The 115,343-nt window shown below is 51.0% G+C and carries 102 protein-coding genes, 5 tRNA genes and 1 other RNA gene (1 of these 108 running past the window's edge); 52 read left to right on the top strand and 56 right to left on the bottom strand.

The window, feature by feature from the left end:
• The 6 genes from KU854_RS06540 to yejK all read right to left on the bottom strand — a co-directional run.
• A protein-coding gene (locus KU854_RS06540; RefSeq protein ID WP_054778548.1) for a TRAP transporter small permease crosses the window boundary here: on the bottom strand, positions 1-177 show its beginning. Its footprint begins 381 nt before the window's first position; the window shows 177 of its 558 coding nt (coding positions 1-177); it begins with the start codon at positions 175-177; its stop codon lies off the left edge, out of view.
• 51 nt (positions 178-228) lie between these two features.
• On the bottom strand, positions 229-1,215 hold the full coding sequence (locus KU854_RS06535; RefSeq protein WP_218357633.1) for a TRAP transporter substrate-binding protein: 987 nt from the start codon (positions 1,213-1,215) through the stop codon (positions 229-231).
• 243 nt (positions 1,216-1,458) lie between these two features.
• The gene (locus KU854_RS06530) at positions 1,459-1,782 is read right to left on the bottom strand and encodes a nitrous oxide-stimulated promoter family protein (protein WP_054778547.1); all 324 of its coding nucleotides are present in this window, start codon (positions 1,780-1,782) and stop codon (positions 1,459-1,461) included.
• Between the two features lie 75 nt (positions 1,783-1,857).
• Positions 1,858-4,353 (bottom strand): ATP-binding protein, encoded by a 2,496-nt coding sequence (locus KU854_RS06525; RefSeq protein WP_472848982.1) that lies wholly within the window; start codon positions 4,351-4,353, stop codon positions 1,858-1,860.
• Positions 4,354-4,362: 9 nt separating this feature from the next.
• A complete protein-coding gene (locus tag KU854_RS06520; RefSeq protein WP_218357632.1) occupies positions 4,363-5,646 on the bottom strand; it encodes an Hpt domain-containing protein in 1,284 nt (427 codons plus the stop codon).
• A 211-nt stretch (positions 5,647-5,857) separates the two neighbouring features.
• Positions 5,858-6,871, bottom strand: a complete 1,014-nt coding sequence (gene yejK, locus KU854_RS06515) for a nucleoid-associated protein YejK (protein ID WP_218357631.1) — start codon at positions 6,869-6,871, stop codon at positions 5,858-5,860.
• 76 nt (positions 6,872-6,947) lie between these two features.
• Here yejK and KU854_RS06510 point away from each other — a divergent pair, with 76 nt between their 5' ends.
• The 5 genes from KU854_RS06510 to KU854_RS06490 all read left to right on the top strand — a co-directional run bounded on the left by KU854_RS06510 (position 6,948) and on the right by KU854_RS06490 (position 12,023).
• On the top strand, positions 6,948-7,163 hold the full coding sequence (locus KU854_RS06510; protein ID WP_054778546.1) for a YejL family protein: 216 nt from the start codon (positions 6,948-6,950) through the stop codon (positions 7,161-7,163).
• A 54-nt stretch (positions 7,164-7,217) separates the two neighbouring features.
• Positions 7,218-9,092: a DUF3413 domain-containing protein gene (locus tag KU854_RS06505; protein ID WP_218357630.1), complete on the top strand. Its 1,875-nt coding sequence runs from the start codon at positions 7,218-7,220 to the stop codon at positions 9,090-9,092.
• A gap of 114 nt (positions 9,093-9,206) precedes the next feature.
• Positions 9,207-9,283 (top strand) — tRNA-Pro (locus tag KU854_RS06500).
• A gap of 177 nt (positions 9,284-9,460) precedes the next feature.
• The gene (locus tag KU854_RS06495; RefSeq protein ID WP_218357629.1) at positions 9,461-10,219 is read left to right on the top strand and encodes a sulfite exporter TauE/SafE family protein; all 759 of its coding nucleotides are present in this window, start codon (positions 9,461-9,463) and stop codon (positions 10,217-10,219) included.
• A 208-nt stretch (positions 10,220-10,427) separates the two neighbouring features.
• Positions 10,428-12,023 carry a sensor domain-containing diguanylate cyclase gene (locus tag KU854_RS06490; RefSeq protein WP_218357628.1) on the top strand — a complete coding sequence of 532 codons (1,596 nt, stop codon included), beginning with the start codon at positions 10,428-10,430 and terminating at the stop codon, positions 12,021-12,023.
• Here the strand turns inward: KU854_RS06490 and KU854_RS06485 are convergent.
• The 3 genes from KU854_RS06485 to KU854_RS06475 all read right to left on the bottom strand — a co-directional run bounded on the left by KU854_RS06485 (position 12,005) and on the right by KU854_RS06475 (position 16,684).
• Positions 12,005-13,942 carry a DNA topoisomerase III gene (locus KU854_RS06485; RefSeq protein ID WP_218357627.1) on the bottom strand — a complete coding sequence of 646 codons (1,938 nt, stop codon included), beginning with the start codon at positions 13,940-13,942 and terminating at the stop codon, positions 12,005-12,007. The two genes, KU854_RS06490 and KU854_RS06485, sit on opposite strands and share 19 nt — an antisense overlap.
• 89 nt (positions 13,943-14,031) lie before the next feature.
• Entirely contained in the window at positions 14,032-14,580 is a 549-nt protein-coding gene (locus KU854_RS06480) for an NAD(P)H nitroreductase (protein WP_218357626.1), read from the bottom strand.
• Between the two features lie 94 nt (positions 14,581-14,674).
• Complete coding sequence (locus KU854_RS06475) at positions 14,675-16,684, bottom strand: NADPH-dependent 2,4-dienoyl-CoA reductase (protein ID WP_272491031.1); 2,010 nt, start codon at positions 16,682-16,684, stop codon at positions 14,675-14,677.
• Positions 16,685-16,845: 161 nt separating this feature from the next.
• On the opposite strand from KU854_RS06475, the gene sppA reads away from it, so the two are divergent.
• Both sppA and ansA read left to right on the top strand, forming a co-directional pair.
• Complete coding sequence (gene sppA, locus KU854_RS06470; protein WP_218357625.1) at positions 16,846-18,702, top strand: signal peptide peptidase SppA; 1,857 nt, start codon at positions 16,846-16,848, stop codon at positions 18,700-18,702.
• Positions 18,703-18,788: 86 nt separating this feature from the next.
• The gene (gene ansA / locus KU854_RS06465) at positions 18,789-19,799 is read left to right on the top strand and encodes an asparaginase (protein WP_218357624.1); all 1,011 of its coding nucleotides are present in this window, start codon (positions 18,789-18,791) and stop codon (positions 19,797-19,799) included.
• Between the two features lie 73 nt (positions 19,800-19,872).
• Here ansA and KU854_RS06460 read toward each other — a convergent pair whose 3' ends face one another.
• A complete protein-coding gene (locus KU854_RS06460; protein ID WP_054778544.1) occupies positions 19,873-20,160 on the bottom strand; it encodes a YeaC family protein in 288 nt (95 codons plus the stop codon).
• Between the two features lie 361 nt (positions 20,161-20,521).
• Between KU854_RS06460 and KU854_RS06455 the strand changes: the two genes are divergently transcribed.
• Both KU854_RS06455 and KU854_RS06450 read left to right on the top strand, forming a co-directional pair.
• Positions 20,522-22,288: a calcium-binding protein gene (locus KU854_RS06455; protein WP_218357623.1), complete on the top strand. Its 1,767-nt coding sequence runs from the start codon at positions 20,522-20,524 to the stop codon at positions 22,286-22,288.
• Between the two features lie 153 nt (positions 22,289-22,441).
• Positions 22,442-23,308, top strand: coding sequence for a DUF2989 domain-containing protein (locus KU854_RS06450; RefSeq protein ID WP_218357622.1), 867 nt, complete (start codon positions 22,442-22,444; stop codon positions 23,306-23,308).
• Positions 23,309-23,372: 64 nt separating this feature from the next.
• Here the strand turns inward: KU854_RS06450 and msrB are convergent, their stop codons facing one another.
• Positions 23,373-23,756, bottom strand: a complete 384-nt coding sequence (gene msrB / locus KU854_RS06445) for a peptide-methionine (R)-S-oxide reductase MsrB (protein WP_218357621.1) — start codon at positions 23,754-23,756, stop codon at positions 23,373-23,375.
• A gap of 461 nt (positions 23,757-24,217) precedes the next feature.
• Here msrB and gap point away from each other — a divergent pair, with 461 nt between their 5' ends.
• The 5 genes from gap to KU854_RS06420 all read left to right on the top strand — a co-directional run bounded on the left by gap (position 24,218) and on the right by KU854_RS06420 (position 31,369).
• Positions 24,218-25,213, top strand: coding sequence for a type I glyceraldehyde-3-phosphate dehydrogenase (gap, locus tag KU854_RS06440; RefSeq protein WP_218357620.1), 996 nt, complete (start codon positions 24,218-24,220; stop codon positions 25,211-25,213).
• A gap of 90 nt (positions 25,214-25,303) precedes the next feature.
• On the top strand, positions 25,304-26,167 hold the full coding sequence (locus tag KU854_RS06435) for a D-hexose-6-phosphate mutarotase (RefSeq protein ID WP_218357619.1): 864 nt from the start codon (positions 25,304-25,306) through the stop codon (positions 26,165-26,167).
• 356 nt (positions 26,168-26,523) lie between these two features.
• Positions 26,524-28,458 (top strand): PrkA family serine protein kinase, encoded by a 1,935-nt coding sequence (locus KU854_RS06430; protein ID WP_054778541.1) that lies wholly within the window; start codon positions 26,524-26,526, stop codon positions 28,456-28,458.
• Positions 28,459-28,494: 36 nt separating this feature from the next.
• Positions 28,495-29,766 (top strand): YeaH/YhbH family protein, encoded by a 1,272-nt coding sequence (locus KU854_RS06425; RefSeq protein WP_218357618.1) that lies wholly within the window; start codon positions 28,495-28,497, stop codon positions 29,764-29,766.
• A 58-nt stretch (positions 29,767-29,824) separates the two neighbouring features.
• Positions 29,825-31,369, top strand: coding sequence for a SpoVR family protein (locus KU854_RS06420; protein WP_218357617.1), 1,545 nt, complete (start codon positions 29,825-29,827; stop codon positions 31,367-31,369).
• A 65-nt stretch (positions 31,370-31,434) separates the two neighbouring features.
• Here the strand turns inward: KU854_RS06420 and fadR are convergent, their stop codons facing one another.
• Positions 31,435-32,286: a fatty acid metabolism transcriptional regulator FadR gene (gene fadR / locus KU854_RS06415; protein WP_218357616.1), complete on the bottom strand. Its 852-nt coding sequence runs from the start codon at positions 32,284-32,286 to the stop codon at positions 31,435-31,437.
• A gap of 652 nt (positions 32,287-32,938) precedes the next feature.
• Between fadR and nhaB the strand changes: the two genes are divergently transcribed.
• On the top strand, positions 32,939-34,528 hold the full coding sequence (gene nhaB / locus KU854_RS06410; protein WP_218357615.1) for a Na(+)/H(+) antiporter NhaB: 1,590 nt from the start codon (positions 32,939-32,941) through the stop codon (positions 34,526-34,528).
• Positions 34,529-34,608: 80 nt separating this feature from the next.
• A complete protein-coding gene (dsbB, locus tag KU854_RS06405; protein WP_218357614.1) occupies positions 34,609-35,145 on the top strand; it encodes a disulfide bond formation protein DsbB in 537 nt (178 codons plus the stop codon).
• Positions 35,146-35,193: 48 nt separating this feature from the next.
• Here dsbB and KU854_RS06400 read toward each other — a convergent pair whose 3' ends face one another.
• Together KU854_RS06400 and KU854_RS06395 are read right to left on the bottom strand one after the other, a co-directional pair.
• Positions 35,194-35,577 (bottom strand): (deoxy)nucleoside triphosphate pyrophosphohydrolase, encoded by a 384-nt coding sequence (locus tag KU854_RS06400; protein WP_218357613.1) that lies wholly within the window; start codon positions 35,575-35,577, stop codon positions 35,194-35,196.
• Position 35,578: 1 nt separating this feature from the next.
• Positions 35,579-36,220 (bottom strand): YecA family protein, encoded by a 642-nt coding sequence (locus tag KU854_RS06395; RefSeq protein WP_218357612.1) that lies wholly within the window; start codon positions 36,218-36,220, stop codon positions 35,579-35,581.
• Between the two features lie 203 nt (positions 36,221-36,423).
• Here KU854_RS06395 and KU854_RS06390 point away from each other — a divergent pair, with 203 nt between their 5' ends.
• A complete protein-coding gene (locus tag KU854_RS06390) occupies positions 36,424-37,098 on the top strand; it encodes a Rossmann-fold NAD(P)-binding domain-containing protein (protein ID WP_218357611.1) in 675 nt (224 codons plus the stop codon).
• Positions 37,099-37,156: 58 nt separating this feature from the next.
• Here KU854_RS06390 and dusC read toward each other — a convergent pair whose 3' ends face one another.
• Both dusC and KU854_RS06380 read right to left on the bottom strand, forming a co-directional pair.
• Positions 37,157-38,131, bottom strand: coding sequence for a tRNA dihydrouridine(16) synthase DusC (dusC, locus tag KU854_RS06385; RefSeq protein WP_218357610.1), 975 nt, complete (start codon positions 38,129-38,131; stop codon positions 37,157-37,159).
• Positions 38,132-38,135: 4 nt separating this feature from the next.
• Positions 38,136-38,579, bottom strand: a complete 444-nt coding sequence (locus KU854_RS06380) for a YcgN family cysteine cluster protein (RefSeq protein WP_054778538.1) — start codon at positions 38,577-38,579, stop codon at positions 38,136-38,138.
• A gap of 224 nt (positions 38,580-38,803) precedes the next feature.
• Between KU854_RS06380 and KU854_RS06375 the strand changes: the two genes are divergently transcribed.
• Complete coding sequence (locus tag KU854_RS06375; protein ID WP_218357812.1) at positions 38,804-39,052, top strand: YkgJ family cysteine cluster protein; 249 nt, start codon at positions 38,804-38,806, stop codon at positions 39,050-39,052.
• Here the strand turns inward: KU854_RS06375 and KU854_RS06370 are convergent.
• Entirely contained in the window at positions 39,049-39,633 is a 585-nt protein-coding gene (locus KU854_RS06370; RefSeq protein ID WP_218357609.1) for a sugar O-acetyltransferase, read from the bottom strand. The two genes, KU854_RS06375 and KU854_RS06370, sit on opposite strands and share 4 nt — an antisense overlap.
• Positions 39,634-39,731: 98 nt before the next feature.
• On the opposite strand from KU854_RS06370, the gene KU854_RS06365 reads away from it, so the two are divergent.
• Positions 39,732-41,144, top strand: a complete 1,413-nt coding sequence (locus KU854_RS06365; protein WP_218357608.1) for a hypothetical protein — start codon at positions 39,732-39,734, stop codon at positions 41,142-41,144.
• A gap of 75 nt (positions 41,145-41,219) precedes the next feature.
• Here KU854_RS06365 and KU854_RS06360 read toward each other — a convergent pair whose 3' ends face one another.
• The 12 genes from KU854_RS06360 to KU854_RS06305 form a co-directional block, all read right to left on the bottom strand.
• Positions 41,220-41,678: an FKBP-type peptidyl-prolyl cis-trans isomerase gene (locus KU854_RS06360; RefSeq protein WP_054778535.1), complete on the bottom strand. Its 459-nt coding sequence runs from the start codon at positions 41,676-41,678 to the stop codon at positions 41,220-41,222.
• A gap of 195 nt (positions 41,679-41,873) precedes the next feature.
• Positions 41,874-42,611, bottom strand: coding sequence for a 3'-5' exonuclease (locus KU854_RS06355; protein WP_218357607.1), 738 nt, complete (start codon positions 42,609-42,611; stop codon positions 41,874-41,876).
• Between the two features lie 8 nt (positions 42,612-42,619).
• The gene (locus KU854_RS06350; protein ID WP_218357606.1) at positions 42,620-44,503 is read right to left on the bottom strand and encodes a DUF294 nucleotidyltransferase-like domain-containing protein; all 1,884 of its coding nucleotides are present in this window, start codon (positions 44,501-44,503) and stop codon (positions 42,620-42,622) included.
• A gap of 95 nt (positions 44,504-44,598) precedes the next feature.
• On the bottom strand, positions 44,599-46,233 hold the full coding sequence (locus tag KU854_RS06345) for a BCCT family transporter (protein WP_218357605.1): 1,635 nt from the start codon (positions 46,231-46,233) through the stop codon (positions 44,599-44,601).
• 466 nt (positions 46,234-46,699) lie between these two features.
• Positions 46,700-48,331, bottom strand: a complete 1,632-nt coding sequence (locus KU854_RS06340) for a BCCT family transporter (protein ID WP_218357604.1) — start codon at positions 48,329-48,331, stop codon at positions 46,700-46,702.
• 230 nt (positions 48,332-48,561) lie between these two features.
• Positions 48,562-50,115 carry a cryptochrome/photolyase family protein gene (locus KU854_RS06335; protein WP_218357603.1) on the bottom strand — a complete coding sequence of 518 codons (1,554 nt, stop codon included), beginning with the start codon at positions 50,113-50,115 and terminating at the stop codon, positions 48,562-48,564.
• A 107-nt stretch (positions 50,116-50,222) separates the two neighbouring features.
• Complete coding sequence (locus KU854_RS06330) at positions 50,223-51,530, bottom strand: dicarboxylate/amino acid:cation symporter (RefSeq protein ID WP_218357602.1); 1,308 nt, start codon at positions 51,528-51,530, stop codon at positions 50,223-50,225.
• Positions 51,531-51,844: 314 nt separating this feature from the next.
• On the bottom strand, positions 51,845-53,470 hold the full coding sequence (locus tag KU854_RS06325; protein ID WP_218357601.1) for a methyl-accepting chemotaxis protein: 1,626 nt from the start codon (positions 53,468-53,470) through the stop codon (positions 51,845-51,847).
• Positions 53,471-53,747: 277 nt separating this feature from the next.
• A complete protein-coding gene (locus tag KU854_RS06320) occupies positions 53,748-55,217 on the bottom strand; it encodes a diguanylate cyclase (protein ID WP_218357600.1) in 1,470 nt (489 codons plus the stop codon).
• A gap of 20 nt (positions 55,218-55,237) precedes the next feature.
• The gene (locus KU854_RS06315; RefSeq protein WP_255555454.1) at positions 55,238-55,738 is read right to left on the bottom strand and encodes a hypothetical protein; all 501 of its coding nucleotides are present in this window, start codon (positions 55,736-55,738) and stop codon (positions 55,238-55,240) included.
• Positions 55,739-55,870: 132 nt separating this feature from the next.
• A complete protein-coding gene (hdfR, locus tag KU854_RS06310) occupies positions 55,871-56,728 on the bottom strand; it encodes an HTH-type transcriptional regulator HdfR (protein WP_218357599.1) in 858 nt (285 codons plus the stop codon).
• A 162-nt stretch (positions 56,729-56,890) separates the two neighbouring features.
• Positions 56,891-57,214 carry a hypothetical protein gene (locus KU854_RS06305; protein ID WP_218357598.1) on the bottom strand — a complete coding sequence of 108 codons (324 nt, stop codon included), beginning with the start codon at positions 57,212-57,214 and terminating at the stop codon, positions 56,891-56,893.
• 222 nt (positions 57,215-57,436) lie between these two features.
• Between KU854_RS06305 and KU854_RS06300 the strand changes: the two genes are divergently transcribed.
• The 6 genes from KU854_RS06300 (at position 57,437) to KU854_RS06275 (ending at position 61,666) form a co-directional block, all read left to right on the top strand.
• The gene (locus tag KU854_RS06300) at positions 57,437-57,793 is read left to right on the top strand and encodes a YciI family protein (protein WP_218357597.1); all 357 of its coding nucleotides are present in this window, start codon (positions 57,437-57,439) and stop codon (positions 57,791-57,793) included.
• A gap of 3 nt (positions 57,794-57,796) precedes the next feature.
• Positions 57,797-59,008 (top strand): RNA polymerase sigma factor, encoded by a 1,212-nt coding sequence (locus tag KU854_RS06295; RefSeq protein ID WP_218357596.1) that lies wholly within the window; start codon positions 57,797-57,799, stop codon positions 59,006-59,008.
• 68 nt (positions 59,009-59,076) lie between these two features.
• Entirely contained in the window at positions 59,077-59,460 is a 384-nt protein-coding gene (locus KU854_RS06290) for a VOC family protein (RefSeq protein WP_218357595.1), read from the top strand.
• Between the two features lie 21 nt (positions 59,461-59,481).
• Complete coding sequence (locus KU854_RS06285; RefSeq protein ID WP_218357594.1) at positions 59,482-59,802, top strand: YciI family protein; 321 nt, start codon at positions 59,482-59,484, stop codon at positions 59,800-59,802.
• Between the two features lie 87 nt (positions 59,803-59,889).
• Positions 59,890-60,282, top strand: coding sequence for an MAPEG family protein (locus KU854_RS06280; RefSeq protein ID WP_218357593.1), 393 nt, complete (start codon positions 59,890-59,892; stop codon positions 60,280-60,282).
• 178 nt (positions 60,283-60,460) lie between these two features.
• Complete coding sequence (locus KU854_RS06275; protein ID WP_218357592.1) at positions 60,461-61,666, top strand: pyridoxal-phosphate-dependent aminotransferase family protein; 1,206 nt, start codon at positions 60,461-60,463, stop codon at positions 61,664-61,666.
• Here KU854_RS06275 and KU854_RS06270 read toward each other — a convergent pair.
• Positions 61,654-62,625, bottom strand: a complete 972-nt coding sequence (locus KU854_RS06270; protein WP_218357591.1) for a hypothetical protein — start codon at positions 62,623-62,625, stop codon at positions 61,654-61,656. The two genes, KU854_RS06275 and KU854_RS06270, sit on opposite strands and share 13 nt — an antisense overlap.
• A 309-nt stretch (positions 62,626-62,934) precedes the next feature.
• Between KU854_RS06270 and KU854_RS06265 the strand changes: the two genes are divergently transcribed.
• The 3 genes from KU854_RS06265 to KU854_RS06255 all read left to right on the top strand — a co-directional run bounded on the left by KU854_RS06265 (position 62,935) and on the right by KU854_RS06255 (position 65,768).
• Positions 62,935-64,191 carry an aromatic ring-hydroxylating oxygenase subunit alpha gene (locus KU854_RS06265; RefSeq protein ID WP_218357590.1) on the top strand — a complete coding sequence of 419 codons (1,257 nt, stop codon included), beginning with the start codon at positions 62,935-62,937 and terminating at the stop codon, positions 64,189-64,191.
• Between the two features lie 104 nt (positions 64,192-64,295).
• Positions 64,296-65,411, top strand: a complete 1,116-nt coding sequence (locus KU854_RS06260; RefSeq protein WP_218357589.1) for an FAD-binding oxidoreductase — start codon at positions 64,296-64,298, stop codon at positions 65,409-65,411.
• Between the two features lie 207 nt (positions 65,412-65,618).
• Positions 65,619-65,768 (top strand): hypothetical protein, encoded by a 150-nt coding sequence (locus KU854_RS06255; protein ID WP_218357588.1) that lies wholly within the window; start codon positions 65,619-65,621, stop codon positions 65,766-65,768.
• A gap of 50 nt (positions 65,769-65,818) precedes the next feature.
• Here KU854_RS06255 and KU854_RS06250 read toward each other — a convergent pair whose 3' ends face one another.
• Complete coding sequence (locus tag KU854_RS06250; protein WP_218357587.1) at positions 65,819-66,910, bottom strand: alkene reductase; 1,092 nt, start codon at positions 66,908-66,910, stop codon at positions 65,819-65,821.
• Between the two features lie 12 nt (positions 66,911-66,922).
• Positions 66,923-67,348: a VOC family protein gene (locus KU854_RS06245; RefSeq protein ID WP_218357586.1), complete on the bottom strand. Its 426-nt coding sequence runs from the start codon at positions 67,346-67,348 to the stop codon at positions 66,923-66,925.
• Between the two features lie 99 nt (positions 67,349-67,447).
• Here KU854_RS06245 and KU854_RS06240 point away from each other — a divergent pair, with 99 nt between their 5' ends.
• Positions 67,448-68,338 (top strand): LysR family transcriptional regulator, encoded by an 891-nt coding sequence (locus tag KU854_RS06240; protein WP_218357585.1) that lies wholly within the window; start codon positions 67,448-67,450, stop codon positions 68,336-68,338.
• A gap of 49 nt (positions 68,339-68,387) precedes the next feature.
• On the opposite strand, the gene focA is transcribed toward KU854_RS06240, so the two are convergent.
• Complete coding sequence (focA, locus tag KU854_RS06235) at positions 68,388-69,230, bottom strand: formate transporter FocA (RefSeq protein ID WP_218357584.1); 843 nt, start codon at positions 69,228-69,230, stop codon at positions 68,388-68,390.
• Between the two features lie 322 nt (positions 69,231-69,552).
• Here focA and KU854_RS06230 point away from each other — a divergent pair, with 322 nt between their 5' ends.
• The 5 genes from KU854_RS06230 to KU854_RS06210 are packed head-to-tail and all read left to right on the top strand — an operon-like array spanning position 69,553 to position 75,192.
• Complete coding sequence (locus tag KU854_RS06230; protein ID WP_218357583.1) at positions 69,553-70,578, top strand: ABC transporter permease subunit; 1,026 nt, start codon at positions 69,553-69,555, stop codon at positions 70,576-70,578.
• Positions 70,578-71,624, top strand: a complete 1,047-nt coding sequence (locus KU854_RS06225) for an ABC transporter permease (RefSeq protein ID WP_218357811.1) — start codon at positions 70,578-70,580, stop codon at positions 71,622-71,624. Before KU854_RS06230 ends, KU854_RS06225 begins: the two co-directional genes overlap by 1 nt.
• Positions 71,625-71,641: 17 nt before the next feature.
• A complete protein-coding gene (locus tag KU854_RS06220; protein WP_218357582.1) occupies positions 71,642-73,477 on the top strand; it encodes an extracellular solute-binding protein in 1,836 nt (611 codons plus the stop codon).
• A 21-nt stretch (positions 73,478-73,498) separates the two neighbouring features.
• A complete protein-coding gene (locus tag KU854_RS06215; RefSeq protein ID WP_218357581.1) occupies positions 73,499-74,362 on the top strand; it encodes an ABC transporter ATP-binding protein in 864 nt (287 codons plus the stop codon).
• Positions 74,362-75,192: an ABC transporter ATP-binding protein gene (locus KU854_RS06210; RefSeq protein WP_218357580.1), complete on the top strand. Its 831-nt coding sequence runs from the start codon at positions 74,362-74,364 to the stop codon at positions 75,190-75,192. Before KU854_RS06215 ends, KU854_RS06210 begins: the two co-directional genes overlap by 1 nt.
• A gap of 336 nt (positions 75,193-75,528) precedes the next feature.
• Here the strand turns inward: KU854_RS06210 and KU854_RS06205 are convergent, their stop codons facing one another.
• The 5 genes from KU854_RS06205 to KU854_RS06180 form a co-directional block, all read right to left on the bottom strand.
• Positions 75,529-75,750 (bottom strand): DUF7683 domain-containing protein, encoded by a 222-nt coding sequence (locus KU854_RS06205; protein ID WP_218357579.1) that lies wholly within the window; start codon positions 75,748-75,750, stop codon positions 75,529-75,531.
• Position 75,751: 1 nt separating this feature from the next.
• A complete protein-coding gene (locus tag KU854_RS06195) occupies positions 75,752-77,167 on the bottom strand; it encodes a colicin E3/pyocin S6 family cytotoxin (protein WP_255555444.1) in 1,416 nt (471 codons plus the stop codon).
• A 484-nt stretch (positions 77,168-77,651) separates the two neighbouring features.
• Complete coding sequence (locus KU854_RS06190) at positions 77,652-78,503, bottom strand: AbaSI family restriction endonuclease (RefSeq protein ID WP_218357578.1); 852 nt, start codon at positions 78,501-78,503, stop codon at positions 77,652-77,654.
• Between the two features lie 110 nt (positions 78,504-78,613).
• An RNA gene (ffs, locus tag KU854_RS06185) (signal recognition particle sRNA small type) lies at positions 78,614-78,710 on the bottom strand.
• A 152-nt stretch (positions 78,711-78,862) separates the two neighbouring features.
• Positions 78,863-79,597 (bottom strand): VP0952 family biofilm-associated protein, encoded by a 735-nt coding sequence (locus tag KU854_RS06180; RefSeq protein WP_218357577.1) that lies wholly within the window; start codon positions 79,595-79,597, stop codon positions 78,863-78,865.
• Between the two features lie 114 nt (positions 79,598-79,711).
• Here KU854_RS06180 and KU854_RS06175 point away from each other — a divergent pair, with 114 nt between their 5' ends.
• Positions 79,712-80,023 (top strand): MGMT family protein, encoded by a 312-nt coding sequence (locus KU854_RS06175; protein WP_054778516.1) that lies wholly within the window; start codon positions 79,712-79,714, stop codon positions 80,021-80,023.
• A gap of 4 nt (positions 80,024-80,027) precedes the next feature.
• Here the strand turns inward: KU854_RS06175 and KU854_RS06170 are convergent, their stop codons facing one another.
• Complete coding sequence (locus KU854_RS06170) at positions 80,028-80,447, bottom strand: YbaY family lipoprotein (RefSeq protein WP_218357576.1); 420 nt, start codon at positions 80,445-80,447, stop codon at positions 80,028-80,030.
• 270 nt (positions 80,448-80,717) lie between these two features.
• Here KU854_RS06170 and tesB point away from each other — a divergent pair, with 270 nt between their 5' ends.
• Positions 80,718-81,581, top strand: a complete 864-nt coding sequence (gene tesB / locus KU854_RS06165) for an acyl-CoA thioesterase II (protein WP_218357575.1) — start codon at positions 80,718-80,720, stop codon at positions 81,579-81,581.
• Between the two features lie 33 nt (positions 81,582-81,614).
• Here tesB and KU854_RS06160 read toward each other — a convergent pair whose 3' ends face one another.
• Positions 81,615-81,905 carry a hypothetical protein gene (locus KU854_RS06160; protein WP_218357574.1) on the bottom strand — a complete coding sequence of 97 codons (291 nt, stop codon included), beginning with the start codon at positions 81,903-81,905 and terminating at the stop codon, positions 81,615-81,617.
• 130 nt (positions 81,906-82,035) lie between these two features.
• Here KU854_RS06160 and KU854_RS06155 point away from each other — a divergent pair, with 130 nt between their 5' ends.
• Positions 82,036-82,422, top strand: coding sequence for a VOC family protein (locus KU854_RS06155; RefSeq protein ID WP_218357573.1), 387 nt, complete (start codon positions 82,036-82,038; stop codon positions 82,420-82,422).
• Positions 82,423-82,492: 70 nt separating this feature from the next.
• Here the strand turns inward: KU854_RS06155 and KU854_RS06150 are convergent, their stop codons facing one another.
• Genes KU854_RS06150 through KU854_RS06140 form a run of 3 tightly spaced genes read right to left on the bottom strand, consistent with a single transcriptional unit; the run spans position 82,493 to position 86,522 of the window.
• On the bottom strand, positions 82,493-84,271 hold the full coding sequence (locus KU854_RS06150) for an ABC transporter transmembrane domain-containing protein (protein WP_218357572.1): 1,779 nt from the start codon (positions 84,269-84,271) through the stop codon (positions 82,493-82,495).
• Positions 84,268-86,013 (bottom strand): ABC transporter transmembrane domain-containing protein, encoded by a 1,746-nt coding sequence (locus tag KU854_RS06145; RefSeq protein WP_218357571.1) that lies wholly within the window; start codon positions 86,011-86,013, stop codon positions 84,268-84,270. The genes KU854_RS06150 and KU854_RS06145 overlap by 4 nt, the downstream gene beginning before the upstream one ends.
• A 44-nt stretch (positions 86,014-86,057) precedes the next feature.
• Positions 86,058-86,522, bottom strand: coding sequence for an Lrp/AsnC family transcriptional regulator (locus KU854_RS06140; RefSeq protein ID WP_218357570.1), 465 nt, complete (start codon positions 86,520-86,522; stop codon positions 86,058-86,060).
• Positions 86,523-86,719: 197 nt separating this feature from the next.
• On the opposite strand from KU854_RS06140, the gene KU854_RS06135 reads away from it, so the two are divergent.
• Together KU854_RS06135 and queC are read left to right on the top strand one after the other, a co-directional pair.
• Positions 86,720-87,790 carry a PLP-dependent cysteine synthase family protein gene (locus tag KU854_RS06135; RefSeq protein ID WP_218357569.1) on the top strand — a complete coding sequence of 357 codons (1,071 nt, stop codon included), beginning with the start codon at positions 86,720-86,722 and terminating at the stop codon, positions 87,788-87,790.
• A 135-nt stretch (positions 87,791-87,925) separates the two neighbouring features.
• The gene (gene queC / locus KU854_RS06130; RefSeq protein WP_218357568.1) at positions 87,926-88,612 is read left to right on the top strand and encodes a 7-cyano-7-deazaguanine synthase QueC; all 687 of its coding nucleotides are present in this window, start codon (positions 87,926-87,928) and stop codon (positions 88,610-88,612) included.
• 55 nt (positions 88,613-88,667) lie between these two features.
• Here the strand turns inward: queC and KU854_RS06125 are convergent, their stop codons facing one another.
• Both KU854_RS06125 and KU854_RS06120 read right to left on the bottom strand, forming a co-directional pair.
• Positions 88,668-88,892 (bottom strand): helix-turn-helix domain-containing protein, encoded by a 225-nt coding sequence (locus KU854_RS06125; RefSeq protein WP_054778510.1) that lies wholly within the window; start codon positions 88,890-88,892, stop codon positions 88,668-88,670.
• A gap of 8 nt (positions 88,893-88,900) precedes the next feature.
• A complete protein-coding gene (locus tag KU854_RS06120) occupies positions 88,901-89,452 on the bottom strand; it encodes a DUF2975 domain-containing protein (protein WP_255555443.1) in 552 nt (183 codons plus the stop codon).
• Between the two features lie 195 nt (positions 89,453-89,647).
• On the opposite strand from KU854_RS06120, the gene KU854_RS06115 reads away from it, so the two are divergent.
• Positions 89,648-90,166 (top strand): peptide-methionine (S)-S-oxide reductase, encoded by a 519-nt coding sequence (locus KU854_RS06115; protein ID WP_218357567.1) that lies wholly within the window; start codon positions 89,648-89,650, stop codon positions 90,164-90,166.
• Positions 90,167-90,205: 39 nt separating this feature from the next.
• Here the strand turns inward: KU854_RS06115 and KU854_RS06110 are convergent, their stop codons facing one another.
• The 3 genes from KU854_RS06110 to KU854_RS06100 all read right to left on the bottom strand — a co-directional run bounded on the left by KU854_RS06110 (position 90,206) and on the right by KU854_RS06100 (position 94,839).
• Positions 90,206-90,523: a DUF1244 domain-containing protein gene (locus KU854_RS06110; RefSeq protein ID WP_218357566.1), complete on the bottom strand. Its 318-nt coding sequence runs from the start codon at positions 90,521-90,523 to the stop codon at positions 90,206-90,208.
• Positions 90,524-90,642: 119 nt separating this feature from the next.
• Complete coding sequence (locus KU854_RS06105; protein WP_218357565.1) at positions 90,643-93,771, bottom strand: multidrug efflux RND transporter permease subunit; 3,129 nt, start codon at positions 93,769-93,771, stop codon at positions 90,643-90,645.
• Complete coding sequence (locus KU854_RS06100; protein ID WP_218357564.1) at positions 93,772-94,839, bottom strand: efflux RND transporter periplasmic adaptor subunit; 1,068 nt, start codon at positions 94,837-94,839, stop codon at positions 93,772-93,774.
• A gap of 279 nt (positions 94,840-95,118) precedes the next feature.
• On the opposite strand from KU854_RS06100, the gene KU854_RS06095 reads away from it, so the two are divergent.
• The 4 genes from KU854_RS06095 to KU854_RS06080 all read left to right on the top strand — a co-directional run bounded on the left by KU854_RS06095 (position 95,119) and on the right by KU854_RS06080 (position 95,655).
• Positions 95,119-95,203, top strand: a tRNA-Tyr gene (locus tag KU854_RS06095).
• Between the two features lie 67 nt (positions 95,204-95,270).
• Positions 95,271-95,355 (top strand) — tRNA-Tyr (locus tag KU854_RS06090).
• A 65-nt stretch (positions 95,356-95,420) separates the two neighbouring features.
• Positions 95,421-95,505: transfer RNA gene (locus KU854_RS06085), tRNA-Tyr, on the top strand.
• A gap of 65 nt (positions 95,506-95,570) precedes the next feature.
• Positions 95,571-95,655, top strand: a tRNA-Tyr gene (locus tag KU854_RS06080).
• A gap of 61 nt (positions 95,656-95,716) precedes the next feature.
• Here KU854_RS06080 and KU854_RS06075 read toward each other — a convergent pair.
• Together KU854_RS06075 and KU854_RS06070 are read right to left on the bottom strand one after the other, a co-directional pair.
• Positions 95,717-96,685: a glutathione S-transferase family protein gene (locus tag KU854_RS06075; RefSeq protein ID WP_218357563.1), complete on the bottom strand. Its 969-nt coding sequence runs from the start codon at positions 96,683-96,685 to the stop codon at positions 95,717-95,719.
• Between the two features lie 131 nt (positions 96,686-96,816).
• The gene (locus KU854_RS06070; protein WP_218357562.1) at positions 96,817-97,248 is read right to left on the bottom strand and encodes a hypothetical protein; all 432 of its coding nucleotides are present in this window, start codon (positions 97,246-97,248) and stop codon (positions 96,817-96,819) included.
• A gap of 189 nt (positions 97,249-97,437) precedes the next feature.
• Here KU854_RS06070 and xthA point away from each other — a divergent pair, with 189 nt between their 5' ends.
• Positions 97,438-98,244 carry an exodeoxyribonuclease III gene (gene xthA / locus KU854_RS06065; protein ID WP_218357561.1) on the top strand — a complete coding sequence of 269 codons (807 nt, stop codon included), beginning with the start codon at positions 97,438-97,440 and terminating at the stop codon, positions 98,242-98,244.
• Between the two features lie 227 nt (positions 98,245-98,471).
• On the opposite strand, the gene KU854_RS06060 is transcribed toward xthA, so the two are convergent.
• From KU854_RS06060 to KU854_RS06045, 4 genes are all read right to left on the bottom strand, one after another.
• A complete protein-coding gene (locus KU854_RS06060) occupies positions 98,472-99,194 on the bottom strand; it encodes an ABC transporter permease (RefSeq protein WP_054778507.1) in 723 nt (240 codons plus the stop codon).
• Between the two features lie 11 nt (positions 99,195-99,205).
• Entirely contained in the window at positions 99,206-99,907 is a 702-nt protein-coding gene (locus tag KU854_RS06055; protein ID WP_054778506.1) for an ABC transporter permease, read from the bottom strand.
• A 364-nt stretch (positions 99,908-100,271) separates the two neighbouring features.
• Positions 100,272-101,036: a transporter substrate-binding domain-containing protein gene (locus KU854_RS06050; RefSeq protein WP_218357560.1), complete on the bottom strand. Its 765-nt coding sequence runs from the start codon at positions 101,034-101,036 to the stop codon at positions 100,272-100,274.
• 90 nt (positions 101,037-101,126) lie between these two features.
• Complete coding sequence (locus KU854_RS06045; RefSeq protein WP_218357559.1) at positions 101,127-101,897, bottom strand: ABC transporter ATP-binding protein; 771 nt, start codon at positions 101,895-101,897, stop codon at positions 101,127-101,129.
• 337 nt (positions 101,898-102,234) lie between these two features.
• Between KU854_RS06045 and KU854_RS06040 the strand changes: the two genes are divergently transcribed.
• Positions 102,235-103,890: an ABC transporter substrate-binding protein gene (locus tag KU854_RS06040; protein ID WP_218357558.1), complete on the top strand. Its 1,656-nt coding sequence runs from the start codon at positions 102,235-102,237 to the stop codon at positions 103,888-103,890.
• Between the two features lie 2 nt (positions 103,891-103,892).
• On the opposite strand, the gene KU854_RS06035 is transcribed toward KU854_RS06040, so the two are convergent.
• On the bottom strand, positions 103,893-105,053 hold the full coding sequence (locus tag KU854_RS06035) for a tetratricopeptide repeat protein (protein ID WP_218357557.1): 1,161 nt from the start codon (positions 105,051-105,053) through the stop codon (positions 103,893-103,895).
• A 219-nt stretch (positions 105,054-105,272) separates the two neighbouring features.
• Between KU854_RS06035 and ycaO the strand changes: the two genes are divergently transcribed.
• From ycaO to pflA, 5 genes are all read left to right on the top strand, one after another.
• Positions 105,273-107,024, top strand: a complete 1,752-nt coding sequence (gene ycaO / locus KU854_RS06030) for a 30S ribosomal protein S12 methylthiotransferase accessory factor YcaO (protein ID WP_218357556.1) — start codon at positions 105,273-105,275, stop codon at positions 107,022-107,024.
• A 405-nt stretch (positions 107,025-107,429) separates the two neighbouring features.
• On the top strand, positions 107,430-108,974 hold the full coding sequence (locus tag KU854_RS06025) for a DUF3360 family protein (RefSeq protein WP_255555442.1): 1,545 nt from the start codon (positions 107,430-107,432) through the stop codon (positions 108,972-108,974).
• 196 nt (positions 108,975-109,170) lie between these two features.
• Positions 109,171-111,447 (top strand): formate C-acetyltransferase, encoded by a 2,277-nt coding sequence (pflB, locus tag KU854_RS06020; protein WP_218357555.1) that lies wholly within the window; start codon positions 109,171-109,173, stop codon positions 111,445-111,447.
• 192 nt (positions 111,448-111,639) lie between these two features.
• Positions 111,640-112,845 (top strand): EAL domain-containing response regulator, encoded by a 1,206-nt coding sequence (locus KU854_RS06015; RefSeq protein WP_218357554.1) that lies wholly within the window; start codon positions 111,640-111,642, stop codon positions 112,843-112,845.
• Positions 112,846-113,003: 158 nt separating this feature from the next.
• Entirely contained in the window at positions 113,004-113,744 is a 741-nt protein-coding gene (pflA, locus tag KU854_RS06010; RefSeq protein ID WP_218357553.1) for a pyruvate formate lyase 1-activating protein, read from the top strand.
• 66 nt (positions 113,745-113,810) lie between these two features.
• On the opposite strand, the gene KU854_RS06005 is transcribed toward pflA, so the two are convergent.
• Positions 113,811-114,458 carry an energy-coupling factor ABC transporter permease gene (locus KU854_RS06005; RefSeq protein ID WP_218357552.1) on the bottom strand — a complete coding sequence of 216 codons (648 nt, stop codon included), beginning with the start codon at positions 114,456-114,458 and terminating at the stop codon, positions 113,811-113,813.
• 215 nt (positions 114,459-114,673) lie between these two features.
• Between KU854_RS06005 and KU854_RS06000 the strand changes: the two genes are divergently transcribed.
• Positions 114,674-115,180: a YfbU family protein gene (locus tag KU854_RS06000; protein WP_218357551.1), complete on the top strand. Its 507-nt coding sequence runs from the start codon at positions 114,674-114,676 to the stop codon at positions 115,178-115,180.
• Positions 115,181-115,343: the final 163 nt, after the last annotated feature.

Here is a 115,343-nt window from a genome sequence, read left to right as displayed (position 1 = left end):
CCAGGACGCGCCCATCAATACCATCCAGGCGGAAAGATAAAGAGTGAGCTCCTGTGCCCAGAGCAAACCCTCGTTGAAGAAAAAGCGGAGCACCACTTCAAAAAACACCAGCAGCGTCATTGATACCAATAACAGGCCAATCGCCGCTTCTTCAAAACGGTGTAGTAACCTAACCATGTTCTACTCCCAATAAAAAACCCGGAGCGCAACGCGCCCGGGCTTTAACACTTACTGGTTTGAAGCCACTGCAGCTTCAATGACCTCTTCACCGATCTCTCCCTGGAATTGCTTCCAGACCGGTTTCATCGCTTCCACCCACTGCTGACGCTCTGCATCGGTCAGTGTGATGATTTCACTGCGACCCGAGTCGATGATGTTCTGGCGATCTTGCATGTCTTTCTCGTTGGCAATCTTGTTGCCGAAAGCTACAGACTCTTCCAGCGCTTTTTTCAGTACCGCGCGGTCTTCATCCGGCAAGGTCATCCAAAACTCTGAAGACGTGGTGATCATGTAATCCAGTACGCCGTGGTTGGATTCTGTGATGTAAGGCTGTACTTCAAAGAACTTCTTCGAGTAGATGTTTGACCAGGTATTTTCCTGACCATCAATCGCACGGGTTTGCAGCAGGGTGAAGACTTCAGAAAATGGCTTTTTCAGAGGAACGGCGTCAACTGCTTCAAACTGCGCAGCCAGCACGTCAGAACTCATGATACGGAATTTTTTGCCATCTGCATCTGAAGGTACGCGCAGTGGATCGTTCGATGACAACTGCTTAAGACCATTGTGCAGATAACCCAGACCAATCAAACCTTTGCTTTTCACAGACTCCAGCAGTTTCTGGCCTTGAGGGCTTTGCTGGAATCGGTCAACGGCTTCCATGTCTTTGAACAGGAATGGCAGATCGTAAACCTGCAGCTTTTGTGTGTACTTGGAGAATTTGGAGAGAGAAGGGGCAATAAACTGAACATCTCCAAGCAGCAGCGCTTCCATTTCTTTGCCGTCGCCGAACAATTGTGAGTTCGGGTAAACCTCAACCACATATTTGTCACCAATACGCTCTGCCACCAAATCGCGGAACTTCAGTGCCATCTGGCCTTTCGGTGTATTTTCTGCAACTACGTGTGAAAACTTAATGGTCTCTGGCGCCGCCTGTACACCCGCAGCCATTCCGGCGCAAAGTGCAAACACCGAAAACATCGTCGTGAGCTTTTTCATAGCGTTTCCTCTTTCCTTGTGTCGTTGTGCCATTCAAAGGGCATTTGATTTCCCTTTAACGTCTAGTTGAGGATTTGAAAAGCACCCGGAGGAAAAACAATTAATTAACAATAAGGAAACAATTTTGAGAGGTGCGATCTGTGAAATGGGTGAAATTCCACCCATTCCCAAAATCTGGCTGTGATGTGAGATGAAAAAACGGATGCTGGTGTAAGGGAAACCGGCATCAATGTATCGGAAGGTTCAGTTGAACAGCGAGCCCATGTAGTAGCGGGCAACGAGTAGCGGTTTACGCCAGCGCATCTTGGGCTCTGCCCAACGCACGATATGGTTAATTTCCAGCCGTGTCGCGTCTGGGTAGCACTGGCGGTGGCACTCTTTACAGGCGGAGTTGCCAGGCGTTTTACAGCATTGCTGCTCGCGAGCTGTTTCGAAAGCCAATAAGGCTGAACATTGCGGACAGAGTTGGCTGCCGCGGTGAATATGCTTGCAATACAGTGTCGTCATGGCACTGACTAGCCACAAAGGCTGTCGACGTTGTGCGGACGTGGTCGATTGAGTTTTCATAGGCGCGCTATTTTCCTCAGCCGTGATCAAAATCCTTTGATAGAGATCAAGCTTGTGTGAAGAAACAGCAGCCCATTACACCTCAATTTCCGCCGACAGCGCCTTCACACAGGCAGAATAGATGTCATTCTCCCGTAAAGGTTTACCAATGTGGCCTTGCATGCCATTGCTGATACAGCGCCAGATATCATCCTTCAACACGTTCGCTGTCATTGCCACGATAGGTGTGTACTGGTTGAAATTCTCGGTGGCGCGTATCTGTCTTGTGGCTTCCAGCCCGTCCATTAGCGGCATCTGGATATCCATAAAGATGATGTCATAACCACGTATCGTGGCTTTATCAACCGCCGTGATACCGTCAGTCGCCTTGTCGACAATGAAGCCAAATTTAGACAGCATCTTTTCAGCGATCATCAGATTAATGGCATTGTCTTCCACGAGCAGACAGTGCTTACCCGAAAAAGCGTTGTTATGTTGCCTGAGCAGCTCTTTTCCTTTCAGGTCAATACCGTCTTTCTCGATTTGCAGTGGCAGGAAGACCTCAAACTGGCTCCCACGCCCCACTTCACTGGACACAGAGATCGTCCCGCCCATCAATTCGACCAGTTGCTTGGTAATGGCAAGACCGAGTCCGGAGCCGCCAAAACGTCGTGTTGTTGAGGTGTCCGCCTGCTGGAATTCATCGAAAATGAGTTGGTGTTTGTCAGCCGGAATACCCACGCCGGTGTCCTGAACCAGAATCACGACACCAGTATAACCGCCGCTTTCCTTTTTCATCTCTACCCGCAACCTAACTACGCCGACTTCGGTAAACTTCAGGGCGTTAGAGACAAGGTTAAGAACAATCTGCTCAATGCGGTGGGCATCCCCCACAAAACGGCGAGGGCAAAGCTCTTCATAGGTAAACTCAAAGGCCAGTTGTGGCTTGTTCTTAATGGTTGGCAGCATCAGGTCTCGTACATAACAGCCGACCTGTTCCAAATCGAACGGTGCCTCTTCAAGCTTGAGGTGGTTTGACTCCATTTTGCTGAAGTCGAGCAGATCATTGATAAGAGACATCAAGCCACGGGATGAATGAGAAATCACGGACAGGTATTCAGCCTGCCTTGGCGTCATTGGCTCATCCTGAAGCAGTGAGGCCGCCCCCAGAATGCCGTTCATCGGCGTTCGGATTTCATGGCTGATATTGGCAAGGAAAAGCTGTTTGGCTCGTGCCGCTTCTATGGCACGCTCCCGCGTTTCTACCAGATTCGTGCTCAACTGGTTGAATTCACGGACCAGCAGGCCAAGTTCATCGCGCTCGGTATAGTCAATCGGTGAAAACGGCGTATCACCACGCTGCTCACTTAACGCACTGCGTACCTTGGCCATTGGCCTAACAATTTGCACATGAATGGCCAGGTAGGTGATAAACATCAGCACAATGGCAACCAGAGCCATCGCAAAGAAGAGATCGTTCTTCAGCTTGGTCGCTTCCACCAGCAGCAGGCGCTCAGGTAAGGCGCCAACCAGTGTCCAGTTACTTTCTGGCAAAGCCCGTCCAAAGACCAACGTCGCCTCGTTCAATACAGGATCGCGTTCCAGGCGGTGAATAAACAAACGTTCAGTGCCACGGAATACCGAGTGATCTGGCAGCATTTCCGCAGCAACCGCGATGGCATAGCCCAGATCGATTTCCGGTGAGGACTCGACAATTTCACGCGCCATGTCCATCACGTTCTGGTTACTCTGTTTGAGTAAGCGCTCACCCTGGTTGGCTTGGCTTATCACCAAAGCCAACTCCGCAAAGGCGGGCTCCTGATCTGCAATCTCCCTTACGCTGGGTAGCGGTGATATTTCCGGGTTGTCGGAGTACTTGGCGTCCGGGAAAGACATCATGGCACCGCTGCGATCGAACATCAGCATGTAACCACCCAACTTCTGTCCACTGCGCGCAAGAAACGCTTGCAGTTTTTCCAACCGCACGTCAATGGTCACGGCGCCGACAAAGGTATTGTTCTCAAACATCGGCACAGACGCCGTCACCATGGGCTCATTTGTGTAGGGATCGGTATAGGCGCGCGACCAGTAAACGTGGTTTTTCGACATTTTGACCGGCACATACCACTCCGACAATTGATACGGTAAAGCGGTCGCCTGGTTATAGTCATCAATACGGCGGTAAGTGTTGTCTTCATTGACCGCGATAAAAACCGACGCTTTTACCCGCTCAGAATCGTACATGTAAGGCTCAGGCCAGAAGCCACCACTGGCAACGATGTCGTGGATATTGGGGTTACTGAACATGGTCGCGAGTTTTTGTTCTATCTCGCTGTCCGAGTCATCCAAAGAAAGGGATGTGGCGAGTGACAGCGCGATAGTCCCAACGCTGTTGGAAAGCTGCCCCAGGCGTTGTGCAACTGTCTCTACCTGTGCTTCCACACGTTGGTTAGCGCTGTCCCGCACCATGCTGTCACCCGTGGTATCAAGCACATAGATAATCGTTACGACCACAACTGCCAGCATCAGACCCAGTATCCACAGGGCCTTGAAGCTCATTGTCTTGTACCAGGGAATATCTTTTTCGAACACGATTTGTCCTCAGGAGGCCGTTGTCTTGTGCGGCTTTTCCATCTCTTTGAGTACAGCCTGAATGGTCAGTGTCAGCAATTTTTCAAAGTTATCGACATCGCTGATATCAATAAGCTCACCGGCACGTAAACGCGCATCTGCCTCAGTGCAGTGCTGTTGAAGTGCCAAGGCGCCAATATTGCCGGACACACCTTTCAGGTTGTGAACCAGCGTTCGTGCGCGGGCGGCCTCTTTCTCTTCAATGTGTTTTCGCAACGCCTTGCCGTCGCTTTGGTGTTCAGCAACAAACATTGTCAGCACTGATTCAATCGCTTCTTCATCATTTTCCAGTTGTTCCTGCAACACACCCGGTTCAAATAAAGGCTCTGTCGGTGGCACAAACACTGGCTTTATATTCGCAGCAACCTGCTCTGGCACACTGTCAGCTATTTGAGAATGAACTTGTCCCGAAACGGGCAGTTCTACTTTTGCCCGGACAAATACCAGACCAAACAGACAGGCAAAAGCCATCGCCAAACCAATCAGAGTCTGGTCAAGCAACTGAAGCACGCGGGTAGTCCAGTACTTCTGCAGCTGCGTCATTGAGCGGACGAATTTGTGATTCGTGACCGCATCAACACTTTCAAGCTGGCGGTTAAGGCGTTCAAGCCCAGTGTAAAGATTGAATAACTGTGTGCGTTTTAAGCCATTCGGCACATCTGACATTTCGCGCTCAAGCTCGCCGATATAACCATTAAAACGCTCGATGCGGGTTTGGTTGGACTTGTCATTCAACCCATGCAATTCAAACAACAGATAGCTGCTTACCGCTTGCAACCGCTGTTGAAGCTCTGGGCTCGTCTCTTTATCCATCAGTTGTTTAATCTGGCGGGTGACAGAAGATACCGCATAGATAGATGCCAGCAGGTTATCAACATCTTCAACAAACGCATCAGCATCCAGCAGTGTGCGCTGGAGATCTTCCCAGTTGTCTTCGATGGTATTGGATTTGGTCCGAAGCAACAGATAGCGAAAGTGCTGCACTTCTTTTTCGAGCGGCACCAGTTGATTGCTCTGGTTTAGCATCGAAGCAGAAACTGTCTGGCGCAATTGCTGTGCGGCGTTGTTGAGCTGCACAACGTAGTTGGCATGAACCTTGGCGTGGTTCATGTCGTAATAGGCAATCAACGAGTAAACACTCGCGATCAAAAACCCCGACCAAAGTGCAATCGACAGCAGCAAGGGTTGTAATGGTGTTTTTCTCTCGGAAAGAACTTTTTTGTTTAACTGTAACAGCGCAGCAATGGATGTCACGACCGTTCCTTATTAACCGGTTGCCAGTCAAAAGCTATCACCCCAAAAACAAGGCAATGAACCCAAAATGAGACAAGTGAGTTTGTTTTATTTTAATTCTTATAAGTTAGGCAATTTGTCTTGGTTTGCAAACAGTCTGTTGCAATCTTGTCTGCTCGCGCATACGCACCAAACAAAAGTTATCGTTTGGTGCATATGGCAAGTTCAAACCTTACTCGTCAACGTTCAGACGACGGGTAAGCTGGTCGCGGAGGTTTGGAGGTGTCCCCTTGATAGTCAGGGTATCGGTTGCCTGATCGTAAAAAACACGTTCACCCAGCAACATGCTGTCGAAGTTGATCGACAAGCCGCCACCGCCGCCTACAAACTTGGTCAGCTTGCGCATTGAGGTGCGATCAGCGGGGAAGCTCTCTTCAAGCTCATAGCCTTGTTCTGATGCAAACTGATAGAAATCGACACCCTGGTCGTTGGCTGGCAGTTCACCGGCCAACTCTTTCACGATCACTTCTTCACCGGACTGGAGCTGTCCATTGCAGTAGTCGTATACCTGTTTGCGGTATTGCTGCTTCTCTTCTTTGTCCAGACGGGAGTCCGCACAATAGTCTTCTACAGCCTGCATCAGCACCAGATTCTGTTGTTTGGTATCCATACCAACTTCAGCCTGCATAAAGTCCAGGAAGAAATCTGCCACTTTACGGCCCACACGGCCTTTGATGTAAGTGAGGTAGCGGTTCGACTCTGCATCGCTCTCCCAGGTAGAGAGATCAATACGTGCCGCGATATCCATCTTGGCCACATCCAGGTAGTCGGTACTGCTGATATCCAGTTCATCCGTGACTTTCATGCTCGACTTGGACTCTAGCAGGCCGACAAACAGATACTCGGTCGCCAGTGAACGGTACTCAGCGATAACCAGCACACCTTCATCGGCAAACGGATATTTTGAAAGCTCGGCTCTCAGACGCTCTGCGGCCTGAGATGAAAATGAAAGAAAATCCATTTCCTGCTTGCGACACGCTTTCAACCAGCCCGCTACTTCACTTTCCTGCGCGAACTGTCCGAAGCCTTTACCGGCCTTAGCGTTGTATACACGATGAATTTCGCTGATAAGATTTTCTGTTGAGGGGGAGTGACTTAGCAGTTGATCACGGAGGTGAACAACCAGCGCGTCTTCACCTTCTTTTTTCAGTTGGTGAAGAATTACGTTTGAAAGCGTGAGGCTCATAATTGAAAACATTTTTAGTCAGACTAGAGTGTGGGGTATTATACGCGGCTTCTGTTGACACAAGACAAGAGTTTCTATGCCTGTTACTTCCAAATATCAAGATAAAAACGTTGAACAGATCCTGAGTGATGTGGTCAATGTTCTTGAAAAGCATAAAGCGTCCAACGATCTTTCTCTGATGGTTGTAGGCAATATTGCTACCAATATCATTAACACAATGCCAAACGCACATCGCAAAGTGATTGCGGAAAAATTTGCTCAAGCTCTGCTGTCTTCAATCGATACAGAGTAAAAGACCGCGTCGACAATTTACGCGCAGTAAAATAAAGAGAAGAATTGGCCATCTATGGTAGACAGCGGAAACAAATACAAGGACAAGGTGTCACAGCTCATCAGCTGGGGGCATTGGTTTAGCTTTTTCAACATTATCGCGGCTATGCTGCTGGGTACGCGCTATATCGCTTATTCAGGCTGGCCCGAGACGTTGCTCGGACAAACCTATCAAATCGTGACCTGGATTGGTCACTTCGGTTTTCTGGTTTTCGCTGTTTATATCCTGCTGATTTTCCCTGCAACCTTCATCATCCCTTCCCAGCGGTTGATGAGGTTGTACGCTGTGCTTGTCGCCACCGGCAGCATGACAGTGTTGCTGCTCGACATTTATGCCTACGAAACGCTCCACCTTCACCTGAATCCACTGGTGTGGGAGCTGCTGCTCAGTGGTGAAAAGAGCGACATGAATGCGCATTGGCAGTACCTGTTTATTATGGTTCCCGCCATCTTTTTACTCGAACTCATTATGTCTGAATGGGTTTGGCGCAAACTGCGCAAGTTATCGCGCAAACGCATTGGTGTGCCTGTTGCCACGGTATTCGCCGTTTGTTTTATCAGCAGTCACCTTATTTATATCTGGTCTGATGCCTACCTCTACAGCCCGGTAACAGCCCAACGCTCCAACTTCCCTGTCTCCTACCCGATGACAGCGAAAACCTTTATGGAAAAATACGGCCTGCTTGACCGCCAGGAGTATCAACGCCGTAAAGACGAAGTGGGCGAGCAAGAAAGCGACGTGATTCGTTACCCGCTGGAAAAATTATCGTTTTCGCCAGATGCCACTAACCACAACCAGAACCTACTGGTTGTCATGGTTGAAAGCCTGCGCGCAGATATGCTGGATCCAGTGGTAATGCCAAATCTTGATAAATTTGCTGATAGCAATATCAAGTTTGAAAACCACTTCAGTTCCAGTAATGACGCCATGGCAGGGATATTTGGCTTCTTTTATGGTTTGCCAGGCAGCTATGCCACCAGTGCCCGTACTGAAGCATTGAATCCCCTGCTGCTGGAAACGCTGGATCAGCGCAACTACCGGTTCGGTTTGTTTAGTGCAGACAATTTTGATAACCCAATTTACTACCAGAGCGTGTTTGGCAAACACCTGAAAGACGCGCCTGAAATCAAAGCCAACGAAGTTTGGGTCGCGGATCATATCGCCACGGACGATCTGGAAAAATGGCTAAAAGAAGATGACAACAGTCGGCCTTGGTTTGCCTATCTCGAACTGAAAAGCGTCACCGACTATGAACAAGGCGGTGATTACGAGCGCCCATTCCAGCCATCACTGGACAACGACATGGCCAGTGTTGGCGAACATACCGCACTGGTGCTCAAAAACAGCTACAACAACGCCGCATACTATATCGACACCCTGCTTGGTGAGTTGTTTGATTCGCTGGAAGCCAATGGCCAGTTAGAAAATACGGTCGTAGTGGTCACATCCAACCACGGCACTGAATTCAACGAGACCGGCTCCAACAGTTGGGGAGCCAACACCAACTACAGTAAATACCAGTTGCAGGTTCCAATGGTTGTTCACTGGCCGAGTCAGCAACCACAAACGGTTACCGCCTACAGCTCGCATTTGGATGTTGTTCCGACCTTGATGGAGTCAATGTTGGCGGTGGATAGCCCGGCCAGCAACTACACCAGCGGACGCAACCTGTTCGAGATTTCTGAAAAGCCAAGAAAATGGGTGATGGCTGGAGACAGTCGCGACATCGTAGTGGTTCAACCGGATAAAACGACCGTTGTCGACAAATTTGGCAATTACCGCGTTTACGATAGCAACTACAAACTCCAACCAGAAGGAAAGCCCCAGCTTTCGATTCTGATGCAGGTGATGCATGAGCTTAAGCGGTTTTATTATCCAGAGGATAATTAAGCATCACTTGCGGGCAGTGGCTTATTTTTAGCCAAATGATTGAAATTCGCGGATTTAATACCGAAAGGCAATTGACAGTCCCGGAAGGTGTTCGTACCATGATTGTCATTGAGTCGGTCTGTAGCGCAGCTTGGTAGCGCACTGTCATGGGGTGTCAGGGGTCGCTGGTTCAAATCCAGTCAGACCGACCATCTATTCAAGCCCGCAGCGAAAGCTGTGGGCTTTTTCATATCTGGAACCTTCCCGCTAGCCCATACCGAAGACTTTCGTTAGTATCCAGTTTCTTGCCTTCAGTTGCTGATATATCGACTTGATCAGTCACGCACTTGATTAATGAATGGCTAAAACAATAACACTTGGAAGACGATATGGATGTCTCATTTGCGTTTGGTGCCCTTTTGGTGGTGCTGGGCTTTGTTGCCGGAATCATTAACACATTGGCCGGTGGTGGCTCAAATCTCACGATTCCCGCGCTGATTGTGCTTGGCTTGCCCGCTGAAGTCGCAAATGCGACAAACCGTGTGGGCGTATTTATGCAGAGTATTTCCGGGATTGCCGGGTTTCGGCACCACAATCGGCTCGACACTTCCGATCTCGTTCCTATCCTGATCCCAAACATTGTTGGCGGGCTCATCGGCGCCCTCGCCGCGGCATGGCTCCCTTCATCAATTATCAAGCCCTTACTTCTTGGCACCATGCTGTTGATGGCTTTCCTAATGCTTGTGCGGCCAAAAACAGTCATGCCTGATGCAACAGAAACAGCTAAATCGGTGAAAAATACCCCGGCAGCCTGGCTTGGTCTTGGCATTGCGGGTTTCTATGGTGGATTTGTTCAGGCTGGCGTAGGGTTCGTACTTATCGCAGCACTTTGCGGCACACTGCGCTACGACCTCGTCAGAGGAAATGCGTTAAAACTGGTTTGTACACTCGCGTTCACCGCTGTCTCTCTGGCTATTTTCATCTGGCAGGATCTTATACTGTGGCTACCAGGGCTGTTGCTGGCTGTAGGCTCAATGTGCGGAGCCTGGATGGCCGTGAAGTTTGCCATCAAAGCCAACCCAAATACGCTGAAATGGTTCCTGTTCCTGATGACGCTGGTTGGTGTGGTCTTTGCTTACATCAAGTAACATTAAATTAGAAATTTTTACAGATATTTCAATCAAGTACAAAATTGAGAGCATTCTCATTACCTGCATCACACGCCGTCAAACTCCCTTGTGAAGTAAGTCGAGAATGCAGGATTATTAGACATTTGAGGCCTAAATTGCTGTCATACTGGCGCAAACATTAGAACTAAAATCACATTTTTCCGTCAGTATACAGGGAGTTAGGGGCATGTTTGCTCTGGGTTATGCATTCTGCCTAAAAGTAGGCGAAGCTATTTGTCCTCAAAAAAGTCTTAATGATTTTTGTCTGGCGCTGGGTCGTGTGTTCAATGACGCTTTACCGGATGTTCAATGCCAACTCCTGATCAAGGCAACCCCAGAGGCTAGCTGGGAAAAACTTGCAGACATGGCGAACAACGACGCCTCGCTCTCTATGCCAACCACGCCGCTTGCCCATGAAGAGCTGATGCGCGCTCTGGCTTTGATTCAGGAAAACGATCCCCCCATTTCTGAGCAGAGAGCAACTCATGCCTTCGCCTTGAAAACCCGGGATTTTTATACCGCCAGTCTGATCGTTTCCTCGTCAGAAACCTTCGAAGTTGAACCTCATGCAGGAGAAATGCTTTCTCTTCTGATTTCCGCCGCCCTGGACAGCAATTTGCAACACCACGCGCTTGGGCTGGAAAGACAGCGCCTTCGTAAAACGGAGGAGAAGCTCAAGCAGGAAGTGAACTCGCAAAAAGGGTTGCTTGAACAGCTTCATATCCTGCACAAAATCTCCCTGCGCCTTTGGCATTCCCATTCGCTCGACAACATGCTCCATACGGCTGTTTATGAGTGTATCCACGCCCTGGATATCGACCGTATGGGTGTTTTCCTTCTCAATACAGAAAATGGTCTGATGCGGGGCACTTACGGGACAGACATCCACGGAAAAGTGACCAACGAGCACTGGTATTGCGCCGCAATCCATGAGCACTTCCATGCCAAATCTACGCTGGATAAAAAACAGCACATTACCATCAGTGATGACTCGCCGATCTACCATGACAGTAAACAAGTCGGCACTGGCTGGAATGCCACGATTTCACTGTGGGACGGCGATAACCCTATTGGGTGGATTGCCTGTGACAACCTTATCACCGGTACGCCGCTGAAAAGCTACCACGCAGAATTACTTAAATTACTCGGTGTGACCATGTCACAGCACCTCATCCAGCGTCGCGCCCAGGATGAACTGAAAGCACTGAACCTTTCGCTGGAACAACGGGTGGCAGATCGCACCGCCCAGCTCGAAGATGCTAACCGCCGCCTGAACCAGATTTCGCGGGAAGACAGCCTTACCCAGGTGCCAAACCGCCGCATGTTGGATGAAAGGCTGGAAGAGGAATGGCGTAGGGCTATGCGGTTCCAGACACCGCTGTCTCTCTTGATCGTCGATATTGACCATTTTAAGCAATACAACGACCGCTATGGTCATGCTTTGGGCGATACCTGCCTTCAGAAAGTTGCCCAGGCGCTCAGTGATGTAGAACGCAGAGCCGGCGCACTACTCGCCCGTTTTGGCGGAGAAGAATTTGTTTTCCTGCTACCCGGAAGCGATCGTGAAAATGCCCTGCAGGTCGCCAACCGGGCGCTGGAAGCGGTACGCGCATTGGAAATTTCTCACGACAGTTCACCGGTCGCACCGATTGTAACAGTCAGTATTGGCGGGAAAACGACGATTCCAGAGCAAAGCAACACCCAGCAAAGACTCTTTATTGATGCGGATGTTGCCCTTTATGAAGCGAAAAGTGCCGGAAAAAATCAGGCTTTCGTTTTATAGCGCCGACGCCCGTTGCCACCCCCCTTGCCTTTGCGTTTTTTAAAGGTCGCGGGGTTAGCGGGCAAATTGCGCAGACTTTGTGGAATTGGCCCTTGCCTTACCGACAGCATCAAGGCCGACAGTTCAGATTCCAAGGCGGACATAAAAGGCTGATACGCGACTTTTTTCTCTGCCATATCATGAAGTTGGCGCTCCCACTGCGCCGTCATATCCGGATAAGTGGCTTTTTCTGGCAAGGCATCGATTAACCCCTTTCCTGATGCCGTAGCGCGGATACTTTTTCCTTCCCGCTGCAACAAGCCGCGTTTGAACAAGAGATCAAGTATGCCTGCTCGGGTCGCCTCTGTACCCAAACCATCCGTTTCACGGAGGATTTTCTTCAATGAAGCGTCCTGCACAAAGCGGCCGATCCCTGTCATCGCCTGCAACAGTGTTGCTTCCGTGAAGTGGCGCGGCGGCTCCGTCATGCAGTCTTTTATCACGCCGTGTGTACAGGTCAGTACTGTGCCTTTTTCCAGTGGCGGTACCAGACTTTCCAGCTCATCATCCTGACCGCTTTTATTGTTTGGCAGCAGTGCACGCCACCCCGGTGTCATCAGCTTCTTCCCTTTTGCAACAAAATGCCCACCGGCTATATCAAAGTCCAGCTTGGCTTCGGCGTACTCAGCCGCCGGATAAAACTGCATCAGGTACTGGCGGGCGATCAGTTCGTAAACATCTTTCTCACGACCGGACAGTGCGCTGCTGCTCTTCGAGGTAGGGATGATGGCATGGTGTGCTTCAACCTTGCTGTCGTTCCAGGCTTTCGATTTAAGCGACAGGTTCGCATTCTTTACTGCCCCAGCCAAAGCATCCGATGTTTTTGACACCGCAGCAGTAACACTCTGCGCCTCTTTGAAGTGATCTTTCGGCAGGTAGCGACAATCAGAGCGGGGATAAGTGATGACCTTGTGCTTTTCGTAAAGGGACTGACAACAGGCTAATACGTCTGCGGCACTCAAGTTGAAGCGTTTTGCCGCATCGATTTGCAGCGCCGAAAGGCTGTAAGGCAGAGGCGCTGACTGTTTACTGTTCTTGCGCTCAGACTGAACCACGGTTGCCGGTTGCCCTTCAATGCGGCGCGCAACATTCTCGACAAGGTTTCTTGCCAGAACCCGTCCTTCTTCATCCTGCCAAGGTTGGCAGGCCTCACTGGGCTGCCATCGCGCCAGAATGTCGCTGCCCTGATAAGGGATCACAGCATCAAGCTGATAGAAAGGTTTCGGCACAAAGGCTTCAATCTCGCGGTCACGCCTGACCACCAGTCCCAATACCGGTGTCTGCACCCGCCCAACAGACAATACGCCCTGATAGCCCGCCTGTTTACCCAGTAAGGTATAAGCGCGCGACATATTCATGCCATAGAGCCAGTCAGCGCGTGATCGTGCCAGTGCGGAAACGGATAGCGGCACAAATTCCTGATTGCTACGAAGCGCTGAAAGCGCCTTTTTCACTGCTGAGGTATTAAGGTCATTGATTAAAAGACGTTGAATACGCTTTTTCTTTGCGTCAGGCAATTTGGCGTGGCTAAACACTTCATCCACCAGCAATTGCCCTTCCCTGTCAGGGTCACCGGCATGAACGATATCATCGTACTGGCGCAGCAGCTTTTTGACTGTGCCCAGTTGTTTGGCCGCCGTTTTACGGGGTTTGAGGATCCACTGTTCGGGGAGAATAGGCAGATCATCCAGCCGCCAGGTTTTATATTTCTCGTCATAGGCATCAGGTTCTGCTTGTTCAAGCAAGTGACCTATACACCAAGTGACAACATCGCCGCTGGCAGTTTCGATGTAACCATCATGATTTTTGTGTGGCCTTGGCAGCGCAGTGGCTATTGCGCGACCAAGGCTCGGTTTTTCTGCGATAAATAGCCGGGCCATGGAAAACCAACGAATGATTCAGTTGCCGACAATCTATCGAATTTCTGACAAGTTAACAACAAACAACTGGATATTCATCCAGCACTTAATCAGAGATAGGAAACGTATTTCGCGGTATCACGTTTAGGTACACCCGCCGCCGTGCAATCCGGTGTGCCGACATACAAAAAGCCTACGATTTCATCATCACCCGTGACACCGAAAGATTCACGGACTACAGGGTGATACGCCCATTTCCCGGTACGCCAAAAGCCCTGAAAGCCCTGTGCGACAGCGGCCATTTGCATTGCCTGTGCGGCGCAACCGGCTGAAATGTGCTGTTCAATCAATGGGACTTTGTCATGTTGTTTAGTGCGGGCGATAACAGTAATGACCATAGGAGCGCGGTATGGCGCGTTTGCCGCCTTTTCAATCACAGCGGCTTCCTCGTCATCTGCCTCGGCAGCACGCTTCAGAATCGCAGAAAGCTTGTCGAGGCCTTCTCCGGTCGCTACCACAAACTCCCAAGGTGTCAGGGCACCATGATCCGGCGCGCGAAGACCCGCGGCAATCATGTTTTCCAGTGCATCACCTTGCGGAGCCGGTGCTAACAGTTTTGGGATGGAACGGCGTTGAGTCAGTAATTGTAGTGCGTCCATGGTGTTTCCAAGTATTTGAACAATCAGTTGCAGCCAACATACCACAAAACCTGTCAGCTATACTCCTGCAGGTTTTGTGGTAATAGGTTCAAAACTAAAGCCTGATCGCCAGTTCAACCCCTTGGCGGATAGCACGTTTGGCATCCAGTTCACCTGCATGCTCAGCGCCGCCGATAAGGTGGGCCTTGATGCCCTTTTCTTCCAACTCGGCTTTGAGGTCGTTGACGGATTCCTGACCCGCACAAAGAATGATCTGGTCAGCAGGCAAAATATGATGCTGGCCTTCAAGCGTAATGTGCAGCCCTGCATCGTCTATTTTTTCGTAACTGACGCCTCCCAGCAATTCAACACCTCGTTTTTCCAACGTTTTGCGGTGGATCCATCCGGTCGTTTTACCCGGCCCCTTGCCGACACGGCCATCCTTACGCTGTAACAGCCAAACCTGACGCTGAGCGACATAGTGTTCGTGGGGCAGCAAGCCGCCTTCATAACTCAGGGTAGGGTCGATTCCCCAATCCTGAAGCCAGTCTGTCAGCGTCTGGTTTTCAGGCTCAGTGATCATGGTCGCGACATCAATGCCAATGCCACCGGCACCTATGATTGCGACACGCCCACCAAGTTCAGGTTGCTCTCGGATAAAGGTCTGGTAATCAATCACTTTAGGATGATCTACTCCCTGAATGGCCGGAAAACGCGGCTTCACGCCGGTTGCGATAACCACTTCATCAAAATCACGCAAGGTGTCTGAATCTGCTTCAGTATTTAACCTGACTTCTATGTGGGCGTGAGCTACTTGACGGGTGTAGTAGCGGATGGTCTCTTTAAACTCTTCCTTGCCGGGAATTTGCATGGCCAGATTAAACTGGCCGCCAAGGGCACCAGATTTTTCAAACAACACCACCTCAAAGCCGCGCTTCGCCGCGGTTACCGCAAATGACATACCTGCCATGCCGCCACCGATAACGGCGACCTTACGCTTGGCCGTAGCAGGCGCAATAACCAGTTCGGTTTCATAACAGGCTTGCGGGTTGACCAGACAACTCGCCCTTTTGCCTTTAAACACATGGTCAAGGCAGGCCTGATTGCAAGCGATACAGGTATTGATGTCGTCGGCTTTATCCTGCTCTGCCTTGTTCACAAAATCTGCATCTGCAAGGAAAGGTCGCGCCATGGAAACCATATCCGCCTGTCCGGACGCCAGAATATCTTCAGCGACTTGTGGCGTGTTGATACGGTTACAGGTGACAAGCGGGATAGAAACTTCGCCTTTAAGGCGCTCTGTCACCCATGCAAAAGCGGCACGTGGCACCTGGGTTGCAATCGTAGGCACACGCGCTTCATGCCAGCCAATGCCGGTGTTGATAATGGTTACGCCCGCCTTTTCCAGCGCCTTGGCAAGCTCAACCACTTCATCGTGGGTGCTGCCCTGCTCCACCAGATCGAGCATAGAGAGGCGGAAAATGATGATGAAATCAGTGCCGACGCGATCGCGCACAGCTTTAACAATTTCAAGGGGAAAACGGATGCGGTTTTCATAACTGCCGCCCCACCGGTCATAACGGGTATTGGAGCGCGCACAGATAAACTGGTTGATCAGGTAGCCTTCAGAACCCATGATCTCCACGCCATCGTAGCCAGCTTCTCGGGCCAGCTCGGCACTTTTGGCAAAATCCTTGATCGTTTTCAGGATCTGGCGCTCGCTCATCTCAAACGGTGTAAATTTGGAAATCGGGGCACGGATATGGGAAGCACTCAATGCGAAAGGATGCATGGCATAACGGCCAGCATGCAAAAGCTGCAGAGCGATTTTCCCGCCATGTTCGTGCACGGCGTCGGTTATAGTCCTGTGTGCCCTTGCTGCGCGGCCACTGCTGAACTGTGCACTGAGTGGATGGAGACGACCACGGAAGTTTGGCGAGAAGCCTCCGGTCACTATCAGCCCTACCCCGCCTTTGGCGCGTTCGGCATAGAAAGCTGCCAATTTTTTAAAGCCATCGTTGGATTCTTCAAGACCCGTGTGCATTGATCCCATCAACACCCGGTTTTTCAGTTGGGTAAAGCCTAAATCCAGCGGCGCAAGTAAGTGAGGGTACGGCAAAGTCATGATACGCATCCATGGTTATTGTTATTTCTGGTCTGACCAGAATAATCATCAACAACCAAAGTTTCAAACGTTCGTTTACATTTTTACAACATGAATCACCTCTATTCTATTTGGAGTGGATTCGTTACGATTAGCATCAGGAAAAGAAGCTGGATAACCAAATGAAAACGCTTTTGAAGTTTTTTGGCACCATCATCAAATGGTGCTGGAAGGGATTGAGTTTTGCCCGTCAGTTAGTGCTGAACCTTTTGTTCATTGCGATACTGGTCGGACTGTATTTCGCCTTTACCATGGAACATGAAGCCCCTGCGGTTCCAAAACAACAGCCGCAACGCGCCCTGTTGGTAGACATTGCAGGCCCAATTGTTGAAAAACAGCGCCGCATGCACCCTTATGATTTGGCGACACGTAATCTGTTCGGCCAGCAGGTGGAAATGGAAAACGTGCTGTTCGACATCGTCGATCAAATCCGTGCTGCAGCAAAAGATAACAGCATCAACGGGATGGTGCTGAGCCTGTCTGACATGTCAGAAACCAGCCTTACCAAGCTGCGTTATATCGCGAAAGCCATCAATGAATTCAAAGCGACGGGCAAAAAAGTGGTGGCGATTGGCGGTCATTACAACCAAAGCCAGTACTATCTGGCGAGCTACGCCGATGAGATCCTGATGGCACCAGACGGTGCTGTGCTGCTGCGTGGCTATGGTACCTACAACCTCTATTTCAAAGATTTGCTGGAAAAACTGGATATCACTACCCATGTTTTCCGCGTCGGTACCTACAAATCCTTTGTGGAGCCTTACACCCGCACCGGTATGTCAGAACAGGCGAAAGAAGCCAGCGCGGTCTGGCTGAACCAACTGTGGGGCGCGTATGTTGATGATGTAGCCAGCAACCGTAATATTCCGGTTGAAACGCTCTCCCCAAGCACAGAGACACTTCTGGAAAACCTTAAAGCGGTCAATGGTGACTTTGCCAAACTCTCACAATCCATGGGCTTGGTGGACGAACTGCTGACCCGCCAGCAAATCCGCAGCAGACTCTCTGGCATTTATGGCAGTGACGGTGAGGACAGTTTTAACTACGTCAGCATCTATGATTACGCGCCGCTGGACTTCTCTTTGCCGAAAGCTGAACAGATTGCTGTTGTTGTTGCCAGCGGCGCTATTGTCGACGGTTTTGAAAGCGACGGTACCATTGGCGGTGATACCACAGCCGCGCTGCTGCGTGAAGCGCGCCTGAACAGCGCAGTGAAAGCCGTGGTGTTGCGCGTAGACAGCCCAGGGGGCAGCGCGTTTGCCTCAGAAGTGATCCGCAATGAAGTGGAAGCGCTTAAAGAGGCAGGCAAACCGGTCGTCGTTTCCATGTCGAGCGTGGCAGCATCCGGCGGTTACTGGATTTCCACCAGCGCCAACCGCATTCTTGCCCAGCCAACCACGATCACCGGTTCAATCGGTATCTTCGGCATCCTGACCACCTTTGAGGACGCACTGGCAAAATACGGTGTTTACAGCGATGGTATCGGCACAACCCCATTTGCAGGTGTCGGCGTAACACGCGCCCTGCCAGAGTCCATTGGCGACATCATGCAGCTGGGCATTGAAAATGGCTACCAGCGCTTTATCTCCCTAGTTGCAAGCCAGAGAGACCTTTCTATTGAGGACGTTGATAATATTGCCCAGGGCCGTGTGTGGACAGGCTACGACGCAATGAAACGCGGCCTTGTAGACCAGATGGGTGACTTTGATGATGCGGTTGCCGTTGCTGCAGAGCTGGCCAACATTGACGACTACTCACTCAACTGGATGGAAGAGCCACTTTCACCGGCTGAGCAGTTTATTTATGACCTGATGGCACAGACGATAGTCGCGCTGGAATTGGATCAGGTAGTGAAACTGCCTTCACAGATTAATACGCTAACAAAAGGCGTCATGGCAGAAGCTAATCAGCTAAACAACCTAAATGACCCGAATGGGCAATATGCAATATGCCCAAATTGTAGTTATTTCGAAAACTGAGAACTCCCCGGCGAATGCCGGGGTTTTTTTCGCAGTGCCACTCCGTATAATGCGCCCACTACCTCGGCAAGAGTGAAATTTTGAAGATGGAAAGAAAACATATTTACATCGCCTACACTGGCGGCACGATCGGCATGCTGAAATCCGAGCAGGGCTACATTCCTGTTTCAGGTTTTATGCAGCAGCAACTCCAACATATGCCGGAATTCCATCGCCCGGAAATGCCTGAGTTCACAATCAATGAGTACAGCCCACTTATCGACTCAGCCGACATGACGCCTGCAGAGTGGCAGCGCATCGCAGACGACATCCGCGAAAACTACGACAAGTACGATGGCTTTGTGATCCTGCACGGCACAGACACAATGGCCTACACGGCTTCTGCGCTCTCGTTCATGCTGGAAAACCTCAACAAGCCTGTGATTGTTACCGGCTCCCAGATCCCACTGGCTGAACTGCGCTCAGATGGCCAGGCGAACCTGTTGAACGCGCTTCATATCGCGGCGAATTACCCGGTAAATGAAGTAACCCTATTCTTCAACAACCAGTTACTCCGCGGCAACCGCAGCACCAAATCCCATGCGGACGGTTTCAACGCATTCACCTCACCAAACCTGCCACCTTTGCTGGAAGCGGGTATTCATATCCAGTTGCACGGTGCGGAAATCGCTAAAAAACCTGAAGGTGACTTTAAGGTTCACACCATTACTGAACAGCCTGTCGCCATCATCATGATGTACCCAGGGATATCGCCGGAAGTGATCCGCAACGCGCTGAAGCAACCGGTCAATGCGATGATCCTGCTGACATTTGGTGTTGGCAATGCCCCTCAGAACAAGGAGTTGCTGGGTTTGTTGCGTGAAGCGACCGAACGCGGCGTGGTTGTGCTGAACCTGACGCAATGTCTGGCAGGTAAAGTGAACATGGGTGGTTACGCGACTGGCTGTGCACTGGCAGAAGCTGGCGTACTCAGTGGTTTTGACATGACGCCGGAAGCCGCTCTGGCGAAATTGCATTTCCTGCTGAGCCAGAATTTACCAATGGATACGCTTCGCACCCAACTGCAGCAAGATCTTCGCGGCGAACTGACGATCTAACTGCTGTAACGAGCTGTCAACATACGAAAAAGCGGCCAAGCCGCTTTTTTTTCTGTCCGGTGTATCCAATCGCTTAATCGTCGTTGTTTACGTTTTGCTGGACGATCGTCTGCTGATTGGCGGCAAATTCACGTTTCAGTTCTGCCTTGGATTTGAGTTTTATCTCTCCGCCTGCTGCCACACTCATGTGCTGGGGTTCTGAATTAAAACGGGACTGGTAAAGCATCACAACCTGCATGGCGTTATCACGCTGCTCCGCGGTCAAAGGCGTGCCTTCCGGCCATTTTCCGGTTTCAACCGCATAACTCAAACGCTCGTACACTTCAGGGGTCACTGACGCTAACAACTGGTCAATATCCATTATCCATTCTTCCTTATTTTGTGCTGTTCTCGGGCAAGCAGGGAGACAGTATTCCATTGAAATGCCGCAGGTTCAAAAGGCATGTTCAACCCTGTGTCACACTCCCATACGTTTCTCACACTTTCGTACGCGCGTACCAAGACTATTGGCCTTCAGCATACTGATTTTATTCTGATAACACTCTCACCACCTTGTACACCAAAGCACGCTTTGCCACTTTATGTGCAACGTTCGCCATCAGAAACAGGTTTCAGTTCAACGTTATTCCCAATTACAACAAACCAAAGCGAACGGATCACTAGGATTATTACCCCTTCGTTTTTGCGAAGGGGCAAACGCATTTATTGGACAAGGCAGGATAATGGGCACTATCACAGGTGACAGTTCAGGCAATAACCTGATCGGCACAGCGGATGACGATGATATTTACGGTCTTTTGGGCGACGACACATTGCGGGGTTATGAAGGCAATGACACCCTTTATGGCGATTCAAGCGAGGCAGAAATCCAGACACTGGCTCCTTCCAGCGATGGTCGTTACACACTGACTGACGGCACTTTCGTCACCGCACTGCTGTCAGATTTCAATTTCTCCTCCACCGAAGAACTCAGTCTCGGCTATGCCATTTTGGATGCTGACGGCAATGTGCTCAGCCGCGACATTATTGTGGATTACGTCAGCCAGGCCGAGCGAGGCTCTGCCATTGATATCAACATCCCCGGCGGGGCAAGCCTTGTCTTTTTCACCATCCCAGCCAGCGAGCGTCAGGGCTTTGAATGGCGTCCTTTTGACCTCAACAACGTAGATACAGATATTTCTTCGTCTGATGTCACTATCAAGGTTGAACAAATTGACAGTGACAATAGCCTGCACGGTGACGATAACCTTTATGGCTACGAGGGCGATGACACCCTCTTCGGGGAAGGTGGTAACGACTATCTGGTTGGCGGAAGCGGCAATGATGTCCTTTCAGGGGGGGATGGCAACGATTCCGCTTGGGGCGGCGATGATGATGACCACCTCCACGGCGGCGCAGGCGACGACAAGCTCTACGGCCAAAATGGTAACGACAAGGTCGAAGGCGGAGACGGCAACGACTATATCCTCGGCGGCACCGGCAATGATCTCCTACTCGGGGATAACGGCGATGACTTTATCCGCGGGCAGACTGGTGATGACACTATTCGCGGCGGTGCCGGTAACGATGAGATTTGGGGTGATGAGGGAAACGACCGAATCCAGGGCGATCAGGGGAATGATTATATCAACGGTGGCTCAGGAAACGATTTGATCTTTGGCGGTGCCGGAAACGATGAGATCTATGGCGGTGACGATAGCGATGATCTGCGGGGCGGAGCCGGCGACGACAAAATCTATGGTGGTAACGGCGACGATATCCTCCGTGGTCAGGCTGGGAATGACTATCTGGATGGTGGCAGCGGAAACGACACACTTTACGGTATCGCAGGCAGCAACACCCTGCTAGGTGGTGAGGGTGGCGATGATCTGTTTGCTGGTTGGTTCAGCAATGACAATGTCCTTGATGGGCAAGGCGGGATTGATACCCTCATCGGCAGTTTGGGCTCTGACACCCTGATATTCGACAGTGAAGATTTTCAGGGTCAGATCAAAACCTTGGGCAATGGCACCCAGGTTAACCAGAATATTTACGATGCCTCATCCGGATTTGATGTACTGCGCGTCAACAGCGCGGCAGAAGTAGATTTCACCGGTGACAGTTATCAGGCTACGCCCGGCATCAGTGGCAACGTTATTTCAGGTGTGGAAGCTGTGATTGGCAATGCGGAAGCCCAGGAAGTTACCATTAACCTGCATGAAATTGATGCACAGTCAGATGCAACCGATCAAAGCGACTGGCAAGGCTTTGTCGCCTGGCTTGGAAGCGGCGATGACACACTCAATCTAACCGGTGTCGACTGGCAGTACGATGCGGTAGCAACACCAAATGCAACCCTGTCTGCCGAAATGATAAGCCAAATGGGGCTGACCTCAGCCCAGGTTTCAGACCTGCAAGCCTATGTGTTCAATGATGCGCTGTCCGGCGATCAGGTGACTGTCTGGACAGATGCTGAGCACATCAATTATCTCGGTTCAGACATTGTCTGAACCTGCTTGTCGACAGACTAGGCCAGCATTCCGCTGGCCTTTTTTATCTCTGTGTCCCCACGCAAAACTTCGCAATTCAACATAAACTGACAATGAGTGTTTATGTTATAAGTCAATTGTAATGACCCAGAGACGAGGCGAGCGGTAGAGACGATGATGACCGGCTTGATCAACACATCCACAAAATACGCATTTGCAGCTTTAAGCGTATCGCTCCTTTCCGGATGCTTTGAGAGCAACCGAAGCACGGCGCAACTGTGTGAAAATTACCCGCAAATTTGCTACAAACTGAATGAGCGCGACGGCCAATGCCGCCATGAACGGACTGATTTGATTTGGAAGCGCTACGACGTGGTAAAAAAAGGCTCAGATCTCAATAAGTTCGATGAACTGCTGCTCACCAAAAAGTACGCCAAATGCATGGAACTGGCCGCACAAATTGAAACTACCACCCTGAAAGAGAAAAAGACCCTGCGAACCGAGGCACTGTTCCACGCCTATGATTCCATTGAACGCATTGAGCAGGAGCTTAAATCTTCTTACCAGCCTTCAATCATCTATTACCGCTGGACACAGGGCGACAATGAAGCCCTTGAACAGTTTCTCAAACTGGAAGAAACAGAATATCTCGATACGCCGGAGCTACAACTCGGGCTCGCTACCTACTATGTCGACAAAGATAAAGCCCATACCATCACCCTGCTGATGAAAGCCCTCTCCTATTACGATGGCAGCGCTGGCAGTACGCGGGAGAAAACCATACCCGATGTCGTCAAGTCACTGGCAACCGCAAATCACGCACTGGGTAATCTGGATCTGGCCTATATGTGGGCACTGGTCGGGGGTGAATTGGGACTGCCCATCGCCAAGGAAGCGCAGCTGAAATTACTGTATCCGATGGCTGATGCCCGACGTGTACAGATCGCCGATATCGCCCAGGATATTGCGTCAGAAATTGAAAGCGGGGATTTCAATAACAACCTGTTAAATGCCTTGGCTGCACTGCAAAGCGCAGGCTGAATTTACACCTACCCCAATGAAAAATGGCGTGCCGGTGCACGCCATTTTTACAGCCTCAATAATGCTATTCTGCATTTTCCGTGAATGTCATAGAGACTGAATTCACACAATACCGCTGCCCGGTATCGGTCGGGCCATCATCGAAAACATGCCCGAGGTGACTGTCACACTGGGCGCAGCGAATTTCAGTTCTGACCATCCCGTGGCTGGTATCTTCGAGGTATTTCACCGCACCATCATTGGCAAGGTCAAAGCTGGGCCAGCCGCAGCCTGAATCAAATTTTGCTTTGGAATCAAATAACTCGGCACCACAACACACACAGTGATAGCTGCCCTTTTTATGATTGTGCAACAAGGTGCCACTGTAAGGCGGCTCGGTGTGCCCCAACCGGCAAACGTTGTAGGCCAACTCGGATAATTCTGCTTTCCACTTATCGTTGTTACTCATACATCCTCTAGTCCGGGAGTTTTTATTCGCGCCAACACGCATTGGTAACTTTATTACCGATTTATCAGCATGATGCCAGTATTGATTAAATGCTTCGCCGACGACATCACAATGCAACAGTATATCCCGGCATAGGCATCCGACAATTCGTCGGATGAATCTCCCGCAGATTCTCACAATTCGCACGGGCCCCAAAGCGTGGTGCCACCATACTCATTTGTTACCGTAGGGTGCATTGGCGGCAGCTGTACACTATTTATTTCAGCCAACCCCCAACCAAAGACTAAACTCAACTATTTTGTGGCACGTTCAAAATTTGTTTGGCACCTGTAAAAATAATCCGTACTAATTTTTGACTTTAAGCAATTTAGATGGGTTTTTTGCTTGCATGGCTGAAACTGATTCTGTAATTTTACTACCAGTTTCATTTTCACTAGATATCAAAGTTGTGGAGCAACGTAATGACTATCAAAGTAGGTATTAACGGTTTTGGTCGTATCGGCCGTTTCGTTTTCCGTGCGTCTGTTGAGCGTAACGACATCGAAGTTGTAGCAATCAACGACCTGATCGACGTAGATTACATGGCGTACATGCTGAAGTACGACTCAACTCACGGCCGTTTCAACGGTACCGTTGAAGTTGAAGGTGGCAACCTGATCGTTAACGGCAAAACTGTACGTGTAACTGCAGAGCGCAACCCAACTGATCTGAAGTGGGACGAAGCAGGCGTAGACGTAGTTGCTGAAGCAACTGGTATTTTCCTGACTGACGAAACTGCTCGCCAGCACATCACTGCAGGTGCGAAGAAAGTTGTTCTGACTGGTCCATCTAAAGACGCAACTCCAATGTTCGTTATGGGTGTTAACCACGAGTCATACGCAGGTCAAGACATCGTTTCTAACGCTTCTTGTACTACTAACTGTCTGGCGCCAATCGCTAAAGTACTGAACGACAACTTCGGTATCGAATCTGGCCTGATGACTACTGTTCACGCAACTACTGCTACTCAGAAAACTGTTGACGGTCCTTCTGCGAAAGACTGGCGCGGTGGCCGTGGTGCTTCTCAGAACATCATCCCATCTTCAACTGGCGCAGCTAAAGCAGTAGGCGTAGTTCTTCCAGAACTGAACGGCAAACTGACTGGTATGGCTTTCCGCGTACCAACTGCTAACGTTTCTGTTGTTGACCTGACTGTTAACCTGAAAGAAGGCGCGTCTTACGAAGCTATCTGTGCAGCAATGAAAGCAGCTTCTGAAGGTCCTCTGAAAGGCGTTCTGGGCTACACTGAAGACGAAGTTGTTTCTCAAGATTTCATCGGCGAAAAACAAACTTCAGTATTCGATGCTAAAGCAGGTATCGCTCTGACTGACAAATTCGTTAAAGTTGTATCTTGGTACGACAACGAAATCGGTTACTCAAACAAAGTTCTGGACCTGATTGCTCACATCTCTAAGTAATCAATTCCGGATTGCCTTTAAGGCATGAGTGACGAAAAGGCGGCTGATTGGCCGCCTTTTTTGTATCTGAATTTCATGAAAAGGTATCTCATGGACGTAAAACAGCTTCCAACTCTTGCTGTCTTATCTGACTGTGTCACCGTGTGTCAGCTTGACGGTTTAAGCGTAGTACGTGTTATTCACCCGAAAGCGACCGCCGCCGTCTCCCTGTTTGGTGCTCACGTATTGAGCTTTGAGCCTGCGGGAAAGAAAGACACTATCTGGATGAGCGAGAAGGCCGATTTCTCCGGCAATAAAGCGCTGCGTGGTGGCATTCCTGTCTGCTGGCCTTGGTTTGGCAAAGCTGCAGAGCCGTCACACGGTTTTGCACGCAATGCTATCTGGACACTCAAAGAACACCGTGAAAATGAGAATGGTGTGATCCTGAGCCTGACCCTGGAAGACTCCGCAGAAACCCGCAACATCTGGCCACATGCTTTCCATGCAGAAGTACAGATCGAAGTTGGCGAAACGCTGCAAGTGCGCCTTATCACCACCAATACCGATGACAAAGCAATGCAAATCGGTGGTGCGCTGCACACTTACCTGAACATCGGCGATATCAATCAGACCAAAGTCACCAACCTGGGTAATGAATTCATCGCCGCGGGTGTGCGTCAGCCAAGCCCTGGCGTTGCGACATTCGCGGAAGAAGTTGACCGCATTTACCTGCACGCCGATGACACGGTCGTGGTTGAGGACGCCGCGAGTCAACGCCGTCTGAATGTGACCAACGCGGGACACAACGCAGTCGTGGTATGGAACCCTTGGGAAGCGCTGGCAGCCTCAATGGCAGACATGGCGGATGACGGCTACCAAACCATGGTGTGTGTAGAATCTGCAGTCTATGACCGCAGCGTGACACTCCAGCCAGGCGAGAAACATACTCTGTCGACGACCATCAGCTGCGAATAAAATTATTTGCTACGCTGCAAAAGTCACAAAGCCGAACCTTCATGGGTTCGGCTTTTTTCTTTTGTGATCAAACAGAAAGGAATTTGGTTCACGCCAAACAGTGTGATTTGCCATGCCACCGAGGATTTTAAGCGAAATTTGCTGGCCTGCGTGCGGTTAGGCGTGACAATCGTTCTGAACCCAAGTTACAGCGTGAATACAAAGCCTTATCACAAAAGGGAAAAATATCGAAAAAACAAGTAATTCAATCAAGCAAATTGATCAGTTGCGACTAGTCTTAATAGAGTGAGGATATGAAAGCAACTGCGCCGATATCCTTTCTATATCGATAACAGCACGATTTAGGGGGCAGGACCATGAGTATTTTCGACCACTATCGTCAGCGCTATGAAGAAGCTAAAGACGAAGAGCTGAGCCTTCAGGAGTTTCTGGACCTTTGCCGGGAAGATCGCAGCGCCTATGCCAATGCAGCGGAACGTTTGTTGATGGCTATCGGTGAGCCAGAAATGATCGATACCGCCCACGATCCAAGACTGAGCAGACTTTTCTCAAACCGCGTCATTTCGCGCTACAAAACGTTTGAGGATTTTTACGGCATGGAAGATGCGATCGAACAGATTGTGTCCTACCTCAAACATGCTGCGCAAGGTCTGGAAGAACGCAAACAAATCCTTTATTTGCTGGGTCCGGTTGGTGGCGGTAAGTCATCCCTGGCCGAGAAGCTCAAAAGCCTGATGCAGAAAGTGCCTATCTATGTGCTGACTGCCAACGGTGAGCGCAGCCCAACCAATGACCACCCTTTCTGCCTGTTCGATGTCAACGAAGACGGTGCACTGCTTGAAGGGGACTACGGCATTCCACAACGCTACCTGCGCACCATTATGTCGCCTTGGATTGCCAAACGCCTCCACGAGTTTGGTGGTGATATCACCAAGTTCAAAGTGGTAAAAGTCCGTCCATCCATCCTGGATCAGGTTGCGATTGCGAAAACCGAACCAGGTGATGAAAACAACCAGGATATTTCCTCCCTGGTCGGTAAAGTCGATATCCGTCAGCTTGAGCATTTTGCTCAGGATGATCCGGACGCCTACAGCTACTCCGGTGCGCTGTGTAAAGCGAACCAGGGTCTGATGGAATTTGTGGAAATGTTCAAAGCGCCTATCAAGGTGCTGCACCCACTGCTGACTGCTACGCAAGAAGGCAACTACAACGGTACTGAAGGCCTCTCTGCCCTGCCGTTTGATGGCATGATCCTCGCGCACTCTAACGAGTCCGAGTGGCAGACATTCCGCAACAACAAGAACAACGAAGCGTTTCTTGACCGTGTTTACATAGTCAAAGTGCCTTATTGTCTTCGCGTATCCGAAGAGATCAAAATCTACGACAAACTGCTGCAAAGCAGTGAGCTATCCAATGCACCTTGCTCACCAAGCACCTTGGATATCCTCGCGCGCTTCAGTGTTCTGTCCCGTTTGAAAGAGCCAGAGAATTCGAGCATTTTCTCTAAAATGCGTGTTTACGACGGTGAAACGCTTAAAGACACGGATCCGAAAGCCAAGTCGTATCAGGAATACCGCGACTATGCCGGTGTAGACGAAGGCATGAATGGTCTTTCTACCCGCTTCGCGTTCAAGATCCTTTCCCGCGTGTTTAACTTCGACCATTCAGAAGTGGCCGCCAACCCGGTCCATCTGTTCTATGTACTGGAGCAGCAAATCGAGCGTGAGCAGTTCCCGCAAGAAGTGGCCGAGAAGTATCTTGAGCACCTGAAAGGTTATCTCATTCCAAAATACGTGGAATTTATCGGCAAGGAAATCCAGACCGCTTACCTCGAGTCTTACTCTGAGTACGGTCAGAATATCTTCGACCGCTACGTCACCTATGCCGACTTCTGGATTCAGGATCAGGAATACCGCGATCCCGATACCGGCCAACTGTTCGACCGCTCCGCACTGAACAGTGAACTGGAAAAAATCGAGAAGCCTGCCGGTATCAGCAATCCGAAGGATTTCCGAAACGAAATCGTGAACTTCGTACTTCGTGCCCGCGCTAACAATGAAGGAAAAAATCCGGTTTGGACCAGTTACGAGAAACTGCGTACGGTTATTGAGAAGAAAATGTTCTCTAACACCGAAGAGCTGCTCCCGGTTATTTCTTTCAATGCGAAGACCTCGACCGAAGAGCAGAAGAAACACGACGACTTTGTCGCCCGTATGATGGAAAAAGGATATACCCGCAAACAGGTCCGTCTGCTGTCAGAATGGTACTTGCGTGTGCGTAAATCTTCGTAACCGTCCGGCATTGGAAGTAACGTAAACGGGGGGCTTATGGCGCATTTTATAGATCGAAGGCTCAACGGGAAAAATAAAAGCACGGTGAACCGTCAGCGTTTTTTGCGACGTCACAAGCGACAGATCAAAGAGTCGATTGCAGACGCAGTAAACAAGCGCTCCATCACTGATGTGGATAGTGGCGAAAGCGTCACTATCCCTTCCCGTGACATTCGTGAACCCACATTCCGTCAAGGCAAAGGTGGACAGCGCGATGCTGTTCACCCTGGCAACGACCAGTTTATTCCCGGCGATCGCATTGAACGCCCACCCGGTGGTGGCGCGGGAGGTGGCGCTGGTGAAGGTCAAGCCAGCCCGGACGGCGAAGGTCAGGATGATTTTGTTTTCCAGATTTCGAAGGACGAGTATCTCGATCTCCTGTTTGAAGATCTCGAGCTGCCAAATCTGAAAAAGAACCAAATGACAAAACTGGTTGAGTACAAAACCCACCGCTCCGGCTTCAAAGCCACCGGTGTCCCAGCCAACATTGCCATTGTCCGGTCACTGCAAAACTCATTGGCACGACGCACCGCCATGTCGGCAGGAAAGCGGCGCAAACTGCGTGAACTCGAAGCTGAGCTTGAAGCACTGAAAACCTCAGAGCCCGCGCAGCCATTGGAAGAGAAAAGGCTACAGGAAGAGATTGATGAACTGAAAGCGAAAATCGCTGCTGTGCCTTTCATCGATACCTTTGACCTGAGGTTTAAAAACTACGAGCGGCGACCACAACCAAGCAGCCAGGCGGTCATGTTTTGTTTGATGGACGTATCCGGTTCGATGGACCAGGCGACCAAAGATATCGCCAAGCGCTTCTATATCCTGTTGTATCTGTTCCTTACCCGGACATACAAAAACGTGGAAGTGGTGTTTATCCGCCACCACACCCAGGCTAAAGAAGTGGATGAGCATGAGTTTTTCTACTCGCAGGAAACCGGCGGCACCATTGTTTCCAGTGCCTTGCGACTAATGAACGACATTGCGAAAGAGCGCTACCCGTCCACCGAGTGGAACATCTATGCGGCGCAGGCATCAGATGGAGATAACTGGGCAGACGATTCTCCAGGCTGTCGTGAACTGCTGGAAAAACAACTGCTGCCAGTGACGCGCTATTACGCGTATATCGAAATCACGCGAAGGGCCCATCAGACCCTGTGGCGCGAGTATGAAGCGTTGGATGAGCGGTATGAAAACTTCGCCATGCAGAATATCCGGTCTGCAGACGATATCTTCCCCGTCTTCCGGGAGTTGTTTAAGAAACAGGTAAGCTAGGGTCGGGTGACCCTCTTACTTACCTCTTTTTCCGATTCAGATTTCAAGGAGGACGCTTATGGCAGTCGCAGCCAAAAAGAAAAAGAAAACGCTGAGCGATGGTCCAGACTGGACGTTCGATCTGCTTGAAAAGTATCACACTGAAATCAAGCGTGTTGCTGAGCATTACAAGCTCGACACCTACGTGAACCAGATTGAAATCATCACCGCAGAGCAGATGATGGATGCCTATTCCAGTGTTGGTATGCCTATCAACTACAACCACTGGTCATTCGGTAAAAAGTTCATCGAAACTGAACGCGGTTACAAGCACGGGCACATGGGCCTTGCCTATGAGATCGTCATTAACTCAGACCCATGTATCGCCTACCTGATGGAAGAAAATACCATCACCATGCAGGCGCTGGTAATGGCGCATGCCTGTTACGGGCACAACTCCTTTTTCAAGGGCAATTACCTGTTCCAAACCTGGACAGACGCCAGCTCTATCATTGATTACCTGCTGTTTTCTAAAAAATATATCAGCGAATGTGAAGAAAAGTACGGCGTGGATGAGGTCGAGAAGTTGCTCGACTCCTGCCATGCCTTGATGAACTACGGCGTGGATCGCTATAAGCGTCCGCAGAAGATCTCCATGGCCGAAGAGAAAGCACGCCAGAAAGCACGGGAAGATTACCTGCAAACCCAGGTGAATGCCCTGTGGCGTACAATTCCCACCAGCGAGAAAATACGCGAAGCTACCATTGAACGTTTCCCGGATGAACCACAGGAGAACATCCTCTATTTCTTCGAGAAGCACGCCCCGTTACTGGAGCCCTGGCAGCGTGAAATTGTCCGTATTGTGCGTAAAGTCAGCCAGTACTTTTATCCGCAGAAACAGACACAGGTCATGAACGAAGGCTGGGCAACGTTCTGGCACTACACCATCCTGAATCATCTCTATGATGAAGGTCTGGTGTCAGACCGCTTTATCATGGAGTTCCTGCACAGCCACACCAATGTCGTGGCACAACCACCGTATAACAGCCGCTATTACAGTGGTATCAACCCTTATGCACTGGGTTTTGCTATGTTCCAGGACATTCGCCGGATTTGTGAAAATCCGACCGAAGAGGACAAATACTGGTTCCCCGACATCGCGGGTAAAGACTGGCTGGAAACCGTGCATTTCGCTATGCAAAACTTTAAGGATGAGAGTTTTATCAGCCAGTTCCTCTCCCCCAAAGTGATGCGGGATATGAAGTTCTTCGCTATCAATGATGATGACCGCCAGAACTTTATTGAGATCACCAGTATCCATAATGAGGAAGGTTACCAGCAATTGCGCGAGCGTCTTTCCGCTCAGTACAACCTCAGCAACCATGAACCCAATATTCAGGTTTACGATGTGGATTTACGGGGCAACCGTTCGCTGACACTGCGCTATGTCCCGCACAACCGTATTCCGTTGGGTGACTCCTACCAAGAGGTGTTGAAACATGTGCACCGCCTTTGGGGCTTTGAAGTGATATTGGAAGAAGAACTCCCAGACGGTAAAAGTAAGATCCTCTCAACTTGCCCGAAAAGGCCGCAGTTTGATCCAGACTTAATCCCTGGCACCTGACAGGATAAAAGCGACAAAAAAACCGCCATCAACGGCGGTTTTTTTATTCATAGCGGGATTGGCGTTTATGCCTCTTCCTGCTCCATCAGTTTGGCAATGGTTTCACGGTTAGCAAACCACAATGCACCACACTCACGGCCATATTGTTTGATTCGCTCAGCAACATCCTGATGACGGCCATTAATAGCGATATCCAGCAAGTCACGGTAAAACTGCAGTGCTAGTTGGCGTGCACGCTCATCCATAAAGTAGTAACCACCCACACGTGAGTAGATCTTGCGCATACCGTTCATGGTCAACACATACACTTTGTTACCGGAAAGCTGTGCCATACCCTGGAACAACATGTAGTCAAAGTGATTGAATGCACGACCGCGACATACTGCTTCGCACGTCTCGAGATCTGTCTTGCCGAACGTATCAAAGATCTTTTTCACATCCTGCTGGATGGCATCTTTTTCTTCTACAGATTCAGCGAAGCTGGCGTAGCTTTCGCTCGCCATCAGAGACTCACAACGGCTGATCACTTTCTCAATCAATGCTGCGCAAGCCTGCTGGTCGTTCTTTACTGCATAGCGCATGTAAACGCCGCTGATATCAGTGCGCGCCGCAAGCAGGTTTTCCAGAACGCCATGTACGTCTTCACCTTCCAGCGTTACCAGCGTATCGAGAATGTTGAGGCCTGAAGTATTCATGTAGTCATTGACACGAGTTGGCTTGCCATGCTGAATCGTTAACCAGCCATCACGCGCCAGGCGCTGTAGCACTTCACGAAGAGTGGTGCGTGTAACACCAATCAATTCCGACAATTCACGCTCTGCAGGAAGGATAGAGCCTTGAGGAAAATGGTTGTTCCAAATGCTCTCGATAATATATTTTTCAGCAAACGTTGCCGGGCTGTCCGCCTTAATAACCATGTAATGTTGTTTCCAAGTTGCTTCTTATCTTGATTAATAACTCATCATACCACTTATGATCACAACCAAGAAACCTATCACTGGTATCGTTTGCGTGCAATTGACAGTGAATTGACGGGGTCAGCTCACAGATAGCTAAATTTGCAACATGCGGGAGCGCTTTAACTGCGCCGTGGCCCGGGTCGCAACTACCATTTTGGAGGAATTTAAGGCCAAATTTGTTGTTCTGCCTCGAAACAAGGATAAGCATCTGATAAAACAACACTGTTCTGCAAAATCAGCGCGCTATACTTGATCATCATCACTGTATGACAGACTTCTCAAGAATAGAATGTTGTCGCCCAAATGTTACTGAATACTTCTTAACCAATGTCATTCATTGTGTTTTTTTCGTAACATCCTCCAGTAATTTAATTAACACGCTTTGGAATATTGACTGTTTGGAAAGTCGCTGTATTGTGTGCTCCGAGTTCAGCTATGCACTGGATTTCAGTGGTCGTTTTTGCCAGATACATTACGTTTAGCCTTTGATTCATAAAAACGGCTCAAATTTCTACATTTGGTAATATAGCCCGCAGCTTTGTAACGGAACATTTACATCTTCATTTCAAGCCTCAGAAACGACTTGCTTACTAAAAACAGAGAAAGAGACATGCCCACCACAACGCTAAGGAAAGCTTTTATCAAGAACTTTCTTGGTAAAGCACCTGACTGGTACAAACTAGCAATCATCGCTTTTCTAATTATCAACCCTATCCTTTTTGCTATTGACCCGTTCGTCGCTGGTTGGGTGTTGGTGGTGGAATTTATTTTCACCTTGGCCATGGCACTTAAGTGTTACCCGCTCCAGCCGGGGGGCTTGTTGGCGATAGAAGCCATCGCGATCGGTATGACCAGTCCTGCGACGGTTAAACATGAACTGGTGGCAAACTTTGAAGTACTGCTGCTGCTGATTTTCATGGTTGCCGGCATCTACTTCATGAAGCAGCTTCTGCTGTTCATCTTTACCAAGATACTGCTGGGCATCCAATCCAAAACCCTGCTCTCCCTTGCTTTCTGTGCGGCGGCGGCATTCCTTTCCGCGTTCCTTGATGCGCTGACAGTTATCGCCGTTGTTATCAGCGTTGCCGTTGGCTTCTACTCTATCTACCACCGCGTAGCTTCTGGTGGTGACCCTTCAGGCAGCCACGATCCAACATCTGATGACGGTGTTCGTGATGAACTGAGCCGTGACGACCTGGAAAACTACCGCGCATTCCTGCGCAGCCTGCTGATGCATGCGGGTGTCGGTACCGCACTGGGTGGCGTGATGACCATGGTCGGTGAACCACAGAACCTGATCATCGCAGAAAAAGCCGGCTGGCAGTTTGGCGAGTTTATCCTGCGTATGTTGCCGGTTACCCTGCCAGTGCTGATCTGTGGCCTGGCGACCTGTGCACTGGTAGAGAAATTCCACCTGTTTGACTACGGCACAAAGCTGCCTGAGAACGTACGCCAGATTTTGGTAGAGTTTGATAATGCAGAACGTGCGAAACGCACCAACTACGACGTGGCGAAACTGATCGTTCAGGCGCTGATCGCAGTTTGGCTGATCATTGGCCTTGCTATGCACCTTGCTGCGGTTGGTCTGATTGGTCTGAGCGTTATCATTCTGGCAACAGCATTTACCGGCGTTATCGACGAGCACCACATTGGTAAAGCGTTTGAGGAAGCCCTGCCGTTTACAGCCCTGCTGGCGGTATTCTTCTCTGTAGTTGCCGTAATCGTTGACCAACAACTGTTTACGCCTGTGATCAGTGCCGTACTGGAATTGGAAGGCAGTGCACAGCTAACCATGTTCTATATTGCGAACGGATTGCTTTCCATGGTGTCAGATAACGTGTTCGTCGGCACGGTGTACATTAATGAAGTTAAAGCCGCGCTGATGGACGGTATTATCGATGCCAAACAGTTTGAACTTCTGGCTGTTGCAATCAATACCGGTACCAACCTGCCTTCAGTGGCAACGCCTAACGGTCAGGCAGCATTCCTGTTCTTGCTGACCTCGACACTGGCACCGCTGCTGCGCTTGTCGTATGGCAAAATGGTTTACATGGCTCTGCCATACACCATCGTGATGGGTCTGGTTGGTCTGGCGGGTATTGAGCTGTTCCTGGTACCGATGACCGAGTGGTTCTATGACGCTGGCTGGTTGACCTCGTACTCTATGGACTCCATGGGTGCAGTTGGCGGCGGACACTAACGTCTTTTAAGTCATTATTATTTGAAATTTCAAAGTCCCACTCACGTGGGGCTTTGTCGTTTACAACGGATTCGTACACTATGTTCACGTTCTTCAATGAAATTTCCCGCGGCCGAACGGCTTGGTTCCTGTTGATGCTTTCTGCACTGGCGCTGGAAGCCTGTGCACTGTTTTTCCAGCACGTCATGGATCTTGCCCCCTGTGTCATGTGTATTTACGAGCGTGTGGCAATGATAGGTGTGGTCGGGGCTGGCCTGATTGGAATGATTGCGCCACAAAACGGCCTTATCCGCTGGGCAGGTTTTGCTGCCTGGGGTGTTGCAGCTGGTTGGGGCCTGAAACTATCCATCGAGCACGTGGGTTACCAGTTCCCTGATCCTAACGATCTGTTTGGCGCAACCTGTGACATCTTTGTTTCATTCCCTTCCTGGGCGCCACTGAACAAATGGGTGCCATGGATGTTTGAAGCCAGCGGTGATTGCAGCAAGATTGTATGGCAATTCCTGACCCTGAGCATGCCTCAGTGGCTGGTGATCATTTTCGCTGCCATGCTTGTCGTGCTGGCTATTGTGGTGCTATCTCAATTTTTCGGAAAGCGCCAGCGCAGCCTTTTCTAAAGGTCGCTAGCCAAAGATAAAAAATCCCAGCCAAGGCTGGGATTTTTATTAGCTCTGCAGCAGTTTCACCAAGGGTTTGTCAGCATCGCTGAAGGCATAGTCATCGAGCGAGTTTTTAGTGACCCACGCCATGGCCTGGTGGCAGTTCAGCTGGATATCTCCACTTACCTTTCGACAATAATAACTTCTGAGCAGAATCGACTTGGTCGGGTAGTGATGAAGCGTCTCCAGTGCGAATTCACCGATCTCCACATTAACGCCCAGCTCTTCACTAAGCTCTCTGATCAGCGCTTCTGGTTCGCTTTCTCCGGCTTCCACTTTGCCGCCGGGAAACTCCCACAATCCACCTTCATCATTGTGACGCTGGGTGATGAGGAATTTGTCTCCTTCGCTCAACACACCGGCAACCACACGGATTACGGAGTCAGTCATATTACTTGCCACAGCACTTCTTGAACTTTTTACCGCTTCTGCAAGGGCACGGGTCATTGCGACCTACGGATTTGTAGGGGTTAACCGCACGCGCACCCGAACCTTGCTGCACTTCATCCGCCGCCAAAGCCACTTCATTGATCATCAAAGGCAGTTGCTGATAGTACTTCTCCGGTGACGGCAGTGAAGAAAGCCCCGCTTCCTCCATCTGCGCCAGTGTGCCCTGCTCATCGTGTAAAAACAGCATGGTCGTCATCAGTGCAGACAACATACGGCGGCTGCCGTCAGACACAGTGACTTCGCGCCACGCTGGTTCAATGTGAGGCCAGACAGCCAGAAAACCTTCAGCGAAGGCTTTGTGATCATCGTTACGCTCGGCATCCAGAGACAGCGGCTCAGGCATAACGTAAGTATGCTTCATCAACGCGGCATATTGCTGCTCAAAACGCAGCATAATTGCTTGTTTCTGTTCGTTGCTAATTGGCTCTACGTTGTCTTCTTCCACACCGCCTGTGACAAGCAGCGGCAACCAGACATCCGGGTCCAGAGGGGCCGGAGACAAATTTGCAGCCAGCAAGGCACCTTCAATAAACGCGGCAGGCATGCCTTCCCAATCGCTGTGCAATTCAATTAAAGAGGTCATCTCGGCTCTCATTTTGTAAAAGGAAACGATCATATACAGAATCTGGACAGAGACAACCGTCCGCCAGTAATTTGGCGTCACAGAGGCTTGCCAGTCTTACTTAGCAATTACGTGATAAATCCAAGAAATCACATTAGATTGTGAAGAAATTCGTTGATCTCATGATAGGCTAGCGCGCATCTGAATACAGAGGAAGTATCGCTGTGTCTTCGTCTCGCAGTGTCATAATCGCCGGCGCAACCGGCCTGGTTGGTGATGAGCTTTTGCACCAACTGCTAGGAGACCCGGATGTCTCCCATATCCATGTGGTCACACGCAGACCCATCCAGATCGTTTCTGAGAAGATCATCGTTCACCAAAGTAGCGACCTGTCAGTAACCCACTGGCAACCACAATGGCCTGTGCCGCTTCAAGGCTATATTGCCCTTGGCACGACGCGCAAAGATGCAGGCTCACGTAAAGCGCTCGAAGCGGTGGACTATCATCTGGTTGTCAAAGTCGCGCGGATGATGGCTGTCGTCGGGGTTAAACACCTTGCTGTGGTATCCAGCATGCTCAGTCACCCCTGGTCGCCATCCCACTACCTGCGCTGCAAAGGAAAGATGGAACAGGCACTCGGCGAAATGGGTTTCGAACGCTTGTTGGTTGCACGTCCCGGCCCCCTGCTGGGCGATCGCAGTCAGCCAAGAAGTGATGAACAGCGGCTGCAACGTATCATGCCCATGCTTTCCCCTTTCCTTAGCGGACCACTGGCAGATTTTGAACCGGTGGAAGCGGTGCGCGTCGCCCGGGCGATGGTTGCAACATTGTCCGAATCCCAGTGGCCTGGGCGGGTCGATTATCGCGTGTTACCGGGTCGGGCACTCAATCGTTTTTAAGTACCTGATGGTGAATATCGCGAAATTAAGCGGGATTGAGGCAATAAAAAAAGCGCGTTCAACACGCGCTTTCACAGACAGCTTTCTTTTCCAGCGCGTTCAGCGCATCGACAATCACAGCAAGTACCTTGAACTTATCATTGTGTTGGCGCAATTCCATAAACACAGGATGCGCTTCCGGGTACTGGTCTTTGAGATAGCGGAACCACTGTTTCACACGGTTGGCGTAATACAGCCCTTTGTCACCACGAATTTCAAATTCAGAGTAGCGGACAAGTAGGATCAACACTTCATGCCATGTCATTGGCGCCTGACCGGTTTTGATGTGTGCACCAAGGTTCGGGATATTGAGCGCGCCGCGACAGACCATCAATGTGTCGCAGTTCGTCACTTCCTGGCAGCGGATAGCATCTTCCTGTCCCCAGATATCACCGTTGGCAGTGACAGGAATGGAGAGTCGGTTGGCGATATCGCCAATCAAATCCCAACGTACGGTTCCCGGCTTGTAGGCATCTGCCTTGCTCCGGCCGTGCACCACAATTTCATTTGCACCTGCTGATTGCACCGCATCGACAATTTCACGGTAAGGTGACACATCGTCAAAGCCCAGACGAACTTTTGCACTGACAATGGCATTGTCAGGTACCGCGTCACGGACTGACTTCACCACTTGATAGATGAGTTCCGGGTTCTTCAGCAGCGCCGCACCACCATTGCTGCCATTCACCATTTTAGAGGGGCAGCCAAAGTTGATGTCGACACCGGCAGAGCCAAGCTCAATCACCTGCGCGGCGTTTTCCGCCATGTATTGCGGGGATTGTCCAAGCAACTGAACGCGCACCGGCGTTCCCGATGCCGTTTTACCACCGGCCAGAAGCTCCGGACACATTCTGTGGTAAACACGAGGAGGAAGCAGGCTATCGACAATGCGTACAAATTCGGTCACACAGAGATCGTAACTGTTGATTTCGGTGAGCATCTGGCGCATCAGCGCATCCAGTACGCCCTCCATAGGACCAAGAACCAGCTTCATGTTATCAGCCCCGGCGGTTCGGATGGTTCAGGATGTGGTCTTCCCAGTCGATAACATCGATCTCGTAAACCACTTTCTCACGCACAGATTCATCCGCTGCGTGCATGGCCTCTTTCGAACCTGTGATCAACGGATGCCACGCTGGCAACGGTTTACCTTCTGCAAGCAGTCGGTAAGAGCAGGTATCGGGCAGCCAGTAGAACTCGTCAATCTTGTCGCGGGTCAGCTTCAGGCACTCTTCGTCATAGCTGAAGCGGTTCGCGTAGTCTTTGCACGAGCAGGTTTTGTCATCCAGCAGGCTGCAGGCGATATTGGTGTAGTACAACTCCTCGGTGTCTTCGTCGATCAGTTTGTGAAGACAGCACTTACCGCAACCGTCGCACAGCGATTCCCACTCTGCGTCAGTCATTTCAGTCAGTGATTTTTGTTCCCAGAAAGGCGTTGTCATACTACCCGTACCTGCTGTTGTTACCGTTAAAGGCGCCCGTTATACCACCCGATGCAGAAACTGCAAGGGTTATCCCAAATTGGCTCCCTTGAACACACATTATCAGTCACTTAGCGCCAGGTTATGCCGAGGTTTTGCGTTTACTGCTACCGAGTGATACTGTGCGCGCCCACGATTGGATTATAACGCGATAAACCTGAGGTAATGAGATGAACGAACCGACCATGAGCTGTCGTTTAGGCTGCGGTGCATGTTGTATTGCCCCTAGCATCTCTTCACCTATTCCGGGCATGCCAAATGGCAAACCGGCCGGGGTTCGCTGTATTCAGTTGAATGATGAGAATCTTTGTAAGATTTTCGGCCAGCCTGGACGTCCTGCCGTATGCAGTCAGTTTAAGGCTGACCGGGATATTTGCGGCAGCACCAACCAGTACGCCATCGACGTACTGACAGAGCTTGAAGCGCTGACCTAGTCCTGGCGCTCAGCCACTTCTTCTGCCGTCAGCTCTCTAAGGATACGCGCCGGATTACCCGCCACAATCACGTTGTCCGGCACATCTTTGGTAACCACACTGCCCGCGCCGACAATGCTGTTTTTGCCCACGGTCACCCCAGGCAGCACAATCACACTGCCACCCAGCCAGACATTATCGCCAATGGTGATAGGCAGACCGTACTCCACCAAATCGAAGACACGGCGCTGGACATCCAAAGGATGGGTCGCTGTCAGCAATTGCACGTTATTGGCCATCATCACACGGTTGCCAATCGTCACCGGCGCGACATCCAAAATGGTGCAGTTGAAGTTCATAAAGACATTTTCGCCGATAGTCACGTGCAGACCGTAGTCGCAGTAAAAAGGCGGCTCAACATACAAAGAATCGTGCGCATTTGGCAGCAAATCCCGCAGCGCCGTTTTCCACTCTTCTGTTTCTGGCAGGCTTTGGTTAAAGCGTCGGGCGGCTTCACGGCTTCGTTTTTTATCCGCCACCAGCTCACTGTCGCTGGCGCGGTATAGCTCTCCACTTAGCATTTTTTGTTTTTCGGTTTTCATTTTCTTTCCCTACTACCGACACTGTCGAAAAGAATGGTTTTCCGGCGCGGTTATTCACGCCGAAAAAGAGCCCTACCTTACTTCACAGATGAGCCTACATGTTGAGACTTCGGTTAATGTTCCTGATTTTAGTGGCGCTGATTTCCGGCTGCGCCTCTGCCCCAAAATCCAATCTATTCCCGGATGATGAAGCACAATGCGTCAGCGAATTATCTGAGTATTACCGATCTGTTGAGGCAAGCCGCGGGTATGCCCTTCCCTATCATTTTGATGGCCGATTCCCGTATCTCGCTTTTGACCGCTTCAGCACCTCAATGACAGACACCCTGTCCGGTGCTGCAGCCAAAAAACAATGGCTGGACTATGTCAGCAGACTGGGAAAGGAACAGCTGGAAATCGCCCTGAAACTTACACCCAAACCAGCCGGGGCAGTCAATCTCACCCAATGCCAGCAAGCACTCACCGCAAAGAGCCTTAACAACGCTGCTTTCTGGCAGATAGTTCAAGAGCAGCCACCAAGGGTGCCAACGGCTTACCAACACTGGAAACGTGTGGTCGGGGTGTATCCAGTCGCAAGCCTTGTCGCCGAGGGAAGAATTGAAGCCGAGCAAGTGCGGATAAAGGAGAGTTTCCGCCGGGTGCTGGAGTCACCGGTAAGCTACGGTGAGCCCGCATCGAGGTTGGTTCAGGCAGAAATCGCAGGAATGCTGTCGGCGGCGCGGCAACAATCCCCGACCGGCTGGCCACTTATTAATGAGGACGATGAGGTTCGTCTACTGAACCACTACTCGCCGATATTCAAAGTGGAAACGCTCACGCGGGACGATTTACCCGGCGCGCTTGAACTTGGCCGCGGCGACAAGCCGTATATCAACACCTTTAAGCCCGCGCTTTACAAACACCTGAGTTACACGCGCTTTGACGGAAACGTCCTGCCACAGCTTAACTATGTGCTCTGGTTTCCCGGCCGTCCCGCGGCCAGCGTTTTCGACCCTTACGCCGGCAGGTTTGATGCAGTGAACGTACGTATAACGCTGGATGAAAGCGGACAACCGCTGATTTTGGATTCTATCCATCAGTGCGGCTGCTACCACATGGTGTATTTACTTAGCGATACGATTGGATTTCGCCACCTTGATGGCGAAAAGCCAATAGAACAAACCCTGCTTTTGCCGCAGCCCTCCCCGCGATTAACCGTCAGCCTGACCAGTGGAGAGCATATGATCCAGGGAGTCAGTGTGACGGGTAACACCTCGCCAGACGTGGCTTTGGCCGGATTGCCGCTTAAATCAACTCTGGCATTGCCAACAGTTGGACAGACTTTTCAAAGCCCGTATGACAGGGAAGGTATTTTGCCCGAGAGTGTTCGCGGGGAGCGTTGGTTTCTCTGGCCGTTTGGCGTGCGTTCACCGGGCGCAATGCGACAGCACGGCAAACATGCTATCGCGTTTGTCGGGGAGCGCCATTTCGATGATGCCCACCTTTTCGATTTTCTGTTGATACGCCGGTAACCCTTGCACACAGGCAGGTAAACAGGCACAAAAAAGCGAGCATTACCTGCTCGCTTTTTATCGAGTGACTCTGACTTAGTGTACGTGACCGTGAGCAATCTCTTCTTCGGTCGCATCGCGGACTTCGCGGATCACACCTTCAAAGTTCAGCACAACGCCCGCCAGCGGGTGGTTGCCATCGATAGTCACTTCGTCGCCTTCAATCGCGATGATCGTCACCTGGATGTTACCTTCAGGGCCCTGTGCATTGAACACCATGCCGACATCAATCTGGTCAACGCCCTGGAATACACCACGTTCTACTACCTGGATCAGTGCATCGTTGCGCTGGCCATAAGCGTCATCCGGCTGGATAACCACTTCAAACGCTTCGCCTTCTGCGCGGCCTGCCAGTGCACTTTCCAAACCCGGAATGATGTTGCCCGCGCCGTGCAAATAAGCCAGTGGCTCTTTGCCTTCCGAGGAGTCAATCAGTTGTCCTTCCTGATCTTTCACTGTGTAGTCAATTCTGACGACCTTGTTCTCTTCAATCATCTTGCCATCCTTTATCGGCAGCGAATTTATGTATCTATCGGGTTGGGAACGCCAAAAACAGATACCGGCTCATCCACAAGGGAGATACTTTGACTTTAACACAGTGAGTATAACGAACCGTGAAACGGCCCGATTACAACGGTTTTGATTGCCAAAAACGTGAACTCGGGCCGATGGTTAAACAATGACTGCAGATCAGCGCCAGAAGGATTTCACCGGATAGTCCGGGCCAAAGCGGTGGGCAACTTGCGCCTGCAGAAGTTCTGCCGTTGCTATGGCATCCGTTAGGGCATTATGGCCTTGATAAAATGGAAGATTATAACGACGACGGCTATCAGCAAGGCGTATTGAAGTCAGCGGTTTTCGCAACACCCGTGACCAAAATTTCTGGCTGGGTTTACGGTAAAACCAGGATTCAATTTCCAGCGTGTCGATGACCGGAAACAAGAGCCCCTCCCCCAGACGGTTTTTGATTGCCGCGTCGATAAAATCGCGTTCAATGCGGCGGTAATGCACCACCACAATCTTGCCTTCCAGAGAGGCCAGCACCTCTTCAAGGACGCGCTTCAAATCCGGCGCGTCACTCACATCAGAGTGGGTGATGCCATGGAAAACCACAGATTCATCATCCAGCGGCTTTCTCGGTTTTACAATCCAGTGTTTAGCTTCGCGGCAGTAAATACGGGAAAGGGTAAATGGCACCAGTCCGATACTGACGATTTCGTTTTTCGCCGGATCCAACCCTGTGGTCTCCAAATCCAGCGCCACAAACTGCACCTCAGACAGTGGCGTTTCCGCCGCCACGATGCCCGCGTCATAAAAGCGTTTGAGCAAGGGAACTTTGGCTTTTTGCTTCAAGCGCTTGTGCAAGGTCATCCAGTCCGGCCCCGCCTGCATATGGGGCATGCCCTTATTGGGCCTCAGAATTAACATGGCTTTCCTCAGTTGCTGCGGTTTGGCTGGTAGCGGTACTTAAGGAACTTCTGGGCGTTGCTCAGCAACTGGAAAGCATCTTTCAGGTTGCGTCGCTCAAAGTCAGACAGTTTTTCCGGTTCGATGTTGTTATCCGGCTCAATGTTCTCCGCCACGTCAAATGCCTGGTGGCGGATACGCACCATGGAAATAAACTCCATCGCATCGCGGATATCCTCACCCCGCCCTTTCGGCAAAATACCGGCTTCGATGATGTCATCGAGACGCTCAAAGGAGTTCTGGGAACGCGAGCCCACTGCCAGCGCGTGGACGCGGATAAGGTCGGCCAACGGCGCCGTGCCGCGGCGTTTCAGGTTAATGGAGTTGCGGTGACGGCCATCCTGCTCCATCACGAAATTCTTGAAGAAGCCCAGTGGTGGCGTACGGTTGAGGGCGTTTCTTGCCATGCAGGCAAGGAAACGGTTGTTCCGCTTGGCACGGCGGGAAATAAAGGCTTTCAGCGTTTCCGCCCAGTTAGTGGCACCGTAAACACCGTCCAAATCAAAGAAGATATTGCTGTTGAGCAAAGATTTCGGGTTGGGGTGATCAATCCAATCCGCAAAGGTCTCTTCCCATTCGGTGCGTGTTTTACGCCACTCCGGATTGGTCGCCATGATGTTACCGGTACAGTAGCTGTAACCACAACGCGCCAGACCATCGCTGACAAACTTGGCCAGATTGGCAAAATACTCGTCGTGTTCTTTCGGGTCGAACCTGTCATCGAGGATCATGGCGTTATCCTGATCCGTTACGATCAACTGCTCATCGCGCGCCATGGATCCCAATGCCAGAAAACAGTATGGGACAGGTGGCGAGCCAAACTCCTCTTCGCCCAACTCCAACAAACGCTGTTTGAAACTGCGACCAATCACCGCCATGGCGGAACCTATCATGTGCGAATTGGCATCTTCCGACACCATGCGGGAGAAACAGGCGGGAACGTCTTTTGACAACATTTCCAGATCATCCACCGACTGCTGGCGGAAAATACTGCTGACAATCACCAGACTGCTCTGAGACTCGTAACGCACGATGTCAGAAAGTGCCACCACCCCAACCGGCTTCTGGTTTCGCAGGATCGGCAGGTGATGGAGGTTATTGCGCAGCATGGTCAGCATGGCCTCGAACACATAAGCATTGTGGTCAAGCGTGATCAGTTGCGGGGTCAGGATTTCTGCAATTGGCGTATCGTATGCCAGCCCCTCCGCCACCACGCGGGAGCGCAGGTCGCGGTCGGTCACGATACCGGCAAGACGCGCCTGGTCGACACCATCTTCATCAAGCTCTGTAGTCATCACCAGCAGGGAAGATACCCCTTCTTCGGTCATTTTCACCGCAGCTTGCTGCACCGAATCCTCAGCCTCTACCCAGACAGGATCGCGCAGAATGATAGAGGTAACCTTGGAGGTGGTCAGGTCGTTGCTGTCGCGGTGGTTTTCTACCGCCTGGCGTAAACGGCTGGCATCACCGACCTCCATAAAATCAGAGAAACAATCGAAGCGGTCAATCAAATCATCAAACACAGTGTCCGGCACAAAATAGACCAGACTGTCCTCAATCGCTCTCACCGGATAGCGCACCCGGCGGTTCATCATTAATCCCCACTGACCGAAAGAGCCCCCTTCAGACAGCCGGTTAAACAACTCGCCGTTGCGACGATACACCTCAACCACACCGCTTCGCACAATACAGAAATCATGAATGGGCTGGCCATGTTCAAAGATTTGGGTATCGGCACGGAAATAGGAAATCTCTACCTGTGTAGCAACACGGTCGACTTCCTCTTCCGGCAATTCATTAAACGGTACGTATTGTTTGAGAAACGCTGCGATTTCGATTTGTTCCGCTTCCATTACTTCTCAATCTCAATGAGCCAGATAGCTCGACTCCAGTCAGACGAAACAGGGCAGACACCATGTCTGCCCTGCGACAACATATTGCCCTTGTCTTAGCCGCGAGGTTCTGACATCAGCCCTTTCACAACCGACACACAGGCAATCAATAACACGATGGTGAACGGGAAGCCGGTGGAGACAGCCATTGCCTGCAAGGCGACAAGACCACCACCCAGCAGCAGCACGATGGCTACCAGACCTTCGAACGTACACCAGAAAATGCGTTGTGGAACAGGTGCATCCACTTTACCACCGGCAGAAATGGTATCGATAACCAGCGAACCGGAATCTGACGAGGTCACGAAGAAAACCACCACCAGAATAATCCCGATAAACGAGGTGATCTGCGACAGCGGCAGCGCTTCCAGCATGGTAAACAACTGAACCGGCAAATCCGCTTCTGTTACCGCTGTGTAGCCATCGTTAACCAACTGGTCGATTGCAGTGCCGCCAAAAGCGGTCATCCACAGCACACAAGCCAGCGACGGGATAAGCAGTACACAGATGATAAATTCACGCACAGTACGGCCGCGGGATACGCGGGCGATAAACATCCCGACGAATGGCGACCAGGAGATCCACCATGCCCAGTAGAATGCTGTCCAGCCTTGCGAGAAGTTAGCATCTTCGCGGCCAAACGGATTAGCGAGCGCAGGCAGGTATTCAACGTAAGAAACCAGATTGTCAAAAAAGCCGGTAAGGATGGCGATGGTTGGCCCCATCATGATCACAAACAGCAGCAGCAACATCGCCAGTACCATGTTGATCTCTGAAAGGCGTTTTACCCCGGCATCCAGACCTGCGACTACCGACGTCAATGCAAGCGCAGTAATCAAGGTAACCAAAACGATTTCCGTGGTTGTGCCAAGCGGCACACCAAACAGGAAGTTCAGACCGGCTGCCGCCTGCGAAGCACCAAAGCCAAGCGATGTCGCCAGACCAAACAGCGTAGCAACCACGGCAAGGATATCAATGATGTGGCCTGTCCAACCCCAGATGCGTTCACCGAACAGCGGATAGAACACAGAGCGCATGGTCAGTGGCAAACCTTTGTTGAACGAGAACAGTGCCAGACCCAGCGCCAGGATTGCGTAAATCGCCCACGGATGGAGACCCCAGTGATAGATGGTCGCGGCCATCGCAAGGCTCTTCGCCCCCTCGACGTCACCGGCAGCGGCACCCAGCGGTGCCCAGTCGGTCCGCACGCCATTTTCCACCGAAGTACCACCAAACGAGGACGCATAATGGGAAAGCGGCTCTGCCACACCATAAAACATCAGGCCAATACCCATACCCGCGGCAAACAGCATGGAAAACCAGCCGCCGTAGGTGTAATCAGGTTTGGCTTCTGTGCCGCCCAGGCGTACTTTGCCAAGAGGGCTAACTACCAGCACTAGGCAAACAACCACGAAGATGTCGCCGGCAGAGAGGAAAAACCAGTCGAGGTTCGATGTCAGCCAGCCACGGATTTCACCGAAGACCGGAGCAACATCTTTTTGAAACGCCAAGGTGATGAAGACGAATAACGCAATGGCTAAACCGGAAATCAAGAATACCCGGTTGTGAATATCCAGCCCCAATGGGCCTATTTTCAGCGCAATATTATCCTGTCCGACTTGGTAGTCGGTATTGATTGGGTTGACGTCGCCATCCGGCTTCATCAACTCTTCATGACTTTTATCGCTCACAGTAAAACTCCTTAGTCCGTTTCGCGAGTGACGCAGTCAATGTCGTTGAATATGCAGGGTGGAGATCCTCATGAAAAATGTGAATGGGTATCAAGCATATTAAACGTACACTGCAGCGTAGGTCTGTAGACCCTAACACTCTAACATATCCTTAGTGTTCAATGCTTCAATAGTGAGAAATTAGTCGAATTAGCTGCTGTAATTACACGAAAATCAAACTGAAACCTGTGTCAAACCGGCTAACAATCCACACAATCAACCATTGATCTCTAAACATTTTCAGTTTGCCCAACTGTGACCCGAAAAGGGTTTAATGGGGTAAACGTTTTAGTGTTAACGGCAAATGATGAAAGCAGATTATGTAATTGCGCCACGCCTTATCCTGTTTCAGTCAGTGTTTCAGATAAGCTTCAAGGCTGATTTGGCTAAAAAAATCCGGGCGACTGGCGCCCGGATGATAAGCCACTTACTTGCGGGGCTCTGACATCAACCCTTTCACCAGGGAGAATGCACACAGCAGCAGTACGATACAGAACGGCAGACCGGTTGAAACCACCATTGCCTGCAGCGAGCCAAGGCCGCCACCCAGCAACAGGGAAATCGCTACCAGACCGACAAAACAACACCAGAAGACACGCTGTGGAATTGGTGCATCCACTTTACCGCCGGCAGAAATGGTATCGATAACCAGCGAACCTGAGTCAGAAGAGGTCACGAAGAACACCACGACCAGAACAATACCCAGCAAAGAGGTGATGCTTGAGAACGGCAACATTTCCAGCATGCTAAACAGCTGAAGCGGCAGATCTGCCTCTACAACTGCACGGTAACCAGACTGAAGCTGTTCAATGGCTGTGGTACCGAACGCCGTCATCCACAGTACACACACAGACGTTGGGATCAGCAGTACACAAATGATGAATTCACGCACCGTACGGCCACGGGAAACACGCGCGATAAACATACCTACGAATGGCGACCAGGACATCCACCATGCCCAGTAGAACGCCGTCCAACCTTGAGAGTAGTTGGCATCTTCGCGGCCAAATGGCATTGACAGCGCTGGCAGGTTTTCAACGTACGCCGCCATGTTGCTCACGACATTGCTGAAGATAGACAGGGTCGGCCCCACTGCAATCACGAACACCATCAGCAAGGTTGCCATCGCCATGTTGAACTCAGACAAACGCTTCACGCCCGCATCCAGACCAGCCACTACCGAAGCCAGAGCCAGACCGGTAATACCGATGATCAAAACCACCTGCGTGGTGATGCCACCCGGAATATCGAACAGGAAGTTCAGACCTGCTGCCGCCTGGGAAGCACCGAAGCCCAGCGAGGTTGCCAGACCAAACAGGGTCGCAACCACAGCTGTGATATCGATGATGTGACCCGGCCAGCCCCAAATGCGCTCACCAAACAGCGGGTAGAACACAGAGCGGATAGTCAGCGGCAAACCTTTGTTGAACGAGAACAGCGCCAATGACAGCGCGATCAACGCATATACCGCCCAAGGGTGCAGACCCCAGTGGTAAATGGTCGCCGCCATACCCAGATCTTTTGCTGCTTCAGGGTTACCCAGCGCGCCACCCAGTGGTGCCCAGTCAGTGCGCACACCGTTGGCTTCCACCACACCGCCAAATGACGATGCGTAGTGAGACAGAGGCTCTGACACGCCGTAGAACATCAGGCCGATACCCATACCCGCCGCGAACAGCATTGAGAACCAACCGACATAGGTATAATCAGGCTCCGCTTCAGTACCGCCCAGACGGACACGACCCAGCGGGCTGAAAATCAGCACAAGACAGACGAGGACAAAAAAGTTACCCGCACCGATAAAGAACCAGTCCATCTGAGATGTCAGGGTATTGCGAAGGTCGCTGAACACAGGTCCAACTGAATTTCTGAATAAGAGGGTGATCAACACAAAGAGGGCGATCATACCGCCAGACACCACAAACACGCGGTTGTGAATATCCAGGCCGAAAGGACCGATGTTTAGTGCGATGTTATCCTGACCCACTTGATAATCGGTATCAATTGGGTTCACCGCACCATCCGGCGCCATTAATTCATCGTGGCTTTTATCACTCACAACGACAACTCCATTTTCCTTTAGAAAGAACACAAAAGTGCCAAAAAGCACTTTATCAACGGAAAACTATCCCGTTTAACGGCGGCAAGGTAAAACAAAAATAAACGATTGAAAAGATGAATTTTTACGATGCAAAATATCGAATAAATAGATAGGAAAAAAGAGATTCACCAGAAGAATCACTGAAAACAACATTTCAACAAAGGCGGCAATAAATGCGGCAGGATGGATTACAACTCGTTCAATTTGTCCAGATAATGGCGGGCCTGCTCCAAAACCGCATTACGGTCTGATTCACTTTTATTGTCCCAATTTCGATACACCACACCAGCCCTGGGGTTGATTGCCACTCGTGCGCGGTGTTTTTCCATAAAGTGCCAGTAAAGGCTGTTGAATGGACAGGCGCGCTCCCCGACTTTCTCTTTGACCTTGTAATGGCAGTCAGTGCAGTAATCGCTCATTTTCTGGATGTAGTTCCCACTTGCGGCGTAAGGCTTGGTAGCCAGCAACCCTCCGTCAGCGAACAACGCCATACCACGGGTATTTGGCAGCTCCACCCATTGCAACGCATCGATATAGATACCGAGATACCAGGCGTCTACCTCGTCCGGTGAAAGCCCCGTCAGCAGTGCGAAGTTACCGGTCACCATCAAACGCTGGATATGGTGCGCATAAGCAAACTCCAACGATTGTCCGATGGCCTGCTTCATACATTGCATACGGGTGTTGCCGTCCCAGAAGTAGTCAGGCAAAGGTCGGCTGGCGTTCAGTGCATTAAGACTTTCGTACGCTGGCATGTTCGCCCAATACAGACCGCGGACAAACTCCCTCCAGCCGAGGATCTGGCGGACAAACCCTTCGACCTGCGCCAACGAAATACCCGAATCCGGCGCGCGGTAGGCATCAACGGCGGCATTGATCACCTGCATCGGGTGCAGCATTTTGCTGTTAATAGCAAACGAAAGCCGCGAATGGTAAAGGCTCCAGCGATGCTGGCTTTGGGTTGTCATCGCATCCTGAAAGCGGCCAAAGCAAGGCAACAGGGCTGTGCAAAAATAGCTCAGCAGATCCAGCGACTGTCGCCTTGTCACTGGCCAGAGTAACTGCTCACTCACTTGCCCTATACTCTGCACTTTATGGCGCGCCAAACGCGCGAGGACATCGGTAACATCGTTGCCGAAGCATAGAGGCTCTGGGATATCAGACAAATCTTTTGCCGTCAGCTTGGCGCGGTTTTCCTTATCGTAATTCCATTTGCCCCCATCTGGCTTGCCCCCCTCCATCAACACATCAAACTGAACCCGCATTTTGCGGTAAAACGACTCCATAAGGTGATGCTTACCGGCTGTGAAATGGGTCGGTAAGGTTTCCACGGGCACCAAAAAGTGCTCACTGCTCACCTCATTACTGGCAATCGCAAGGGAGCGGCAAAACGCTGAAAGTTGCTCCCGTAACCGGTATTCATCCGGCATTTGATACTCAAAGCGGATAATGCCGTATTTGGTCATCAGGCTATCAAGCAGTTCGTTCAGCGATGAAAACGCAGCGGTGTCGTCGAGCGTCAGGTATTCAACCTGATGGCCGGCCTTGGTGAGTGCCCGGGCAAATTGCGCCATAGCAGCAAAGAAGGCGCAGATTTTTTGGATGTGATGGGTAACATAGTCCGTTTCCTGCCGAAGCTCGGCAATAAGGTAAAGGACGCCGTCGTCTTTTTCCCGGTACCAGGAATGGTGGGCATTAAGCTGGTCGCCGAGGATAAGGCGGAGTGTATGGTATTGAGACATAAGCCTGTTCGTTTTTTGTTTTCAATACGAAGCACGACGATTCCAGATCAAAAAACGCCGGAATTATCCGGCGTTCGTTTTGTGCGTGTCGTTCAATACTTGGATGTTTATTGCATCGACGGTTTGAACACGATCTTCTCGTCTTCGTCAGCCGCGTGCATATCGTTGAAGCGCTTCTCGTCCAACGCACCTTCGCTTTTCGCCACAATACAGGTCACCGCACAGTCGCCTGTGATGTTTACCGCAGTGCGGATCATATCCAGTAGACGGTCTACACCCATGATAAGCGCGATACCTTCCAGTGGCAGACCTACTTGGTTCAGTACCATTGCCAGCATCACCAAACCTACACCCGGCACACCTGCGGTACCGATAGAGGCCAGTGTCGCCGTCAGGATCACGGTCATGTAATCCATCAAGGTCAGGTCAACGTTAAACGCCTGTGCGATAAACACGGTAGCAACACCTTGCATCATCGCGGTGCCGTCCATGTTAATGGTCGCACCTAGCGGAATAGTGAATGACGCAATCTTGTTGTCTGCGCCCATGCGGCGGGTAGTGGTTTCCATCGACACAGGAATGGTCGCGTTTGACGATGCAGTCGAAAACGCAAACATGATGGCATCTTCCATTTTCTTCAGGAAGGTGACCGGGCTCAGGCCGCTAAACACTTTCAGCATGGTGGTGTAAGTCACCAGCGCATGCAGAATAAGGCCGCCCGCCAACACGAAGAAGTACTCCGCCAGGCTGACAATCGCAGACAGACCCAGAGAGGTGAACAGTTTTGCCATCAAACAGAACACACCGAACGGTGCCAGGTTCATCAACAGGGCAACCAGCTTCAGGATCACTTCGTTGAGGTCACGGAAAAACGCCGCAATGCGCTCACCCGGCTTACCGGAAGCACTGATAGCAATGCCAAACAGCAGGGCAAAAATGATGATTTGAAGGGTATTACCCTCTGCCATGGAGCTGATAGGGTTGGTCGGGAACATACCGACAATGACATCGCCCAGCGATGGCGCTTCTTTGGCGGTAAAGCTGGATGCGGCTGACAGATCAGCGCCTTTACCCGGACCAAACAGCAGAGCAAGGCTCATTGCCAACGTGATCGCCAGCGCCGTGGTACCCAGATAGAACATCAGGGTTTTGCCACCCAAACGGCCAAGGGTTGCAATGTCTTTCAGTGCACTGGTACCACACACCAGCGAGACAAAAACCAAAGGCACAACCAGCATCTTCAAACTGGCAACGAAAATCTGGCCGCCAACATCAAACAGGCCATTGACGATGTATTCGTTGACGAAACCCTCTTCGCCAAACATAAAACGAATTGCAAATCCGGTCACAATACCCATCACCATGCCAAGCAGGACACGGGAGGTCAGGGACATCTTTTTTGTTTCCGCATTCATCGTTGAACACTCCTTTTCTACGTTCTCTTCACATTGAGAGCGCCAAGAGATTAACAGTGCTTCTACATTTCGAGATACGTCCCTAACATGAGATAAATTGACTTGTTTGCGACAGGTCACACATTTAGATGCGGCCGGTAACATTGAAATTACACAAAAAATACAATCACGAAAATTATTCGATTAATTAATAACCTGCCATTGACTGGCGTCATGAAACTCAAATGTCACCGGGGCAAAAATGAGGCACAAAAAAACCGCATTGCTGCGGTTTTTTGCGGCGTATTCCCCTCAAAGGGAAACTTCAGAATGGCTTAAACACGGAAGAATGACAATTCGTGCTTTTGCGATTCCGCCAGTTGTGACAGTTCCTGACTTGCCTGTGCACTCTGGCTGATACCGGTAACGTTCTGAGTAATGATGTCAGACATGTTGTTGATGTTACGGTTGATGTCCTGCGTCACGGCAGACTGTTGCTCAGCCGCTGTCGCCACCAGGGTGTTCATATTGGTGATTTGCGCGACAGACTCAGTGATGCCGTTCAGGGCGTCATTCGCCTGTCCACTCAGCTCCTGGGTGCGAGCCAGAACATCCATACAGGTACCCATGCTGTCACCGGCCTGTGAAGCCTGAACCTGCAGCTCTTCAATGATCTGCTGGATCTCTTTGGTCGACTCTTCAGTACGCGCCGCCAGCATACGCACTTCATCCGCTACCACAGCAAAACCGCGGCCAGAATGGCCTGCACGTGCAGCCTCAATCGCGGCGTTCAGTGCCAGCAGGTTTGTTTGCTCAGAGATACCGCGAATCACTTCCACCACATGACTGATGCGCTGTGACTGGTCACGCAGGGTGGTCACAACATTCGCCGTGTTCTCGATTGACTCAGCCATCTGGAACGCAGCTTGAGAGCTTTGTTCGAAGATAGACAGGCCTTGTGCAGCCAGATCGTCGGTTTGGCGTGCTGCATGGTCAGCATTTACCGCGTTGTCAGAAACGTTGTTTGCTGTGCTTGAAAGCTCGTTGACCGCCGAAGCAACCTGCTCGATTTCCACCTGCTCTTGCTGCGCATTCACAGAAGACTGGGTCATTACTGCCGCCAGTTCTGTCGACGCGGCTGCCACTTCATCACTGATGCTCACCAGCGAATTCACGGTACGGCGCAGTTGCTCAATGGTCAGGTTGGTATCGCGGCCAAGACGTGCCAGCTCGTTGGTGCCTTCGTCTTCTGCTCTCACATTCAGATCACCGGTTGCCAGACGACGCATCACATCCTGCAATGTTTCCAGCGGCTTCACGATAACGCCAGACAGCCACCAGCCAAACAATGCCGCAATCAACAGCGCTGACGTCATTACTGCGCCGGTCATCAACATCATCTCGTCGGCATTCTCATCGGACTTTGCCAGATCCTGCTCAACCAGAGGGTTGATGTAAGAAGACAGTGCGGAAATTTCATCCATCATTTCAGCGCCAAGGTCACGGTATTCCGCCACCATGCTGTTGTAGCGGTTTACATCAATTTCTTTTTTGAAGTACGCCTGAATGGTCGGCTCAGCCTGCGTCTCGGTGTAGCGGACATAGTCGCTGACACTGTTTTCAACGTTACGTGCAACATCACGCAGCACGGGTGTTGTCGCCATCTGGCGCGCAATTTCAATGGCTTCGCTTCCCAGCTTCTCAACGCTCTCACTCATACCGGCAGTGCGCTTTTCATCGTAAATGCCGTAAATAGCTTCGACACGCATCGCCCAGGAGATGTCTGCCAGTCTGGACACAAAATCTTTATCGCTCGCCGCCTGGCGCGCCGTGTTGCTGACAGAAACAACGGTTGACTCCACTTCACTCTTGGCGAAAAGAAGAACAGCGAATGTGCTCAATACCAGAATAAAAACGGGGATCAGAATTTGATACCGGATAGAGAGGTTCTTTAATGACATTTGGCAGAAAACCTGATGACGTTGAAAATGGGGTATATAAAATTGCGCGCATTATGAGATGTAGATCAACATTTGCCAACCCATATTTCCGGTTAAAACCATTTATTTTTTCAACGGTTAGTGAACGTCAATTAACCGTCGAAAGCGTCAAAAAAACAGTGTCAATTTGAGAGCAAGACAGATGGATAACTGCATTTCAGAAAAGAGGGGCTGTATAGCTAATTGCGCAGGTTTTGGCGGAATTAGATTGCGATAGGTAGGCCCAGGTTCAGCCGGATTACCCCGTGGCAGACGTGTCTCCTTCTCTTTCTGGCGCTTTGCGTGACGCTTCAACCCTGGCAAGTTCAACACGGTTACGCCCTTTATCTTTGGCGAGATAGAGTTGTTCGTCAGCAAGATTGAACAGGTCTGAATAGCGCCAATGGGATGTGCTTGGCTCAATCAACACCGCCCCAATGGATATGGTTACCACGCCGTGTTGAGTGACATGGGGTATCCCCATCCCTTCCACGCCAGTACGCATTCTCTCGGTAATACGTTGAAGACTCTCCATATCGTCCACGTGCACCAGGGCGACAAACTCCTCCCCGCCTATACGGAAACAAAGATCATTCTTGCGGGTGGTATTTCGCAATACGTCTGCGATTTTTTTTATCACTTCATCGCCACGGACATGACCAAAGGTGTCGTTATATTGCTTGAAATGGTCGATATCGCAGGCTATCAGGCCGAAATTCGCACACATAATGCGCGCCGTATGGTAGAAGGCGCCTGCGCGGCGGTCATAGTTATGGCGCCCGGCCAAGCCTGTCAGTGCATCGGTATCTGAAAGATGGCGCAACAGCTTAAGCTGCGACTGCGTTTTCTCTGTTAAAGAGTGAAGTCCACGGGCCAGCACGCCTATTTCGTCCTGCCGCTTCAACTCCTCCAAGTCGGAAATATCCAATCCTTCAATATCCTGGTTGATGCGACTTGCCAGCCGCCGAAGTGGCGATACCAACCAGTGTGTGACCGCCACAATCACCAGCAGTGAAGCAAGCAGCGCAATGGACCCCTCTACAAAGATGGTGCGGTAGATCTGCCCTTTCAGTGAATATAAGGGTGCTGCGTCAAACACCGCCTTCAACACCCCGCCATTTTTGTTCAACAACGGCAACTGGACGATCATTACCCTGTCACGAGATAAGAGATTGTACTTTTGCACCGCATCCGGCAATGACCACGGCAACGCCACCGACTGCGTCAGCTTTTTTCCCGTTTCAAGCGCATGGAGTTCACCCTTGGTTTTATTGAGCAAAAACATAAGCTTCTTGCGCTTAACCGGATCACTCACCTCCGTCTCCAGGCTCGCCGTCAATTGCGCCTGATGATCGCTGAATTTCTGGATCTCCGCGGCAGTCACATCGGTTCGCCATATTACTCCCTGCGACTGAAGATAGCGGACTGCTACTGCATGACTGCTGTAGTCTGACGCGCCTTGGATGTCTAGGAACAATAGCTGACGGTTGTTTTTCAGTGTTTCGAGAAAGGAAGGCATCAATAGCGCAGCATAGTTACGTCCGGCAACGGCAGCAGAAATATCCGTCATTAGGGGCGTTAGCGATTTTTCTGCCAGCGCAACTTCATGGGCGACACGGGTGTCCCATTCACTCTGGTAACGTGCAACGCTCATACCCGCAACGAGGATCATTACCAAGATCAGGTGCGAGATAAACAGCAGTTGGTTGATCGTGAACTTTTTCAGCAAGCGAACAGGCTCCACGGCGATTACTGGAAGACATCCAATACCGGCTCTGCACAGGTGCCGTTTACGCAAATGTCTTTGTAGGTATCATGGCACCGCTGGCAGAACTGAGGTTCCAATGACGGATGCATTGAAGAAATGTCCTCACCTTGGCGGTTGTAGCTGCCGTAGATGGGTAAGCCACCGAAATGTTCTGTCACCCAAATGATCCCCTGCGCTTCAGAAACGGCGACGACTGTGGCGCCATCAGTGTAAGGGCCGTGGGTTTTATACTGTTCGAGTTTTTCCGGGTTAACGCGAATGGTCAGTGCCGAGCCTTGTCCGTCGTTGATCCACGAGTAGGCAGCGACCGATTCCTGGATAAAGAGTGATGCATCCGGGGGAAGGACAGTATCGGCAGGCAGGTTCATGGATTCCTTAACAACAGGCCACGCCTCCCAACCCTCGGGATAACTGGCGACTGACTCCGCTGCGACTCTGGTTGTTGTTGCCATCATCAAGGCGAACATCAACCAAGGGATCATCCTGATCATTTCCCTCTCCCAAAAATAAAAAACCCGACACATTGATAAGATGTTGTCGGGCATTTTACTTGTGAACAAATTCTATTGGGAATGTGGAAAATAAATTACTGAGAGGTCAAGCATTTATTACCATTATTCTTCGTCACAGCGTGATTCAAATGCTGCAACCAAGGCTTCGATATCTGCATGTTTATCGGTGCTGTTAAGCCAGACCATATAGAGTTCATTTGCCATGGATGGGCTGTCTTTCACCAGGTGTAATGCACCGGAATCCAGCCAAGGCTGCGCGACAGTTGATGGCAGAAAACCCACACCACCGCGGTTGAGCAAAAAGTTCAGGGCTGGCTCGCAAGCGTGGCTGTGCAATACCGGTGTACGCTGTAAGGGTACGATACGGCTGTATTCAACACCAAAGCGGGTTCCCCAATCGAGATAGACCACGGGGAGGTCGGACACACTGACCATATCCTGCTCCGGCTCACTGGACACCAATACCAGTTCGAAACCGGTCACGCGGTGTTGTTGTAGATCTGCCAGTTTAGGTGGCTCGCTGGTTAACAACACATCCACATGCCTTTCAAGCAAGGCATTGGACAATTGCTGGCGGCTTAGTGCTTCTGTGCGCAATGCCCAATCCGGTTGCAGGGAAAGCACCTCTTCCAGCCACTCACTGCTACTGGCCATTTCCCAGATCAGCGATGTTGCACCAACGGTCAGTTGCTGCTGATAGTTACCGGTCAATGCAACATCCTGCCGCGCACGCCCCCAGGTCTGCAGAATGCTTTCTGCATAGGGCACGAAACGCTCACCGGCTGCAGTCAGCCGTAAATCACCACGTTTTCGGGTGAACACCGGCGTGCCCAGTTTTATTTCCAGTTGGCGGATGCGAAAGCTCACTGCTGACTGGGTCAAATACAGATTCGTTGCCGCTTTACCAAAATGACGAGTTTTATTCACTTCCAAAAATGTGCGCAGTAAATCTGTATCCATATCAGCATCAAATTAAAGTAGTTACGTCACATTGCGTTATCGGGGAAAAGCGTTCCGGGGTCAAGGTCAAATGGCACAAATTGGCGAGTTTGAAGGTTAATTGAACGAGATATACCTAAACAACCCTGAAATGCCCAAATAGCTGAACATTGCGTTCACCGATCAGGCATTTTTGCGGGAAGCAGGCTTGCGCAGGGAAAAATAGAAACTGTATACCGCATACCCTGCACACCAACAGGCAATAAACACCACCCAACTGGAAACCAGCTTGCCTATCAGTGCAGAGGCCGCCAACAAAAAACCGACCAGCAAAAACAGGTTAAGCGTAGCCGCCAGCATTCGGTTGGCTTTAAAACTTCTTCCCCAAAAGACAAACACGCAAAGGTTAATCGCCGCGACCTGACGGGCATAAAACCTGTCCAGATACAGCGCCAACCATAATCCCCAGATTGCGCCTGACGCCGCATCGACCCACATCTCAAACATCGAGCCTCCCGCGCCGGAGCAAGCATCACCTCGCGATTTGCCGATAGGCGACAACTCCGGATTCCTTCCGTTACTGGCCAAAGTGTAAGCCTTACGCAACCAGACACATGTTTTAAGATAGAGACTTTTGATTGTCAGGCGTTTACCTCATGCCATCCCACAGTTCGGACATTCCTGGCAGGATTAACAGCTACGCTTAGATGAATTGGACAATGAGGAGCCATGATGAAATTTGCGCTGCTTATCTACGGTAAAGAAACCTACAACAAACAGCTGAGTGAAGAGCAGGAATCGGAGATGCTTGAGCTTCACCATCACCTGCAGGCGACAACCATTGAGAAAGAGGAGTTTATCGCCTCTGCCCGCTTGGAATGGACAGAAACCGCCAAAACCGTCTCTTCTGACAACAAGGGGGAGATATTGGTCACTGACGGTCCCTTTGCTGAAACCAAAGAACAGTTTCTGGGCTTGTATTTACTCGATTGCGCTTCTGAAAATGACGCCATTCAGTATGCAGCTTCCCTTCCGCTGACACACCATAAGATCGAAGTCCGTCCGGTCGGATGGTGCCGGGCATGAGCCATGGATCTTCACACTACCCTTGGCGCGATATACCAGCGAACTCGTCCTAGAATCATCGCCGCCCTGCTTCGTCGCTACGGTGACAAAACACTCGCGGAAGATGCCTTGCAGGAAGCAGTGACCCGGGCTTATACCCTGTGGCCTGAAAGCGGGATGCCGGCAAACCCCGAAACCTGGCTGTTTGTTACCGCGAAGAATCAGCTGATTGACGCCCTGCGAAAACATCACAAAGAAGTGCTGCTGACAGAGGAAAGCCTGAATGTTTGGGCTGAGCCAGATCTGCTTTATAACAGCGATACCTTACGGCTTTTCTTTATCTGCTCCGATCCCCTATTAAGCCAGCCACAACAAATCACTCTGGCACTCAATGTCTTGGCAGGCATTCCCTCATCATCACTTGCGCGGGCGTTTTTGGTCTCTGAAACTGCGATGGAAAAGCGCCTGTCACGTGCCAAACTCACCGCCCACCAGCTCGCACTCAACACTGACACACCCTTTATCGACCCACGGCGGTTGGATGCGGTTCAGGGCATGCTTTACCTCTTATTCACCGAGGGATATAACGCCGCGTCCTCTCCACTGACGAACAAAATCAGCTTCAGTGATGAAGCCATTACCTTGACCAGGGATTTACTCTCGCTGTTGCCCGGAAACAACGAAATCCAAAGCCTGCTGGCGCTGATGCTGTTCACTCAGTCCCGCCGCAATGCCAGGTTCTCGGGGCGTAAACCTGTCCCTCTGGATGAGCAGGATCGCACGCTTTGGGATCAGCGCATGATCACGGAGGCCACGGCGTTGGTCACCCAATTGACCCGTACGTCACCGCCCGGGTATTACCAGTTGCAAGCCTGTATTTCCGGCGCCCACAGCACCGCCAACAGCGCTGAAGCCACCGATTGGAACGATATCCTTTTCCTGTACAACGCCTTATACCAGCTGCACCCCACACCGGTTGTGGCATTGAACCGTGCCGTCGCAACTGCCCATGTCCACGGTGCACAGAAAGCTCTCGAAGAGTTGGCAGGGCTGCAAGCCTCACTGTCGCTTTACCAGTATTTCCACTCCACCCGGGCTCACCTGTTAAAGCGTGCCGGGCAGCATCCTCAAGCGATCGATGCTTTCCGCCATGCATATGCTCTGTCCCAGCAGGACTGGGAGCGCGATTATATTGAGCAGGAAATCAGAGGGTTGGAAAAAAAACGAAAAAAATGAAGGGTGCCTGTCCGGTTCGTTGCGTCTGAAACGTCCTGTTAAAGGAAACAGACAAAAAGGACGACATCATGAGCGATTCAAAACAAACCCATGGCGCACCCAGCTGGATTGAACATTGCGGTAGCGATCATCAAAAGGCGCGGACGTTTTATCAGAAAGTTTTCGGCTGGGACGTGCTGGAGCACCCAATGGAAGGCAATGTGATCTACCCCATCATTGCCGTGGACGGAAACAATATCGGCGGGTTCAAACCCTTTGCCGATGAAGAACCGGGCTGGCTTCTCTACATCACTGTCGACGATGTGGATGCACGCACAGATATCGCCACCGATCTCGGGGCAACCCTGGTGATGCCACCAGCTGATATACCCGGCGTAGGCCGCATTGCCGTATTCAAAGACCCGCAGGGCGCGAAAATGGCGCTGATCAAATACGCCGCACCCGAGGCCTAAAACCAACAGGAGGGAAACACAATGCCGAAGTTTATGATGACCTATCTCGGAGGCAATCCCCCGGCAACACCAGAGGAAGGGCAACGACACTTTGCTGACTATCAAGCCTGGCTGAAAACGCTGGGGAGCAAAGCAGTCAGCCCTGCAAACCCTTTAAAAGGCACCGTTTGCGTCCTCCCCGATGGCAACGTAGCGGAAGGAAACCAAACCGGCATGTCAGGGTTCACCATCATCGAAACAGACACTTTGGAAGAAGCGTTGGAGTTTGCCAAAACCTGTCCGTTTTTGACGATTGGTGGAACACTTGAAGTCTCCGAACTGGTCGAAATGAACATGTCATAACCATTAGCCACCTAACATTTTCTTCCTCCCTTCGCTGCCTTAATCCGCAGCGGAGAGGATGGTTGTATGCCAAAACTGGAGGTTGGAATGGAAAACTTAACCATTGCACCGGTACTTATCGCGGTATGCATCGCCATACAAATCCCCGCGACGCTCGCCGTTGGCCTGAGAAGACTGGCAACCGGCATTAACTTTGGCTGGGGTGACGACACGGCGCTGATGAAAAAGGTTCGTGGTCACGGGAACTTTACCGAAACCGTCCCCATCACGTTACTGGCAATCACATTGGCCGAGTATCTTGGCATGGCTCAGTCCTGGGTCTTGGCAGCCGCCATCGCCATAGTTGCCGGGCGGCTTATTCACTATCACACCTTGGTGTTTACACGCTCAGGTGCAACCAATGGGCGGCCTGTTGGGATGATTTTAACCTTCTCAGCCATGGTGATCCCGTCAGTTTACTTGCTCTACCAATCATTCTAAGGGCGGCGGTATGGCAACTGTCTGGCTCCCGCGGGCATGGGGGCATTCGCGCCTTACCGCCGACGTAATACGCCATTGCACATAGAAATACCAACGGCTCTGTGCGACCATTCCCTTTCTGGTTGAAAATGACCCGCCAGACATAAGACAGGATGTCAAAACACGACAGGAGCCCCACGTGCGTATTACCGCCCCCACCGTTGATTCCCTCGACACCATATTGCCCGAAGAACCTTTGTTGATGATGGGCGCAGGCCCTGTGCCAATCCCCGCAAAAGTGGCCGCTGCCAACGGGATTGTGATCAACCACCTTGGTGAGACCATGTCCCGCATTATCGAGCAGGTCAAAGCCATGTCCCGCTATGTATTCCAGACGGACTCTTCCCACATTCTGGGTGTTGCGGGGCCAGGCTCTGCCGCAATGGAAATGGCGGTTGCCAACCTGGTTGTGCCGGGCGACAACGTGCTTTCAGTCTGCAATGGCTTTTTCAGCGGCCGTCTGGCCGAAATGTCCGCGCGCTGCGGCGCAGACGTTGCCCGTTTGGAGATTGAAGAGGGAAAAGCGGCAGACCCTGACGCCGTTGCTGCTGCCATTCACGAGTACCGTCCGAAGGTGCTGACTATCGTGCAGGGAGAAACCTCCAATACCGTTTATAACCATGCCCTGCCTGCCATTTGCCAGGCGGCGAAATCTATTGGCTGTCTGGTGATTGTTGATGCGGTCTGCACCCTGAGTACCATGCCACTCCATATGGACGAATGGGGCGTGGATGCGGTGATCACCGGCGGACAAAAAGGGTTGAGCTGTATTCCCGGCGTCTCTCTGGTCGCTTTTTCAGAACAGGCCTGGAACAAGATCACCACCCGTGAGGATACCCTGCGCCACTGGTGTCTCGATGCCAAACTGGCCGACAAATTCTGGTACCAAAGTTCCTACCATTACACCGCGCCGGTTTCAGGCATTATGGCTATCCATGAAGCGCTGCGCCTGATTTGCGAAGAAACGCTGGAAGCGCGTTTTGACCGCCACCTGAAATGTTCAATGGCGCTGCAGGCAGGGATTCAAGGGCTGGGGCTGAGTTTATCTGTGGAAAAGGCCGATCGCCTCAATTCGGTGGTGGGTATCTGGGTACCGGAAGGAATGGAGCAAAAAGCGATTCTCGCCCATATTTCACGCGACTATAAGGTCGAGATATCCGGCTCCTTCGGGCTCAATATTGTCCGTATAGGGCAGATGGGCGAACAGTGCCGGGTACACAATATCTTCCGCACAATCCACGCATTAGGTTCAACTATTCAACGGCTTGGCGGTACCGCAGACTTGCCCCGTGGCGTCGCCATGCTGGAAAAAACCTTACAGGAATATCAGCCTCAGTTCGGGTAAACCGGCTCTCCATTTATCATCAGCGCGCCATCCTCCAGTGCCACATGCACGTCGTGGGACGGTGCGCTTTCCACCGCTCCCGCCCCCAAACGCAGATACTCATTATCGTACTCATAGTGATGGGTAATCGAAATCTGATGCAGTTGGTTTCGCGTCATAAAGCGGTGCAGATTGGTTTGTGCACTTTTCACTGCCATAGAGGCCGCGCCGTTATTGCCACCCAGAAAATACAGGGCAAGAGCACGCGCCATCATCAGAAGCATGGGCGATTCCTGCCAGTTGTCTGAGTGTACAAATTCACTGTTGAATGATCCGTCACGCCGCAGCACTTTTTCCTCAAAGAGGTAGCCGCCGAGGTAGACCATCAGATCCGCATCATCATGCAGATACCTGCGCACATCGTTGGTGAATGCCCCTAGCATGGTGGCGCTGTTTTGCCAGTATGGAGAGGGGGAACACCCGGTTGCCACCACCTCACATTGCAGCGACAACTCCGCGCCGACGCTGAACAGGAAATCATGGATCGACAGTGTCAGATCCTCGCTGTCACCAGCAATCAGCGTAATGAATTTGGACTCAAGAAGAATACGGGGGTTGGGGGTGTTTTCGAAAAAATGATCCGCCAGTTTGACCGCAACGGAGACCTTTTGCTGCGTCTTTCCCACCAGCAGGTGAAACGTCGTCTTCTTGGTAAAAAAGTTATAACGCGATTTTTTGCGGAGATTAAAGCGTACTTTTTCCCGCCGGCACAGAAGGTAAACGTTCGGCTTGTTCAGGCAGTGGTCAACGTGGTTTTTCAGGTTGGAACGGTAATCGTAGACATATTGGCTGAGGTTACGGAGATCGGCAGAAAAGCGTTCGTCAGGCAACAAATCGCACCATACCATTTCCGTTTCGGAAAGCTCTGCATGCCAGTGCAGGATTTTGGGTTCCTCCACCAGTTTTAATACTGCAACCACAACTATCTCTCTGTAAATGCCCCCCTTTTTATAAAAGCCTAGAACACCGTTGGCGTGTCACCGCAAAATTTGCGGATTTTCAGATCGATATCATCATCTTGCGACCTTTTCGTCACGTTAAACGTGCGCATCCCACGTTATACCGGCGAAAGTCCCGTCGTATTCCGACACGCTGCAGGTCGTATTTAAATAAATACCCACATTCTTTTGGCGTCATTATGCCAACAATACCATGGAGATAGACCGCTTCTGCCCAACAGAAGCCATGGCAGCACGCAGGATGTTTGGCTTTGTAATCAAGGATTAACCATGACTAAGGTGCCCGTAACCCATATCGACAACGCCCTAATTGACCGTGAAGCGATTAAGACCATGTTGGCGCGACGCATTCCGGACCATACGCTTGAGCAGCCTTTTTACAACAGTGAAGCACTTTTCCGGATAGACATGGAGGAGATCTTTGCCAAAGAGTGGATATTTGCAGGCATGACCTGCGAGTTGCCCAAGAAAGGCAGTTTCGTGACTGTCGATATCGGGCTCAGTCCCATTATTATCCTGCGCGACAACAACAATGACGTTCGCGCCTTTCACAACACCTGCCGACACCGCGGCTCGAAAATCTGTCTCGGCGCCAAAGGCAAATCGCCCAAGCTGGTCTGCCCCTACCATCAGTGGGCTTACGACCTAGACGGTGAACTGGTATTTGCAGGCTCTGATATGGGCGACGATTTTGATAAATCCCGTTACTCGCTGAGCCCGGTGCACTGCCGGACTGCCGGCGGATATATCTTTGTTTGTCTCGCAGAAAACCCGCCACCTATCGATGATTTCGTCAACGACATGAACTACTACCTCGAGCCTTATGATTTGGATAATGCCAAGGTCGCCGTGCAAAGCGAAATTATCGAAAAAGCCAACTGGAAACTGGTGGTAGAGAATAACCGTGAGTGCTACCACTGCGATGGCTCGCACCCGGAACTCCTGAAATCTCTGCTCGAATGGGACGATGACAACGACCCAAGGTCGACCCCTGAATTTCGCGATCTGGTTAAGAAAATGCAAGCATTCTGGGAGTCTCAGGACGTCCCTTATAAATTCCAGATGCGCTATGAGAACCGTAACCGTATCGTGCGAACTCCGCTGAAAGAGGGCACTCACTCCATGACCATGGACGGCAAAGTGGCCTGTAAAAAGCTTATGGGACGCTTTACCTCCCCGGACATGGGTGCGCTGCGGATCCTACATTTACCGAATTCCTGGAACCATGGCATGGGCGACAATTTGATCGCCTTCCAAATCCTGCCGGTCGGCCCACAGGAGACCAAAGTGATTACCCGCTGGTTGGTGCATAAGGACGCAGTAGAAGGCGTGGACTATGACCCCAATAACCTTCGCCATGTCTGGGATGCCACCAATGCGCAGGACAGAACGCTGTCGGAGAACAACCAACTGGGCGTGAATTCAATGGGGTACCAACCCGGTCCCTATTCAAAGACCTTCGAGTTTGGTGTGATCAATTTCGTTAACTGGTATTGCGAGCGTATGGCCGCCAATCTGGGCGAATAACAATAAGGCCGATTCAGATACAGGGATGTCGCAGCCAAATAAACCGGATCTGGTCGGGCATCCCATACTCTCGCAAACTGGCTGACCGAATTGGAGAAAAGTGCATGAATGAGCTGGATACCGTACCCGAAGATCGTCTCAATCCGGTCAACACCCAGACCTGGGCGAACGGGCGACATCTGGTTCGCTGCGTCAAAGTTATTCAGGAAACCCATGATGTAAAAACCTTCTGCTTTATGGCGCAGACACCCATCATGTTCTTCTTCAAGCCCGGTCAGTTTGTCACGCTTGAATTGAACATCGGTGGTGAACAGGTGATGCGAAGCTATACCATTTCGTCATCACCATCTGTGCCCTACAGCTTTTCCATCACCGTCAAAAGGCTGCCCAAAGGCGTGGTTTCTACCTGGCTGCATGACAACCTGCGGGTGGATGACGAAATTGCTGTGCATGGCCCGGTCGGTAATTTCAACTGCATCGACTATTCCACTGACAAAGCCCTGTTCCTGTCCGGTGGAGTTGGCATCACCCCGGTGATGTCGATGGCGCGGTGGTGGTATGACACCAACAGTGCCGTGGACATGAAATTCGTTCACAGCGCCCAGACGCCGAAAGACATCATCTTTCTCAAAGAACTTGAGTTGATGGCATCACGCATTGATAACTTCGAACTCAGCATCATCTGCGAACGGTATGACATTGGCGAAAGCTGGTATGGCTACCGCGGGTTTCTGACCAAAAGCCTACTCGAATTGATCGCCCCTGATGTGTTGCAACGCGAAGTCTATTGCTGTGGCCCAACCCCTTACATGAAAGCGGTACGGGCAATGTTGGCAGATATCGGCTTTGATATGTCGCGCTATCACGAAGAAAGCTTTGGTGAAACGCCGCCTGCCGCGATTGAAGATGCAGAAGAGTCTGCAGAACTGGCCTTGATTGCAGAAGAGATTCCCCAGACAGGCTTTTGCGTGGAATTTGCCGATGAAGGGATGTCCGTCACCATCAATGACAGCGAAACCATCCACGCAGCCAGCACAAAACTGGGGATCCACGTTCCCAAGGCTTGCGGTATGGGCATATGCGGCTCCTGCAAAGTGAAGCTGCTTTCCGGCAACGTCAACATGGAACATAACGGCGGGATCAGCGAAGAAGAAATTGAAGAGGGATATATCCTCAGCTGCTGCAGCAAACCGCTGGATGACGTTTCGATAGAAACCTGAAGCGACCGCAATTTCCCCTGTCCCTCCCCAAGGCGCCTTTACGGCGCTTTGTCATTTTTATCACCGCACGTCTGATTTTTCAGACAAGATAGCGACCTAACAAAGCCATTACCAAACGCTAACAATGGCGGGAAAAAACTGGGCGAAAGTGTAAGGGCTGCAGCAATTCAGTTTTTACATATACCCAACAGGATAAGGAATACCGCTATGAATATGTTTAAAACCCTGATGTTCGCGTTTGCCGTTCTTTTCTCAGGCTTCACCTTTGCAACCGATACCACCACAGAATGTCCGGAAGGCTCGGAAGCACCAGAATGCCAGACACCTGTGGATGACAGCGGCAGCACCACGAATTAACGCCGGAAACCATGGCGCTTCGGAAGCAATGAAGCGCCAGCACTTTCCTGTTAAGACTGCCTGTATGGCGGATAGTCTGAATAACCAGTTTCACGTCCGCCAAACAGGGTTGTCGGGTCAAAATCTGCCAGCGACCAGTCCTTTTCCAGCCTTGCCGGAAAATCCGGATTGGCAATAAAAGGCCGTCCAAACGCCACCAAATCGGCATACACATTTCGCAAAATTGCCTCTGCTTTGGTTTTGTCATAGCGCCCTGCGACGATAACCGTGCCGCCATAAACCTGGCGAAGCCGTCTACGGAAGGTTTCTGATACCTGTGGCGCGTCATCCCAATCCGCTTCCGACAGGTGCAGATAAACCACGCCCAACGCATCGAGTTTTTCGGCGGCGAGCAATATCGCATCAATGACTTCCGGGCAGTTCATCCCCCGCGCGGTAATATAGGGTGCCAACCTGACCCCAACGCGCTGAGCACCTATCGCATCACACACCGTTTCCGCCACTTCTGCCAACAAGCGCACCCGGTTTTCAATACTGCCGCCGTAGCGGTCTGTGCGGTAATTGGAGGTCGAACGTAAAAACTGATCCAGCAGGTACCCGTTGGCTGCGTGGATTTCAACGCCGTCGAATCCCGCTTCCATGGCGTTGATGGCCGCCTGACGGTAATCCGCCACAATGCGGTGAATTTCATTTGCCGTCAGGGCTCTTGGGGTCGGACACTCCACCATACTCCCGTTTCCGTTTTCATCCGCCACCCATACCTGGGCATCGGGCTTGATGGCTGACGGGGCAACCGGCGGATTGCCATTGTGAAAACTCGGGTGCGACATCCGCCCCACGTGCCAAAGCTGCAGGAAGATTTTACCGTCTTCGCGGTGCACAGCATCCGTGACCTTTCGCCATCCCTCAATCTGCGCTTTGGTGTGAATGCCGGGGGTGAAGCTGTAACCCTGCCCCTGTGGGGAGATTTGGGTTGCCTCAGTGATGATAAGCCCCGCCCCAGCCCTCTGCGCGTAATATTCCGCCATCATGGCATTGGGAATGTTGCCCGGTTGCGTGGTCCGGCTTCGGGTCATCGGCGCCATCACAATGCGGTTTTTCAGCTGGATTTTACCTAAAGGGTAAGAGTCAAAAAGTATCATGGTTGCATCCTCTCAATGGGTTAACTGGTTGGCTGATTGCATAACAGGAACCTGATCGGCCAACCCCGCATCCGGCACATCAAGCTCCACCATCAGGTCACCGAGGGTAATGAACACCTGCACCACCCCTTCTTCTGGTACGCGGGTTAGTTGGTAGTCAAAGCCGTTGGCTTCCAGTGTGGCGAGCAACTTCTTGACCGAAACCGACGAGCGAAAAGCGATGTGGTTGAGCGCGACGGCCTGTTGTTGCTCTACATCCACCACATGTAACACGGCATTCTCTTCCTGATAAAACCAGCGGCCGGGAAATGGAAATGGTGGTCTTTCTCCCTGGGTGAATCCGAGGATGTTGGCCAGTTTCAGCAGCCCTTTGTCGTCCGCCCGGCTGAACAGGCTCAGGTGGTCGAATTGCCACACTGCTTTTTCTGAACTGTTCATGATTGGTATCTCCTGTTTGATAGACAGGAACAGGTTATTTGACTGCACTGAATTGAAAAACTAGCCTCAGGTTTAACCTCTTTAAAATAATTTTTGAAAATGAAAGCACTTCAGGATTTCCGGATTTTCATTGAGACGGCGCGCCACGGCAGCCTGTCTGAAGTCGCACGCCAGATGGACATGACACCGGCCGCCACCAGCGCAGCGGTGAAGCGCTTGGAGGCAGAGTTGGGAACCGCCCTTTTTGTGCGCTCTACCCGGCACCTGCGCCTGACCCATAGCGGCGAGGCGTTCCTGCGCCAGTGCCAGCAAGCAGTAGCTCTTATTGAAGATGCGGCAGAAGAAGTGCGCTCCGGCGAGTCTGTGGTGAGGGGCACCCTGATGCTTTCTGCCCCCTCCGATTTGGGCAGGAACCGTTTGATAGGCTGGCTGGACGCCTTTATGGCGCAATACCCAGATATTGAAATCCGCTTGCAGCTCTCTGACAGGCTCAGCAACGTTTATCATCAATCGGTCGATCTGGCGCTGCGCTATGGTTCGCCGCCCGATTCAAGCCTGATTGCGCTGCCGATTTTCAGTGACAACTGCCGGATAGCCTGCGCCTCACCGGACTACCTCAAAAAGCACGGCACACCTGAAAACCCGCAAGCGTTCAGCCAGCACAACTGCCTGCGCTTTATGGTGGGTGACACCATCCACAGCCAATGGCAATTTTCGCGCAAAGAGGAAAACCTGCTGGTGACGGTAAGTGGCAACCGCACGGCTGATGATGGTGAAGCGGTCAGCCGCTGGGTGCTGTCAGGTCACGGCATTGCGTATAAATCGAGACTGGATATTGCCCGTCATCTGGAAAGTGGCGAGCTGGTGCACCTTTGCCCTGAATGGGAAGGACAACCTGCCCCGCTGAATCTGATGTGTGCCGACAGGCGGCTACTTAGCCCGGCAGTGCAGGCGCTACGGGCTTTCCTTGTCGAAAAGTGCAGGGAATAAAAAAGCCGAAGGGAACACCTTCGGCTTTCGCTGTCTCTATATCTCGCTATCAGTCGCGCAGATAAATCATCCAGTACCACATACCTACGAACAAACCACCGCCGATGATATTACCCAGTGTCACCGGTATCAGGTTGTTGAAGAAGAAGTGACTGAAGGTTAGGTCTGCAAAGTCAGCGACATTCATGCCTGTCATCGCCCAGAAAGACTCTGGCGCAAAGGTTTTGATGCCGATCGCCATCGGTACCTGGAACATGTTGGCAATGCAGTGCTCAAAGCCGGATGCCACAAACATGGCCACAGGCAGGATCATCACCAGGATTTTGTCTGTCAGCGTGCGGCCGCTGTACGTCATCCATACAGCAATACAAACCAGCACGTTACACATGATGCCCAATGCAACCGCTTGGAGGAATCCGTGGTGCAGCTTGTGCTCGGCAATCTTCATGGCATTGATACCGACCTGGCCGTTATCGAACATGTATTGCTTGGCAATCAACATACAGATCACCAGCAAAATCGCGCCCACCAGGTTACCGCCGTATACCACCGCCCAGTTTTTAAACAGTGCTTTCCAGGTGATCTTACCACTGGCTCGCGCCACTAATGTGAGTACCGAACTTGTGAATAGCTCGCCACCGGTAATGATCACTAGAATGAGACCCAGGCTAAATGCAATACCACCGACAAAGCGTGTCATACCCCAAGGCATATCACCCGCGCCGGTCGTTACTGTGGTGTAGAAGATAAATGCGATACCGATGTGGATACCGGCAGAAATCGCGAGAAGGAAAGATTTAAAAGGATCTTTCGTGGCTTTCGCCACCCCTATCTCTGCCGCCCGCTCTGCGATCTGCGGCGGAGGCAGCGAATCAAACTGAGTAAAGTTCATGGTTTTTAGCACTTAGAGTGAAACAAGAGAGGGCGCGGATAATCTCTCCATTTCCAGAAATTTTCAAGGGCTATTTGTTATCAAAATTGACATCTCTTTTTGATGATAAACACACTGTTATTCCATGTTTTCACTCGCACAGTGATCACACATTTTACTTATCTGCTGCCAAGTAGGGTTTTTTTCAAACAATACTCAGTAATAGTGTACTTCTAGGTTTCCTGTTCCCTTTCAAACTGGACAGGCAGGCTTCCACATTTTCGGCACACAATCGGTCTGCACAGGGAGTGCAAAGCCGCTTTGAGTCAGGGAGAGGTATTCGTTGTTAGCCTATCTTGTACGGCGCTTTTTGTTGGTTATCCCGACTTTCATCGGTATTACGCTGGTGATTTTTGCCATCACCCGATTTGTTCCGGGCGGCCCGGTTGAGCGCATGTTGGCAGAATCCCAGTTTGTGCAGGAAGGCGCCTCGCAATCCCAAAGCGTTGGCGACAACTCGGCACTGGACGAATACCAGCTCGCTGAACTCAACGCTTTCTATGGCCTCGACAAGCCGGTACTTGAGGCGTACTGGGAGTGGCTGAACAAACTGCTGACATTGGATTTTGGTGAATCCACGCGCTACTACGAACCGGTTCTGGACATGATCAGCGAGCGCCTGCCGGTTTCCCTGTTTTACGGCGGCATGACGTTTGTGATTGCTTACCTGGTTTCTATTCCGCTTGGCTATTACAAAGCCATCAAACACAACTCGGCATTCGACACGGCATCATCCATCCTGATTTTTGTTGGCTATGCCCTGCCGGGGTATGTGGTGGGTATCTTTCTGCTGACGGTGTTCTCTTTTCACCTCGACTGGTTTCCCATGGGCGGCTTCACTGGCAGCGATTACGATGACTTTACCGCCACAGAAAAAATCAAAGATATTCTCTGGCATGCCGTACTTCCGCTTATTTGTTACATCATCGGCGACTTCGCCACCCTCACCATCACGATGAAAAACAACCTGATGGAGAACCTTTCCGCCGACTATATCCGCACGGCGATTGCCAAAGGGCTCCCGTTTCGTGATGCGGTGAGAAAACATGCCATGCAAAACAGCCTGATACCGCTGGCCAGCCACTTTGGTAACTCCTTGCTGTTTTTCCTCTCCGGCTCCTTCCTGATTGAAGTGATCTTCAACATCGATGGCATTGGCCTTATGGGTTACGAGTCCATCATGGAGCGTGACTATCCGGTAGTGATGGCAATTGTCGCCATTAACGCTGCCATGCTGCTGGTCGGAAATATTGTCTCTGATATCTGTGTAGCCCTGGTCGACCCCAGGGTCAGGTTTGGTGAAGCATGATGTTTTCGTTTAGCCCTCTCACCCAGAAAAAAATCCAGCGCTTCAAGGCGATAAAGCCCGGCTATTGGTCGTTCATCATCTTGTCGGTGCTATTGCTGTTGGCGCTGTTTGCCGAGTTCTTTATCAACAGCAAAGCACTGGTAGTGCGTTATCAGGGAGAGTGGTTCTTTCCGGTCGTCAGTGATGTTCGTCCGGGGACAGACTTTGGCCTCGGCTACCCCAGTGAAGCCAACTACCGGGAATTGCAGCAACGCTTTCAGGCCGAAGAGGATGGCAATTTTGTCATCATGCCGCTGATTCCATGGAACCCGTACGAACAGGATTTTATCGAAGGCGAGTTCCCGCCTTACCCCCCAAGCATTGCCAGTGAACACTACCTGGGTACCGATGTGATTGGCCGCGATATTCTTGCCCGGCTGGTCTACGGTTTTCGTATCGCCATGGCGTTTGCCCTCAGCACCATGGTGATCTGTTACAGCATCGGCGTTGTCATTGGCTGCGCCATGGGGTTCTTCGGCGGGCGGTTCGACCTGATCACCCAGCGACTGATTGAAGTCTGGTCCATGGTGCCTTTCCTTTACGTCATCATGATCCTGGTTTCTATCACCAAGCCGACATTTACCCTGTTTGTTGCCATCAACGTCCTGTTTGGCTGGATGGGGATCACCTGGTACATGCGCACCATGACCTACAAAGAGAGCGCCCGAGAATATGTGCTCGCAGCCCGGGCGCTCGGCGCTTCCAACACCCGCATCGTCCTCAAACATATTCTGCCCAATACCATGGTCATGGTGATCACCCTGGCGCCGTTTACCATCGTCGCCAATATCACAGCACTGACCGCACTGGATTATCTTGGCTTGGGGCTGGCACCACCGACACCGAGCTGGGGCGAATTGCTCCAGCAGGGGAAATCTAACCTCGACAGTCCGTGGATAGTGGCCTCTGTGGTGACTGCAACCGTATTGGTACTGACCATGGTCACCTTTATCGGCGATGCCGTCCGCGCGGCGTTCGACCCCAAAAAATTTACCCGCTACGTCTGACAATGAAGGGAGCAAGGATGTACAAACTGACTTCAAAGGCACTGTTTTTCGCACAGATGGGCGCGTTGGCATTCAGCGTTCAGGCGGCCAACCTTCCTGAAAACCTTCAGTGGCAAACCAATTGGGATGACCCGCTGTTCGCTTCTGAACAGGCTAAACGGGGCGGCACCCTGCGCACCCACCTTCAGAGCTTTCCGCTGACACTGCGAAGTGTCGGGCCAGATTCAAACGCGGGTCTGCGTGCCTACTTCCTTGATGGCGTTCCTTCATTGGTTACCCGCCACCCGGATACCCTGAACTGGATCCCATCCATTGCCACCGAATGGGCGTATGCCGGTGACAATAAAACCATCTATTTCAAACTCAATCCCGAAGCAGAATGGAATGATGGCAAGCCCCTGACCGCAGACGACTTTGTCTTCATGCTCACCTTCTACCGCGCCAAAGACATCATTGCGCCCTGGTATAACGATTACTACACCAAGACCATTGCTGACGTAGTCAAAATTGATGACCACACTCTGGCTGTCAGCACCGTTGATGAGAAAAACCCGGAGGAGTTGATGCTGACGCTGGGCGGTCTGGTACCCCGCCCTGCCCATTTTTACAAAGGCGGCAAGGATAAAAACGGCGATGGCATTGATGACAACTATGTACGCCGCTACAACTTCAAGGCCGAGCCGACCACCGGCCCCTACCGTGTCGACAAGATTAAAAAAGGCAAAAGCCTGACCTTAAAACACATTGGTGAAGACTGGTGGGGCTATGGCAACCGGTACTACAAGAACCGGTATAACGTCGAGAAAATCCGCTTTACCGTGATCCGCGATGAAGACGTGGCAAGGCAGCATTTTGAAAAAGGCGATCTGGACGTTTTTGACCTGACATTGCCGGAAATCTGGCATGAGAAGACCGACACTGAGGTTTACCAGAAAGGCTACGTGCAAAAATTCTGGGGCTACAACCAAACGCCACAAGGTGGCGGTGGGGTATGGATTAACACTGCGGTGCCACTGCTCAATGACTTAAATGTCCGTCAGGGCATACTGCACGCCACGGATATCGATGGGCTGATTGAAAAACTTATCCGCGGCGATTACCAGCGCAAGCCCCACGCTATCGGGTTCGGCCACGGCAAGTATGACTGGCCGGATGCAAAAGCCCCGGATTTCAACGTGGAAACGGCGGTGAACTATTTCACCAACGCCGGCTTTGACACCGTTGGGGCAGACGGCATTCGCGTCAATGCCGACGGCCAGCGACTGACTTTTGAAATGGTCTACCCTTACGCCGCGTGGACACCGCGCATGGCCTACCTCAAAGAGCAGGCCAAACTGGCGGGTCTTGAGCTTTCCCTCAAGCTGATTGACGGCGCAACCGGCTTCAAATACATGCTGGAGAAAAAACACCAACTCGCGTTTGTGAACATGGGCTCGGGCGAAATTCCAGGCTACTGGCAGTACTTCCATTCCGAGAACGCCAACAAGCCACAAACCAACAACTTCACTAACTACAGCACACCGGAGTTGGATGCCCTGATTGACCAATACCGCGTTGAATTTGATTTGGAGAAGAAATATCAACTCTCCCACCAAATCCAGCGCCTTATCCAGGATGCAGCGGTAGTGGTGCCGAGCTACATGGTGCCCTGGACACGCCAAGCGCACTGGCGCTGGGTCAGATACCCGGAAAACCCGATGCAAAAATGGACGGGCACCCTTTTCACCATCGGCCGCGCTTACGGGGATGGAACCTACTGGATTGATGCAAAGATGAAAGCAGACACATTAGCCGCAATCGAAGCGGGTGAAGCATTTGAGCCTGTCACCGTTATCGATGACCGCTACAAGTAATCACAGCGTATGGGGCAGCAAATGTCTGAATTGATTTTGCAGGTAAACGGGCTCGAAACCGAGTTCAGCACTGATGAAGGAAAAATCAAAATCCTTCATGGGGTGAACATTGAGGTCTATGCCGGGCGCACTCTGGGTCTGGTCGGGGAATCCGGCTGCGGAAAGAGTGTCACCGCCATGTCCATCATGGGTCTGCTACCCAAACCCTACGGGCAAATCACCGCAGGCGTTATCGATTACCGCGGGACAGATCTTGCAACGCTGCCCGCACAGCAGATGTACAAAATCCGTGGCAACCGTATTTCCATGATCTTTCAAGACCCGATGACGGCGCTCAACCCTGTCCACTCCATAGGGCGGCAGCTCATGGAAGTGCTGGCGCTTCACCAGGCTGGCATGAGCAAGGTACAGCAACGGGAAGCGGCATTGGCACTGATGGAAAAAGTCAAAATCCCGATGCCGGAGAAAAGGCTGGATGAGTACCCGCATAACCTTTCCGGCGGCATGCGCCAGCGGGTGATGATTGCCATGGCGCTCGCCTGCAAGCCGGATATCCTTATTTGCGATGAACCCACTACTGCGCTGGACGTCACCGTACAGGCATCCATTCTGGAACTGATGAACGATCTTCAGGCTGAAACCGGCATGGCGATGATTTTTATAACCCACGATTTAGGTGTCGTTGCAGAGATGTGTGATGACGTGGCGGTGATGTACCAAGGGAAGATCGTCGAATACGCCGATGTTTTCGACCTGTTTGACAACCCGCAACACCCTTACACCCGGCACCTTCTGAGTCTGGTGCCAGATCTGGAGAGCACACCCAAGCAACTAATTGATGTCACGCCCTACAGCGAATCACCGTCACCCCGGGAGAATCCTTGATGGAAGCCTTACTGCGCATCGAAGATCTGCGCCACTATTTCGTCTCCGGCAAAGGGATATTCAAAAAAGGCTATACCATCAAAGCGGTCGATGGGGTGTCATTCACTCTCCAGCGTGGCGAAACACTGGGGCTTGTCGGGGAATCCGGCTGCGGTAAAAGCACCCTTGGCCGCGCCATCCTCAAACTCTACGAACCAACCTCCGGCAAGATATTCTTTGAAGGCCGGGATATTACGGCCTTGAGCCGACGCGACATGCGTCCGTTACGCAAAGAGATGCAAATCGTCTTTCAAGACCCACTGGAGTCGCTCAACCAACGACATACCATTGGTATGATTCTGGAAGAACCGTTTGAAATTCACGGCATGGGAACAGTCGCAGAAAGAAAGCAGTGGGTGGCAGAGTTGCTGCAAAAAGTCGGGTTGCCCGCCGAGTCCGTTAACCGGTATCCCCATGAATTCTCCGGCGGCCAGCGCCAACGCATCGGTATCGCCCGCGCCATTGCCCTCAAGCCCAAGCTGCTGATATGTGATGAGTCCGTCTCCGCGCTGGATGTTTCTGTTCAGGCGCAAATCCTCAACCTTTTGATGTCGCTCCAGCAGGAGATGAACCTGGCCATGATTTTCATCTCCCACGATCTCTCGGTAGTCCGAAAAGTCTCAGACCATGTCGCGGTTATGTACTTTGGCAAGATGGTGGAATATGGCGAGACACAAACGCTCTTTGCCTCGCCACAACATAAATACACCCAGACCTTGCTCGCAGCTATTCCGGTCAATCACCCCAGAGACCGAAAACGCAAACGGCGGACGGGAAGTCAGGCGGGCTAGCCTAACTTAGGCCTAATCATCAAAGCTAGATACACTCAAACCACCTGAATTTCCGCAAAACAGAGATTCTGTTTCCCCCTGTACGCATAAACTTCTCACCGTATTTGGCGGTTGGGAAAAGTGATGTTCAGTGCTGTGTTTTTAATGGAGGAAGCTGGATGGGGGTTTTGGCTCTTTGCGTTTCGGTTGTGCGAATTGGAAAGGGACAATTTCGAGTTGGAGTTGGAGTTGGAGTTGGAAATCGAAATCGCAAACTCCAGACAAGTGGAGTTTAGGCAGTCCACAAAACGGCTCAAAAGAGTCTATTGAGTCGTTGGCTATTCACTTTAGATATCTCTAGTCCTGTACCTCACAGATAAAAATATCTCTTCCGTTACTGGTAAACGATTTGCCAGTAATTTGTTCTATCTGCTCAAGTTGCTCAGGGGAAACATCTGTACAATCTCCCTCAAGATGAAAGCCAAATATTCGGAAAACGTCTTCACTAGTCAATGTTGTAAGCACATGCTCTTCCAACAAATCTTCAGTTTCTTTGTCAAAAAAATCCAGTTCAAACATTTTACTTCTCTACCTTTCTTTTTGGGTCTTTGGCTTTTGTCTGCTCACCCGTTATATGGTCGAATTCACCGAGATGGTTACCATTTTTATCATAGACTTCAACTTTTCCGTGTTGCGAGTCCCATTCATAGATATGCTTCTTATCTTTCCATCGAGCTCTTTTCTTTCCACCGCCCTGCACTGAGGTTTTTGGTTTTACTTTTACCGCTTCAGGAAAGGCAGGTAAGGGCGGAGAGCCTTTAGGGGCGGGTGTATAACTCATGCCCGAAATAGGCTTACTAAACACCAAATAAAGTGGCGTTATGCCGCTATCTGCAGGAAAAGTGACGATCAGGTCAATGTGATCGGCTTCCGGGTTGGGGTAGACAAGGGTGGTTAGTTCCTGTCCGTCATCTTCTATCGGGCGCACCAGAATGTTGCTGATTTCTAACCCACTTGTATCGGGGAAGAAGGTGCCAGCGGTGAGCGCCTTGTCGCTATCGTCTGGGTACCAAGTCAGCGTGATTTCTTTATCGACTTTTGCTTCGAATCTATCTTCGACTGCTTCTGCAGAAATTCGTTTTACGGTATCGCCGTAAGGGCTACCTTCGCCGGTGTGTATGCCTATCGCCTGCGGGTTGCCGTGCTCGTCTTGATAGAGTCGGAAACGGACACGAGTGGTGGCTTCCGGCAGTTGTGCAAGCTCTTCGTCTGTGTAGAGAGTGCCGTCTCCCAGTTGTGCAGGCCAAAACGCCAGGACGAGAAAGTTTGCACGTTTGGCTGTGCTTTTGGCTATTTCGCCTGCCAACGACCAGTTCAGCGGCATACGTGATGTGGTGCCAGTGATCTTTGTCAGGGGCAATCGCCCGCTGGCGTCTAATGCCTGAGCCGGTGCCATAGCCGCCATCACACCAAAGTTAGGGGCTTTCAGATTTTCTTCACACGCTTGTGTATCACCATAGGGACGCGTGCAGGATTTGGCGAAAACTTTGCTGGCTTGGGCTGGCTTTGAAAAATTGTCTGAAATGACTGTTTGTTGTATCGGCTTCGGTGGCGGTTCTTTTATCACGGGTTCTGGTGAATAATTTGCCTCTGAGAACGAGACAAAATCATCGGTTTTCGTTGGTTTAGATGCACCAAAGCAAGGTTTTTTAGACAAGAACCGTTGCTTTACCTCAGAGAAGGCTTGGTCAGTGATAGAAATTTGATTGCTGGTATTGGCGACTAACTTTCCATTTGAAGACGTGAAAAGAGGAACCGCTGGGGTATCAGAAAGTACAACGAGTTCACCACGCGCCAGGGATGATTTGAGCGATATTCCGCTTGCGCCTGGTGGCAACATTCCTTCCAGCTCAGAATCGCTAAAGCGCGAAATATTTCCTTCAATCCGGATGGCCTCCCCGCTGGATAAGCTATCCAATCTGACAATTTTTCCCATTCCTTGGCAAATCCAATATTAAAACACCAAGGCGTTCAGCAAAAATCGTACCTCATATATCACCTGATTTTCACTTGGCTTGCCCACTATCCCAAAGAAAACAAGCAATTTTCCGCTCGGTCTTGAGCAAAATCTCGCCCAATAGGCAATAAATTGCCCGAAGAGCTTAGTCGGAGTATCTCACAACCAGACAATCGGAAGCATCGGGAGAATGCAGGCTATATCTTCTGTTTGTGTGTATTTTTCGGATTAGAAATTGTAGGGATAACTGGCAAAGTGATATTCGAGAACCATGATTTTTCCGAGAAGGAATGGGGCATGATCGAGCCATAGCAGGTCGACCTCACACGAGTAGCGGCAAAACCAACCCCATCCTAACCTTCCCCTTGAAAAGGGGAAGGGACTAAAAGCTGGAGGCGCATTTAGGTTTGGGGCATTCCCAATCTAACTATGTACTTTTAGAGCATCCTTGCTCGTGGCTTATTCACTCACTCTTAAAGTAAATTCTCTCCGCCACACGCTTCCAATAAGAGCCGGCTTCTGCTGAGGTCTTTTCGCGATCCTGCACAAACACGCCGCGGAAGCGGTACATAGTTTGTCCCAATTCATTCCGCACTCGGGCAAATACAACCATAGTGATGTCTTGTTGGAGGTTTTTCTCAATCACCTGTGCACGCTTTTCTATCGACTCGATGTTGTACTCGAGAATTTCTTTGCCGTCCTGACTGAGTTCGTTGAACCACTCGCCGTTCGGATAAAGCTTGGGGAACCAAAGCTTGTGGTTTGGATAGCCCGGCACAGAGGCAGAGGAACGCTGGAATCCAGCGTAGTTGTGACCGAAAAGATTACACACTTCAACGCTGGTTCTGAACGCCACATCGTCTTCCAGATCAACATACCCCAGCGCTTTGAATCGCTCGATAGAGTGTTCAAACTCTGGGTTCCAAGGCACAAACACGCCGTCTGACTTCTGTTGATCTACGCTGGCTTTAATCAGGCTAACTAACTCATCAACCTGCTGGTTGATATGTTCTATCGAGACGGAAGCGTCAATGCGATAAACCTCATGCTGAGTGACAGTAACAATGTCCAGCTCGCGGATTTTATCAGCGTCGATTTGCTGCTTATGGAAACCCTCATCAATCTCAACATGAAGCTGCAATTGGGGCAGATAGAGATCGGTCAGCGCAAAGCCGTCTGGCCTTAAAACATATTGCTGGGTAATAAATTTTACGTCCAGATCATCAACTTTATGGATGATGCGGGAAATGGCATAAAGCTCGAAACGTTTGTGGGTACAGCGTTGTAGCTGACGGGTAAGGTGGAGCGTTTTCATGTTGGGCTGTGTTTACGTGAACATTGACACGTTCCCAAGCGACGTTGGCTTGCTACACAGGATACTTAGAGAAGAGTTGGAGAATTTTCAGAACGCTAGATGGGTGGAAGCCTCCCCAGCCACATCCCGGCACACACGTCCCAAGCGCGGGCTGCTTCCTTCCGGATCTGACCCAGTTCACAAGTTAGTGTTGCGGGAGGACCAAGGAGGCCTCCATAGATTTGATACACCAAAAATTTCTTGTTAGAGAAACTGTTGGTTCGGGCGCATTATGTGGGATGCCCGCGCCCAATGCAAGGGGGTAAACGGGATTCACTGACTAAGTGGCGAGAAATTACCCGACACAGGGTCTGCCTGCCCTATTCTTCTTCGTTTTCTGCGCTGAGCAGATAGTCACCCAGCCATGCAATCGTCAGTGATAAAAGCCAGGCGACAAACACAGGGTTGGGTACCGAAAACTGCGGAAATACCACCAAGGTCGCGAAGGCAATGGCTGGCAGTATGACTGTCAGTTTGTCTCCTCTGCGCTCACTGTCAACACGTTGGAGTTCCTGCAACACTACCGCCAGTACGCTGCCGCAAAATGCCAGCATTGCGCCCTGTGGGGAGCCTACTATCCATAACGCAATAACCACTAACAATGGCCACCAGCTTATGGATTTCGCAGGCTTCCAGAAGTAGGTCGAGACCCACACCATGATCACGCTGAATATCTGCAGTAAGGTGTAGCCCATTGCCCCACCTAATTTCTGGTCGCCCTGCAATGCCAGCACACCGCATTCCATTGCGATAACCACAGATACCACCAGCAACGATACTTGCCAGTTGCGGCGCTCTCCGGTGATAAGCACCAATGCGGGAAGAATCATCCAAAGGCTAAGTGAAATCGCGACTGGCTGGTGCGGCATGGCTAAGCCGAACCCGATGAGCCCCAGTGCAAGAATCCAGACTGCAGCGCCGCCACGCGATGCAAACATCAACGCCGGAACGACAAATGCGATAAGGGGGATGTCTCCATCTGCAAGCGCAGATGAAAGCGCCGCGCCAATCACCATGACGGCAGCAGTCAGCATTAACATTGTCGAATACCACATATAAGCACCTCCTTGCGCTTCATGCCGACACGTATTTCATCCCTTGAAGGCTTGCTTTTCAGCTGTACCGATAAGGTATGATGCTTTAATTATACTTTTTCTCTACGGTTCACTATGCCTAATTTTGATGACCAAATCTATGCGGTTCTGATTCAAATTCCTGCTGGAAAAGTAACAACTTACGGCAATGTCGCAAAATTAGCGGGCTTCCCCCGTCATGCGAGGCATGTCGGTAAATTGCTGTCATCATTGCCGAAGGACACGCGGCTGCCTTGGTTTCGTGTTATCAACGCCAGTGGCATGATTTCGTTAAAAGGTGAAAGCTTTGAGCGGCAGCGTGAGAAGCTGCTGGCGGATGGTATTGAGGTAAAAGAAAACGGCGCAGTATCGCTGCGCCGTTTCCTATGGGATGGAGAACCTTGCTAAGGTGTTAGCGCACAGCGCTGACAACCTGAACACTGACGTTTTGCGTTTTCGCTGGGTCGGTGATCACTGGGTTAGAGGTATCGCTGATAAACAGCAATTGACCATCGACTTCAATACGCGCACTGACAGAGTAGGTGTGACCCGGTTTGATTTCAGACGGTGAGTAGCTCAGGCTGAATGGCAGCGGTACCTGCTGGCCTTCAGTCATGTACGACTGGCTGGAAATCACATCCATTGGCGCGTCTGCCAGTGAAACGTCAGCCAGGGTGACTGTCAGCTTCGCATTGGGTGGCAGCGCGATTCGTTGCACGTAAAACACATCGCCATTCACTGTGGCCATATCTCCGTCCTTCATGATGTCCGTACAGGCCGTGAAAGCGAGTACAAAGAGTGCGGCAAAAAATCCGAAAAGGGCTTTTTTCATCGTTTGGCTCCAGAGACTGACAAAAACGTCAATAGTTTAACACTGTCACCTCGTCAGCCCTGCAAAAAATTTGGCGTAAAGATCGCAGCGTTTGCGATTCACGCACTACAGGACAACAAGGTTTCGTCATCCTTTGAGCACAGGAAATTCGATGCTCGCGGAAATCTGCAACTTAAGTTTGTTAGAGTATAGTGTCTGGAGAAGTTCCAAATAATCGGTAAATTGAGAAGAATCTGTCATTTTTCTGTCAATCTGGTCTAAAGGGGATCTATGAGCACCAAATTGGAAGAGCTATTAGCGCTGTTGCAACTGGAACAAATTGAAGAAGGAATTTATCGCGGTCAAAGCGAAAACCTCGGGTTGCCTCAGGTCTATGGTGGTCAAGTTATCGGGCAGGCACTTTCAGCAGCCAAGGGGACAGTTTCCCCTGACCGCTTTGTGCACTCATTCCACAGCTATTTCCTGCGCCCTGGCGACCCGGAAAAACCTATTGTTTACGACGTAGAAAACCTACGTGACGGCCAAAGCTTTAGTACCCGTCGTGTAAAAGCCGTGCAATACGGCAAACCGATTTTCTACCTAACGGCATCCTACCAGGCAAACGAGCCGGGCTTTGACCACCAGTTCACCATGCCGGATGTGACTGGTCCCGAATCGCTGAAATCTGAAAAAGAACTGGTCGATTCCATTGCCCAGTACCTGCCGAAGAAAGTGATTGAAACCTTTGGCGGCGAACGCCCTATCGAGGTTCGTCCTGTGGTTGTGGTTAACCCGCTGGAACCGGAAAAACTGCCTGCCAAGCAATACCTGTGGATCCGCGCTAACGGCAAGATGGTCGATGACCTTCGCGTTCACCAGTATCTGCTGGCTTACGCGTCCGATTGGGGTTTTCTGGTCACCGCATTACAGCCGCACGGTGTCACCCTAATGTCACCGGGCATGAAAGTCGCCACCATTGACCATGCGATGTGGTTCCATCGCGAATTCCGTATGGATGAATGGTTACTGTTTGCTATAGACAGCCCGTCAGCCAGCGGTTCAAGAGGTCTGGTTCGTGGTGAAATCTACAACCAGAAAGGCGAGTTGGTCGCTTCTGCTGTTCAGGAAGGCCTGATGCGAAGCCGCCGAGGCTAAATGACACAAATCCCCGCTTCTGCGGGGATTTTGCTATTTAGGCAACGATTCCAACTGCTGATTTTCTTCGGCTATCTGGGGAGAAATTTCATCACTGTTGGCTTCCAGTTCCTGCAGTTTCTCTTGATTGGAAAGCGGTGGATTTTCATCCTGCGCCAGTTGGGGGTTGGTTTCAGCCAGCGGCAGGTTCGCGCTGCCCGGCTCCAGTGCCGGGGCATTCATGGGATCAGGCTGCAACTCCATCGCCGGAATACCATTGGGGTCGATGTCTGCATTTGCCAGAGCACTTCCCGCAAAGAGTAAAGCTAAAAATATTCGCTTCATTTTCTTTTCAGCCTCAAATCTCAGTGACAATTCTTATGGTCTAGCATTAAGGCTGGCAAATCGCTGTCGCAAATTTTCGATTCCGGTTTTGATGCCTATTCCCTCCTCGCGACACAAGCGGAGATACCCCATGAAATTCAAATACACCATTATGTACGTGCCTGACGTAGCGAAAACACTGGCGTTTTACGAACAAGCCTTTGGTCTGGAGCAGGCCTTTTTGCATGAAAGCGGTGACTACGGTGAACTAAGTACCGGTAACACCAAACTGGCATTTTCCTCACTGGCACTGATGACTTCGTTGGGCAAGCACCCAAGTTCCGGTAACCCGGCATCGCCCAATTTTGAGATTGCCTTTGAAACTGATGATGTGGCGGGCAATTTGGCGAAAGCCCTCGAAGCGGGTGCGGAACTGGTGGAAGATGTCAGCGAAATGCCATGGGGACAGACCATCTCTTACGTGCGGGATCTCAACGGCTATCTGGTGGAAATTTGCAGTCCTGTGGCTGGCTTGTAGCTAGGGTCTGTTGACCTTAGAGACAAAAAACCCCGCTGATGCAGTCAGCGGGATTTTCCTTCATTCTGAATCAGGCGTTTTCTTCTATCTCGCCACAGGCCTGTTGCTCAAGCTCTTTCAGATGTGCGCGGGTCTGCTGCAATTCATACATCTGCCAGTATCGCCCCTTGTTGGCGAGCAATTGCTGGTGATTCCCCTGCTCTTCAACATGCCCTTGGTGCAACACCAGAATATTGTCCGCGTCGGCAATGGTGGAAAGCCGGTGCGCTATCACCACAATGGTAATGGTATTACGCAATGATGCCAGTGCCTGCTGCACCTTTTCTTCAGTGCCGGAATCTATATTGGCCGTCGCTTCGTCCAGGATCAGGATGCGCGGCTTGTCGACCAAAACACGCGCCAACGCCAACAACTGCTTCTGCCCGGCAGAAAGCGAAATATCCCCGGTGCCGATGGCAGTATCCAACCCTGAAGGAAGGTGTCGTACATAATCAGCCAAATCCACCTGCTCCAGCGCCTGCCAGATGGCCTCATCACTGACATCACGGTCAAGGCTGACATTGGCACGGAATGAATCTGACAGCACATGCGGGTCTTGCTGAACCAGCGCAATCCCACTGCGGAGTGCATGCTGTGACAAAGTGTCAATGTCGCGCCCTCCCAACTTAAGAGAACCGGATTGCACCGGATAAAACCCCATCATCAGCGACGCAAGCGTACTCTTTCCGCTGCCGGTATGCCCAACCAGAGCAAGAAAGCCGCCCTCTTTCACCGACACATTCACATCGGAGAGTACCGGCGTTTTCCCGTCATAACTAAAACTGAGCGATGAAACCTCAATATCCCCACAAGCCAACGGACGCTCGTCATCGCCATAGGGATGAGGCGGCGCATCCATCAACTCAAACAGCCGCTCACCGGCCATGATGGCCTGTTGCAACAGGGACAACCGCTGCATCAGCTCAATCAGCGGTTCGGTAACACGTCCCAGGTAGCTGATAAAGGCATAGAGTACCCCCACGCCAATCACCTCGCTGCCATGCCAACCAAAAATCGCGGCCAGCGTTACCAGAGCAACACCGGAAAGCAAGTCGATCAATGGGCGCAGATAGATGCCGTTGATTTTGACAATCCGCACCTCGGCATTGAGGTGCTGGTCAGTCAGTGCTGCAAAGCGCTCAGAGAATCGCTGTTGCTGCCCCATCAACTGGATAAGGCTCATGCCTTGGATAGACTCACTCATGACGCTGTTGATATCGGTCAGCAAATCCCGCGATTCGCGAAACACGCCGGCAGAGCGGCGCTGATAGAGAAACATCACCAGCACTACAGTCGGGAGCAAGATGGCAACCACCAGCGTTAAACGCGGGCTTAGCAGATACATGGCCGTCAGCATGGCGAGGATCAGTGTTGTTGCCTGAAGGAAACTCGCGACCACCTGCACATAAAGCTCTTTGAGCGATTCAGTGTCATTGGTAACACGGGAAACCAGCTTGCCTGCCGGCACATAATCAAACGCAGAAAGCGGCTGGTTGATGATGCTGGCATACACTTTTTTGCGGATGGTCTGCACGATACCGATAGCAATGCGGCTAAAGCGGATACCATAGGCGTAATGCAAGACGCCGGAAAGAATGGTTACACCAATATACCCCAGCGCCAGTGACCACAGCACACCCGACGGGTAATACCCTTTGGCAAGGTAATCATCCAAAAACAGACGGATAAGCCAGGGGCCACTGACGTCTGCTACCACGGCACAAAGCAAAAACAGCGCTGCGATAGCGAAGGCCGTTTTGTCTGCCAGCAGGTAGCGAAGCAGGCGTTTTAGGGTTTCGCGTTTGCTCATAGCGCTTCCTCCAAAGCCTGCTCCAGTTGCTGATAGCGTTGCATTTCAGCGTACCAGCCATTGGCGTTTACCAATGCCTCATGGGTACCACGCTCTTCGATATGCCCCTTTTGCAACACAATGATTTCATCTGCTGATTCCAGTGCCGACAAACGGTGGGCAATTACCACCGTCGTTTGGTGCTGGGCGCGGTCGTGCAGGTTTTTAAGAATATGGTGTTCGGTGCGCCCATCCACGGCAGACAGTGCATCATCGAGGATCAGTATTTCCGCGTCTAACAACAATGCCCGGGCGATGGCAATGCGCTGCTTCTGGCCGCCGGAAAGGGTAATGCCTTTCTCCCCCACTAAGGTGTCATAGCCTTCGCGAAACTGCATGATGTCTTCATCAATGCAGGCAAGCTTCGCCGCCGTGCGGATTTCATCGCGCGATGCCTCTGGCCTTCCAAGGGCAATATTGTCTGCAATACTGCTAGAGAACAGGAACGGAGCCTGGGTCACGACTGCCATTTTTCCGCGCCAGTCATCCAGTTTCACGTCCCGTAAATCAACACCGCCATATTGCAGGCTTCCCTGCTGCGGGTCTTCAAAACGCAGCATCAGGGATAGCAGTGTCGTTTTCCCGCTGCCGACAGGCCCTGCAATACCCAGCATTTTTCCTGGCGCAAGATCCACGTTGACGTCACGAAGCGCCGGTACATCGTGCCCGCGCCAAGTAAACTTCCCAATCCCAATTGCCAGTGTTTGCCGCTGCGCAGGCAGCTCAGTATTGCCATCCAGCAGATCCGGTTTTTCATCCAAAATCTCTTTGATGCGCTTCCACGCCGCCGAGCCGCGCTCAATGATGTTAAACAGCCAGGCCACGGCCAGCATTGGCCAAATCATCAACCCTTGATACAGGGTAAAGGCTGTCAGTTGCCCGAGCGTCAGTGACCCGTTTGCCACCATATAGCCACCACCGGCGATAGAGCAGAAAAACGAAGCACCGATGGTGATATAAATCACCGGCTGAAACATGGCATCCACTTTGGCCACTTCAATATTTTTGTTACCGGTGTCATCTGCCACTGCGTTGAAACGCTCAACCTGTTGCTGCTCTAGCCCGAACGCGCGGATCATGCGGATGCCATTGAGTGAGGTCTGGGTTTCATCAGACAATGCAGAAAATGCAGCCTGGGAGTCGGTAAACCGATAGTGGAGGATGTTGCCGAAACGGTTAACCAGTATTGCCATCACAGGCATCGGCGACAGCGCCAGCAGGGTCAGCTCCCAGCTGATGGTCGTGGTCATGATGATAAGTACTGCCAGTCCGGTAATAATGGAATCGGCCAGCGTCAGCACCCCTTCCCCGGCAGTCATCACAACCGCTTTGACATCATTGGTGGCGCGCGCCATCAAATCGCCGGTGCGGTAACGCTCGAAAAATCGTGGGGAGTGAGTGGTGAAATGGCGATACAGCTTGTCACGCAGCACAGTGCCAAGCTCGACAGCTGCGCCAAACAACCAGATGCGCCAAACAATACGCAGCAGATAAACCACGCCCCAGAGCAGCACGATGGCGCCCAGCGCCAACAGCATCTGTTCGCGCGAAATATCACCCGCCATGACGCCGTCCACCAGCCAGCCAATCGCCTTGGGGGGAATAAGCTCAAACCCGGCAACGAAAAAGAAAATGATGATCGCGCCGACATAGCGTTTCCACGCCTGCCGGAAAAACCATCCGAGTTCGAGAAATATGCGCATTCTTCCTCCCTGTGCGCCTTTACCTTACAGGCCGAAGTGGGTACTCACAAAGGCAGTGCGGTGGTGTATTTCAGCGGTTCCATAGCAAATGTGGACGTCACATCTGTTAAGCCGCCAATGCTGTTTACCAGCTTCTTGTAGAAGCGGTCGAATGCAGCCATGTCTGCCACCTGCACCTTCATCATATAGTCGTACTCACCCGCCATGCGGTAACACTCCATCACTTCCGGAAACGGTGTCACTACATCAAAAAACTTCCGGTACCAGCTTTCGGAGTGATCCGAGGTTTTAATCTGCACAAACGCGGTGAACGCCAGCCCCAGGGCTTCTGGGTCAAGCAGCGCCACCCGCTTTTGCAAAATGCCGCTCTCTTCTAAACGCTTCAAACGTTTCCAGCACGGTGTGGTGGTCAGGTTTACCCGCTCCGCCAAATCAGCCAGCGAGAGCGATGCATCGCGCTGTAACCAATCCAGCAACTGGCGGTCAACTTTATCTAAAGACAGTGTCATGGTGATGTTACCGTTTTCCCGTTTGGTGGGTTAAATATTCCCCAAAGTGAATAATTGGAGAATATTTTTCCTTTTGATGGATAATCATAGAATGATTTCCCAAGAAAGGCAGCAATCAGGCGAGAAAAGGTAAAGTTTTACTTCTGGGCAAAACTTATAGTTAGGTTAATCAGTTAAATAACAGAAGAACGCCAATAATGACGCACACACACTGTACCTCTACGAACTCTCATTGGGTATGCGACGCAATTCGTAAAATCGACGCCGATTTCCAACGTTCGGCAGATACGCACCTGATCAAGCTGGACTTGCCTTATTTCACCGATATCGACCTCTACCTGAAAGATGAAAGCACCCATCCAACCGGTAGCCTGAAGCACCGCCTTGCACGCTCACTTTTCCTCTACGGTTTGTGTAACGGCTGGATTAAAGAAGGCACCACTATCATTGAGTCGTCTTCCGGCAGTACCGCAATTTCTGAGGCTTACTTTGCGCGTCTGCTAGGCCTGCGTTTTATCGCTGTTGTACCGCGCACAACCTCGAAAAAGAAAATTGAGCAAATCCAGTTCTACGGTGGGGAAGCGCACTTTGTTGAGCGTTCAGACGAGATCTACGCAGAATCCCGCCGACTGGCTAAGGAACTGAATGGTCACTATATGGACCAATTCACCTATGCCGAGCGCGCTACAGACTGGCGCAGCAACAACAGCATCGCCAACAGTATTTTCAGCCAGATGAAGTACGAACGTTACGCGGTGCCAAGCTGGATTGTGATGAGCCCGGGCACAGGCGGCACCTCCGCGACCATTGGCCGCTTTATCCGCTACCGCTGCCACCACACCCAACTGATGGCTGTTGACCCGGAAAACTCAGTTTTCCACGAATACTACAAAACCGGCGACTGCTCCCTGACGCTGGATCGCGGCGGTAAAATTGAAGGTATCGGCCGCCCACGTGTAGAACCTAGCTTTATTCCAGGCGTGATTGACCGCATGGAAACCATTGCCGATGTGGACAGCGTGGCAACCGTACATTGGCTGGAAGGCATTCTTGGCCGTAAGGCCGGTGCCTCTACCGGCACCAACCTGTTTGGTGCGCTGAAACTGGCGGAAGAAATGAAAGCACGCGGCGAGAAAGGGTCTATCGTCACCCTGCTTTGTGACAGCGGCGACCGCTACCTGGACACTTACTTCAACGATGCGTGGGTTGAAGCCAACATCGGTGATATCAAACCGACTCTGGAATACCTGCAGAAGTTTGGTGGGTAAACCACAACGCTCTTCGCTAAGGCGCACTCCGGTGCGCCCTTTCTTTATCCTGCAGTTTAGCTTGGCATAGAGCTCCTACCGCACTTGCGCTACACTCCTCCACCAAGAAACAGAATTCCGCAAAAGGATGTAGTCATGAAAAAAGCTGTTGTCGTCTTTAGTGGCGGGCAGGATTCCACCACCTGCCTGATCCAGGCGCTGTCTGAGTATGACGAAGTGCATTGTATTACCTTCGACTATAACCAGCGCCACAAGCAGGAAATCGAAGTGGCCTGTGAAGTGGCTGAAACGCTGGGCGTCGCTTCCCACAAGGTGATGGATGTGGGGCTACTCAATGAACTGGCGATCAGCTCGCTGACCCGTGACAACATTCCGGTCTCCCATGAACTGCAGGAAAATGGTCTGCCGAACTCCTTTGTTCCCGGCCGCAACATCCTGTTCCTGACGCTGGCAGGTATCTATGCATACCAACTTGGCGCGGAAGCTGTGATCACCGGTGTGTGTGAAACAGATTTTTCTGGCTACCCGGATTGCCGCAATGACTTTGTAAAAGCCATGAACAGCGCCTTGGTGCAAGGCATGGATCGCCAGTTGGAAATCCGCACGCCATTGATGTGGCTGAACAAAGCGGAAACCTGGGCTTTGGCGGATAAACTTGGCAAACTGGATTTTGTCCGCGACCAAACTCTGACTTGCTACAACGGTGTGATTGGAAGTGGCTGTGGCGATTGCCCAGCCTGTGACCTGCGCCAGAATGGTCTCGACAGCTACCTGAATGACAAAGAGGCGGTAATGGCATCGCTGAACAGCAAAACGGCCTGAAACCTTTAGCCTTTCACAGATACAAAGCAACGGAGGGCTCATAGAGCCCTCCGTATTATTCTGCTTGTGTGTTTTCGTCCGCCGTGTAGACAAGAATATCGCCCGGCTGACACTCCAGCACTTCACAGATTTTTTCCAGCGTGCTGAATCTGACCGCTTTCGCCTTGCCGTTTTTCAGTATCGACAAGTTCTGCTCGGTCACACCCACCAATTTTGACAGCTCTTTGAGCCGCATTTTTCGCCTAGCCATCATGACGTCTAGGTCTATTGTAATTCCCATAAACTTTCCTAAATGGTGTGCTGATGCTCTTCGGCAATCAATTGCGCCTCACGCATAACCCAGCCAACGGTCAGTATCATAAAGCCACAAAGCACAGTGACAATATCTACGCTCCCCAAAGACAGCGAAAGTATGCGCTCGCCCGGCGGATTATTGAAACTCAGGATGACAGAGATAAGTCCACCAAAAACCAGGTTGGCTATCACCCAAAAGAAAAACGCAAAGCCAAGGCGGCGGTAATAGTTCGCGGTATCTACCGAAAAAATGTCTCCAGTCTCGTAACGCCGAAACAGCTTCACCAGTACTGACATACCATAGAGCAAGACACCCACCGGCAGGAAACTCGCAATGATCGCAAATACGCGGGTTTCAATGGTCAAAGGCAATGCTGTGTAAGCACTGATCTCATGGGTGACGGACACAATCCCAAACCGGGAAATAAAATCCATCTCCGTTTGCGCCGTCATCCAGTAATAGATAACACCCAAGGGTAACAGGCATATCAGTAGCTGAATCGTGGATCGGATTTTACGGCTGTAGCTTTGTATTTTCTGCATCATGCATTCTCCTTAGTTGCGATCTTCAAGATAGCATCACTAACAAATAGATCAATAATAATTTATCGTTATTCGATAATTTATTATTACTGAGATTAGCAAAATGACAGAATTTGAATGGTCAATTTGGCAACAATGAAAGCAACACCGCACAAGCCCGGTTTTTATCAATGTCGGCGTTCTTAAAGGAGACAAGCCATGTACCTTGCTGTCAGCGGTACTTGTTATTGGTGTATGGAAGCAATATTCCGCGCAGTGCGCGGCGTTTCCTCTGTCGAACAGGGTTTTGTCAAAACCCGAGGCAGTCATTTTGTCGAAGCAGCGCTGATGGAGTTGGATGAGAAAATCCTGCCTCTCAATGCGTTAGTCCGTATCCATCTTTCTTCCCATGCGGCAACGGCGAATCACAGTGCGCGTGGAAAGTACCCCAGTGCCGTTTATCCAATGGATAGCGCCCAATTGATACGCTGCAAGCAAGCTATCGCATCTGCAGCACTGGAAAACGGCGAAGCTGTCGTGACACAGGCTTTGCCGTTTCTCGCTTTTTACCCTAACCCGGCAAAGCAACAGGACTATTTCTGGCGTCAACCGGAGAAACCGTTTTGCCAGCGAACGATATTACCGAAACTCAAAGCACTCGCGTTGGGTTTTCCACGCGCGATCACGCCACAAGCCGCGCAATTCCTGCGTGACGAAGTTTACAAACAGCAGGCATGAAAAAAGCGCCGGTTGGCGCTTTCTCTGGTATGGCTTAACTTACTTGCCTTCTTTGGCTTTCTGGCGCGCGTTGAATGCCGCCATCTGCTCATCGGTAGCAGGAAGCTGGTGCTTTTCCTTCCATTCGCTGTAAGGCATGCCATAAACACGCTCGCGAGCTTCTTCATCACTCACGTCCACGCCCAGTTTGTCCGCTTCCGCCTTGTACCATTTGCCAAGGCAGTTACGGCAAAAATCCGCCAGGATCATCAGGTCGATATTCTGCACTTCTTTGTGGTTATCGAGGTGAGACAGGAAACGGCGAAACGTTGCCGCATCCAGCTGATCTTGTTGTTCTTGGGTCAGTTTATCCGACATGACTTACTTCCTTTATCTTCGATATTTTTTGATGGTTATGGAGATAAAACATACCAATGGATGCTTGAAAACAAAAGAGCAGACCTAACATTCTAGGATCTGCTCTTCCTGTGTTTTCATTAGTGTGGTTTGAAATCCCCATGTCCCGGACGATGTGGTTTGAACTGCTCCAGCTCTGCATTGAGCTGGGCTTCCACATAACCCGGCGAGTGGGTCTTCACAGACAGTAGACGGTACATGGCCGGAATAACCAGCAAAGTCACTGCCGTGGCAAACGCCATACCCGCAAAGATCACCGTACCTACCGCCACTCGGCTTTCATAGCCAGCACCGGTTGAAACAATCAGCGGAATAGCACCAATGATGGTGGTAAACGCTGTCATCAAAATCGGGCGCAGACGACGCACAGAGGCATCAATGATTGCCTGTTCAAACACCACACCTCGGTCACGCAACTGGTTGGCAAATTCGACGATAAGGATGCCGTTTTTAGTGACCATACCAATCAACATGATCATGCCGATTTGCGAGTAGATATTAAGCCCCTGCTGGGTCAGCCACAGTCCAATAAAGCCACCGAAAATACCCATTGGTACGGTCAGCATCACCACCAGCGGGTTGATAAAGCTTTCAAACTGCGCGGCCAGCACCAAATAGGCAACCAGAAGTGCGAGACCAAACACCACCAGAATACTGCTCTGGTTGTCCTTGAACTCGGCAGACTCACCGGAGTAACTCACGGAAATATCAGCAGGCAGCAACTCGATCGCTTTGGCATCCATAAAATCCAGGGCATCCCCCAGAGTGTAACCGTCGCCAAGGTTTGCTTTCAGGGTGATGGATTTTTGCTTGTTGAAGTGGCGCAGGGTTTGCGCTGAAGCCACCTCTTCCACCTCTGCCAAGGTATCGAGACTCACCAACTCGCCTGTGCGGGTACGCATGTAAATCTGGCTGATGTCATCTTTGCTGTTAAAGCGTGATTCATCGCCCCGCAGATAAACGTCAAACTCTTCACCACGGTCAACAAAGGTGGTTTCGCTCTTACCGCCCAACATGATTTCCATGGTGTTGGAGACTTCATCCACACTGATCCCAAGCTCAGCTGCGCGCTGGCGGTCAATTTTCACCACCAGTTCAGGCGTGGTTTCTGCGTAATCCAAATCAGCACCCTGCAGGATTGGGCTGGCTTTGGCTTCATCCAGCAGCAGTTGCGCCCACTTGTTCAGCTCCTGATAGTCAGGGCCGCCCAGCACAAACTGCACCGGCTCGCTCGAACCGCCACGGAAACCCGGCAGGAAGGCACGGACAAAAATATCCGGGATGCCCGCCAGCTCTTTGCGGACACGGTTCAATGCCTCACCTGCGGTTTGATCACGGTTGTCCCAGTCTTCCAGCTGCATGATCACAAAACCTGTCTGGTCACCCGCCATGCCACCGAAAGCCGGAGCCTGCATGGAAATAGAGGTCAGCAGGCCTTCTTCTACCAGCGGCATCAGACGGCGCTCAATCTCTTCCATGTTGCCGACCATGCGGTTGTAAGCCGTACCCTCTGCACCTTTCACAAAGGCCATCAGTACGCCACGGTCTTCCTGTGGCACCAGCTGAGCAGGCAGATTTTTCAGCAGATAGAAGCTGCCGCCAATACAGGCAAGGATCACCAAAGGCGCAACAAAACGGGCTTTCACTGCGCCGGTGACTATCTTGCGATAGACGTTTTCAACTTTCTCAAAGAATGCATCAACCATACGGTTGAAGGCTCCGCGTTTTACGTTGGCTTTGAGGATCTTACTGCCAAGCACAGGGGTCAGGGTCAGTGCCACAATGGAGGAGAAGATCACTGCCATGGCCAGCAAGACCGAGAACTCGGTGAACAGCTTGCCCACCATGCCTTCCATAAAGGAGATTGGCAGGAACACCATAACCAGCACGGCTGTGGTTGCCACGACGGCAAAGCCCACTTCGCGCGTCCCTTTGTAGGCCGCCACCAGCGGAGTTTCGCCCTTTTCGATATGGTGGAACATGTTTTCCACCACCACGATGGCATCATCCACCACCAGACCAATCGCCAGAATAAGTGCCATCAGGGTCAGGAGGTTGATAGAGAAACCGAAGAAGTATGCCGCGATAAAGGCAGACACCAGCGAGACCGGCACCGTCACGGCAGGGATCAGCGTGGCGCGCACCTGTCCGATAAAGATATAGAGAACCAGAATCACCAGCGCACCGGTGACAAACAGGGTGCTGTACACTTCATCAATCGAACGCTCGATAAAGATGGTTGAATCGTAATCCACCCAAAGCGATGCGCCTTGCGGCAAAAACGGTTGGAACTCATCGACCAGCTGGCGAACAGCAACAGAAACATCCAGCGGATTGGCATCAGACTGCGGCACAATGCCAAGACTGAGGTTGTTCACGCCGTTGTTTTTGTAGGTCGCGTTTTCGTTCTGGGAGCCGATATAAACGTCAGCCACATCTTTGAGGTAAATCGGGCTGCCGTCATTGGCAGTGCGCACCACCAGATACTGAAAGTCTTCCGGCGTCTGGTACAAACGCTCAGTACGCACAGTCATCTTGGTGATGTCGTTTCGGATTTCGCCGCCCGGGCTTTCAAGGTTTTCCCTGCGAAGTGCAGAGGTAATGTCATCCGTCGTCACGCCACGGCCTGCCATCAGCACAGGATCCAGACGCACATACATGACTTTATACAGCGCACCGTATAGCTCGACCGAGCTGACACCGGTCAGCAGGCTGAACTTATCTTCCAGCACACGCTGGGCATATTCAGTCAGCTGTGTACGATCCATTTCAGGCGATGCGAGGTTGATGTACATCGACGCTTCGCCCGAACCATTGGACTTGGAAACAATTGGCTCGTTGGCTTCATCCGGCAACCGGCGCTGGGCACGGGCGACGGCATCACGTACATCACTGACGCCTTCCGTCAGATCCCAGTCGATATTGAATTCGATGGTGATGCGTGACATACCGTTGCGGCTGACCGAGGTAATTTCTTCAATGCCGCTGATACCGGAAAGTTCATCTTCCAATACCTGGGTGATCTGGCTTTCCATGATGCTGGCAGACGCACCAGCATAGCGGGTCATTACCGACACCACCGGGCTGTCGATATCCGGGTATTCTCTCACTGCCAGTTTGCTGAATGAGACAATACCGAACACACACAGCAGTAAGCTCAGTACAATCGCGACCACCGGCCGCTTAACAGAGACATCTGACAACCACATTTATTTGTCACCTTTCGCAGCAGTCAGATCGTTCACTTTTGTGCCATCGCGCATACTGACCAGCCCCTGCACCACGATGCGGTCGCCAATCTCAATGCCGCTTTCCACGGTCACCAGGTTATCAATACGCGCACCCAGTTTCACTTCTGTGCGGTGGGCAGTGCCTTGCTCATCAACAACATAAACAAAACGTTTGGTACCTGAATATTCAATGGCTTGTACAGGAATCACCGCGCTAACGGCCGGCGCAAACGCCATCGTCGCTTCCATCATCATGCCCGGGCGCAACAGGCGAGCCTTGTTGTCGATATTGATGCGCGCGCGCAGGTTCAGCGAGTCGTCATTAACACGGGAGTCGACAGCAGTCAGTGCGCCGTCAAAAGTTTTGTCACGCCACGCTTTGGAATGTGCAACTACTTCAATGTCTTTGCTCAGTTCAGACAGATACTGCTCCGGTACGTTGACATCCAGTTGCATCAGGGAAAGGTCATCAAGATTTAGCAGGGATTCACCGACAGAAACCAACTGGCCGCGGGTGATATCAACCAAACCCACAGTGCCGGCGAATGGCGCTTTGATAAAGCGGTCATCCAAATCAGCTTTAGCTGCATCCAGACGCGCTTTGGCCACATCGACGCTCGCCTGCTGGGCATCCAGTTCGGTTTTGGTCAGTGCGCCACGTTTGTGCAGTTTGGAAAACTCAGCCAGTTTACGCTGCTCGTCGCTGTAAACCGCCTGCGCTTCCGCCACACTGGCTTTGGCTTTGTCAGTATCGAGCGTTAGCAGCGCGTCACCTTCTTTCACTTCCTGTCCGGCTGTCACATAGACTTGCTCTATTTTTCCCGCCACTTGCGGGGCAATCACAACTGAGTTTTCTGACTTGAGGTTACCAATCAAAGAGAGGCTGCGCGCCACAGGACGCGATTCTACCTGCGCCGTAGCAACGGCAATCGCAGGTCTTGCCGGACGACCGGCATTTTTTTCAGCTGCATCGGGTTTTCCTTGCCAGGCAAAATAGCCTGCAGCACCTAAAACAACAACGGCAGTGAAAAGAAGTTTGTTTTTCATTTTATTAACCGTAAATAACAACTGGCGATAGTCTACTCTATGCCTATGTTTCGTGCGGTAAAGAAGTGTAAATCCAGTAAAAGATTTGCGCGCTTTAATCGCTTCCAGCCCAAACGGGTACCTACATACGCTTCGCTTAGATGGCCTTACACTGACAAAATTCCGCCTTCCGTTGTTAATACGTACTCTAGCGCCGAAAAAACCAGCAAACGCACAGCATTTTCAAGAAAAGTGCTTTACAGAATAGAGTCGTTTGATAATATGCGCCCCGCACAGCGTGGTGGGATTCCCGAGTGGCCAAAGGGATCAGACTGTAAATCTGACGGCTCCGCCTTCGAAGGTTCGAATCCTTCTCCCACCACCATTTACTGCGCTTCATGGCGATGTTCGTTTCGATTTCCGCGGTGGAGCAGACAACTAGAATAACTCGTGGTGGGATTCCCGAGTGGCCAAAGGGATCAGACTGTAAATCTGACGGCTCCGCCTTCGAAGGTTCGAATCCTTCTCCCACCACCATCTTTCAGCTTCGCAGCGATGTTAGTTTGATTTCCGCAGCGCAGCACACAATCAGAATAACTCGTGGTGGGATTCCCGAGTGGCCAAAGGGATCAGACTGTAAATCTGACGGCTCCGCCTTCGAAGGTTCGAATCCTTCTCCCACCACCATCTTTCAGCTTCGCGGCGATGTTCGTTTGATTTCCGCAGCGCAGCATACAATCAGAATAACTCGTGGTGGGATTCCCGAGTGGCCAAAGGGATCAGACTGTAAATCTGACGGCTCCGCCTTCGAAGGTTCGAATCCTTCTCCCACCACCATCATTGAAAAGCCAGCTCATCGAGCTGGCTTTTTTACATCTTCTATTTCCTGTCTCAATACTTATTGGCCAATGGCATCACGACCGTGTGGTGCCCACAAATCCTGCTCAGGCCCTTTAGGTACCACCCGCGTTGGGTTGATCGTGTCGTGGCTGTAATAGTAATGGCGCTTGATGTGATACATGTCCACGGTTTCCGCCACACCCGGTACCTGATAAAGCTCCTTCAGGTAACCAAACAGGTTTTTGTACTGGGCGATTTGCTGGCGGTTACATTTGAAATGTCCCACGTACACAGGATCAAACCGCACCAGGGTCGTAAACAGACGCCAATCCGCTTCGGTGATCTTATCCCCTGCCAAGTAACGGTTTGTCGCAAGGTGTACTTCCACTGAATCCAGCGCAGAGAACAGGCTCTCATAAGCCTCTTCATAGGCTTGCTGTGTGGTGGCAAAACCGCTGCGATACACGCCATTGTTGATATTCGGATAGATGTACCCGTTCCACTCCTCAATCACATTGCGAAGCGCCATTGGATAGAAATCTTCCGTGTTACCCGTTAAACCGTTAAATGCATCATTGAACATGCGGATGATTTCTGAAGATTCGTTGCTGACAATGGTTTCCGTTTTTTTATCCCAAAGCACTGGCACAGTCACACGGCCGGTGTAATCCGGTTTGGCCTTGGTATAGATCTGGTGCATGAAGTTAAAGCCATAAAGTGGCTCTGGCTCATCAAACTGCCAGCCGTTTTCCAGCATATCCGGGCTCACGACCGAGACAGAGATGTGCGACTCCAGCCCTTTGAGTTTTCGGAATATCAAAGTGCGGTGTGCCCAAGGACAGGCAAGGGAGACATAGAGATGATACCGCCCGGATTCAGCGCTAAAACCGGCGTCTCCGGTGGGTCCAGCCTCGCCAGATTCTGTTACCCAGGAGCGGAAACCGGCATCTTCACGGATAAATTTTCCACCGGATGCTTTGGTGTCATACCAGACATCTCGCCAAACACCTTCCACTAACTTGCCCATACCATTCCTCCTCTAAACTGTTGAAGGCAGTATATGAACAGTGATGCCGAATGTCGGTAAGGTGGATTTGTCAGAGTCGTTCGAAATTTCCGAACAGCGCACCCAGTGCCGAAGCACCAGGCGCTGGAAGATCAGGAGTTGTCGCCTAACAGGGAAATATTGAAGGAAACGTTGGCGGCCGCGCTGCCATCAGGAAAGGTCTCATTGATGTTCAGTTCATCACCTTCTATGGAAAAACGAATCGTCGGATCCTGGGCCTGATCGCGCCAGCGACCATCTTTACCCTGTGCCCACACGGCGCGCTTCTTGTCTATCTTGCAGCGAAAGTGCCATTTCTTGCCGTCATCCGGGCGCTTGTAAGAGATATGGAAGATATTGAGTTCGGTTTCTGCTTCCACTTCCGTTTTATCTACCACCATCACGGTTGGGCTCTTGCCTTTTATCGCTGCAATGCTGGCACGGCAAATCTGTTCCTGGGTAAAGTCGCCGGTTTCGCTGCACGCAGCCAGCAGAAGTACCAAACCCGATATGGAGACCATTTTTGTCAGTGTCTTCAGATTCATGCTGCTCCTCCTTCAGCGCAAAAGCTGTAACCGCATCATTTCTAAAGCATAGTTGCAAAGGTAAGAATTTGCCGCCAACAGCCCTGATCCTACCGCGATAAAACAACCGTTATTGTTCAGCGCGTTAGGGAAGATTCAGATACACTAAGTGGCACTCAACGCATTTCAGACAAAGAGAAGTAAGTCAGCATGAAAGTCATTTCTTTTAATATCAATGGATTGCGCGCCCGCCTTCATCAACTTCAGGCGCTGATTGAAAAACACCAACCCGACGTTATCGGTCTTCAGGAAATCAAGGTTCACGACGAAGCCTTTCCAGTCGAAGACGTCGAAGCCATGGGTTACAAAGTCTATTTTCACGGCCAGAAAGCCCACTACGGCGTCGCAATGCTGTGCAAACAAGAACCGCTGAGCGTTCAAAAAGGCTTCCCAACGGATGAAGATGACGCCCAACGCCGAATGATTATGGCAACCTTCAAAAAAGAAGATGGCAGCGAAGTGACCGTACTGAACGGCTATTTCCCACAGGGCGAGAACATTGAGCACGAAACCAAGTTCCCGGCCAAAGTGAAGTTTTACCAGGATTTGATGACTTACCTGAACAGCTCTCGCAGCAATGACGAGAAGCTGATTGTGATGGGTGACATCAACATCAGCCCAATTGATTTAGACATCGGCATCGGTGAAGTTAACCGCAAACGCTGGCTGAAAACCGGCAAGTGTTCATTCCAACCGCAAGAACGCCAGATGCTGGCCACCCTGATGGACTGGGGTTTTGTAGACACTTTCCGCCAGCAATACCCAGATGTTGATGACAAGTTCTCGTGGTTTGATTACCGCTCCCGCGGTTTTGATGACAACCGTGGTCTGCGCATTGACGTGATTCTGGCTACGCCATCTTTGGCAGCCGAATGCATCGATACCGGTATCGACTATGAACTGCGTGGTATTGAGAAGCCTTCAGACCACGCACCGATTTGGGCGGAGTTTAAGTAGACTAGAGACTAGAGACTAGAGACTAGAGACTAGAGACTAGAGACTAGAGACTAGAGACTAGAGACTAGAGACTAGAGACTAGAGACTAGAGACTAGAGACTAGAGACTAGAGACTAGAGACTAGAGCATCATAGTGTGTCAATTCGATAGCAAAAAGCCAGCAATTCGGTTGCTGGCTTTTTCTTTATCTTTCTCGAGTCTGCTTTTTCTCGTCTCTCGATTCTGCTCTACGACTCCAACGGCCTTAAATGCCTGTGCCAACGGTGTTCCAGCCGCTTAAAACCGTAAACGATGGTAAAGGTGAGGCAAAGGTAAATCGCGGCCACAAACAGGAAGGCATCAAACGGCGCGTAGAAACGGGCGTAGATGTCGCGCGCGGCACCGGTCAAATCAATGATTGTCACCACAGAGGCAATCGAGCTGGCGTGCAGCATGAAGATCACTTCATTACTGTAAGCCGGTAAAGCACGGCGGAATGCCGATGGCAAAATAATGCGGCGCAGAATGGTAAAGCGTGACATTCCGTAAGCCTTGCCCGCTTCAATTTCGCCCGCAGGCGTCGCTACCATCGCGCCACGCAGGATCTCTGTTGTATACGCGGCAGTGTTGAGCACAAAAGCCAACAAACAAGGATAAAAAGCATCTTCCACCACGGCCCAAAACATGGACTGCTGAATGCCTTCAATCGTCGCTACACCGTAGTAAATAAGGTAAAGCTGGATTAGCAGCGGGGTGCCGCGGAAGATATAGACGTAAACCCATACAGGACGGTTGATCCAAGGGTTTTTCGATGTTCTCGCTACCGCCAGTGGTACAGACAGGATAAGTCCCAATACCAGCGACAGAAACACCAACTGAACGGTCACCACCAGGCCATCCCAGTAATGCAGGATAGTGGTCGACGTGAAGATTTGGTTTTGGTCTAAAAGTGCGTAAATTGAATCTAACATGCCCTGTCTCCTCAGCCTCTTACTACACCAGCACTGAATTTGCGCTCCAGCCGTTTTAGGCCAAGCTCTGATACCGAGGTGATCAACAGGTAGACTATTGCTACCGGAATAAAGAATTTAAATGGCTCGTTCACTGCCCCTGCTGCTTCTTTTGCCAAACGGGTCATGTCCGCCAGACCAATCACTGACACCAGTGCTGTCGTTTTTACCAGCACCAGCCAGTTATTGCCGATTCCTGGCAGGGCATGACGCATCATTTGCGGGAACATGATGCGGCGGAAGATCATCCACGGGCTCATGCCATATGCCGTACCTGCTTCCAACTGACCACGGTCAACCGCCAGGAATGCACCGCGGAAGGTTTCAGCCATATAGGCACCGAAGATAAACCCAATAGTGGAAACACCAGCAGTGAACTCATCGATATTGATAAAAATATCGATGTCGTATTTGTCGTAGAGCCAGTCGGAGAAGTTGTTCATCATGATCTGTGCGCCGAAGAATATCAGCAGCATCAGCACCAGATCGGGTACGCCCCGAACTACAGTGGAATAAACCGTTGCTACACCACGGGCGAAACGGTTTTTTGAAAGACGAGCCAGTGCTGTTACTAATCCCAGTAACACAGCAATAATGGCAGAAAGTACCGCCAACTCGACGGTCAGAATTGCGCCCAAAAAGATTGATGGGCCGTAACCATGCAGATCTAACATCCCTTCCTCCTGCACGAATAAACCGATAGCGAAACTACCGCTTTATGGATCTTGTATTCAGTTTTCGCTTATCAGTCAAAAGGGAGCGAATACCGCTCCCCCTAGAGCTTTATTTGCCTTGTAAGCACTATCTCGAACAAGGCTTGGTCATCTGCTAAGAATTGCCATTTGTGCCTAGCAGAGTTCCTGCGAAGTAGTAGGAACGACATTAATGTTGTCTTTCCTACTACAGATTGCTGTAAATTGATGGTGCTGTATCAAGACAACGAGCAAACGAGTCGCTGGGAGCTTAGTGCGCTAAGTGACCGAGCGAGTTTGCGCAGTTAACGCCGATACAGTGCCATCTATGACCAGCAATGCAGAGTTACATTTTGATGTTGTACTTAAAGTACTTATTCATGATCTCGTCGTATTTGCCGTTCGCTTTCACTTCCGCCAACGACGTATTGAAGATCTCTACCAGCTCTTTATCACGCTTACGGAACGCAGCGCCCACACCATTACCCAGCTGGATGGTTTCGCCCACTGCTTCGAAAGTATCGCCATCTTTACCGCCTAGGATTGACGCTTCACCAACCGGGAAGTCAATCAGGACGATATCCAAACGGCCACCTTGCAGATCAAGAACCAGATCGTCGCCTGTGGTGTAGCGTTTGATGTCGGCAATCTTGCCGAAGGTGTCTGTCGCGTGGGTGTCTTGGATAGTACCGCGCTGAACGCCGATACGTTTGCCTTTCATAGAGTCTGCGTCAGCAGGGTTCAGGTCTGACCCTTTAGGTGCGAAGTAGCCGCTTGGCGTGTTGTAGTATGGCTGAGAAAATGCCACCTGCTCAGCACGCTCTGGGGTGATGGACATGGAAGAAAAAATGACGTCGTATTTGCGCGCCTGAAGACCTGGGATAATGCCATCCCATGCCTGAACAACCCAAGAGCAGTTAAGCTTGGCGTTTTCACACACAGCATTACCCAGATCCACTTCGAAGCCGGTCAGCGTGCCGTCTGGCGCTTTGTATTCGAAGGGTTCATAAGGTACATCTACAGCGATACGAACATCTTTCCAATCTTTTGCCTGAACAGCTGTCGCGCCAAGTGCAGCGGTAACCGCTGCGGCAACTAACCATTTTTTCATCTTTCTGTCTCCTTATGGATATTTCAATCAGATGGCGTGACTCCTTTGCCACCTGTCTTGTGCGTTGAAACGCGTTTGGGCTTGGTAAGCCTAGTAAATTGAAGAAATAAACTGTTTCAGTCGTTCTGACTCAGGGCTCGTAAATAGCTTAGCTGGGTCCCCCTGCTCTTCCACTAAACCCTGATGTAAAAACATCACATGGTTGGATACGTCACGGGCAAACGCCATCTCGTGGGTGACCACAAGCATGGTACGGCCTTCTTCGGCCAGGCTTTTCATGACGTTGAGCACTTCACCGACTAGTTCAGGGTCGAGCGCTGAGGTCGGTTCATCGAACAACAATACTTCGGGCTCTACCGCCAGCGCGCGGGCAATTGCTGCTCGCTGTTGTTGTCCACCTGAGAGGTGCCCTGGGTAATAATCCCGGCGTTCCCACAAGCCTACCCGCTGCAGGAAAGCTTCTGCGCGCTCCATAGCTTCAGCTTTAGGAACGCCCAAGACGTGGATGGGCGCTTCAATAACATTTTCGATAACGGTCATGTGAGACCAGAGATTGAAGCCCTGAAAAACCATGGCAAGGCGTGAGCGGATGCGTTGGACTTGTTTGTCGTTAACCGGTACAGCTTCCCCGTGACGGCCATTTTTCATCTCTATCAATTCACCGTTGACCCAAATCTCGCCACTGGTTGGCGTTTCGAGCAAATTGATACAACGAAGAAAGGTACTTTTCCCTGAGCCTGAGGAGCCGATAATGGAGATCACATCACCGCGATGTGCATCTAAAGAAATGCCTTTGAGTACTTCATGCTGACCAAAGGTTTTGTGTAGATCTTTTACCTGCAGCGCTACTGCTTCCTTCATGCGCTTGACTCCTGTCTTTATAAGCACTTCATCTTGTCAACAACCAGTCTGAAACAGTCTTGGGCCTGTAACTGGTCTGAGTTCAGCGAATTCTTTCTCTGTCGTCCGTGCTACAAAACTTTTCACTACTGAAGCTCGTTTATCTGAAAATAACATCCATCAGATCGAACAGCAACAATTTGTTAACCTTTAAGTTGGTAAAAAATAAGTCATTTTGAATGCATAATTACCCAAACCAAGTATTCCATCAAGAGTTTGTAGCGATTGATGACATCTCACGCTTAGTGTAGGGTGTATTTCAAGAAAAATTCTTATAAATATCAATATCGAGAGAGCTATGTTGCCCCGTTTGCTAACGCTGTGTTTCGTGCTTGTCTCTTTCGCCGGAACTGCGTCACCCAACACCCTGACTATCATTCCTGAGTTGTCGAATGGGTTCGTGAAAAACTACAACCCTTTCCGCACTGATAAGCTTGCGACGACACAGGATTTTATTTTCGAGCCTCTGATGATATTTGAGGAGGACAAGACTCACTTCCGCCTCGCAGAAAGCTACCGACTTTCCGACGATCTGAAAGGCATTACACTCACGCTGCGTGAAGGTATCCATTGGTCCGACGGCAACCTCTTCAGTGCAGATGATGTGGTTTACAGCCTTTCCCTGATTAAAGATGAACCCGAACTGGATTATGATTCACTCGGCACATGGATTGAGCGGGTAGAGAAACGTGGTCAAAATGAGGTCTACATCTCGTTAACGCGTCCAAACGCACAAATTGCCCGGCAGCTCCAGGACGTTGCGATTATACCGAAGCACCAATGGGAGAAAGTCAGCGAAAAACGATTGTTCCTGAATGCTGACCCTATCGGCACCGGTCCCTTTACCACCATTAAAGCGTTCAGTAGCAACAACATTGTTCAGTGTCGAAACCCCCATTACTGGCAGCAGGCATCTCTGGAAATTGATTGCATCCGTTATCCGCTGGTGAGCAGCAATGACGAATTGATTTCACGCCTCAGCAATGGCGAATTTGATTGGGCCAGCGCCTTTATTCCGGATATTGAGCGCAACTACGCTTCCTATTCCCGCGATTATCATTACCATCAAAAACCGTCATCCATTGTCAGCCTGATGTTTAATTTCAAACATCCTGACGAAGAAAAACGCAATCTTATTCATGACGTTGATTTTCGCCGCGCCGTTTCCATGAGTCTTTCACGCGATCTTTTGATCGACGTTGCAGTTTTTGGCCAAGGGGAAAAAGCCGCCCTCGCCAGCGGCCTTGAGTCCAAATTTGAACACTGGATTGCCAACTCAGCAGCTGAACAGCACCTGTATTACATCCGGTTTCACCCTAAAGCAGCCGAACGTCTTCTCGACGACTTGGGGCTGATGGACATTGACGGCGATTTGATGCGGGAACTGCCTTCCGGCGCGCCATTTTCATTGAAGATTGTTGCCCCGGCAGGGTGGAGTGATTTTATCTCTGCCGCCAATATTGCGTCTGAAATGCTCGCAGCGGTGGGCTTGAAAGTGCGTACTGAAGTCGTACCGTTTCCTGAATACGAAGCGAAAATGGCAAATGCTAACTACGACCTCAGCATTACCAATTACTTTTCCGGAAAGACACCCTTTCTGTATTTCGACTCCGCCTTCAACAGCGAGTATCAAACACCCCATTCTCCAAGGTACGCCCAGCATTACTTTAAAGATGAGGTTGTTGACCGTTTGCTGGGAGAGTACTTACTCCAAACTGAAGGGGATGCGCAACGTCAGGTGATTAACGAACTTCATCTGCGCATTGCAGAACAACAGGTGACCGTGCCGCTTTACTACACACTGGAAACGGTGGAATTTACCACCAACCGTTTTACGGGGTGGCGCTGGCTTGAAAATGGAGAGCCTCATGTACCGCCGGTTTGGCACACAGAAAGGCCACGGCTGATCCAATTGCTCGAATTGAAGCCCGTGGCCGGAGAAATAAAACGATAACGCTATTTGGTTTCCATCAGATCCAGCGTTTTAAGCCACACCTCTGCATCGCTGTCCGGGTCTAGGGTTTTCAGTGTTTCGTAAGCATAACGGGCAGTGACTTTGTCATTGGTCTTCATTGCACTGTAACCCAGGATTTGCCAAAGAAACGTATCCTCTTCGCCTCCTAAATCGATAGCCTGTTGTGCCAAGGTTGCCGCTTCAGGCCATCGTTGCAGTTGGGAAGCGATTCGGCACTGCGCACGGAGTAGCGGCAATTCCGGTTGCTGGTTTAACTTGCTGGCAATGTTCCAGGCCTTAGTCCACTCAGCAGCCTGGATATAGAGTTGGAGTTTGCGCTGATCAAACTCTCTGTCCGCAACAATAGCGCCAGCTTCCAGTCCTTTATCGAGCCAATCAATAGCCTGATAAGGTTTTCCCGCCATCGCCGCAAATTGAGCAAGATCCACATAATCCTGTCCGTTTAATTCTGCACCGCCGTCGAGTTGTTGCGCCAGCGTATCAGCCGCTTTACCAAAATCGCCCAGCCGCGAGTAGGCTCCTGCTTTTTTTCGCTCCCAGCGGATGTCATTCCCGTACTTCAGTTGCACAAGCCGGATTGTATTGATAAGTGCACGATTTTGGTTGAGTTGCTCCTCGCTCAGCAACTTAATTTGCCAAATATACTCAGGGGCATCGGCATAGCGCGCAATGATGGCGTTGGCATGTTCAAGCGCCTTTTGATAATCCTTTTCGCTGAAAAGTGCGCGGGCATACAACTGCTCAACCGGTTGAAACGGCGGGTATTCACTGACATACATTTCACCATAGAGCACCGCAATTTCTGGCCTGCCGCGCGTCATTGAGAGTGAAACCAGCGCGCCCAGTACATCTTTTCGAAGGTTATCCGGCAGTTTTTTGTATTCCAGCGCTTTGGTATAAGCCATGGCAGCGCGGTCAGCATTTCCTTCATGAAGGTAAATGTACCCGAGTAAACGCTGGTGCAGCGCTTCCTGCTCCTCATTGTCAGCCACGAGGGCCTTGGCTAACTGGGAAGCTTCGGTGAACTGATCGTTTGCCAGCAACTGCTCAATACGGTTTAGGTGACGGGCAAAATCCGGGTCGCTGGCATAAGCCGGAAAAAGAGTGCAAAGAAACAACAAACCAGCGCCAAATACTTTCATATTCCTCAACCATTAACGACTTGATATCTCGAATATAACGCAGATTAGACATCGCCTGCCTATAAAAACAGCTATTTTTTGCGTGCATGCGACATATCCGATGCGAGTCGCACGACTTTGCACCTTTGGCATAAAACGAAATGAGGTCAAGCGATGTGTATGTGCAGCCCCTCGCAACTGGGTATATACTTCGCGCCTGCTCACAAGAACGAGAAAGTCATGAAAACTTATATCCCCGGTAAAGACGCCGCGCTGGAAGAATCCATCAACGGTTTTGAAACCAAACTGAAAGCGGCCGGCTTTAACGTAGAGCCGATCTCTTGGCTCAACCCTGTCCCTAACGTTTGGTCAGTCCATATTCGCGATGTTGATGCGCCAATGAACTTCACCAATGGTAAGGGCGCCAGCCAGAAAGCGGCTTTGGCATCCGCGCTGGGGGAGTATTTTGAGCGTCTTTCCTGTAACTACTTCTATGCCGATTACTTCCTGGGAGATGACATCGCTAACGCTGATTTCGTCCATTACCCAAATGAAAAATGGTTCCCGTTGGAAGACGACGACTGCTTGCCTGAAGGCCTGCTAGATGGACCTACCCGCGCGTTTTACGACCCGGAAGACATGCTGGCTGGCTCAGACTTGATTGACCTGCAATCAGGCAACGAAGAGCGTGGCATCTGTGCTTTGCCTTTCGTGCGCCAAAAAGACCAGCAAACGGTTTACATCCCGATGAATATCATCGGCAACCTGTATGTTTCAAACGGCATGTCTGCGGGTAACACCGCGACAGAAGCACGCAGCCAGGCACTGTCAGAGGTGTTTGAGCGCGCCGTTAAAAACCGCATCATTGCGCAGCGCATCAGCATGCCGGAAGTGCCGGCAGAAGTGATTGCCCGTTTCCCAACGATCAAGGCGTCTATCGATGCGCTGGAAGCGGAAGGTTTTCCAATCGTGGTTTACGATGCGTCAATGGGCGGAAAATACCCGGTTGTTTGCGTCACCCTGTTTAATCCAAACAACGGTACCTGCTTTACATCATGGGGCGCGCACCCACGCTTCCAGGTGGCGTTCGAACGTACCGTGACTGAACTGCTGCAAGGGCGCGGCCTGAAAGATCTGGATGTGTTCGAAGCGCCATCTTTCCACGATGAAGATGTGGCCGACCACCACAACCTGGAAACCCACTTCATCGATTCATCAGGCACCGTCTCTTGGGACATGTTCAAAGACACCCCGGACTACCCGTTCACAGAATGGAATTTCGACGGTACATCAGAAGAAGAAGTGCAGTGGTTGCTGGGTAAACTGCACGCAGAAGACGCGGATGCCTACATCGCTGACTACGACCACCTGGGCGTGAACTGCTGCCGCATCATCGTGCCTGGCTGGTCTGAAATTTATCCGCCGGAAGAAGTCCAGCTTTGCAACAACAACCGCGGCACGGATTTGCGCGATGCCATGACCATGCTGCTGGCAACCGGTTTTGCGGATGACGAGTGCGAATCCCTGTTCGATGTGCTCGACATGGCCGATTTCGACGACAGCTACATGGTCTGTGAACTGATGGGTATCCTCCCGGATGCTGGCAGCGCATGGAAATCGCTGACTATCGGTGAGCTGAAGTGTTTGCTGGCACTGGCGATGGGTGAACTGGATTCAGCCCAGGAGTTTGCAACCTGGAGCCTTGAGTACAACGCAACCATCTACAGTCCAGAGCGACTGATGTTCATGCGTTGCCTGATCGCGAGCCTAGAGCTTGCGCAGGATGAATCCCGTGATCCGGCACAGTACCGCCGCGCGTTTGGTTTCACCTATGGCGAGGCTGTAACGGACGCTGTGTGGAGTTCCATTTCCGGTGATATCCGCTTCTACGGCCTGGAAGCCGCTGATGCTGATCTCACGCAATTTGGCACACACCAGAAACTGCTCGCATCCTACGAAAAACTGCAAAAGGCCAAAGCCCGCGCAGTGTAAATGATCTTGCCTGCCCTCAAGTAGGGCAGGCCTCTTTTCATGGCAGCTTTGCACAACCTGTTCACAATTCCAGCCTTCATTTTCCCCTTTTCTGGCTCATAACTGTGGCACACGTCTCACGCCTCGTTTCGTAATTAAATTACATAATTTCCGGTTATTTCAGCGCCAAAAGGACATGCATTGCGATAAAACCACCAATTTTTGTGTTGTCTTTCGGCTCAATGTAATTTATTTTCACGGAACTGATCTAAATCAAATTTACAGAGAGGAGGTTTGTTAGTATGGCGCTAAACAATTTTTTAGCTCTCTGTTTCTTATCTCTTCACAGTTACAACAGCAACTGTTCAGCGTAAAGAAGCAAAGCGCACGTAAACAGTTTGTTTGCTTTTGTACGAAGAGGACTTTATGTCAATCCAAGCTCCATCAGAGCAAATCGGCGACCAGGCGCAAAGCGAGTATCAAGCTAAGCACCGACCTGCCTCTGAGTTCGCGACGCGTTCAGATTACCTGGACCACGAACTTCAAATCATGAACCCACGCCGTTGGAAACTAAACCTTCCTGGCCGTGACTTCCGATTCGAACTTGAAGACCTCGTTCCTGCACTGGCGGGTACCATCGGCATTATTGCGATGTACTCAGCAGTAATGATGTCCTGGGCGGATGGCCTGACCCAAGCTTGGGATCACATCAACCTGGGCAAAGAGTTTGCTATCGAAGTAGCACGTGTAGAGATGCTTATCCCTGCCCTGCTGTTCTGTGTTCTTGCTTCTGGCTTTATCAACCCACGCGCTAACCTTGCCGGTAACCATGGCCCAATGATCCCGTTGATCGGTACCATTGCCCTGGCCGGTGCTCACCCTCTCGCGCTTGCACTTCTGCTGGGTATGTTCGGTCTGATGCTGAGCTACTTCAAAGGCGGTTCAAAGCTGGTCAACCTCACCAGTGAAGGCGTAGCAGGTGGTCTTCTGATCTTCCTCGGCTTCACCGGTGCAATGAGCCAAATCGCAGATATCCAAACCTGGGCAAAGGGTCTGGAAACCGCAACCGTTGCCAAAGGTAGCCTGGGTTATGTGGGTCTGGTTGTTCTTGCGGTTAACGTCGCACTGTACGCGCTGCTGGCACGTATGGGTAAACGCTGGCTGGCAATTCCTGCTTGTGCGTTTACTGGCCTGATCACTGCTCTGGCGCTGGGCGCTGGCTTCGACCTGACCTTCACTACCCAAATCGGTCTGCCTAACCTGAACCCTTGGTACTGGTGGGGAAGCACTGAGCAAGGTTGGATGCTGGGTCTGCCTAACCTGCAACACTTCATCGCGTCACTGCCATTTGCAATCCTGGCAGTTGCCATGTGGTCACCAGACTTCCTGGGTCACCGTATTTTCCAAGAACTGAACTACCCACCTAAGACTGAAAAAGTACTGATGGACGTGGATGACACCATGACCATGTGTTCTATCCGTCAGATGGTAGGTACTGCAGTGGGTGGTGGTAACATCACATCATCTTGGGGTACGTACATGATCCCTGCAGCGATTGCGAAGCGTCCAATCCCTGCCGGTGCGATTCTGCTGGGTTGTTTGGTGATGTTCATCGCTATCCTTGGCTTCCCAATGGACGTAGCGGTATGGCCACCGGTAATGCGTATCGCGCTGCTGGTAGGTGTATTCCTGCCACTGCTGGAAGCGGGTGTTCAGATGGTTCGTGAAACCAAAGACTCTCAGTCAGCAGGTATCTGTATCTTTGCATCCATGGTTGCTAACCCGGTTCTGGCGTGGGCACTGGCGATGTTGCTGGATAACAACGGCCTGATCGGTGACAAAGACCGTGCGAAAAAACTGTCTTTCGTAGACCGTATCGTTATCCCTGGTTCAGTACTGGTCATCTGTCTGGTGGCGATGCTGGCAGTAGGTATGCTTGAAGATCAGTTCGGTATCCCTGCGCTGATGTAATAAAAATCTGGGCAGCCATTTGGGCTGCCCAAAATACTATCCAAGGCTGGATACAAAGCGTAAAATCAAGCGCGTTTTTTGAGAGCGCCGTTGCTTTTACTGTTTTCAATGATCGTGTACCAACACCACGGAGAGTGGTGATGTGGCTACAAACCACTAGGTACTTGTTTTCTTCTACTAAAAAGGTAGGTACATCATGTCTGAGCAATTTGCTAAAGCATGGGAAGGTTTCGCTGAAGGCGAATGGCAGAAAGAAGTCGACGTACGTGACTTCATTCAAAAGAACTACACCCCTTACGAGGGTGATGAGTCTTTCCTGGTAACTGAAGGTACTGAAGCGACTAACAAGCTTTGGGAAAAAGTGATGGAAGGCATCAAGCTTGAGAACTCAACTCACGCGCCAGTAGACTTCGACACTTCTGTTATCTCTACCATTACTGCTCACGACGCGGGCTACATCAACAAAGATCTGGAAAAGATCGTTGGTCTGCAAACTGAAGCACCACTGAAACGTGCAATCATGCCTAACGGCGGTGTGCGCATGATCGAGGGTTCTTGTAAAGCTTACGGCCGTGAGCTGGACCCAATGGTTTCTAAAATTTACTCAGAGTACCGCAAGACTCACAACCAAGGCGTATTCGATATCTACACCCCAGATATCCTGAACTGCCGTAAGTCTGGTGTTCTGACTGGTCTGCCTGACGCATACGGCCGTGGTCGTATCATCGGTGACTACCGTCGCGTAGCACTTTACGGTGTAGACTTCCTGCTGAAAGACAAAGCGAAGCAATTCCACTCTCTGCAAGAGAAACTGGAATCAGGTGAAGATCTGCAAATGACTATGCAGCTTCGCGAAGAAATCCAAGAGCAATACCGTGCTCTGAACCAGATGAAAGAAATGGCTGCGAAATACGGCTACGACATCTCTGGTCCTGCGACAACTGCTCAAGAAGCTGTTCAGTGGCTGTACTTCGGCTACCTGGCTGCTGTTAAGTCTCAAAACGGTGCTGCAATGTCACTGGGTCGTACTTCTACGTTCCTTGACGTGTACATCGAGCGCGACATCGCTGCTGGCAAGATCACTGAAGTTGAAGCTCAGGAAATCATCGACCACTTCGTAATGAAGCTGCGTATGGTTCGCTTCCTGCGTACTCCTGAGTACGATGAGCTGTTCTCTGGTGACCCAATCTGGGCAACAGAATCAATGGGCGGTATGGGCGTTGACGGTCGTACTCTGGTTACCCGTACTAACTTCCGCTTCCTGAACACCCTGTACACCATGGGTCCATCACCAGAGCCAAACATCACGGTTCTGTGGTCTGAGCAACTGCCAGACGGCTTCAAGCGTTACTGTGCGAAAGTATCTATCGATACTTCTTCTATCCAGTACGAAAACGATGACCTGATGCGTCCAGACTTCAACAACGATGACTACGCTATCGCTTGTTGTGTATCTCCACAGGTTATTGGTAAGCACATGCAGTTCTTCGGCGCACGTGCGAACCTGGCGAAAACTCTGCTGTACGTAATCAACGGCGGTGTGGACGAGAAACTGAAACTGCAAGTTGGTCCTAAGCAAGAGCCAATGAAAGACGAGTACCTGGACTTCGATAAAGTTTGGGCGGGTCTGGACAGCTTCATGGATTGGCTGGCGAAGCAGTACGTGACCGCGCTGAACGCGATTCACTACTCTCACGACAAGTACAGCTACGAAGCGTCTCTGATGGCTCTGATGGACCGTGACGTATACCGTACTATGGCGTGTGGTATCGCAGGTCTGTCTGTTGCAGCTGACTCACTGTCTGCAATCAAGTACGCGAAAGTTAAACCAATCCGTGACGAAGACGGCATCGCGATCGATTTCGAAATCGAAGGCGACTACCCTAAATTCGGTAACAACGACAACCGTGTAGATGACATCGCATGTGAAATGGTTGAGAAGTTTATGAACAAGATTCGTAAGCTGAAAACCTACCGCAACGCGGTTCCAACTCAGTCTATCCTGACTATCACGTCTAACGTTGTTTACGGTAAGAAAACCGGTAACACTCCAGACGGTCGTCGTGCAGGTGCACCATTCGCACCAGGCGCGAACCCAATGCACGGCCGCGATGAGAAAGGTGCAGTAGCATCTCTGACTTCTGTAGGTAAACTGCCATTCGCACACGCGAAAGACGGTATCTCTTACACCTTCTCTATCGTGCCAAACGCACTGGGTAAAGATCACGATACTCAGCGTTCTAACCTGGCTGGTCTGATGGACGGTTACTTCCACCACGAGTCTGGTATCGAAGGCGGTCAACACCTGAACGTTAACGTACTGAACCGTGAAACACTGGAAGATGCAGTTAAGCACCCAGAGAAATACCCACAGCTGACTATCCGTGTATCGGGCTACGCTGTGCGTTTCAACTCTCTGACTGCTGAACAGCAAAAAGACGTAATCGCACGTACTTTCACTGAATCTCTGTAATCTGAGTATTCACTGAATCAAAAAGCACCTCCTCCGGGAGGTGTTTTTTTATGCCCAAAAGTTGCCCGCCCAACACCGTATGACGTTCTGTCGACGAGTCCTAAAATTAAGACCATACTGATATCAGACTGTTTCGACACAACAAAATCGCATTCTTCAGGGATGCTGCTCAAAGCGCTTTTAGAGGACGTCATGGACATATTGCTTGTCGAGGATCATCCATTCCAGCGGGACTTAATCGCAGGCCAGTTAATGCAATTGCTTACCGGCGAAGACAACCTTATTTTTGCCGAAAACGGCTCCATCGCACTGGAAAAAATACTGCACCACAAACCTGACCTGGTTTTCTGCGACTTAGACCTGCCGGATATTGATGGCATCAAACTGCTGAGTAACGCTGCCGAACGCGGCTTTATGGGATGCATAGTCATCACCAGCGCCGCTTCCCCCAAGGTGTTACGCACGGTAGAAAGTATGTGCGAGCGTATGATGCTTAATGTCTTGGGTATCTTGCCAAAGCCAAGCTCAATCCCCTTGCTGAAATATTACCTGACGATCGCCACCGAACATGACGTGAACTTCCCAAGGGAACTGCTTCCCCTTTCAGAACATGAAGTGCTGGAAGCGTGGAATGCACAAATGTTCGAAACCTGGTTCCAGCCCATCGTGCGCTTTGATACCGGTGAATGGGTTGCCTGTGAAGCCCTGCAAAGACTGCGACACCCAATACGCGGCGTCACCTTGCCCCGCAGTTTTCTGCCGCAACTGACCAAGCTCGGGCTAGAGTCAGTACTTACGTTAAACATCATCCACAAGGTGCTCTCCGAACAGGAATTTTTGCAAGGCCGGCCTGTCGGCATCAATATCTCTGCAGACAACCTGATTGAGCTGAATTTCGTTGATGAAGTGCTGGCGTTGGGCCAAAAGCACTCTCACCTTAACCAAATCATTTATTTTGAACTGCAGGAGCCGGAAAGCTTCGAGCGCATAGCCCAGCTTCAGGAAGCGGCATCGCGCTTGTTGTTGCAGGGTTTCCGCATTGCCATTGATGATTTTGGATCAGGCTATGGTACCTTGCAGCAGGTCGAGTTTCTGCCCATCGATTCGCTTAAAATTGGCTTGAATCTGGTGCTTCCCATGCTCAGTTCACGGACTGCGATGGCACTGGTAGAAGCCAGTGTGATGGTCGCCAGGCGGATCCACGTCGCGTCGGTAGCAGAAGGGATTGAGTGTATTGAAGTCTGGCATTCCTTAAGGGACATGGGGTGCGATTATGGACAAGGATTTTTCATCGCCAAACCCATGCCCGCCAACACGCTGCACGACTGGCATGTCCTTTGGCAAGCGCTGCTTGAAAACAAATCCCTCTGCCCGGCTGTTGCTATCAATACCCTGTAGCCCGGTTGTCACCGGCGCAGGGCTACCGGCTCACAGTCCCTGTCATTCCCCTACATAATTGACGGGAATCTCCCTGTCACACCGGATATTCGCTTTTGGTCACCCCGATTCTGTAATAAAATAACACCCTATTTGTTACAGTCGTTTTTGGAGACACCATGTCGGTAATTGGCCGTATTCACTCCTTTGAGTCTTGTGGAACCGTAGATGGTCCTGGCATTCGCTTTATCGTGTTCATGCAAGGATGCCTGATGCGCTGCAAATACTGCCATAATCGCGATACCTGGGATCTGGACGATGGCCGTGAAATCACGGTTGAAGAAATCATGAAAGAGGTAGTGACCTACCGTCACTTCATCAATGCCTCAGGCGGCGGCGTGACCGCTTCAGGCGGCGAAGCTATGCTTCAGCCTGAATTTGTACGCGACTTCTTCCGCGCAGCCAAAGCGGAAGGCATCCACACTTGTCTGGATACCAACGGCTATATCCGCAAACACTCTGACGTGATTGACGAGCTGCTGGATGCGACCGATCTGGTGATGCTGGATCTGAAGCAAATCAATGACGATATCCACCGCGAACTGATTGGCGTGCCGAACAAACGTGTGCTGGATTTTGCCCGCTACCTGCACCAACGCGGCCAGAAAACCTGGATTCGCTACGTGGTCGTTCCGGGTTACACTGATGATGAAGATTCTGCACGCCGACTGGGTGAGTTCATCAAAGACATGGACAACATCGAGAAAGTTGAGATGCTGCCATACCACCAGCTTGGTGCGCACAAGTGGGAAGCATTGGGTTACGAATACGAACTCAAAGACGTAAGCCCACCAAAGAAAGAAACCATGGAAATGCTGAAAGGCATCCTGGAAGGATACGGCCACAAAGTGGTGTACTAATCCCCTGCTTCCTGCAAAAAACCGGCCTCGCGCCGGTTTTTTCATTTCCGTTGGAGAGCCTTATGGTTAACGCTCCGGCGAAAGATATTCGTTGTCGTAGAAAGTACGCAGCCAATGCGGACGGTAAACCGTCATCAGGGTGATCGCCATGCCATTGAGCAGCCCTTCTGGAAACCAGATCAACAGTGCCAGCATCAGGTAGTTATCGACTATATTTGGCCAAGCATAAAGCCCTGAGACCCAGTACCCGGCAGAGACCACACAGATGTGAAAAACAATGGTGACCGCCGCATTCAGGAAGCCTGCCAGAAAAATATAAATAAAAAGATGATGGCTCATATAACGGTAGGTCAGCCAGAATACCGCGTAGCTGAGCAGCGCCGGCAAAACAGCCGTTGTGAACGCATAGAGCCCGACATCAGCAAACGGAAGTAATCCGAAGGCAACCATCAAGGTCAGAGGAAGCACGCAAATCCAGATGGCAATACGCGGGCCATGGCAAAGCGTCAGCACTGTCATCCCCAAAAAGTGGATATCTAACCCTTCTCGGATCCCCGCCTTCAACGCCCATAGGCAGAACAGCACAATGGCACTGGCGAACACGAAATGCTGATACCCTTTTTCTGTGCGCATTTTTTTCCAGCCAACCGGGGAGCGGCAAAGCCAAAGCGATACCAAAAAACATCCCCAACCAACAAGTTGCCAGTAAACCATGCCTAATCCCAATCCATGCTTTTATTCAGTATGTCCACAGGGCAGATTCTATCCAATTTTCAAGTTAAAAAAGCGTGACTAACCTGTAGTGAGATCAAGAAATTGATGAATACGAACTGCTAATCTGTGGCACATGAATTGCCAAATTTGCTCATCAAAAAAAGAACTAAGAGCTTGTTTGGATAAAGAATTATTTATATTTCGAGGCCACTCCCATGGAAATGACACACGCTCAACGTCTAATCCTGTCAAACCAATACACCCTGATGTCTCAGATGGATCCGCAAAACGCAGAGAAATATCGCCGTCTTCAAACCATCGTCGAACGCGGTTATGCACTGCAAATGCGTGAACTGGACAAAGACTTCGGTGATATGTCTGAAGATCTTTGCCGTCAGGTGATTGATTTTATGGAGATGTACCACGCACTTCAGGAATCACACAAAATGCTCGGAGACGGCAACCACTGCGAATGCGATGTCGATGCGCGTCGCCTGCAGTTTTGGGGCTTTGACGCTGCGACAGAAGCGCAACTGATGCACTACGTGCGCTTCCTGACCGACAACGAAGGTCTGTACCCTCAGTTTGACAAAGGCCAGCACCACTTCAATGCGCAAACCCCAATGCTGGAAAAATACCAGCGCATGCTGAAAGTGTGGCGCAACTGCCCTCGCCAGTACCACCTGAGTGGTAACGAAATCTGCCAGATCGTGAACGCATAAACCTCACATTCCGGTCAAAAAGCTGCTCTTTTGGGCTAATGCCAGTCAGTTAAGCTGACTGGCTTTCTTTTTATTGGGGTATTTCTTTGCCTTAGGCTTCACGGCTCTCGGGTATATTCGATCTTCTCGCTTAATGGGCAACACATGATGTATCGCCTCCTCC

This window comes from Enterovibrio paralichthyis, assembly GCF_019209835.1.
Lineage (GTDB): Bacteria > Pseudomonadota > Gammaproteobacteria > Enterobacterales > Vibrionaceae > Enterovibrio > Enterovibrio paralichthyis.
The sequence above is the reverse complement of the archived record's forward strand: the minus strand, read 5'-3'. Positions and strand labels throughout refer to the sequence as shown.

Bases quoted from the DNA above. Each gene is read 5' to 3' on its own strand.
- KU854_RS06535 (WP_218357633.1), bottom strand. From the start codon at position 1,215: ATGAAAAAGCTCACGACGATGTTTTCGGTGTTTGCACTTTGCGCCGGA.
- KU854_RS06530 (WP_054778547.1), bottom strand. From the start codon at position 1,782: ATGAAAACTCAATCGACCACGTCCGCACAACGTCGACAGCCTTTGTGG.
- yejK (WP_218357631.1), bottom strand. From the start codon at position 6,871: ATGAGCCTCACGCTTTCAAACGTAATTCTTCACCAACTGAAAAAAGAA.
- KU854_RS06510 (WP_054778546.1), top strand. From the start codon at position 6,948: ATGCCTGTTACTTCCAAATATCAAGATAAAAACGTTGAACAGATCCTG.
- KU854_RS06505 (WP_218357630.1), top strand. From the start codon at position 7,218: ATGGTAGACAGCGGAAACAAATACAAGGACAAGGTGTCACAGCTCATC.
- KU854_RS06495 (WP_218357629.1), top strand. From the start codon at position 9,461: ATGGATGTCTCATTTGCGTTTGGTGCCCTTTTGGTGGTGCTGGGCTTT.
- KU854_RS06490 (WP_218357628.1), top strand. From the start codon at position 10,428: ATGTTTGCTCTGGGTTATGCATTCTGCCTAAAAGTAGGCGAAGCTATT.
- KU854_RS06485 (WP_218357627.1), bottom strand. From the start codon at position 13,942: ATGGCCCGGCTATTTATCGCAGAAAAACCGAGCCTTGGTCGCGCAATA.
- KU854_RS06480 (WP_218357626.1), bottom strand. From the start codon at position 14,580: ATGGACGCACTACAATTACTGACTCAACGCCGTTCCATCCCAAAACTG.
- KU854_RS06475 (WP_272491031.1), bottom strand. From the start codon at position 16,684: ATGACTTTGCCGTACCCTCACTTACTTGCGCCGCTGGATTTAGGCTTT.
- sppA (WP_218357625.1), top strand. From the start codon at position 16,846: ATGAAAACGCTTTTGAAGTTTTTTGGCACCATCATCAAATGGTGCTGG.
- ansA (WP_218357624.1), top strand. From the start codon at position 18,789: ATGGAAAGAAAACATATTTACATCGCCTACACTGGCGGCACGATCGGC.
- KU854_RS06460 (WP_054778544.1), bottom strand. From the start codon at position 20,160: ATGGATATTGACCAGTTGTTAGCGTCAGTGACCCCTGAAGTGTACGAG.
- KU854_RS06455 (WP_218357623.1), top strand. From the start codon at position 20,522: ATGGGCACTATCACAGGTGACAGTTCAGGCAATAACCTGATCGGCACA.
- KU854_RS06450 (WP_218357622.1), top strand. From the start codon at position 22,442: ATGATGACCGGCTTGATCAACACATCCACAAAATACGCATTTGCAGCT.
- msrB (WP_218357621.1), bottom strand. From the start codon at position 23,756: ATGAGTAACAACGATAAGTGGAAAGCAGAATTATCCGAGTTGGCCTAC.
- gap (WP_218357620.1), top strand. From the start codon at position 24,218: ATGACTATCAAAGTAGGTATTAACGGTTTTGGTCGTATCGGCCGTTTC.
- KU854_RS06435 (WP_218357619.1), top strand. From the start codon at position 25,304: ATGGACGTAAAACAGCTTCCAACTCTTGCTGTCTTATCTGACTGTGTC.
- KU854_RS06430 (WP_054778541.1), top strand. From the start codon at position 26,524: ATGAGTATTTTCGACCACTATCGTCAGCGCTATGAAGAAGCTAAAGAC.
- KU854_RS06425 (WP_218357618.1), top strand. From the start codon at position 28,495: ATGGCGCATTTTATAGATCGAAGGCTCAACGGGAAAAATAAAAGCACG.
- KU854_RS06420 (WP_218357617.1), top strand. From the start codon at position 29,825: ATGGCAGTCGCAGCCAAAAAGAAAAAGAAAACGCTGAGCGATGGTCCA.
- fadR (WP_218357616.1), bottom strand. From the start codon at position 32,286: ATGGTTATTAAGGCGGACAGCCCGGCAACGTTTGCTGAAAAATATATT.
- nhaB (WP_218357615.1), top strand. From the start codon at position 32,939: ATGCCCACCACAACGCTAAGGAAAGCTTTTATCAAGAACTTTCTTGGT.
- dsbB (WP_218357614.1), top strand. From the start codon at position 34,609: ATGTTCACGTTCTTCAATGAAATTTCCCGCGGCCGAACGGCTTGGTTC.
- KU854_RS06400 (WP_218357613.1), bottom strand. From the start codon at position 35,577: ATGACTGACTCCGTAATCCGTGTGGTTGCCGGTGTGTTGAGCGAAGGA.
- KU854_RS06395 (WP_218357612.1), bottom strand. From the start codon at position 36,220: ATGACCTCTTTAATTGAATTGCACAGCGATTGGGAAGGCATGCCTGCC.
- dusC (WP_218357610.1), bottom strand. From the start codon at position 38,131: ATGAAGCTGGTTCTTGGTCCTATGGAGGGCGTACTGGATGCGCTGATG.
- KU854_RS06380 (WP_054778538.1), bottom strand. From the start codon at position 38,579: ATGACAACGCCTTTCTGGGAACAAAAATCACTGACTGAAATGACTGAC.
- KU854_RS06375 (WP_218357812.1), top strand. From the start codon at position 38,804: ATGAGCTGTCGTTTAGGCTGCGGTGCATGTTGTATTGCCCCTAGCATC.
- KU854_RS06370 (WP_218357609.1), bottom strand. From the start codon at position 39,633: ATGAAAACCGAAAAACAAAAAATGCTAAGTGGAGAGCTATACCGCGCC.
- KU854_RS06365 (WP_218357608.1), top strand. From the start codon at position 39,732: ATGTTGAGACTTCGGTTAATGTTCCTGATTTTAGTGGCGCTGATTTCC.
- KU854_RS06360 (WP_054778535.1), bottom strand. From the start codon at position 41,678: ATGATTGAAGAGAACAAGGTCGTCAGAATTGACTACACAGTGAAAGAT.
- KU854_RS06355 (WP_218357607.1), bottom strand. From the start codon at position 42,611: ATGTTAATTCTGAGGCCCAATAAGGGCATGCCCCATATGCAGGCGGGG.
- KU854_RS06350 (WP_218357606.1), bottom strand. From the start codon at position 44,503: ATGGAAGCGGAACAAATCGAAATCGCAGCGTTTCTCAAACAATACGTA.
- KU854_RS06335 (WP_218357603.1), bottom strand. From the start codon at position 50,115: ATGTCTCAATACCATACACTCCGCCTTATCCTCGGCGACCAGCTTAAT.
- KU854_RS06330 (WP_218357602.1), bottom strand. From the start codon at position 51,530: ATGAATGCGGAAACAAAAAAGATGTCCCTGACCTCCCGTGTCCTGCTT.
- KU854_RS06325 (WP_218357601.1), bottom strand. From the start codon at position 53,470: ATGTCATTAAAGAACCTCTCTATCCGGTATCAAATTCTGATCCCCGTT.
- KU854_RS06315 (WP_255555454.1), bottom strand. From the start codon at position 55,738: ATGATCCCTTGGTTGATGTTCGCCTTGATGATGGCAACAACAACCAGA.
- hdfR (WP_218357599.1), bottom strand. From the start codon at position 56,728: ATGGATACAGATTTACTGCGCACATTTTTGGAAGTGAATAAAACTCGT.
- KU854_RS06305 (WP_218357598.1), bottom strand. From the start codon at position 57,214: ATGTTTGAGATGTGGGTCGATGCGGCGTCAGGCGCAATCTGGGGATTA.
- KU854_RS06300 (WP_218357597.1), top strand. From the start codon at position 57,437: ATGATGAAATTTGCGCTGCTTATCTACGGTAAAGAAACCTACAACAAA.
- KU854_RS06295 (WP_218357596.1), top strand. From the start codon at position 57,797: ATGGATCTTCACACTACCCTTGGCGCGATATACCAGCGAACTCGTCCT.
- KU854_RS06290 (WP_218357595.1), top strand. From the start codon at position 59,077: ATGAGCGATTCAAAACAAACCCATGGCGCACCCAGCTGGATTGAACAT.
- KU854_RS06285 (WP_218357594.1), top strand. From the start codon at position 59,482: ATGCCGAAGTTTATGATGACCTATCTCGGAGGCAATCCCCCGGCAACA.
- KU854_RS06280 (WP_218357593.1), top strand. From the start codon at position 59,890: ATGGAAAACTTAACCATTGCACCGGTACTTATCGCGGTATGCATCGCC.
- KU854_RS06265 (WP_218357590.1), top strand. From the start codon at position 62,935: ATGACTAAGGTGCCCGTAACCCATATCGACAACGCCCTAATTGACCGT.
- KU854_RS06260 (WP_218357589.1), top strand. From the start codon at position 64,296: ATGAATGAGCTGGATACCGTACCCGAAGATCGTCTCAATCCGGTCAAC.
- KU854_RS06255 (WP_218357588.1), top strand. From the start codon at position 65,619: ATGAATATGTTTAAAACCCTGATGTTCGCGTTTGCCGTTCTTTTCTCA.
- KU854_RS06250 (WP_218357587.1), bottom strand. From the start codon at position 66,910: ATGATACTTTTTGACTCTTACCCTTTAGGTAAAATCCAGCTGAAAAAC.
- KU854_RS06245 (WP_218357586.1), bottom strand. From the start codon at position 67,348: ATGAACAGTTCAGAAAAAGCAGTGTGGCAATTCGACCACCTGAGCCTG.
- KU854_RS06240 (WP_218357585.1), top strand. From the start codon at position 67,448: ATGAAAGCACTTCAGGATTTCCGGATTTTCATTGAGACGGCGCGCCAC.
- focA (WP_218357584.1), bottom strand. From the start codon at position 69,230: ATGAACTTTACTCAGTTTGATTCGCTGCCTCCGCCGCAGATCGCAGAG.
- KU854_RS06225 (WP_218357811.1), top strand. From the start codon at position 70,578: ATGTTTTCGTTTAGCCCTCTCACCCAGAAAAAAATCCAGCGCTTCAAG.
- KU854_RS06220 (WP_218357582.1), top strand. From the start codon at position 71,642: ATGTACAAACTGACTTCAAAGGCACTGTTTTTCGCACAGATGGGCGCG.
- KU854_RS06215 (WP_218357581.1), top strand. From the start codon at position 73,499: ATGTCTGAATTGATTTTGCAGGTAAACGGGCTCGAAACCGAGTTCAGC.
- KU854_RS06210 (WP_218357580.1), top strand. From the start codon at position 74,362: ATGGAAGCCTTACTGCGCATCGAAGATCTGCGCCACTATTTCGTCTCC.
- KU854_RS06205 (WP_218357579.1), bottom strand. From the start codon at position 75,750: ATGTTTGAACTGGATTTTTTTGACAAAGAAACTGAAGATTTGTTGGAA.
- KU854_RS06195 (WP_255555444.1), bottom strand. From the start codon at position 77,167: ATGGGAAAAATTGTCAGATTGGATAGCTTATCCAGCGGGGAGGCCATC.
- KU854_RS06190 (WP_218357578.1), bottom strand. From the start codon at position 78,503: ATGAAAACGCTCCACCTTACCCGTCAGCTACAACGCTGTACCCACAAA.
- KU854_RS06180 (WP_218357577.1), bottom strand. From the start codon at position 79,597: ATGTGGTATTCGACAATGTTAATGCTGACTGCTGCCGTCATGGTGATT.
- KU854_RS06175 (WP_054778516.1), top strand. From the start codon at position 79,712: ATGCCTAATTTTGATGACCAAATCTATGCGGTTCTGATTCAAATTCCT.
- KU854_RS06170 (WP_218357576.1), bottom strand. From the start codon at position 80,447: ATGAAAAAAGCCCTTTTCGGATTTTTTGCCGCACTCTTTGTACTCGCT.
- tesB (WP_218357575.1), top strand. From the start codon at position 80,718: ATGAGCACCAAATTGGAAGAGCTATTAGCGCTGTTGCAACTGGAACAA.
- KU854_RS06160 (WP_218357574.1), bottom strand. From the start codon at position 81,905: ATGAAGCGAATATTTTTAGCTTTACTCTTTGCGGGAAGTGCTCTGGCA.
- KU854_RS06155 (WP_218357573.1), top strand. From the start codon at position 82,036: ATGAAATTCAAATACACCATTATGTACGTGCCTGACGTAGCGAAAACA.
- KU854_RS06150 (WP_218357572.1), bottom strand. From the start codon at position 84,271: ATGAGCAAACGCGAAACCCTAAAACGCCTGCTTCGCTACCTGCTGGCA.
- KU854_RS06145 (WP_218357571.1), bottom strand. From the start codon at position 86,013: ATGCGCATATTTCTCGAACTCGGATGGTTTTTCCGGCAGGCGTGGAAA.
- KU854_RS06140 (WP_218357570.1), bottom strand. From the start codon at position 86,522: ATGACACTGTCTTTAGATAAAGTTGACCGCCAGTTGCTGGATTGGTTA.
- KU854_RS06135 (WP_218357569.1), top strand. From the start codon at position 86,720: ATGACGCACACACACTGTACCTCTACGAACTCTCATTGGGTATGCGAC.
- queC (WP_218357568.1), top strand. From the start codon at position 87,926: ATGAAAAAAGCTGTTGTCGTCTTTAGTGGCGGGCAGGATTCCACCACC.
- KU854_RS06125 (WP_054778510.1), bottom strand. From the start codon at position 88,892: ATGGGAATTACAATAGACCTAGACGTCATGATGGCTAGGCGAAAAATG.
- KU854_RS06120 (WP_255555443.1), bottom strand. From the start codon at position 89,452: ATGATGCAGAAAATACAAAGCTACAGCCGTAAAATCCGATCCACGATT.
- KU854_RS06115 (WP_218357567.1), top strand. From the start codon at position 89,648: ATGTACCTTGCTGTCAGCGGTACTTGTTATTGGTGTATGGAAGCAATA.
- KU854_RS06110 (WP_218357566.1), bottom strand. From the start codon at position 90,523: ATGTCGGATAAACTGACCCAAGAACAACAAGATCAGCTGGATGCGGCA.
- KU854_RS06105 (WP_218357565.1), bottom strand. From the start codon at position 93,771: ATGTGGTTGTCAGATGTCTCTGTTAAGCGGCCGGTGGTCGCGATTGTA.
- KU854_RS06100 (WP_218357564.1), bottom strand. From the start codon at position 94,839: ATGAAAAACAAACTTCTTTTCACTGCCGTTGTTGTTTTAGGTGCTGCA.
- KU854_RS06075 (WP_218357563.1), bottom strand. From the start codon at position 96,685: ATGGGCAAGTTAGTGGAAGGTGTTTGGCGAGATGTCTGGTATGACACC.
- KU854_RS06070 (WP_218357562.1), bottom strand. From the start codon at position 97,248: ATGAATCTGAAGACACTGACAAAAATGGTCTCCATATCGGGTTTGGTA.
- xthA (WP_218357561.1), top strand. From the start codon at position 97,438: ATGAAAGTCATTTCTTTTAATATCAATGGATTGCGCGCCCGCCTTCAT.
- KU854_RS06060 (WP_054778507.1), bottom strand. From the start codon at position 99,194: ATGTTAGATTCAATTTACGCACTTTTAGACCAAAACCAAATCTTCACG.
- KU854_RS06055 (WP_054778506.1), bottom strand. From the start codon at position 99,907: ATGTTAGATCTGCATGGTTACGGCCCATCAATCTTTTTGGGCGCAATT.
- KU854_RS06050 (WP_218357560.1), bottom strand. From the start codon at position 101,036: ATGAAAAAATGGTTAGTTGCCGCAGCGGTTACCGCTGCACTTGGCGCG.
- KU854_RS06045 (WP_218357559.1), bottom strand. From the start codon at position 101,897: ATGAAGGAAGCAGTAGCGCTGCAGGTAAAAGATCTACACAAAACCTTT.
- KU854_RS06040 (WP_218357558.1), top strand. From the start codon at position 102,235: ATGTTGCCCCGTTTGCTAACGCTGTGTTTCGTGCTTGTCTCTTTCGCC.
- KU854_RS06035 (WP_218357557.1), bottom strand. From the start codon at position 105,053: ATGAAAGTATTTGGCGCTGGTTTGTTGTTTCTTTGCACTCTTTTTCCG.
- ycaO (WP_218357556.1), top strand. From the start codon at position 105,273: ATGAAAACTTATATCCCCGGTAAAGACGCCGCGCTGGAAGAATCCATC.
- KU854_RS06025 (WP_255555442.1), top strand. From the start codon at position 107,430: ATGTCAATCCAAGCTCCATCAGAGCAAATCGGCGACCAGGCGCAAAGC.
- pflB (WP_218357555.1), top strand. From the start codon at position 109,171: ATGTCTGAGCAATTTGCTAAAGCATGGGAAGGTTTCGCTGAAGGCGAA.
- KU854_RS06015 (WP_218357554.1), top strand. From the start codon at position 111,640: ATGGACATATTGCTTGTCGAGGATCATCCATTCCAGCGGGACTTAATC.
- pflA (WP_218357553.1), top strand. From the start codon at position 113,004: ATGTCGGTAATTGGCCGTATTCACTCCTTTGAGTCTTGTGGAACCGTA.
- KU854_RS06005 (WP_218357552.1), bottom strand. From the start codon at position 114,458: ATGGTTTACTGGCAACTTGTTGGTTGGGGATGTTTTTTGGTATCGCTT.
- KU854_RS06000 (WP_218357551.1), top strand. From the start codon at position 114,674: ATGGAAATGACACACGCTCAACGTCTAATCCTGTCAAACCAATACACC.